The sequence below is a fragment of the Sphingopyxis sp. OAS728 genome, assembly GCF_014873485.1.
Lineage (GTDB): Bacteria > Pseudomonadota > Alphaproteobacteria > Sphingomonadales > Sphingomonadaceae > Sphingopyxis.
In genome coordinates, this window is record NZ_JADBDT010000001.1 from 2,783,445 (window position 1) to 2,897,359 (window position 113,915).

The window sequence follows — 113,915 nt, forward strand, 5'->3', positions numbered from 1 at the left end:
CGGCGTGGACGTCGGCGCGAAAGGCGATGTCGACGCCGGCGTCGTCCGCCGAAACCTGACGAAGATTGCGCACAACGCCCATGGTCAAAGATCCTTTGCGAGCCGCACGCCGGTGAACTGCCAACGCTGGTGGGGGTAGAAGAAATTGCGGTAGGAGGCGCGCACATGGCCGCGCGGGGTCGCGCAACTGCCGCCGCGCAGGACGAACTGGCCGCTCATGAACTTGCCATTATATTCGCCGACCGCGCCGGGCGCGGTGCGGAAGCCGGGATAGGGGCGGTAGGCGCTGCCGGTCCATTCCCACACGCTGCCGAACATCTGTTGCAGGTCGGTGTCACCGTCGGATGCGGCCGGCTGTACCGGCCCCGCGCTATCGAGCTGCTGTCCACCGTGTGGGTCGAAGGCGGCCGCAGCGGCTTCCCATTCGAACTCGGTCGGTAGGCGCGCGCCCGCCCAGCTCGCGAAGGCGTCGGCCTCGAAGAAGCTGATGTGCGTCACCGGCGCGGCGGGATCGATTTCGCGCCAGCCCGACAGCGTGAACTGGCGGTCGCCGTCCCAATAGGCGGGCGCATCGATATTTTCGGCCTGCACCCACGCCCAGCCGTCGCTGAGCCAGAGCGACGGTGTGTGATAGCCGCCGTCGGCGATGAATTCCTGCCATTCGCCATTGCTCACCGGGCGGCTGGCGAGCGCGTGCGGGGCGAGCAGCGCCTCATGGCGCGGGCCTTCGCAATCGAAGGCGAAGCCTTCGCCAGAGTGGCCAGTCGCTGCGATCCCCTCGGCACCCTTCACCCACTTCATGGCGGAAAACTGCGTAACTTCACTCACGATTGCATTGTCCCACACCGCCGGCCCGAGCGGATTTTGCGCGAACAGATGCTTGAGGTCGGTGAGCAGCAATTCCTGATGCTGCTGCTCGTGATGGATGCCGAGCTCGATGAGCGTCCGCGCGGCGGCCGACAGATCGGGAAGCGCGCTTTGCACCGCAGCGTCGACATGCGCACGCCAGATGCAGATTTCGTCGAGCGACGGACGCGTCAGCAGGCCGCGATGCGGGCGCGCGTGGCGCGGCCCCTCAGCCTCATAATAGCTGTTGAAGAGGAACGGGTAACGCTCGTCGAAGAGGCGGTATCCCGCGACATGATCGCGCAGGATGAAGGTTTCGAAAAACCAGGTCGTGTGCGCGAGATGCCATTTGGCGGGCGAAGCGTCGGGCATCGACTGCGCGCTGGCATCGGCGTCGGAGAGCTTCGCGACAAGGTCGAGCGACAGCCGCCGGGTCACGGCGAAGCGCTGCACAAGGCTCTCCATCGTGTCGGTCGTCGGCGAAGCATCGGTGCGGCTGGCCATGGTGAGACAATCCCCCGAGGTGTGATTCGGTTTCGCTGGTCGACCAATTATGGTTACGCCGCGATGGAAAGTCTAGAACATTAAGGGAACACCAAAGTATAGGGTGCCCCATACGGCCGAGTCGGGACATTGCCGGTGCGGGGACGTTGTGGACCCCGGATCAAGTCCCGGGTGACGAATAAAGTCAGCGCGTCGCGCCGGGTTTCCAGAGGATGTCGCCACCCGCCGCGGCGTTGAGGTGCCGCGTAAGCACGAAGAGATGATCCGACAGGCGGTTGAGATAGTTGAGCGCGATCGGATTGAGATCGCGCGTCGCGCCCGCCGCGACCGCCGCGCGTTCGGCACGCCGCGTCACGGCGCGGGCGAGGTGGAGCCGCGCCGCGGCTTCGGTGCCGCCGGGCAGGATGAAGCTTTTGAGCGCATCCAGCGCATCGTTCATCCCGTCGATTTCGTCCTCGAGCCGCGCGATCTGGCTGGGGACAATGCGCAGCGCCATCTCGTGCGGGCCGAAGCCGAACTGGATGTCGGGCGGGGTCGCGAGATCGGCGCCGAGGTCGAACAGCTCGTTCTGGATGCGCGCGAGCATCGTGGCTTCGTCGCTCACCGGATCGAGCGCGGCTGCGGCGATGCCGATCGCGCTGTTCGCTTCGTCGACGTCGCCGATCGCCGCCATCAGCGCGTCGGACTTCGCAATGCGCGAACCGTCGACGAGCCCCGTGGTGCCGTCGTCGCCGGTGCGCGTGTAGATTTTGTTCAGTTTAACCATGTGCCACAATCCGTAATGAAACGACCTCCCGAACCGTTCGTGTCGAGCGAAGTCGAGACACCCAGCAGGCGTGGACGAACGATGGGCATCTCGACTTCGCTCGATGCGAACGGGAAGGGGCTGGTCAATGCCCCGCTTATTTGCCCGCAGCAAACAGGCCGATCAGCACAAGCAGCATGATGGTGATCGCCTGCCACTTCACGCGCGACATCATCATCTTGTTCTGCATCACCTGATTCTCGTGCGCCGTGCCGTCGATCTGGGCGCGGTGGCCTTGCGAGAAATAGAAGAGCCCGCGCGCGAGCGAGAAGAGGACGAAGCCGGCGGCAATCACGACGCCAAGGATGAGCAGGATTTCCATATGCCCACTCTAGGGATTTTGCAGCGAATAGCCAGAAGGAAGCCGGTCGGCGGCCAAATCGGCAGCAAGTGCCCGCCCGTCGACGCCCGCCGCGCGGAGCGAAGCGAGCGACGCCGCGGCGTCACGTTTTGCGAGCCTTTTGCCATCGGGGCCGCAGACCAGAGCATGATGGCGATAGAGCGGCGTCGGCAGGCCGAGCAGCGCCTGAAGCAGGCGGTGGACGTCGGTCGAGGCGATGAGGTCGGCGCCGCGAATGATATGCGTCACCCCCATCGCGGCATCGTCGAGCGTGCTTGCGAGATGATAGCTGGCGGGCGCATCCTTGCGCGCAAGGACGATATCGCCGTGCGCGAGCGGGTCGGCGGTGCGGAGCCCCTGCTCTGCCTCTTCCCATGCGAGTTCGCCTGCCTCGGCGGCAGCGCGCGCCATGTCGAGGCGCCAGCAATGCGGCTCGCCCGCCATCCGGCGCGCGCGTTCCGCATCGGACAGGGTGCGGCAGGTGCCCGGATAAACGGCGCCCGATGGCCCGTGCGGCGCCGACAGGCTCGCGGCGATATCGGCGCGGGTGCAGAAGCAGGGATAGACGAGACCCCGCGCGCGAAGCTGATCGAGCGCGGCGGCATAGTCGCCGAGCCTGTCCGACTGGCGCACGGGTTCACCGTCCCAATCGATCCCGAGCCATGCAAGGTCTGCGAGCGACGCGCCGACATATTCCTCGCGCGAGCGGCTGCCGTCGATGTCGTCGATGCGGATCAGGAAACGCCCGCCGGCCGAACGCGCCGCGGCGTGCGCGAGAACCGCGCTATAGGCGTGACCAAGGTGGAGTTCACCGGTCGGGCTGGGGGCGAAGCGTGTCAGCATGAGAGAGGCAATGAATCCATATGCTGTGCCGAGTCAAAGTGAATCATTCCATATCTTGCGGACAGAAGCCCCCTTGACGTCAGAATCTGATAGGGCATGTAATGATGGTGTCACGCGCGGGAGGCAGTGGCGCGCCATCCCGTGAAACAAGGGGGGCAGCGTTACCTAGCCATGTTCCATCCCGATCTTGCCCGGCATCCCGATAGCTGTCCGGCGCTCGTTCTCAACGCCGATTATACGCCGCTGAGCTATTATCCACTGAGCCTCTGGCCCTGGCAGACCGCGGTGAAGGCGGTGTTCCTCGACCGCGTCACCATCGTCGAAAATTACGAACGCGAGATTCACTCGCCGACGCGGACGATGCCGATCCCGAGCGTCATTGCGCTCCGCCAATATGTGAGGCCGTCGGAGCATCCGGCATTCACGCGCTTCAACCTGTTCCTGCGCGACCGTTTCGCGTGCCAATATTGCGGGTCGGGCAAGGATCTGACCTTCGATCATGTCGTGCCGCGCCGGCTGGGCGGGCGCACGACGTGGGAGAATGTCGCGACCGCCTGCGCGCCGTGCAACCTCAAGAAGGGTGGCCGCACACCGCAACAGGCGCATATGCCGCTTTATCGCCAGCCGTGGCGCCCGACGAGTTGGCAGTTGCAGGACAATGGCCGCGCCTTTCCGCCCAATTATCTCCACACGAGCTGGATCGACTGGCTCTATTGGGATGTTGAACTCGAAGGCTGAGCCGTCGGTTTGGGGTGGTGAGCTGCCGTTCGCTGCTCCTGCGTGCACCCCGGCGAAAGGTGTCGGGAGGCACGTGACTCCCGGCACGGCCCAGAATTTCAACGCTCGCCTCGCGCTTTGCCGCAATGGGCCCCGGCTTTCGCCGGGGTTCACCTCTATCAGCAGCTTCCGGTCGGTTTTCAGACGCTCGTCATCCCGGACTTGATCCGGGATCCATAGCCGCGCCGTCGTCGTGGACCCCGGATCAAGTCCGGGGTGACGACAAAAGAGACGTCCGCAATCGGTAATCTCCAGACGTTCCAGTCAAATGCCGCTTCCATCGCCGGCTGGCGGGCGATAGAATCTCTCGGCCTTTGATGCGCCCGTTTCGCAGGAGAATGAAGATGGTTCGTCTTACGGCCGCTTTCGCCCTTGGCCTTTCCGTCCTCGCGCTATCCGCCTGCACCGCGACGGGCGAGGCCGCGAACCAGCGATATACGGTGTCGGGCAAGATCGCGTATCGCGAGCGCATCGCGCTGCCGCCGAGCGCCCAGATCGAGGTCAAGCTCGACGATGTCAGCCTTGCCGATGCGCCCGCGCGTACCATCGCGCGGCAGGCATTCGGTGCCGATGGGCAGCAGGTGCCGATCGCCTTCCTGCTCCGTTTCGACCGCAGCGCGATCGAAGCAAAGCACAGCTATGCCGTGTCGGCGCGCATCACCGGCGACGACGGCAAGCTGATGTTCATCACCGACACACGCAACTCTGTTACGTTCGACGGCGCGTCGGAGATCGATCTGGGCGTGCTGAACCTCGTCAAGACGCACTGATATAACGCGCGCATAGCTATGCGCGGCTTGACCGTGTGTGTTCGCAGGTGCAGCAAGCGCGTTTATGGGCCCACCTATCCAGATCTCGCAAAATCCCGACATCCGCTATTTGGGGCGGATCCTCGGCGACGTCATCCGCGCCTATGGCGGCGACAAATTGTTCCGCCAGACCGAATATATCCGCTCGTCGAGCGTCGACCGGCACCGCGGGATCGCCGGGGCCGAAGCGATCGACCCGGGGCTCGATGCACTGAGCCTCGACGATACGATCGCATTCGTGCGCGGTTTCATGCTCTTCTCGATGCTCGCCAACCTTGCCGAGGACCGGCAGGGGGTCGCGGCTGAACCCGAGGCGACGGTCGCAGCGGCGATCGAAAAGCTGAAGACCGATGGGATCGACGGCGACGCGATCGCGGCGCTGCTGAGCGCGTCGCTCGTCGCGCCTGTGCTCACCGCACACCCGACCGAAGTGCGGCGCAAGTCGGTGCTCGACCACAAGAACCGCATCGCCGAGCTGATGCTGCTGCGCGACCGCGGCGTCGACGAAACGCCCGAGGGTGATGTCGTCGAGGATGCGATCCGGCGGCAGATCGTCCTCCTTTGGCAGACGCGCCCGCTGCGCACCGAGAAATTATTCGTCGCCGACGAGATCGACAATGCGCTGACCTATTTACGCGACGTCTTCCTGCCCGTCGTGCCCAAGCTTTACGCGCGTTGGGAAGCCGAGCTGGGGCAGCGTCCGGCGAGTTTCCTGCGCGTCGGGAGCTGGATCGGCGGCGACCGCGACGGCAACCCCTTCGTCACCGCCGAGACGATGCATATGGCGACGGGGCGCAACGCCGCGGCGGTGCTCGGCCATTATATCGACGCGGTTCACCACCTCGGCGCCGAACTGTCGGTGTCGGCGAGCCTCGCCACAGTGCCCGAAGCGGTCGAGGCGCTGGCCGAAGCGAGCGGCGACGCCGCGCCGAGCCGCCGCGACGAACCCTATCGCCGCGCGCTGTCGGGCATCTATGCACGGCTTTGTGCAACCTACGCGCAGATCGTCGGACGCGCGCCGCCGCGCCCCTCGGCGCTAACCGGCGCGCCCTATGACACGCCCGCCGATTTCCGCCGCGACCTCGTCACCATCGCCAATGGCCTGTCGATCAACAGCAAGGGCCAGTTCGGCGGCATCGGCGCGCTCGGGCGGCTGATCCGCGCGGTCGAGGTGTTCGGATTCCACCTCGCGACGCTCGACATGCGGCAGAACAGCGCCGTCCACGAACGCGTGCTCGCCGAGCTGCTGTCGGTATCGGGCGTCTGTGCCGATTATCTGGCGCTGGGCGAAGAGGAACGCGTTGCGCTGCTCACCGCCGAACTCGCGAGCGACCGGCCGCTCGCCGCGGCGTGGCACGAGTGGAGCGACGAGACCGCGGGCGAACTCGCGATCGTCCATGCCGCCGCCGATGTGCGCGCGCGGCTGGGCAGGGACGCGATCTGCCAGTGGATCATCAGCATGTCGCAGGAGCTGTCCGACCTGCTCGAAGTCCATGTCCTCGCGCGCGAGGCGGGCTTGTGGCGGAGCGGCGATGCGGCGGGCAAATCGAACCTGATGGTCGTGCCTTTGTTCGAGACGATCGCCGACCTCGACCGCGCGCCCGCGATCATGGCGCGTTATTTCGCGATGCCCGAAATCGGCCCGCAGATCGGCCAGCGCGGGCATCAGGAAGTGATGATCGGCTATTCGGATTCGAACAAGGACGGCGGTTATCTCACCTCGACCTGGGGCTTGCATCAGGCGTCGCAGGCGCTGACCCCGGTGTTCGAGGAAGCCGACACCGCGATGCAATTGTTCCACGGCCGCGGCGGCGCGGTCGGGCGTGGCGGTGGCAGCGCCTTTGCCGCGATCCGCGCGCAGCCCGCGGGGACGGTGCAGGGGCGCATCCGCATCACCGAACAGGGCGAGGTGATCGCGGCGAAATATGGCACGGCGGCGAGCGCGGCGACGAACCTCGAGGCGATGGTGTCGGCGAGCCTGCTCGCGAGCCTCGAGCCCGAGGCGCTGAGCGACAAGGATGCGGCGCGATTTACCGCGGCGATGGACCAGCTCTCGGACGGCGCTTTCGCTGCCTATCGCGGGCTCGTCTACGACACGCCGACCTTCAAGGATTTCTTCCGCGCGATGACGCCGATCGCCGAGATCGCGACGCTGAAGATCGGGTCGCGGCCGTCGAGCCGCACCAAATCGAGCGCGATCGAGGATCTGCGCGCGATCCCGTGGGTGTTCAGCTGGGCGCAGTCGCGCGCGATGCTGCCGGGCTGGTACGGCACGGGTGAGGGTTTTGCCGCGTTCGAGGACAAGGCGCTGCTCGCCGACATGGCGGCGGGCTGGCCCTTCTTTGCGGCGCTGCTCGGCAATATGGAGATGGTGCTCGCGAAATCGGACATGGGGATCGCTGCGCGCTACGCCGAACTCGCGGCGGGCATCGACGGGCACGCCGAGATTTTCGGGCGCATTCGCGACGGGTGGAACCGCGCGCATGACGGGCTGCTCGACATCACCGGGCAGACGCGGCTGCTCGAGAAGAATCCGGCGCTCGAGGCGTCGATCCGGCTGCGCCTGCCCTATATCGAACCGCTGAACCTGCTGCAGATCGAGCTGATGAAGCGCCACCGCGCCGGTGAAACCGACCCGCGCATTGCCGAGGGTATCCAGCTGACGATCAACGCGATCGCGACCGCGCTGCGGAACAGCGGGTAGGAACTCGCGCTCAGACTTTCGTGATCACCACTTCGCCCTTGGCGGTCGCGCCGTCGGGGACGAAGTTGATGCGGAAATCGGCGCCGTCCTTGTCCTTGCCCGCGAGCGTGTCGCCGGTGCGCGTGACCTTGACGCCCTTTTTCGCGAATTCGCCCGCCATCCAGTCGGCTGCTTTCGTTGGTGCGGCGGGTGAGGTGAAGCCGAGTTTCACCGTCGCCGCGTCGGCGCCGTTCTTGTCGTTCGCGTCGACGTCGACCTTGGTCACCTTGCTGCCCGGATAGAGCTTCACGCCATCGATATCGAAGTCGCTCTCGATATTGAGATCGACGAAATCGGGGACGTCGATGTCGATCGCGGCGCCGTCCCCGCCAATCTTGATATTGCCGCCGTCCTTGCCGGTCTGGATCTTCACGCCGCCGCCATCGCCTTCGGCATTGATCGAGATTTCGGTGCCCTCGCCGGATTTCTTTTCTTCCGACCCGCAGGCGGCGAGGAGCATCATCGGGGGAATCAGGAAGGCGAGACGCATGGACAATCTCCTTGGTGCATTAGCTACATAATACACCTTGGAGGCAGCCGAGTCAATCATTTCCCTTTTGGTCATGCCGGACTTGATCCGGCATCCATTCCAAGGGCGCTGTCGTGGACCCCGGATCAAGTCCGGGGTGACGAAGGCAGGATTACGCGTCGATGCTGGTCTTGAGGTCCCCGTGGACGAGGCCGCCGTCGACGGTGATCGTGTCGCCGACGACATAGTCGCCCGCCTTCGACGCGAGGAAGATCGCGGCGCCGGCCATGTCCTCGGGGACGCCGATGCGCTTGACCGGGATGCTTTTCGCGACCGCGTCGCCATGGTCACGCGCAGCCTTGTTCATGTCCGACTGGAAGGCGCCGGGCGCGATCGCGGTGACGAGGATATGGTCGGTGACGAGGCGCGCCGCGAGACGCTTGGTGAGATAGAGGATCGCGGCCTTCGACGCATGGTAGCTGTAGGTTTCCCACGGGTTCAAACGCTGGCCGTCGATCGAGCCGATATTGATGACCTTCGCCGGGCGCGCGGCGCTGCCGCCGGCCTTGAGCAGCCCGTGGAGCGCCTGCGTCAGGAAGAAGGGCGATTTGACGTTGATATCCATCACCTTGTCCCAGCCCGCCTCGGGGAAACCCTCGAACGGCTCGCCCCACGCGGCGCCGGCATTGTTGACGAGGATGTCGAGCCGTTCCTCGCGCGCCTCGAGTTCCTTGGCGAGCGCGCGGCAGCCCTCGACGGTCGAGAGGTCGACGGGCAGGCCGATGACCTTGCCCGGATAGCGCGTTTCGAAATCGGCGACGGCTTCCTCGATCTGCGCCGTCTTGCGCGCCGAGATATAGACGCGCGCGGCGCCCGCGGCGAGATAGCCCTCGACGATCATCTTGCCGATGCCGCGCGAGCCGCCGGTGACGAGCGCGATGCGGCCGTCGAGGCCGAACATGTCGTTTAGGTTCATGGCTTTGTCCTTTCGACTCCCTCCCCTTCAGGGGAGGGTTGGGGTGGGGCATGTCGGGCGCAATGCCCTCCCCGCTACGACTAGCGAGCAAGCTCGCAAGTCTCGCTGCCCCTCCCGCAAGCGGGAGGGGTGGGATTAGTACCCGTTCATGCGGGCGACCTGGTCGATGTGATAATGCACATCGCCCATGTATTCGGCGAGCGCACGGTCGCGCTTCATATAGAGGCCGATGTCATATTCGTCGGTCATGCCGATACCGCCGTGCATCTGCACGCCTTCGCGCACCGCCAGGTTCGCGGCGCGGCCAGCCTTGGCCTTCGCGACCGAGACCATCAGTTTCGCGCCTTCGCTGCCCTGATCGAGCAGTTCCTGCGCCTTCATCACCGTGGCGCGCGCGACTTCCATTTCGCCATAGAGATGCGCAGCGCGGTGCTGGAGTCCCTGGAACTCGCCGATCAGCTTGCCGAACTGCTTGCGCTCTTTGAGGTAGGTGACGGTCATGTCCATCGCGCCCTGCCCGACGCCGACCATTTCGGCGGCCGCGCCGGTGCGGGTGGCGGCGAGCAAAGCGTCGAGGATCTCGCCGCCCGCGTCGACCTCACCGATCACTGCGTCAGCATCGACCTCGACGCCGTCGAGCGTGACATGGCTCGCGAGGCTCGAATCGACAAGGCGGCGCGGGTCGGCGGTGACGCCCTTCGCATCCTTGGGCATCGCGAACAAAGTGATGCCGCCGTCGGTCTTCGCCGCGACGATGCTCATGTCGGCGACATGGCCGTGGAGGACGAAGCCCTTCTTGCCGTCGAGGCGGAAGCCGTTGCCGGCGCGCGTCGCGGTGGTCGCGATGCGGTCGGGGCGGTGCTTGGCGCCCTCGTCGATCGCGAGCGCAATGATCGCCTCGCCCGATGCGATCGCCGGAAGCCAGCGCCCTGCCTGCGTCCCACCCGCCTTGGCGAGCGCGGCGACCGCGCCGACACTGGTCGACAGGAAAGGCGACGGGGTCAGGTTGCGGCCGATTTCCTCGAGCACGATGCCCGCCTCCATATGCCCCATGCCGAGCCCGCCATGCGCCTCCGGCACCAGCATGCCCGGCAGGCCCATTTCGGTGAACTGCGCCCAAAGATCGCGCGAGAAGCCGGTCGCATCAGCAGCATCGCGAAGCTTGCGGAGATGCGAGACGGGCGCCTGTTCGGCCACGAAGGGGGCGACGCTGTCCTTGAGCATCGCCTGGTCGTCATTGTGATACAAGGGCATGGGTCAGGCTCCGGGCAGGTCGAGGATACGCTTGGCGATGACGTTGAGCATGACTTCGCTCGTTCCGCCTTCGATCGAATTGGCCTTGGTGCGCAGCCAGCCGCGCGCGCGGGCGCCTCCCTTCGTCTCTTCGCTGTCCCATTCGAGCGCTTCGCTGCCGCCGCCCGACATCACCAGCTCATGACGCCGCTTGTTGAGCTCGGTCCCGACATATTTCATCATGTTCGACGACGCCGGATGCGCGCGGCCGGTCTTCCACATGTCCATGAAGCGCTCGCCCATCGCGCGATAGGCAAAGACGTCGACGTCGAAGGCCGCCATTTCGGCGCGCAGGATCGGATCGTCGAGTTCGCCCGCGGCGTTCTTGCCAAAGGCCTTGGCAAAAGCCCCGCCGATGCTGACCATGTCGCCGCCCGCGCCGCCGCCCGAGATCATCTCGCGTTCGTGGCCGAGCAGATATTTGGCGACGTCCCAGCCGCGGTTGATCTCGCCGACGAACTGCGTCTTCGGCACCTCGACATCGTCGAAGAAGGTTTCGCAGAAGGGCGAGTTGCCACTGATCAGCAGGATCGGCTTGGTCGTGACGCCCTTGCTCTCCATGTCGAAGAGCATGAAGGTGATGCCCTGATATTTGTTCGCCTTGTCGGTGCGGACGAGGCAGAAAATCCAGTCGGCCTTGTCAGCGTAGCTGGTCCAGATCTTCGACCCGTTGACGACCCAGTGATCGCCCTTGTCCTCGCCGAAGGTCTGCAAGGACACGAGATCGCTGCCCGAGCCAGGTTCCGAATAGCCCTGGCACCAGCGGATCTCACCGCGCGCGATCGGGTTCAGATAATGGACCTTCTGTTCCTCGGTGCCGAATTGCAGCAGCGCGGGGCCGAGCATCCAGATGCCGAAGCTGTCGAGCGGCGAGCGCGCCTTGATGCGCTTCATTTCCTGTTTGAGGATCTTGGTCTGCTCGGGCGTCAGCCCGGCGCCGCCATAGGGTTTGGGCCAGTCGGGAACGGTGTAGCCCTTCGCGACGCAGGCATCGAGCCACGCTTTCTGGGCGGCATTCTTGAATTTGAAATTGCGCCCGCCCCAGCAGACGTCATCCTCGTCGCGGATCGGCTCGCGCATTTCGGCGGGGCAGTTCGCCTCCAGCCATTCGCGCACCTCGGTGCGGAAAGCGTCCAGTTCGCTCATCCTTTTGGCTCCTCTTCTGCCCCCAAATCTACGTCCGCTTCGCTACTTTACGCAAGCGTCAACTTGGCGCGTCGAAGCGACGCTACGGCGCCGTAACGGAAGGTCGAGGGCCGTTGACGGGGGCCGCTTCGCGCCTAAGCTAAGTGGCAAAAGAAAACGGGAGCAGAGGATATGCGATTCGCAGGCAAGGTCGCCGTCGTCACCGGCGCGGCATCGGGTATCGGCAAGGCAAGCGTACTCAAACTGGCGGGCGAAGGCGCGCATGTCTTCGCCGCCGACATCGACGAAGCGGGCGGACGCGCGCTCGCCGAACAATCGAACGGCAAGATCGACTTCTTGCGATGCGACGTCACCGTCCCGGCCGATATCGAGGCATTGATGAATGCCGCCGCGGCGAAGGCCGGCGGGATCGACATCGTCTTCAACAACGCCGCCGCGGGCGGCGACCGCGCACCGATCGACGAGATCAGTCCCGAAGGCTGGGACCGCACGATGGACCTCGTGCTGAAATCGGTCGCGATGGGTATCCGCTACGCCGCGCCGCACATGAAGGGCCGCAAGGGCGCGAGCATCGTCAACACCGCGAGCGTCGCGGCGCTCGGCGCAGGCTATTCGCCGATCGCCTATGCGGTCGCGAAGGCGGGCGTGCTGCATCTGAGCAAAGTCGCGGCGACCGATCTGGCGCAATATGGCATCCGGGTGAATGCGATCTGCCCCGGCTTTATCAACACCAATATCTTCACCGCCTCGCTCGACGTGCCGGGCGAGTTCAAGGCGCAGGCCAATGAGGTGATCGCGCAGATGAGCGCGAACGCCCAGCCCGTCGCGCGCGGCGGCCAGCCCGAGGATATCGCGAACGCGGTCGCCTATCTCGCGAGCAAAGAGTCGAGCTTCATGACGGGCACGCACCTGCTCGTCGACGGCGGGCTGACGATCGGGCAGCGGCATGCGTGGGACAAGGAAACGCCGGGCATGTTCGACGCCCTGCTCGCGATGGAGGAAGCGGCGAAAGCCGGAGCCGCCGCGTGACCGCGGCAAGTATCGCGGCACCGAAGGCCGAGCGCCTGCCCGTCTGGCTGAAGGTCACGCACGGGCTCGGCAGCATCGCCTATGGCGTCAAAGACAACGGGTTTTCGACCTTCCTGCTGCTCTTCTACAATCAGGTGATCGGGCTCGATGCCGGCATCGTCGGGCTCGCGATCATGGTCGCGCTGATCGCCGACGCCTTCGTCGATCCGGTGATCGGCGAGCTCACCGACCGCACGCGCAGCCGCTGGGGCCGCCGCCTGCCGTGGCTCTATTTCGCGCCGGTCCCGCTCGCAATCGCGTGGATGCTGCTGTGGTCGCCGCCCGAGATGAGCGACGCGATGACGATCGCCTGGCTGATCGGCTTTGCGATCATCGTGCGTTCGCTCGTGTCGATGTGCGAAGTGCCGTCGGTCGCGATCGTTCCCGAGCTGTCGTCCGATTATGACGAGCGCACCGTCGTGATGCGCTATCGCTATCTGTTCGGCTGGGGCGGCGGATTGCTTATCCTCTGGCTCGCCTACGCGATCTTCTTCAACGGGGAACTCGGGCTCGTCGATCCGGCGGGCTATTTCCCCTATGCGCTGACCGGCGCGCTGCTGATGGCGGGGGCCGTGACGATCTCGGCCGCAGGGCAGCACAGCCGCATCGCGGTGTCGAACCTCGACCAGCCCAAGGCGACGGCGAAGCTCAGCCATGTGCTGCGCGACATGCGCGACACGCTGTCGAACCGCGCCTTCCTTTGGCTGACCTTCGCCGCGCTCTTTGCCTTCATCAACCAGGGCATCACCTTTTCGATGACCAATTATCTGCTCGGCTTTTTCTGGCAGCTGACCGGGGCGGAGATGAGCCTTTACGTCTTCCTGCTGTTCGGGACGATGATCGCCGCCTTCCTGCTCGTCGCGCCGCTGTCGGCAAAGCTCGGCAAGAAGGGGGGCGCGATCCTCGCTGGCGCGATCGCGCTGCTCGTCAACAGCGGCATGTATCTGATGTGGATTCAGGACATCTTCCCCGGCTTGCCGGGCAAGCCGAGCGTCGCGGCCTTTTTCGGCCTGGTCTTCGTCGGCAACACCTTCTCGATCATCCTGATGATCCTGTCGTCGTCGATGATGGCCGATGTCGTCGAAGCCTCGCAGGGCGAGACCGGCCGCCGGTCCGAAGGCCTGTTCTTCGCGGGCTATTTTTTCATGCAGAAATGCGCGACCGGCGTCGGCATCTTCCTTGCCGGGCAGATATTGTCCTTCGCCGCCTTCCCCGCCGCCGCGAAACCGGGCGAGGTCGGCGATGCGGTGCTGACCAGCCTTGCCTCGGGCTATGCGCTCGCGATCCTCATCATCGGTACGATCGGGCTGATCGTGATGCGCAAATTCCCGATCTCGCGCGCCGATCACGAGGCGCGGCTGGCACTGCTCGACGACACGGCGCGCGCCGAACCGGATGCCAGCGGAGCGCATCCGTAACGAACATGTCGCGTAGCGGCGGAATGATGTAATTTTCAGGCAGCGGGACTTGGCAAGGCCGACGAATCGGTCCAAGGGTTTACGTGAACGTAAAGGGAAAGGAAGCGCAGATGGATTTCGACCTTACCGACCGGCAGGTCTATTGGCGCGATCGGGTGCGCGATTTCATTGAGCGCAAGGTTCGCCCCGCCGTCCCAACCTATAACGAGCAGGACAAGGCCGGCGACCGCTGGAAGGTCATCCAGATCGTCGAGGATCTGAAGGCCGAGGCGAAGGACGCCGGCATCTGGAACCTGTTCATGCCCCCGCGCAGCGGCGCACACCACCATGTCGACGAAACATTCGAATTCGAAGGCCCCGGCCTCACCAACCTCGAATATGCGCTGTGCGCCGAGGAAATGGGCCGCGTCGGCTTCGCGAGCGAAGTGTTCAACTGCTCGGCGCCCGACACCGGCAATATGGAAGTGTTCCACCGTTACGGGACGCGCGCGCAGAAGGAAAAATATCTCGGCCGCCTGATGAACGGGCAGATCCGTTCGGCCTTCCTGATGACCGAGCCCGCGGTCGCTTCGTCCGACGCGACGAATATCGAGACGCGCATCGAGCGCGACGGCGATGATTATATCATCAACGGCACCAAATGGTGGTCGTCGGGTGCGGGCGATCCGCGCTGCGAGATCGCGATCGTGATGGGCAAGACCGACTTTGCCGCCAAGCGCCACGCGCAGCAGTCGATGGTGCTGATGCCGCTCAATGCGCCGGGCGTGAACATCAAGCGGCACCTGCCCGTCTTCGGTTATGACGATGCGCCGCACGGCCATATGGAAATCGAGCTGAAGGATGTCCGTGTCAACGCCGAGGAAGCGATGCTGCTGGGCGAAGGCCGCGGTTTCGAGATCGCGCAGGGGCGCCTCGGGCCGGGCCGTATCCACCACTGCATGCGCACGATCGGCGTCGCCGAGGAAGCGATCGCCAAGATGGCGAAGCGGCTGCAGTCGCGCGTCGCCTTCGGCAAGAAGATCGCCGAATATAGCATCTGGGAACATCGCATCGCGCGCGCGCGCATCGATATCGAGATGACGCGCCTGCTGTGCCTCAAGGCCGCCGACATGATGGACAAGGTCGGCAACAAGTCGGCCGCCGCCGAGATCGCGATGATCAAGGTGCAGGCACCGACGATGGCGCTGCAGATCATCGACGACGCGATCCAGGCGCATGGCGCCGGCGGCGTGTCCGAAGATTTCGGGCTCGCCAAAGCCTATGCACATCAGCGGACCTTGCGCCTCGCCGACGGTCCGGACGAAGTGCACGAACGCGCGATCGCGCGCATCGAATTCGCCAAGCACAGCGAGGCGAGCGAGCCCGGCTTCTCGTCGGGCGACATCGGCGTTTCGCGTTAAGAGCAATAACCCGTTCGTGCTGAGCTTGTCGAAGCCCCGTCCTTCTTCACCGCGCAAGAAAGAACGGCCCTCGACAGGCTCAGGGCGAATGGTCAGAGAGGGTAGCTTAAATGACCAAAGCCGCGATTCTGATCGAACCGGGCAAGCCGCTGTCGATCGAGGATGTCGTTGTTGCCGATTGCGGCCCGCACGAGGTGCGCATCCGCACCGCCGCGTGCGGGCTTTGCCATTCGGACCTGCATTTCATCGACGGCGCCTATCCGCACCCCCTCCCCGCGATCCCCGGCCATGAGGCCGCGGGGATCGTCGAGGCGGTCGGGAGCGAAGTACGCACGGTCAAGGTCGGCGATGCGGTCGTCACCTGCCTGTCGGCCTTTTGCGGCCATTGCGAATTCTGCGTCAGCGGGCGCATGTCTTTGTGCATGGGCGGCGACACGCGGCGGTCGGCGGGATCGGCGCCGCGCATCACGCGCCCCGACGGATCGCCCGTGAACCAGATGCTCAACCTCTCGGCCTTTTCGGAGACGATGCTCGTCCACGAACATGCGTGCGTCGCGATCGACCCCGACATGCCGCTCGACCGCGCCGCGGTGATCGGCTGTGCGGTGACGACGGGCGCGGGCACGATCTTCAACGCGTGCAAGGTGACGCCGGGCGAGACGGTCGCGGTCGTCGGTTGCGGCGGCGTCGGCTTAGCCACCATCAACGCCGCGAAGATTGCGGGCGCGGGGCGCATCATCGCCGCCGACCCGGTTCCCGAGAAGCGCGAGCTGGCGAAGAAGCTCGGCGCGACCGACGTCGTCGATGCGCTGTCGGACGATGCCGCGAAGCAGATTCTCGAAATCAGCAAGGGCGGGGTCGACCATGCGATCGAGGCCGTGGGCCGTCCGGCGTCGGCAAGCCTCGCGGTCGCGTCGCTGCGCCGCGGCGGCACCGCGACGATCCTCGGCATGATGCCGCTCGCCGAAAAGGTCGGGCTCAGCGCGATGGACCTGCTGTCGGGCAAGAAATTGCAGGGCGCGATCATGGGCGGCAACCGCTTCCCCGTCGACATCCCGCGCCTCGTCGACTTCTACCTGCGCGGGCTGCTCGACCTCGACAGCATCGTCGCCGAGACGATCCCGCTCGCGCAGGTCAACGAAGGCTTCGACAAGATGCGAAAGGGCGACGCCGCACGGTCGGTGATCGTTTTCGACCAGTGACGCTCGACGCGCAAAAGGCTTTCAGCGGCACCGTCGCACCCGAGGGTGCCGATGTGCTCGACGAGGCGAAGCTGACCGCGTGGATGGAAGCGAATGTCGAAGGCTTCGAAGGTCCGCTGACGCAGGGCAAGTTCGCCGGCGGACAGTCGAACCCGACGTACAAGATCAGCGCGCCGTCGGGCAATTATGTGCTGCGGCGCAAGCCCTTCGGCCCGCTGCTCCCCTCGGCGCATGCGGTCGATCGCGAATATAAGGTGCAGTCGGGGCTGCATAAGATGGGCTTCCCCGTCGCGCGCCAATATGGTCTGTGCACCGACGAGGATGTCGTCGGCAGCTGGTTCTATGTGATGGGCATGGTCGACGGGCAGACGATCTGGGACGGCGCGATGCCGGGATCGACGCCCGAGAACCGCCGCGCAACCTATGAGGCGATGATCGATACGCTCGCCGCGCTGCACAGCGTCGACATCGAGGCGGCGGGGCTTTCCGACTTCGGCAAGCCCGGCAATTATTTCGGCCGGCAGGTCGACCGCTGGACCAAGCAGTACCGCCTCTCCGAAACCGAGACGATGGACGAGATGGAGCAGCTGATCGCCTGGCTGCCCGCAACGCTGCCCGAGCAGACGCGCACCAGCGTCGTCCACGGCGATTACCGCATCGACAATATGATCTTTGCGAAGGACCGGCCCGAGGTGCTCGCGGTGCTCGACTGGGAGCTGTCGACCTTGGGCGATCCGCTTGCCGATTTCACTTATGTCGCGATGGCGTGGGTGACCGAAAATGGCGGGCGTTCGGGCGTCTCGGACCTCGACCGCCAGGCGCTCGGCATTCCCGAGCTCGACGAGATGGTCGAGCGTTATTGCGCCGCGACAGGCCGCGACGGCGTGCCCGACATGAACTGGTATTTCGCATACAATTTCTTCCGCCTCGCGGGGATCATCCAGGGCATCAAGAAGCGCGTGATCGAGGGTACCGCCTCGTCGCAGCATGCGAAGGATATGTCCGAACGCGTCCGTCCGCTCGCCGAAAAGGCGTGGGACTTTGCACGAAAGGCCGGCGCATGAGCTTGTTCGACATGACGGGGCAGGTCGCGCTGATCACCGGATCGTCGCGCGGCATCGGCAAGGCGACGGCAGAAGCGATGGCCGAGCAGGGCGCGAACGTCGTCATCTCGAGCCGCAAGGCCGACGCGTGCGAAGAAACCGCGGCCGAGATCAACGCGCGCTTTGGCGACGGCACCGCGATCGCGGTGCGCGCGAACATCTCGTCGAAGGAAGAGCTGGAGATACTGGTCGCCGAGACGCGCCGCGCCTTCGGCAAGATCACCGCGCTCGTCTGCAACGCCGCATCGAACCCCTATTACGGGCCCGGGCTCGGGATCAGCGACGACCAGTTCCGCAAGATCATGGACAATAATATCCTGTCCAACCACTGGCTGATCACGATGGTCGCGCCCGAAATGCTCGAACGCGGCGAAGGATCGATCACGATCATCAGCTCGATCGGCGGGCTCAAGGGATCGCCGATCATCGGCGCTTACGGAATTTCGAAGGCGGCCGACATGCAGGTCGCGCGCAACTTCTCGGTCGAGTTCGGGCCGCGCGGCGTGCGCGTGAACTGTATCGCGCCGGGGCTGGTGCGCACCGACATGGCGCGCGCCTTGTGGGAAAATGAAGAGAATCTGCGGCGCTCGACCGCCGCGTCGACGCTGAAACGCATCGGCGAGCCGCACGAGATCGCGGGCGCCGCAGTCTTCCTCGCCAGCAAGGCGGGGGCATTCACCACCGGCCAGACCATCGTGTGCGATGGCGGAGCCACGATTTCGGGAGGCGCATGATGGGCGCGTTGGACGGCAAGGTTGCGATCATCACGGGCGCCGGCAGCGGCATCGGCCGCGCGAGCGCGCTGCGCTTCGCCGCCGAGGGCGCGAAGCTCGTCATCGGCGACAAGACGGCGGCGGTGCACGAGACGGCGCAACTGGTAAAGGACGCCGGCGGCGAGGCCGTCGCGCTCGAAATTGACGCGGGTGTCGAAGACGATGTCGCAAAGATGGTTGCTACCGCAAAGGACAGCTTCGGCGGCCTCGACGTCGCCTTCGCCAACGCCGGGATCATCGGCGACATGGGCGGAATCTTCGATTTCGACCCCGCTGCGTGGACCGAGACTTTGCGCGTCAACCTGATCGGCCCCGCGCTGATGGTGAAGCATGCCGGCAAGGCGATGGTCGATCAGGGCCGCGGCGGCGCGATCGTGCTGACCGCGAGCGTCGCGGGGATCAACTCGGGCGCGGGCCCGGGCGCCTATTCGGCGTCGAAGGCGGGGGTGATCAATCTCGCCAAGGTCGCGGCGCAGCAGCTGTCGACGAGCGGCGTGCGCGTCAATGCGGTGTGCCCCGGCCTCACCGAAACGGGGATGACCAAGCCGACCTTCGACTATGCCAAGGCGAAGGAGGTCACGCACAAGCTCGGCCAGCTCAATCCGCTGCGCCGCGCCGCGCAGCCAGAGGAACTGGCGAATGTTGCCCTCTTCCTTGCAAGCGACCAGGCGAGCTATGTCAACGGTCAGGCCATAGCGGTCGACGGTGGACTCACCAGCTCGCATCCGGTGACGCGTCAACTGCTGGGCCAGACCTCGCACTGACGGAGCAAGCCCATGCAATATCGTGACCTTGGCGACAGCGGCATCAGCGTTTCGACCATCTGCCTCGGCAGCTGGCTGACCTATGGCGCGGGGGTCGACGACAGCGCGGGGCGCGCCTGCGTCGATGCGGCGTTCGACGTCGGCATCAATTTCATCGACACGGCGAATATCTATGGCCGGGGCGCGGCGGAGTCTTTTCTGGGCGACGTGCTGAGCGGCCGGCCGCGCGATAGCTATGTTCTCGCGACCAAGCTCTTCTTCCCGATGACCGAGAGCGACCGCGGCCTGTCGGCGGCGCAGATAGCCAAACAGATCGACGCCAGCCTGACGCGGCTTCGTACCGATTATGTCGACCTCTATCAGTGCCACCGCTACGATCCCGAAACGCCGCTCGAAGAGACGATGGAAGCGCTCAGCGACGTCGTGCGCAGCGGCAAGGCGCGCGCGATCGGCTTTTCCGAATGGTCGCCCGACCAGATCGAAGCGGCGCTTGCGCTGGCACCACCCAACGTCAAATTCGTGTCGAGCCAGCCGCAATATAGCCTGCTCTATCGCCGCGCCGAAGCGAAGGTGATCCCGGTCAGCATCGCGGGCGGTATCGGCCAGATCGTCTGGTCGCCGCTCGCGCAAGGCGTGCTCAGCGGCAAATATCTGCCCGGTGCGGCGCTGCCCGCCGGAAGCCGCGCGACCGGCGACGACGCGCATTTCATGCAGCAGTTTCTGACCGATCCGGTGCTCGAAGGGGTGCAGGGGCTGAAGGTGGTCGCCGACAAGGCGGGATGCTCGCTGGCGCAGCTTGCGATCGCGTGGGTGCTCGCGCAGCCCGGGATCACGAGCGCGATCGTCGGCGCGAGCCGTCCCGAACAGCTTCGCGAAACCGCCAAGGCGGCCGACCTTACAATCGACCCGGCGCTGCTCGCCGAAGCCGCCGCCATCCTTGAGGGAGTTCGCATTTCGTGAGTCACGGTTTCGACAAAGCGCGCCTCGACCGCATCCAGGCGTTCCTCGCCGCCAAATATGTCGACACCGGCCGACTGCCGCACGCGGCGACGTTGGTGTCGCGGCGCGGCGAGATTGCGCACCTGTCGTGCATCGGCGAAGCGCGGCCGGGCGAGGCGCTGAAAGAAGACGCCATCTTCCGCATCGCAAGCATGACCAAGCCGATCACGAGCATCGCCTTCATGATGCTGGTCGAGGAGGGCAAGGTCGCGCTGTCCGATCCGCTCGTCAAATTTTGCCCCGAGTTCAAGGACACCGGCGTGTTCGTCGCGGGCGGCGGCAATGTACCCTTTCTGACACGGCCGCCGACGCAGCCGATCCGCATGGTCGACCTGCTCCGCCACACCGCGGGGCTGACCTATGGCTTTCAGGAGCGCACCCCGGTCGATGCCGCGTATCGCAAGGCAAAGATCGACGATTTCGACGCCGATTATACGATGGACAGCTTCATCGCCGACCTGGCGAAGATCCCGCTGCAGTTCGACCCCGGCGCGCACTGGAATTATTCGATGGCAACCGACGTGCTCGGCGCGGTGGTCGAGCGGATCGAGGGCAAGCCGTTCGCAGAGGTTTTGCACGAACGGATCTTCGGGCCACTCGGCATGGTCGACACGGGGTTCAAGGTGCCCGCCGACCAGCAGCACCGGCTTGCCGACGCTTATGCCTTCCACCCAAAGGAGAAGATGCAGGATTTCGACGCCGGCGCGCGCAGCCGTTGGGCGAAGGATCGCAGCTTTCATTCGGGTGGCGGCGGGCTCGCCTCGACGCTGCACGATTATCATCGGTTCTGCCTGATGCTGCTCGGCGGCGGCAAACTCGGCGATACGCGGATCGTCAGCCGCAAGACATTGGAGCTGATGACGTCGAACCATCTGCCCGGGGGCGGCGACCTGACGCAGCACAGCGTCGGCATCTTCTCCGAGGCGGAGAATGCGGGGATCGGCTTCGGTCTTGGCTTCGCGGTGAACGAAAGCCCGGCGCAGACCATGACCCCCGGCTCGGTCGGCGACTATTATTGGGGCGGCATGTTCTCGACCGGCTTCTTCGTCGATCCGGTCGAGCAGATTTGCATGGTCTTCATGACCCAGCTGATGCCCTCATCCACCTATCCCGTGCGGCGCGAGGTCAAGACGCTTGTCCACGCCGCGATCGACGACTGAAATGCAATACCACCTCTCCGTTCGTGTCGAGCGAAGTCGAGACACCCAGAAGGCATGCGCCGACGATGGGCATCTCGACTTCGCTCGATGCGAACGGGTTTAGATATAAGGAGTCTCCCATGTCCGAAGAAACCCCCGTCAGCGTTACGATGGAAAAGGACGGCGACGTCGCCGTCATCATCGTCAACAATCCGCCCGTCAACGCGCTGAGCTGGCACGTCCGGCAGGGGCTCGAGGATAATTTCGGTGCCGCGCTCGCCGACGACAGCGTCAAAGCGATCGTGCTGCGCTGCGCCGGCGCAACCTTTATCGCGGGCGCCGACATCAGCGAATTCGGCAAACCGCCGCGCGGTCCCGATTTCAACGCGGTGCTCAACAGCATCGAAGCGGCATCGAAGCCGGTCGTCGCGGCGATCCATGGCACGGCGCTCGGCGGCGGTCTCGAAACCGCGCTCGTCTGCCATTATCGCGTCGCGGTGCCCTCGGCGAAGCTCGGCGTGCCCGAAGTCAAGCTCGGCCTGCTCCCCGGTGCGGGCGGCACGCAACGCCTTCCGCGCGTCGTCGGCGTCGAAGCTGCGGCGACGATGACCTCGACCGGCGACCCGCTGCCCGCAGCCAAGGCGAAGGAACTCGGCCTCGTCGACGAACTCGCGGGCGAGGACAGCCTTGCCGCCGATGCCATCGCCTTTGCGCGCGCGAAAATCGCCGACGGCCCGCGCCCGACACGCGAACGCCCGGTGTTCGGCGACGTCGCGGTGATCGAACAGCTCAAGACCGCCAACGCCAAGCGCTGGCGCGGGTTCGAGGCGCCTTACGCCAACCTCGCCTGCGTCGAAGCCGCGACCCGGCTGCCCTTCGAAGAGGGCCTCGCGTTCGAGCGCGAGCAGTTCATGAAGCTGATGTTCGGTAGCCAGTCGGCAGCGCAGCGCCACATCTTTTTCGCCGAGCGTCAGGCCGCGAAGATCGACGGGCTGCCCAAAGACACCCAGCTCCGCGACATCAAGAAGGTCGGCGTGATCGGCGCCGGCACGATGGGCGGCGGCATTTCGATGAACTTCCTTCAGAAGGGCATCCCCGTCACGATCGTCGAGATGCAGCAGGAAGCGCTCGACCGCGGCACCGGCGTGATCCGCAAGAATTACGATGCGTCGGCCGCCAAGGGCCGTTTCAAGCCCGAGCAGGTCGACCAGATGATGGGCATCCTGACCCCGACGCTCAACCTCGACGATCTCGCCGACTGCGACCTGATCATCGAGGCGGTCTATGAGAATATGGACGTCAAGAAGGACATTTTCGGCAAGCTCGACAAGATCGCCAAGCCCGGCGCGATCCTCGCGTCGAACACCTCCTACCTCGATATCGACGAGATCGCGACCGCGACGAGCCGCCCCGGCGACGTGCTCGGCATGCACTTCTTCTCGCCCGCCAATGTGATGAAGCTGCTCGAGGTCGTGCGCGGCGAAAAGACCGCGCCCGATGCGCTCGCGACCGCGATGGCGATCGGCAAGAAGATTGGCAAGGTCGCGGTGGTCGCGGGCGTGTGTGACGGCTTCATCGGCAACCGTATGCTGAAACCCCGCCAGGTCGAGGCGATGAACCTGCTGATGGAAGGCGCGACGCCGCAGCAGATCGACAAGGTGCATGTCGAATTCGGCATGCCGATGGGGCCGTTCCAGATGAGCGACCTCGCGGGCGTCGACATCGGCTGGCACCGCGACCCGACGCGCATCGAAAGCATCCGCGACGCGCTCGCCGCCAAGGGCCGCTGGGGGCAGAAGACCGGCAAGGGCTTCTACGACTATGACGAGAAGCGCAATCCGTCGCCCAGCGCCGAGGTCGCCGAAATCATCGAGGATTTCCGCCAGCATTCGAACAAGGCGAAGCGCGAGATCAGCGATCAGGAGATCATCGAGCGCACGCTCTATCCGATGGTCAACGAAGGCGCGCTGATCCTGTCCGAAGGCAAGGCGCAGCGCGCGTCGGATATCGATGTCGTGTGGATCTATGGCTATGGCTGGCCGGTCTATCGCGGCGGCCCGATGTTCTGGGCGGGGCTGGAAGGCACCGACAAGATCGTCGCGGCGCTGGAGAAACATGGTTTCGCGGTGGCGCCCTTGCTCAAGGAAAAGGCGGAGGCCAAGGCGGGCTTCTAGGCCTTCTCCGCTCACGAAAAGACGGCCGTCTGTCCCGGCGTGGGGCAGGCGGCCTTTCTTTTGCCGTCGCACCGCCCGAGGTGCGACCGGAAAGTTGCGATTCAGGGTTAAAGCGCTGGCAAGGCCTGCCGTTAGGGCAGAGCATGAACGCCATGTCCGCCCTTGCCGTCCTCCTGCTCGCCGGAAGCGCGCCGGCTGCCGCGCCCGTCGCGGCACCGCAGGTGACCGCCGTCGCCGTGGCGCGCGCGCGGATATTGGCGCCCGCCGAGGTACGGCGGGTTGATGGGCGGATCGAGGTCAGGACCGGCGAACGCAAGGCGCGGACGCAGATACACCGCACCGAGCGCCGCGATGGCGGCGAAACGGCAGATTTTTACTAAGACCCATCGCCGCGATCCGATTCCGACCGCAGGATAATCCCCATACTATCGTCACCCCGGACTTGCTCCGGGGTCCATGACTTCGACACCGCCCATGGATCCCGGAGCAAGTCCGGGATGACGAAAATGGGGAGTGGTCAGCCTTGCAGCGTCTTGATGATCGCCGAAAAGTCGCGGCCGTCCTTGTCGGCCTCGACAAAGGCTTCGTAGAGTTCGCGCGCTTTCGATCCCATCGGGACATCGGCATCGACGCTTGCAGCAGCCTCCATCGCGAGGCGCAAATCCTTGAGCATCAGCGCCGCGGCGAACCCGCCCTTGTAATCATTGTCGGCGGGGGTGGTCGGGCCGACGCCGGGAAGCGGTGCATAGCTCGTCAGCGACCAGCACTGGCCCGACGATACGCTGGCGATGTCGAAGAACTTCTGTGGGTCGAGCCCCAGCTTCTGCGCGAGCGCCAGCGTCTCGCACGTCGCGACCATCGAGGCGCCGAGGAGCATATTGTTGCAGATCTTCGCTCCCTGCCCCGCGCCCGCATCGCCGGCGTGGATCACCGCCTTGCCCATTTTGGCGAGGATCGGTTCGGCGCGCGCGAAACCTTCATCGGTGCCGCCGACCATGAAGGTCAGCGTGCCGGCATTGGCGGCGGCGATCCCGCCCGATACCGGCGCGTCGACGGCGACGAGCCCCTTCGCGGTGGCGGCTTCGATGTTCGCGCGCGCGGTCGCAACGTCGATCGTCGAGCAGTCGAGGAGCAAGGTGCCCGGTGCGGCATTGGGGAAGACGTCGCTTTCGTAGACCGAGGCGACATGCTTGCCCGCGGGGAGCATCGTCACGACGGCTTCGGCACCGGCGACGGCTTCGGCGGCCGATGCCACGCGGGTGCAGCCCGCCTCGACGGCGCGCCCCAGCGCCTCCTCGCTGAGGTCGAAGGCGCGGACCTCATGCCCAGCCTTCGCCAGATTCGCGGCCATTCCGCCGCCCATATTGCCGAGTCCGATGAATGCGATTTTCATTATCTCTCCCCTCCCGCTTGCGGGAGGGGCCGGGGGAAGGCCTGTCCCGAATATTGAACTGGTGGAGAGGAAACAGACCCTCCCCTAACCCCTCCCGCAAGCGGGAGGGGGACTAGGCTCACCGCCCCTTCCACACGCCTTCACGCTTTTCGATGAAGGCGGCCATGCCTTCGGCCTTGTCCTCGGTCGCGGCGAGGATCTGGAACAGGCGGCGTTCGTAGATCAGCCCCTGATCGAGCGTGGTTTCGAACGCGGCGTTGACCATGTCCTTGTTCACCATCGCGGCCATCGGCGGCATCGACGCGATCACCGTCGCGGTCTTCACCGCTTCGTCGACCAGCGTCGCATGCTCGACCACACGCGCGACGAGGCCCGAACGTTCAGCTTCCGCGGCGTCCATCATCCGACCGGTGAGGCACATTTCCATCGCCTTCGCCTTGCCGATCGCACGCGTCAGCCGCTGCGACCCGCCCATGCCGGGCGCGACGCCCAGCTTGATTTCGGGCTGGCCGAATTTCGCCTTGTCCGACGCGATGATGAAGTCGGCCATCATCGCGAGCTCGCAGCCGCCGCCGAGCGCGAAACCGTTGACCGCGGCGATCCAGGGCTTGCGGACCTTTTTCACGAAATCGCTCGTCCATTTCGAGAAGAAATCCTCAAGGTAGAAATCGGACGCGGGCTTGTCGGCCATTTCCTTGATGTCGGCGCCCGCAGCAAAGGCCTTGTCGCCCGAACCGGTGAGCACGGCGCAGCGCTGGCTGTCGTCGGCCTCGAACGCCGCGAAGGCCGCGATCAGGTCATCGAGCACGCCCGAGTTCAGCGCATTGAGCGCCTGCGGGCGGTTGAGCGTCACCAGCGTGACGGCCCCGCGCGTTTCGACGAGGAGGGTTTCATAGCTCATGGTCTTGTCCTGTATCAGCGGTTGGCGTCGATATTGCGCAGCAGCACTTCGAGCTGCGCTGGGGTGGCATGTTGATGCGCCTCGTCGGTCGAGGTCGGCTGGTTGTCGTAGGGAATGGGCTCGTCGAACTGGTCGGCCGCGAGATCCCAATAGCGCCCGTCGATCCGGTTGTAGAAATGCGTGCCGCCCTTCGTCGCGGTCTTCATGATGTCGCCGCCGAAATGATGATGCACGGCGAGCGCGGTCACCGCGCACTGGTTGCGGCACGGATTGGCCGGGTCGAACGGGTCCGATATCGTCTCGGCCGACCAACTCTGTTTCACCGCATGATAAAGGGCGACCGGATCAGCGAAGCTCACAGCGGCGTCCATTTCTCGTTTTCGGGCAGCGGCGCGAAGATCGCATCGATCCAGTCATCGGTGACCGCTTCGGGCGTCGGCGGGTCCCATTTCGGGCTGTTGTCCTTGTCGATAATCAGCGCCCGCACGCCTTCGATGAAGTCGTGCATCTGGACGACGCGGCTGCCGATCGCATATTCCTGCGTCATCTGCGCCGCGAAGTCGTGCATCTCGCCGCCTTCCTTGAGCTGGCGGAGCGCGACCTTGCAGGTCTGTGGGCTCTTGCCGTTGAGCGTTGCCAGCTCCTTGGTCGCCCATTCGCCGCCGTCGGCTTCGAGCGCGGCGAGGATGTCCTCATAAGTGTCGCTCGCGAACAGGCGATTGATCCGTTCGATATGCTGGGTGATTCCGGCGGGCGGCGCGGTGACCGACAGCTCCCCCAGGATGCCGCCGATGCGGTCGGGATCAACCGCGATGCGCTCCTTCGCCTCGGCGAGCTTTTCGGACGGCAGATAATGGGTGGCGAGGCCGAGCGCCAAACATTCGGCGCCGTCGAGCCGCGCGCCGGTGAGCGCGAGATAGGCGCCGACGCGCCCTTCGAGCCGCGGCAGATACCAGCCGCCGCCGACATCCGGGAACAGGCCGATCCCCGTCTCGGGCATCGCGAAACGCGTATGCTCGGTCGCGACGCGATATTTCGCTGGCTGCGAAATGCCGACCCCGCCGCCCATGGTGATGCCGTCCATGAAGGCGACGACGGGCTTGGGGTAAGTGAAGAGCAGATGGTTGAGGCGATATTCGGTGTGGAAGAAAAGCCGTGCTTCCTTGCCGTCCTTCGCACCGCTTTCCGCGAGCATGCGGATGTCGCCGCCGGCACAGAAGCCGCGACCCTCGCTATGGTCGATGATCACCGCCTCGACCGCGTCGTCGTCGCGCCATTTCAGCAACGCATCGATCATCGCCTGACACATCGGCAGGTTGAGCGCGTGGATCGCCTTCGGGCGATTGAGCGACAGGCGGCCGACGCGGACGTCGGTCGAGATCAGGATATCTTCCGTCATTGGCGCAGCAAGTCCCTTCCGACGATCATCCGCATCACCTGATTGGTGCCCTCGAGGATCGAATGGACGCGGAGGTCGCGCCAGAAACGCTCGATCGGATAGTCGCGGAGATAGCCGTAGCCGCCGAACAGCTGGAGCGCGTCGTTGACGATCTTGCTGCCATTGTCGGTCGCGAGCCGCTTCGCCATCGCCGAGAAGCGCGACTTGTCGGGGGCGTTCGCGGTGACTTTCGCGGCTGCCATGTAAAGCAGCGCGCGCGAGGCTTCGAGGTCGGTCGCCATGTCCGCGAGCATGAACTGGGTGTTCTGGAAATCGGCGATCGGCTGGCCGAACTGCTGGCGGTCCTTGGTGTAGGCGATCGCTTCGTCGAGGCAGCGCTGCGCGCCGCCCAAAGAGCAGGCGCCGATGTTGAGGCGGCCGCCGTCGAGCCCCGCCATTGCGAAGCGGAAGCCGTCACCCTCGGCACCGACGAGATTCTCTACCGGAACACGGCAGTCCTCGAAGATCACCTGCGCGGTCGGCGAGGCGTTCCAGCCGAGCTTTTTCTCGGGCGCGCCGAAGCTCAAACCCGGCGTGTCCTTTTCGATGACGAGACAGGAAATGCCCTTCGACTTTTCCTCGCTGGTGCGGACCATGCAGACATAGATGTCGTTATATCCGGCGCCCGAGATGAACTGCTTTGTGCCGTTGAGCACATAATGGTCGCCGTCGCGCTTCGCGGTCGTCTTGAGTGCCGCGGCGTCCGACCCCGAACCAGGCTCGGTCAGGCAATAGCTCGCGATCTTTTCCATGCTGACGAGATCGGGGAGGAAGCGTTCCTTGATCGCCGCTCCGCCGAAGCGGTCGATCATCCAGGTCGCCATATTGTGGATCGAGACATAGGCGCTCGTCGCGGGACAGCCATAGGCCATCGCCTCCATGATCAGCGCCGCTTCCATCCGGCCGAGCCCGATGCCGCCCGATTCCTCGGCCACATAAATCGCGCCGAAGCCGAGCTCGCCCGCAGCCTTCCACACGTCGACGGGATAATGGCTTTTCTCGTCCCACTCCGCCGCGAAGGGCGTGATACGGTCGGCGGTAAATTTGCGCGCCATATCCTGGATGGCGAGCTGGTCGTCGGTAAGCTGGAACTGGTCGGTCATGGTCACTTCTCGATGATGGCTTCGGCTTCGATTTCGACTTTCCATTCGGGCCGGATCAGCGCGGGCACAACCAGCATCGTCGATGCCGGACGCACATTTTTGAATGCCGATCCGTGCGCCCGGCCAACGAGGTCGGCGTCAGCGGCGTCGGTGATATACATGCGCGTGCGGACGACATCGGCGAAGCTGCCGCCGAGCGCCTCGAGCGCCTCGCCGATGATCGTAATGCAGCGTTCCGCCTGAACCCCGGCATCGCCTGGGGTCGAGCTGCCGTCGGGTTCGATCGGCGCGCAGCCTGCGACGTCGATGCGGTTCCCCACCCGAACCGCGCGGCTGTAGCCGAACACCGGTTCGAAGGGGGAGCCCGAGCTATGATTGCGGCGTGTCGGCTCAGCCACAGCTGATCCGTTCGATCTTGAGCGCGTCGTCGTAGGAGACGGTGAGGCGGTCGGGACGGAAATCCATCGTGACCGCGGTGCGCGGCGGCACCCAGCGCAGGTTCGTCGCGCCGCTGCCCTTGAGCAGCTGGCCGCCGACTTCGGCGGTCGCGGTCTGGCCGACAAGCGACTGCACGGCGTCGGCGTTGCACGCCGCTTCGGCGGGCGGGGTCGGGGTCGATTCGACGGGGGTCTCGCTGCTCGAACAAGCGGCGAGCGGCAGTGCGGCGGCAATGGCTAAAAGGCGAATGTCCATCTTTCGTCTCCCTTTCATCTGCGTCAGGTGCAGCGCGTATAGCGCATCGAACCGGCAGCGGCACCCTCGCCCTCGTCGCGGCGGATCAGCGTTTTGCCGCCATCGGTCAGCTCGAGATGCATCCGGCGATCCCATTCGACCCCCTCGCCGCTGAACTTATAGTCGGCGACGATGCGGCCGGCATCACTCTCGCGGACGCGCACGAGTTCGCCGTGCGATTCGTAAAAGCGCAGGTTCGTCGCGTCGATCGTCAGCGCGGTGAGGTCGGTGCCCTTCTTCGCCTTGCAATCGGCGACCTTGAGCGCCCAGCGGCCGCGGATCGCGGCGGGGATCGCCTTGCCATCGGTCGCGGTTTCAGGCCCGGGTTTTGGGGGCGCTTCCTCGGCCGTTTCGGGCAGATCGGCGTCGACCGTCGGTTCCGGCGTATCGCCAAGCGCGGGACGTTCGGCCTTTTGCAGCGGGCCAATGCTGGCGCTGGCCTCGGGACCGGACTCCTCATCCTTGCCGCCGCTGCACGCGGCCAGAAAAAGCATCCCCGCAATAAGAACCCGGCGTGCCATCGTCATTCTCCTCGCGGCGCCGACCCGATGTCGGCGCCGTTATTGGAAGAATGCCCGATGACCGAGCCGGGTTTCATGCGCCTGCGCCGTCAGCCCATCGTCGGGATGACAAAGGCGTTGCCGCCGTCGGGCGAACCGTCTGGCCAGCGCTGGGTGATCGTCTTGACCTTGGTCCAGAACTTCACGCCTTCCATGCCGTGCTGGTTGGTGTCGCCGAACGCCGAGCGCTTCCAGCCGCCGAAGCTGTGATAGGCCACGGGCACCGGGATCGGCACGTTGATGCCGACCATGCCGACATTGACGCGCGCGGCGAATTCGCGCGCGGCGTGGCCGTTGCGCGTGAAGATCGCGACGCCATTGCCATATTGGTGCTTGCTGGGCAGCGCGAGCGCGGTCTCGAAATCGGGGGCGCGGACGATCTGCAGCACGGGGCCGAAGATTTCCTCCTTGTACGATTCCATGTCGGTGGTGACATGGTCGAACAGCGTCGGGCCGATGAAGAAGCCCTTTTCGTGGCCCTGCAGCGTGAAGCCGCGGCCGTCGACGACCAGCTCGGCGCCTTCGTCGGCGCATTTCTGGATCCAGCCTTCGACCTTTTCCTTGTGCGCCTGCGTCACCACGGGGCCGTAATGCGCTTCGGCATCGGTCGACACGCCGACGCGCAGCGCCGCGATCGCGGGGATCAGCTTTTCCTTCAGCCGCTCGGCGGTTTCGTCGCCGACGGGGACGACGACGGGGAGCGCCATGCAGCGTTCGCCCGCCGAGCCGAAGGCGGCGCCGGTGAGGTCATTGACGACCTGATCGAGGTCGGCGTCGGGCATAACGATGCCATGGTTCTTCGCGCCGCCCATCGCCTGCACGCGCTTACCGTTCGCGACGCCGCGGTTGTAGACATAATGCGCGATATCCGACGAGCCGACAAAGCTGACCGCGCCGATATCGGGATGGTCTAGGATCGCATCGACCATTTCCTTGTCGCCATGGACGACCTGGCAGATGCCTTCGGGCAGACCGGCTTCGAGGAAGAGTTCGGCGAGGCGGACGGGGACCGACGGGTCGCGTTCGCTCGGCTTGATGATGAAGGCATTGCCCGTGGCGATCGCGACGCCCGACATCCACAGCGGGATCATCGCGGGGAAGTTGAACGGCGTGATGCCCGCGCCGATGCCGATCGGCTGGCGCATCGAATAGACGTCGATGCCGGGGCCGGCGCCCTGCGTATATTCGCCCTTCAGCACATGCGGGATGCCGCAGCAGAATTCGATGACTTCGAGCCCGCGCTGGATGTCGCCCTTCGAATCGGCGATCACCTTGCCATGCTCGCTCGACAGCATATGCGCGAGGCTGTCCATATTCGCTTCGACGAGACGCTTGAATTCGAACATCACGCGCGCACGGCGCTGCGGATTCGTCGCCGCCCAAGCGGGCTGCGCCTTTTTCGCTGCGGCGACCGCACGCTCCAGCAGGGCTGCATCACCGAGCGCGACCTGCGCCTGCACGCCGCCGCTGTTGGGGTCGAAGACGTCGCCCTGGCGGGGGCTGCCGCCGGCACCGCCGACGATGTGATGGTCGATCTGTCGCATGTTCGATTCTCCCATGAGATGTTGGCGCTGCCACAGACCAGTTACGGCGCGATTGCAAGCGATAGACTTGCAGCATGATACTGCATATTTGCAGGTCATGGATTGGGATAGGCTGCAATATTTCCTGTTCGTCGCGCGCCACGGCACGCTCGCGCGCGCCAGCGCGGCGCTGCATGTCGATGCGACGACGGTGAGCCGGCGGGTGAGCGCATTGGAATCCGCGCTCGGCCAGACGCTGTTTGAACGCGCGCCGTCGGGGTTTGTCTTGACCGCGGCGGGCCGGGCGCTCGTCCCGCACGCCGAAGCGATGGCGGCGGCAGCGGCGCGCATCCATTCGGCACGCGAAGATGCGTCGGCGCTGTCGGGGCAGTTGCGCGTCAGCGTATCCGAAGGCTTCGGCAACAGTTTCATCGCGCCGCGACTGGCAGGTTTTGTCGCGGCGCATCCCGAACTGGAGATCGACCTTGTCGCCTCGTCGGGGTTTTTGAACCCGTCGCGGCGCGAGGCCGATATGGCGGTGCTGCTCGCGCGACCGCGCAAGGGACCGCTGATCACGCGCAAGCTGTCCGACTACAGCCTCGGCATCTATGCGCCCGCAGGCCGCCCCGACTGGCAGACGGCGGTCGCCGCCGCGCCGCTGTCGCGCACGGGCATCCCGGTGATCGGCTATATGCCCGACATCCTCTACGCGCCCGAACTCGATTATCTGGGCGAGATCGAACCGGGGCTCCGCGCGACCGTACGCTCGTCGTCGATCCTCGCGCAGCGGCGGATGATTGCGGGCGGTGCGGGGGTCGGTGTGCTCCCCTGCTTCCTCGCGAGCGGCGACCCGGCGCTCGTCCGCGTACGGCCCGAACAGACAGTGGCGCGCGCCTTCTGGCTCGCGCTCCACCGCGACGTTGCACCACAGCCGCGTATCCGCGCGTTTATCGACTGGCTCGACGCGGAAGTGCGCGAGAGCCGGGGGTTGCTGGTGCCGGCTTAAGCCGGACGCCAGTCGGAAGCGATCAGGCCCCCCTCGCCGAACAGTCTTTCCCGCGCATCGGGACCGGCCGCCGCTTCGCGCAGCTGATCCGCGAGCGGATCATCGATCGGATTGTCGCTGCGCAGGAAGGCGATCCACGCGGCAATCGCGGCTTCGAGCGAGGGGCAACGCTGCCCGCGCGTCTGATGCCAGGCGAGCGTTTCGAGCCAGCGCTGCGGGATCTTCTGGCTGCCGTCCATCGCGATCTGGATCAGCCGATGGTGGAGCGTTGGATTGGCGAAGCGATCGAGCAGCGCGCCCGCATAGGTCGACAAATCCTGCCCCGGCGCCGCGTCGATCGTCGGCGCGGCCTCCTCGCGCATCAGCCGTTCGATGACCGGGCGGACATCGGGATCGGCGATCGCCTGGTGGACGAACGCATGCCCCTTTCCCAGCCCGATGTAGGCGAGCGCCGAGTGCGCACCATTGAGCATGCGGAGCTTCGCGGTTTCATAGGGCGCGACATCGGCGACCAGCTCGGCGCCGACCGTTTCCCAACGCGGACGCGGGCCGGCGAAATCATCTTCGATCACCCACTGGCTGAAGCCTTCGGTGATGACTGCGCCTTCGTCGCGAGCGCCGAGCGTGGCTTCGACAGCGGCGCGATCGGCTTCGGTCGTCGCGGGGACGATGCGGTCGATCATCGTCGCGGGGCAAGTGCATTCGCCATCGAACCATGCCGACAGATCGGGGTGATAGGCGGCAAGATATTCGCGCATCAGGCGGCGCAGCACCGCACCATTGCCCGCCAGATTATCGCAGCTGAGCAATGTGATACCGCGCAGCCCGGCCGCCTTGCGCGCCGCCAATCCAGCGGCGACAAAGCGATAGAGGCTCGAGGCGCCGACTGCGGCGGCAAGATCGAGCGATCCGTCGGCGCGGCGCAGATAGCCTTTTTCGGTGACCGTGAAGCTGACGATATGCGTCGTCGGCGCGGCGATGGCGTCGATGACGGCCTGTGGATCGTCGGCCGCAACGAGCACGCGCTGCACGGCGCCGATCATACGCAATTCACTGCCGGCCGCGCTGCGGGTGTTAACCGTATAGAGCCCGCCCTGAGCGTTCAGCTGTGCCGCGACATCGCCCGAGCGCAGCGACACGCCGACGATGCCCCAATCGCGATCGCCAGCAGCCATCGCGTCATCGGTGTAGACCGCCTGATGCGCACGGTGAAAGGCGCCGATCCCGATATGGACGATACCCGCCGCCTGCGCGGCGCGGTCATAATCCGGCCCCCGCACCGAGGCCGGAAGCGGCGTCTGCGCCGACAGCCTCACAGCTTGTACGCGGCCTTCGCGAGATTGTAGCTGAGGTCGGTCGCGAGTTCGGCCGCCTCCCATTCCTCAAGCCTGTGTTCGGCGACGAGCTGCGCCAGAAAGCCGCAATCGATGCGCCGCGCGACATCGTGGCGCGCCGGGATCGACAGGAAGGCGCGCGTGTCGTCGTTGAAGCCGACACTGTTGTAGAAGCCCGCGGTTTCGGTGGTCTGGTTGCGGAACCTTCGCATCCCTTCGGGACTGTCGTGAAACCACCAAGCCGGGCCGAGCTTGAGCGCGGGATAATGACCAGCGAGCGGCGCGAGTTCGCGGGCGTAGCTCGTCTCGTCGAGCGTGAAGAGGATGATCGTCAGCCCCGCCGCATTGCCATATTTGCCGAGCAGCGGGCGCAGTGCGTGAACATAGTCCGTCGCCATCGGGATGTCGGCGCCCTTGTCGCGGCCATAATGGTCGAACAGCCACGGGTTATGATTGCGGAAGCTGCCGGGGTGGATCTGCATCACCAGTCCGTCGTCGACGCTCATCCCCGCCATCACCGTCAGCATATGTGCGCGGAACAGTTCGGCATCGGCGGCGCGCACCTCGCCGCGCGTCACGCGCGCAAACAGGGCTTCGGCCTCGGTCTTGGTGAGGTCGGCAGTCGCAGCGGTCGGATGGCCATGATCGGTCGAGGTCGCGCCCATCTCGGCGAAGAAGGTACGGCGATTGCGGTGCGCCGCGAGATAGCCCGAATAGCTGTACGCATCCTCGCCCGAGAGGTCGGAGAGCCGCGCGAGGTTGGCGTAAAAACCTTCGAACTCGGGATCGACGACAGGGTCGGGGCGATAGGCGGTGATGACGCGCCCACCCCATTCGCCGCTTTGGTTCGCGGCGCGAACGACCGCGTGATGCTCGAGCGCATCGAGCGGGCTCTCCGTCGTCGCGATCACCTCGATGTCGAAACGGTCGAACAGCGCGCGCGGACGGAAAGCGTCGGTCGCCAGCGCTTCGGTGATCCGGTCGTAATAGAGATCCGACGTCGCCGCATCGAACTGCACGTCGATCCCGAACGCCTCGGCGAACACCCAGTCCATCCACATCCGGGTCGGCGTCCCGCGAAACAGATGATAATTTTGCGCGAACAACCGCCAACTCTCGCGCGGATCGGCGTCGGGGTTGCGGATGCCGAGCGCGTCGAGCGATATGCCCTGCGAATAGAGCATGCGGAACACATAATGGTCGGGGTGGAGCAACAGCTCCGCCGCATTGCCGAAGGGCGCGTTGGCCGCAAACCAGCTGGGATCGGTGTGCCCGTGCGGGCTGACGATCGGCAGGCGCGCGACCTCGGCATAGAGCCGGCGCGCGATATCCCGCTGCGCCGGGTCGGAGGGGAAAAGCCGGTCGGGATGCAGGTTCAGCGGACGGGTCATGCCGGAGCCGCTTCGCTCTCTACCGTGACCGGCGCGAGACGCGGGCTGAGCAGATGCACCGCAAGCACGGCGAGGAAATAGACCGTGGTGCATGCCGCGAAGATGACCGTGTAATTGCCCCCCGTCGCATCGAGCACGAGCCCCGTCGACTTCGCCATGATCATGCCGCCAACGCCGCCCGCAAAACCGCCTAGCCCGATCACCGATCCGACCGCGCGCTTGGGGAACATGTCGGGAGGGATCGACAGGATCGTCGACGAAAAGGCCTGATGTCCCGCGAGCGCAACGCCGATCAGCGCCACCGCGAGCCACATATTGTCGAGCCCGGTCACGAACAGCAAAGGCAGCACACAGCAGCCCGCACCGATCATCGTGACCTTGCGCGCGAAATTGACGCTATGCCCGCTCTGGATCAGCTTCGACGAGACCCAGCCGCCCAGGATGCTGCCGACGTCGGAGAGCAGGTACATGATGATCATCGGCAGCAGCACGACCTTCAAATCGACGTCATAGGTGCTGCTGAAATATTTGGGCAGCCAGAAGAGCATCAGGAACCACACCGGGTCGGTCAGGAATTTGGCGACCGCGAACGCCCACGCCTCGCGCTTGGTAACGATGCGGCCCCAGCCGATGCGCTCGACCTTTTCGGGTGGATCATGCTCGATCCACGCGAGTTCGGCTTCGCTGACCTTCCCGCTTTCGCGCGGGTTGCTGTAGAGCCAGAGCCAGAGGATCAGGAGAAGGACGCCGAAAGCGCCGGTGTAAATGAAGGTTTGGCGCCAGTCGAAACCGAGCACGCGCATAAACAGCGCCACCGTCGGCGCGGTCAGGATCACGCCGATCGTCGTCGCACTGTTAACCCAGCCGATCGCGTAGGAGCGTTCCTTTTGCGGGAACCATTCGCTCGACGCACGCACGACCGAGGGGAAATGCCCCGCCTCGCCGACACCGAGGATGACGCGGGCCAGCATGAAAGAGGCGATCGACGCGGCGAAGCCATGCGCGATATGGCCGATCGTCCAGATCGAGATGGCGATGCTATACCCGATCTTGGGACCGAAGCGGTCAATCAGCCAGCCCATAGCCAAGAAGCCCAAGGCATAGGCGGCCTGAAAGGCGGTGACGATGTTGCCATAGTCATTTTCGCTCCACCCGAGCTCGGTGCCGAGCGTCGGCGCGAGCAGGCCGAGCATGGTGCGGTCGATATAATTGACCGTGGTCGCGGCAAACAGCACCGCGACGATCAGCCAGCGGTAACGCCCCGACCTTGGCACCGGCGTCGCCGTCCCTCCGTCCGCGAATGCCTGTGCCATAATCCTCTCCCGTTATTTGGCTTTATTAGCTTTTGATCGAGCAGCCGACGCGGATTTTTCCGTCGAACAGTGCTTCGGCACGCTGGCCCGGCCTGATTTCATGAATACCGGTAATCGCGCCGGCCGAAACCCAGGTCCCGGGCGGAATAGCTATGCTGCGCCCACGCAGGGTGTTGATCAGAAACAGCGCCGAGCCGAAGGGACCGTCGAGCATGGCCTCCATCGTCGCCGCACCGACGGTTTCGCCGTCGATCGCCATTTCGACCGGCATATGGATGAGGTCGACGTCCCGCCAGCCGGGGATCGACGGGCCGAGGATCAGGCCCTTGTTGTTGCCATAATCCGACGCGGTAACCGCAGGGCCGTGAAGGTTGATTTCGGGAAAGGGCGAGCTCGCGATTTCGATGCCCGTGCGGACGTCGGCGATGCATTCGCGGACGCTGTCGATGTCGTAATCGCGCGTGCCGACGTCGCCGAAGCACAGCAGCACCTCGGCCTCGGCCGCGGCGAAGCCATCGGCATAGACCGCCATCACCGGCTCATCGGCACCGTCGAAAATCTCGTCGGCAAAGATCGGTCCGGTCAGGCGGTTGCCGCCGTAACGATCGACGAGTTCGGCCGCGATTCGTCCGACCTTCCACCCACCGATGCGCCGACCGTCGAACGCGATCGCACTGTCCTGGATCGCATAGGCCTCGGCCATCGTCTTTGGCATCGCGCCGGGATAGGCGGTAAGCGGTGTCTTACCCGCACGCGCGTCGATTAATGCACGCGCCACATTCTGTTGATCGCTTGTCGCCAGCATCTTTCTCATTTCCCTCTTCCGCTAAGCCGTGTAAGAGACACCGGTGTCAAAGGCAAGCGAATATCGGATGTATGACAAATTCCCGCGCCATGGCAGGAGTTGAGCGGCAATGACCGCCAACGGGCTCCATGCGATCCGCGTCCACGAAGCGGATAATGTCGCGACAGCAATCGCCGATCTGGCGGCCGGCGATGCGCCGCTTGCCGATACGAACATCCACGCCGCCGTCGCGATCGGCCGTGGGCATAAGATTGCGCTGGCACCGATTGCGCGCGGCGAAGCGGTGATCAAATATGGCTTCACGATCGGGACCGCGACCACCGACATCGCCGCCGGCGAACATGTCCACAGCCATAATCTGGCGACCGCGCTAAGCGGTAGTGGTGATTATCTTTATGCACCGGATGCCGGCGAAGCGGCACGGGATGCCGGATCGGCGCGGACTTTCAGCGGCTATGCCCGCCCCGACGGCCGCGTCGGCACACGCAACGAAATATGGATCCTTCCGACCGTAGGCTGCGTCGGCAACCTCGCCGCGCGTGTCGCGCGGATCGCAGGTGCGCGCCACGCCGGACGCGTCGACGGAATCCATGCGTTCAAGCATCCGTTCGGCTGTTCGCAACTTGGCGACGACCTTGGTCACACACGCGCCTTGATTGCAGCGCTCGCGCAGCATCCCAATGCCGGCGGGGTACTGATCGTCGGCCTGGGGTGCGAAAGCAACCAGCTCGGCGCGCTGCTCGACCTGATTCCGGCGGACCGCCGCGCGCATATCCGCACGCTGTCGGCGCAAGCGGTCGAAGATGACGACGCTGCATGCCTCGCGCTCGTCGACGAATTGGTCGATGGCTGCGCCAATATGTCCCGCACCGAAGTTTCGCTGTCGCGACTGGTGCTCGGCGTGAAGTGCGGCGGATCGGACGGCCTGTCGGGGCTGACCGCCAACCCGCTCGTCGGGCGGATGGCGGACGCCGTCGCAGCGGCGGGCGGCAAGGTCATACTGACCGAGATCCCCGAGATTTTCGGCGCCGAGCAGATATTGATGGACCGTGCGGTATCGCGCGGGGTGTTCGACGACACCGTCGCGCTGGTGCGCGATTTCAAGGATTATTTCATTCGCAACGGCGAACCGGTGAGCGAGAATCCCTCGCCCGGCAATATCGCCGGCGGAATCACTACGCTTGAGGAAAAGTCGCTCGGCGCGGTGCAGAAGGGCGGCAAGGTGCCCGTCGTCGATGTCCGCCGCTATGGCGGCGAAGCGACCCTGCCGGGCCTCACCTTGCTCGAAGCGCCGGGCAATGATGCGGTATCGTCGACCGCGCTGACCGCGGCGGGCGCGACGATCATCCTGTTCACCACCGGGCGGGGAACGCCGCTCGGCTTTCCGGCCCCGACGCTGAAGATCGCGTCGAACAGCGCGCTGGCGGAGCGCAAGGCGGGCTGGATCGATTTCGATGCCGGCGCGGTTCTCGATGTGGGGTCCGACAGTGCGGCGGACGCGCTGCTCGATCTGATCGTCGCGACCGCTTCGGGCGGCTCGACCAAGGCCGAGGCCAACGAAGAACGCGACATCGCGATCTGGAAATCGGGCGTGACGCTTTAGCCGAGCGCGCGGAAGGTGAAGTTGCGGAAGCGCGCCTCGCCCTGCCCCGCCGAATAGAGCCCGGGGCGCAGCATCAGGAAGCCGCCGCGCACATTATGGTGGTATCCCGAGACCTCCATACCGCGGTCGAAACGGACCCAGGTCTTTCCGCCATCGCCGCTCGTGTCATAGGTGACGATATGCCGGTCGTTCGTGACCCGCATGCGCATGGTGCGGCCGTGCGGGTTGGATGGGCGCGCGCGTTCGATGCCATATTGGTGCGTCACGAACCGCTCGCCGTCGAAACCGAGCCCGCAATAGAGTTTCTCGTCGTAGAAGAGGATTAGCCCCGCGGTGCCGCCGGGCGCGATCTCTATATCGCATTCGAAGCGATACGCCTGATCGCCCGCAATCAGCAGCAGGGGCGACGAATCGACCGGCGCCGTGCCACGTCCCTTGAGAATCAGCGCGCCGTCTTCCACGCGCGCGCGGCTGCGTTCATCGGCGGCGGGCTTGAAGAAATTCCATTTCGCGCCAAGCGCGAGCATGGCAAAATTATCCGACAGCGCCATGCCGTGCGGGCCCGCGATCGTTCCGCCCTTCGGCTTGGCGATCGGCCGCGACAAGTCGCCGCCCTTCATCCGGAACCAGCCATCGTCGGTCCATTCGATCGGGTCGAGCAAAGCCTGTCGCCCGAGAGTCCAATAGCCATTCTCGAACCCGTGATACACGCTCCACCAGTCGCCGGCGGGTCCTTCGACCAGCGTCGCATGCCCGCGCGACCACCATTTTTCGGCGGCCGACTTGGTATGGACGAGCGGGTTGGCGGGGCAATTTTCCCACGGACCGTGGATCGATTTCGAGCGCGCCGCGATCACCATATGCCCCGTCGGCGGCCCCGCTGTGCCGCCGACCGCGGTGATCATATAATAATAATCGCCGCGCCGCGTGATCTTCGGCCCCTCGGGCGCGAAGCCTTCGACGACCCAGTCCGCGGGGTAGCGCCAAGGGTCATAGACATGCTCGGGTTCGCCGACGCGCGACAGGCCAACGTCAGACAGGCGCACGCGATCGCCGCCCGACAGGAAGAGCCAGCGCGACCCGTCCTCGCCGACCGCGTGACCGGGGTCGATATGGTTCGGCAGATTGAGATCGACGGGCTCGCTCCACGGCCCTTCGATCCTGTCGGCCCAGATCACCCAACTCGTGTTCGGGCCTTTCGTGGGGATGTAGAGATAATAGCGGCCCTTGTGCTTCACCAGCTCGGGCGCCCAGACCGACCCGATATTCTTGTGGAGTGCGGGGCCGATCGGGCGCCAATTCACAAGATCGCGCGAATGCCAGATGACCAGCCCCGGGTAGGAGTCAAAGGTCGAGAAGGTCATATAATAATCGGCGCCGTCCTTCAGGATCGACGGATCGGGATGGTCGCCCGCCATGATCGGGTTGAGGAAGCGCCCGTCGCCGAGATCGGCCTTGCGCTGTCCGTCGAAACCCTTGGCCCAGCCCGGAACCGGAGACGATGCCGCGGGTGCCGCCCATGCGGCGGGCGCGGCCAGGCCCGAAAGCCCGGTTGCGAACAGACCGCCCCCGGCGAGCTTGAGCATATCGCGGCGATCGGTCACGCGTGTCTCCTTGAAAAAAGAAAGGCCCGGTCTCCTGAAAAACGGAAACCGGGCCTCACCGGGACTAACCCGTTCGCGTCAGATCTTGACGCGCGCGCCGAACAGGAAGGTGCGGCCGAAGTGGTTATTCTCGTAATTGCGGTCGGCATCGATATCGGTGAAGCGATAACGATATTCGTCGGTCAGGTTGATGCCCTCGATCGAGATTTCGATATTGTCGGTGATCGCATAGCGCATCGACGCATCGACGTTGATCGTCGAGCCATAGCCTTCGAACACATTCCCCGTCCCGCTGTTGGCGTCCGCATAACGGCTGCGATAGCTGATCGAAGCACGTGCGCTGAACTTGCCGTCGTCATAATAGAGCGTGCCGTTATAGGCGCGCTTCGACAGGTTGAAGAGCGTGCCGTTACGGATCGCGCCGACATTGGCGCCGCCGGGAACGATCGACGGTCCGGCGACCGAATAGTCGGCGTCGGAGTCGACGAAGGTCGCGTTCACGATGCCGCCGAAGTTCGACAGGAAACCCGGCAGGAACTTGAACGGCGCCTGCAGCGAGAGCTCGATACCCTTCAGGCTGGCACCCTCGCCATTGCCGATCGAGGTGATCGTCCACAGCTGGCCTTCGGGATTGATCGATGCCGGGCTGCTCGGCGGGATCACCGACGTTGGCAGCCCGGTCGAGGCGAAAGTGCCGCTCGCCGTAGTTGCGACCGGGAAGCTCGCGACATCCTTCTTGAACAGCGCGACCGAGAAGATCGACTGCGGCGCGAAATACCATTCGAACGCGAGGTCGTAGGAGGTCGCACGGAACGGATCGAGGAACGGGTTACCGTAGTTGATGCGATAGTTGAACCCGTCGACCGACCCGCCCGGGGTCAGGTTACCGAGCGTCGGGCGCGTCATCACATCGGCGACCGCGGCGCGGATGATGATGTCGTCGTGCGGGAACAGCGCAAGGTTAACCGACGGCAGCCAGTCCTCGTAGCTGCGCTTCACCGTCACCGCGGTGCCGCTGTTGAGCCCGCTCGACGTCTGGTCGGTGTGAACGTAGCGCACACCGGCGTTGAGCGCATAACGCAGGCCGCCGAGTTCGCCCTTTGCGTCGAACTGGAGATAGCCGCCCGTGACCTCTTCACGCACCGCGCGGTTGTTACCGGCATCGAGCACCGGGACGCGATCGTAAAGTTTGGTGAAGGCGGTTCCCGTCTCGAGATTCGGGACGAGCCATTCGGTGGTCGTGCCCGACGGCTGCCCCGCTTTGCCGAGCGTGAAGAGCTGCGACAGCTCGGGAGTCACGGTAAAGCCATAGACTGCAGACGGCCCGAAAACGTTCGAACGCGAGCAGTTGAGCGTGCCGAGCACGCGATCGACCCCGCCGTCGCCGCACACCACCGTGTCGCGTGTGTAGGCGATGCTGGCGAAGTCGAAGCGGCGATAGACGCCCCCGGCTTTCACCGTAAAGCCATCGGTCAGATCCCATTCGGTGCGCAGCTGCACCGTGCGGAACTTGTTCTCGACCTCCGACGGACGGTCGCGGATTTCGGCGAGCTGGAAATTCGCCGGATTGGTGACACTGGTGCCGAAGGTCAGCTGCGGGCGCGCCATGTCGCTATAGTCGTAACGATAATCTTGCGCATCGCGGTCGTCGAAAACGAGCGTGGTTTCGAGCGGGATCGACGCGGTCGATTTCGACAGGCCGCCGAGCAGGGTGAAACGGAACGTGTCGCTGACATCCTGATCCCAGGTGGCGCCGACCTGCCAGAATTCGGTCTTTGCCTTGCGCAGATAATGTTCGGTGCGCACCCAGGCATCGTCGAGCGTCGCCGAGATCAGATTGTTATCCTCGTCGATCTCATAGTCGCTGATGTTGATCGAGCGTTCGTTGCTGCGCAGCAGCACTTCGCCCCACTGCTCGCGGCGTTGGTGCTTGAAGCGCGAATAGAGCGCGTCGAGCGAAATTTTCGTCGCATCGGTCGGCTCGAACTGGACCGATCCGGTAACACCGAGCCGCTTCTTGTGATGCGCGATTTCGCCATAACGCGGGATGCGCGGATGGAAGGCGAGCGCAACCTCGTTGCACGCAGCGCTCGGGACATAGGTGCCGCCCGAATTGGCGGCGGTCCAGCAAGGCGTGCCGTCGACCGAGTCGAAGCGCGCCTGCGCCCAGCGGACCGAATTATTGCCGAGCTCGAGCGTCTTCTGGTCCGAATAGGCGACCGAGACCGCCGCACCGAAGGTTCCAGCGTCGTTGACCCAGCTGAGCAGTCCGGCGACGCGCGGCCCGACCTTTTCGGACAGGTCGTTGTAACTGCCCTGCGCCGAGAGCGCGCCGGTAAAACCGCTCTTGCCGCCAAGCGGATTGCCGGTGTTGAGGTCGACGACGGCGCCGAGCGACCCTTCGTCAAGCTCGGCCGATGCGGTCTTGTGCACGACGATCGAGGTGAAGAGTTCGGAGGCAAAGACGTTGAAGTCGAACGCGCGGTCGCGGTTGGCCGACGCGCCGTCGGTCGAGGTCGCGACGGTTTCGAGCCCGTTGACGCGGACACGCGTGAATTGCGAACCAAGCCCGCGCACCGTGATGCCGCGGCCTTCACCGCCATCGCGCTGGATCGTGATGCCGGGAATGCGCTGCAGCGATTCGGCGAGGTTCTGGTCGGGGAATTTGGCGATGTCTTCGGCGACGATTGCATCGACCGCAGCGACCGATTCGCGCTTCACGTCGAGCGCCTTGTCGAGCGAAGCACGGAAGCCGGTGACGACGATCTCGTCCTCGCTTGCGACGTTCTCGTCGGCGGTAGCAGCGTCCTGCGCATAAGCGGGCGAGACCGCCAGCACGGCCAGCGATGCACCGCACGCCAATTTCGTCAGGGCGCGCACGCTCCGCATTGCATGAATTGCCATTATCATCCTCCCTTATCGCCCCGTTGCTCCCGCTCGCGCAAGAATGACACCGGTTACTTTGCTGGACAAAACGATTTGGCGAACCGTTTTATCCGTCGATTTTTCAGAGAGTGAGATTGGCCGCCGCCATGCGCGACGAACCGGATCAGACCCTCTCCCTTGGAAATATTTTCTCGTTGACCGATTGGGGTAACCGGTGTCAGAAAGATTGCGGATTGCGACGAACATGTCAATACCCCAATGACGAGGAGAGACGGGATGCCCAAAAAGCCTTGGATAACTGCGCTTTTTCTGGCCCTTAGCTTGTCATCGGGTTCAGCGATGGCGGCAGACATGGCGGCACTCGCCTTCCCTGGCGCGGTTGGTCCGGCGGCGCAGACTCCGGGTGGACGCGGCGGCCAGATACTGCGCGTGACCACGCTCGCACCCGATGGCCCGGGGTCGCTGAAGGCAGCAATCGAGACGCCGGGGCCGCGCATCATCGTGTTCGAGGTCGGCGGCGTGATCGACATGGGCCGCACGACAATCGAGATCAAACATCCGTTTCTGACGATCGCCGGCCAGACCGCGCCGGGGCCCGGCATCACGCTTATCCGTACGGGGATCGACGTAAAGACGCACGACGTCGTTATGCGCCACCTGCGCATCTACACCGGCGTCGACGGCCAGCCGAAGCGCAGCGGTTGGGAGGCCGACACTTTCTCGACCGTCGCGGCGCATAATGTCATCATCGACCATTGTACTTTGATGTGGGGGATCGACGAGAATATGTCGGCGTCGGGGCCGCGATTCACCGGAAAAACGGTTGAAGACTGGCGCAAGGGCACGAGCCACAACATCACCTTTTCGAACAATCTGGCGGCCGAAGGGCTGGCCGACGCCAGTCATCCGAAGGGCGAGCATAGCAAGGGATCGCTGATCCACGACAATGCGACCGGCATCGTCTTTTACCGCAACGTCTGGGCGCATAATGTCGAGCGCAATCCGCTGATCAAGGGTGGCGGGCAGGCGCTGATGATCAACAACCTGATCTATAATCCGCAGCATCGCGCCGTGCATTACAACCTGATGAACCTCGAATGGGTCGGGCACGATTATGTGACGGGGCAGATCACCGCGATCGGCAATGTCATGCGCGGCGGCAACGACACCGACAAAAATCTGCCCTTCCTGATGCTCGGCGGCGACGGCGACCTCGAATATTATGGCAAGGACAATCTGCATGTCGACCGGCATGGTGAACCGCTTCCCGAAGTCGGTCGCTATGGCGAGACACAGGCGAAGCTGATCCGGACCAAGGCACCGCTCGCGCCGGTGAGCGGCTACAATATCCTGCCGGTGCGCGATGTCGAAACATCGGTGCTGTCGACCGCCGGCGCGCGGCCCTGGGCGCGCGACGGCGAAGAGATTCGTGTCCTCTTCTTCGTCGCCGAGGGGCGCGGCGAGGTGATCGACGACGAAAAGGAAGTGAGCGGCTATCCCAAGGTCAAGGAGGTCCGCGCGCCTTTTGTCGCGGCCGAATGGGATCTTGCGACGATGGAACCGAAATCGGGCAGCTATCCGGGCCAGACCGCGCCGTTGCCGCAGGAAAATCTGTCGGCGCGCGACCGCGCGTCACGGACGGCGAACTGACGATGAGCGTGCTGCTGGCACTGTTGCTCGCGGGTGGCGCCGCGCCCGCGATGGTCGTGATCGACGAGGCCGCGACGGTGCGCGAGGAAGCCCCGCCGCACGGTGCAATCGGCATGTCGACCGCTTACCGGATCAGCGACAGCGTCCCGGCACCGCGCAGCTTCGAGTTCCGCAAACGCGCGCTGCATGTCGGCGCCGCGATCGGCGTGCACCCGATCGACCATGACGAGATTTATTATGTCCTGTCGGGCACCGGGATCGTTCATTCGGACGGCGAGGAAAAGGCGCTGAAGGCCGGGACCGCCGCATGGCTGTACAAGGGCGCCAAGGTCGGCATCCGGCAGACGGGGGACGAACCGCTGGTGTTGATCATCGCCTATCCGAACAAGGCGCCCGCGCCATGACGCTGGGCCGGCGCGCGCTGCTGTCGGCAAGCCTTGCGCTACCCTTTGCGAGCGCGGCGGCGAAAGAGGCATGGACACGGCCCGCAGGTCTCGCGCCCGACGCAAGCATCGCGCTCTGGCCCGAAGGCCACATCAAGCCCCCGCCCGGCCTTGTCGAACGGGTCGTCCAGCGTAGCGACGATCCGAACGCCAGCGACCGGATGCTGGAGAAGATCACGCGCCCGCGGCTCGACATCTTCCGTCCGGCTAAACCCAACGGCGCCGCCGTCATCCTCGCGCCCGGTGGCGGCTATCGCTACGTCGTGATCGACAAGGAAGGCTATGAGCTTGCGCGCTGGCTGAAAGAGCGCGGCGTGACCGTCTATGTCCTTTTCTACCGACTGCCCGGCGATGGCTGGGCAAACGGCGCCGACGTGCCGCTCGCCGATGCCCAGCGTGCGGTTCGGCTGGTGCGCAGTCGCGCGGGCAGCGATGGCATCGATCCGGCGCGCGTCGCCTTCGGCGGCTTTTCGGCGGGCGGGCAGGTGGCGACGAGCCTGCTCACGCGCTTCGATGCCAGGGTCTACGATCCGGTCGATGCCTTCGATGCGCTGCCCGCGCGGCCCGATGCGCTCGCGGCCGTCTATCCCGTCGTGTCGATGGACCCGGCAATCGCGCATGCGGTGAGTCGCGAAAAATTGATCGGCGCCCACCCCGACGCTGCGCGCGAGAGACTTTATTCGCCCGAACGCAATGTCCGGGCCGACCAGCCGCCGCTGTGGCTGCTCCACGCCGAGGACGACGGCGTCGTGAAGGTCGAGAACAGCGTGCGGTTACGCGAGGCGACGCGCGCCGTCGGGGCGTCGGTCGAGGCTCATTTCTTCGAACGCGGGGAACATGGCTTCGGCCTGCTGAAGACGGCAGGGCTGCCGGTTGCGATCTGGCCCGAGCTGCTGTGGAACTGGCTCGGCGCGCACAAGATCGTCTAGCTGCCCGGCTGGATATAGGGCACCCGCGCGAACAGCTCGCGCTCCCACCGCCGTGGGTCATTTTCGACGCGGCTTTTTGTATCGAAGATCATCGTGCGACGTTGGGACAGGTCGTAGGCCGGCCAGCCGGGATTGCCGGTGCGCGCGAAGCGGACGAAAGCGTCCATCACCCGGTCGCTCATCGCTTGCTGCGCCGGGGTCGGATCGGGGACCGTGCCAAAGCTGAGCGCGATATCGTCGGCGTGCTTCGCGCCCTCGAAATCGAGCTGATAGACGAATCCCGGATGCCCGGCGCGCGCGCGCGCCTCTGCCTCCTCGACCTGCCCGCGCCAGCTCCGCGCCGAGGTCACGATGCGATGGAACAGCTCGAGCGGTTCGGCTTTGGGGTAGCGCGTACGGAACTGGCCGACGACCCACGACGGTTCGATATCGATCCGCATCTCGGGCGCGATGCGCGCGGCGAGATTGTCGAAAGTCAGCTCTGCAAGTTGCTTCCCTTCCGGCGCGTAAAAGGCGCGCGTTTCCATCACCACATTGCCGAGCATCATCGGGATGCCGAGCGATTGCGGTGCGGCGTCGGGCCAGAAGGGGTGACGCGTCAGATGTTTCATGTCGAGCACCGGCCCCATGTAGATCCCGCCGCCGAGGACCGGATCGACCGCCGAGAGCGCCGCGACCAGTTGCTCCACCGGCGCGGTCGCCGGATCGACGCCCGGCCCCAATTTGTCGAGGAATGCCTGCGCCCGCTTCGTCGCGTTGAGCGGCCCCGAGGCGGTGACCTGCTGCCCGCTCATCGTGATCGCCTTGTGGAACAGTCCCTTCGCTTCCGGCATCGCCATCAGCGTTGCGATCTTTGCGCCGCCGCCCGACTGGCCGAAGACGGTGACGTTGGCCGGATCACCGCCGAAGGCCGCGATGTTCCGCTGCACCCATTGCAGCGCGACAATCAGGTCGAGCTGCCCCGCATTGCCGCTGTCGGGAAAGCGCGGATCGAGCCGCGCGAGATAAAGATAGCCGAGTGCGTTCAGCCGGTGGTTGACCGTGACCACCACCACATCGCCGCGCGCGGCGAGCCTTGCGCCATCGTTGACCGGATCGGTGACGCTGCCGGTCGAATAGGCGCCGCCGTGGAAATAGACCATCACCGGCCGCTTGCCGGGCTTTTCGATGTCGGGCGTCCAGACGTTGAGGAACAGGCAGTCCTCGTCCTGCGGCCGATAGCGATCGCCGGCCTGCGGACAGGCGGGACCAAAGACGTCGCCCCGCAATTGCTCGGCCGTCGTTACCGCGACCGGGGTGCGGAACCGGGCGGCGCGGCCATAGCGGATGCCCGTGAAGGCCCAGGATCGGCCGTCGCCAAAGCTGCGAAATGTGTCCGAACGATAGGCGCCATCGGCGGCGCCGACGCCCCCGACATGCTGGACCGGCGTGAACACTTCGGCGCGCCCCGCGGCTGAAAGAAGCAACGCGCTGCCGGCCGTTGCCAGAAGCGCCCGGCGGCCGATCATGTCAGCGCCGGACATCCAGCCCGCCACCGTGGAACGCATCGATGTCGGCCTGACCGAAGCGGCTCGCATCGCCCGGGAGCGAATGTTTGAGACAAGTCAGCGCAAGGCCGCTTTCCGCCATCGCTCGGGCGCCGCCGCCAGCCAGATGCGCATGGAGCACGCCCGCCGCGAAGGCGTCGCCTGCCCCGATCCGGTCGACGATGCCGGTGACGTCGATCTCGGGGGTTTGGTAGCCGCTGTCGCGCAGATCGACCCGCGCCGCGATGCGGTGATGGTCGGCGGTGACGGTGTGCCGCGCGGTCGAGGCGATCAGCTTCAGGTCAGGGAAGGCCGCAAAGCCCGCCTCGGCCGCCTCGCGCCGCCGGTCCTCGCCCTCGCCACTGAATTCCTGTCCCAGCACCAGCGACAGGTCGCGGTGGTTGCCGAACAATATGTCGGAGCTGCCGATCAGTTCGGACAGGACCGCCCGCGGATCGCTATCCCACGCTTCCCACAGCATCGCGCGATAGTTTCCGTCGAAGCTGACGGGGACGCCGAGCCGCTTCGCCGCGCGCGCCGCGGCCAGCGCGGCGTCGGCCGAGCGTGGCCCGAGCGCGGGCGTGATGCCCGACAGATGGAGCAGCCCTGCGCCTGCCAACAGTCGATCGAAGTCATAATCGGTGGGCCCGGTTGCGGCGAAGCTCGATCCGGCGCGGTCGTATACGATTTCCGATGCGCGCAGCCCAGCACCGACGCTCAGAAAATAGAGCCCCATCCGTCCCGGATGAGGCGTGACGGCGGTGCAATCGACGCCTGCGCCGCGTACCGCCGCCACAGCTCCGCGACCCAGAGCATTCGAAGGAATGGAGCTGACCATCGCGCAATCATGGCCAAGATGCGCGAGACCGATCGCGACATTCGCCTCGGCGCCGCCGACATGGAGCGACAGAGCCGGCGACTGCATCAGCAGCTCGTTGCCCGGCGCGGTCAGGCGGATCAGCAGTTCGCCGAAAAAGACAAGGCGGCCTTCGGTCATCTCACTCCCCGCTTACCCCGCGTCGCGGGGAGCAATCCGTTGTTTTTATCGTGCGAGCCAGCCGCCGTCGACGGCGAGAATATGACCCTGCACATAGTCCGACGCGCTCGACGCAAGGAACACCGCAGCGCCGCCGATGTCGCTCGGATCGCCCCAGCGGCCCGCCGGGATACGCTCCATGATCTGGCGGTTGCGCGTCTCGTCACCCTGTAGCGCGGCGGTGTTGTTCGTCGCGATATAGCCCGGCGCGATCGCGTTGACCTGCACGCCCTTCGCCGCCCATTCGTTCGCGAGCAGCTTGGTGAGCCCGCCGACGCCCGATTTCGACGCGGTGTAGCTCGGCACGCGAATGCCGCCCTGAAAGGTCAGCATCGAGGCGATGTTGATGATCTTGCCCGATCCGCGCGCGATCATATGGCGCCCGACGCCCTGGCAGAGGAAGAAGAGCGTCTTCAGATTGGTGTCCATCACCGCGTCCCAATCGGCCTCGGTGAAATCGACCGCGTCGGCGCGGCGGATGATCCCCGCATTGTTGACGAGGATATCGATACGCCCGAACTCGGCGAGCACCGCGTCGACGAGCGGCTGCACCGCGCCGACGCTCGACAGGTCCGCCGCGAAATTCTCGGCCTTGCGGCCGAGCGCGCGCACCTTGCCGACCGTCTCGTCGGCGGGGGAGCGGCCTGCTGCGGCGATGTCGGCACCGGCTTCGGCCAGCGCGAGCGCGATCCCCTGCCCGATGCCGGTGTTGGCGCCCGTGACGAGCGCGACCTTGCCCGAAAGATCGAAGAGGCCCGCCATTACGACAGCTGACAGATGTCGAGGACGTTCATGTCGGTATAGTCCTGATTCTCGCCCGCCATCGCCCAGATGAAGGCATAGGATTTGGTCCCCGCGCCCATATGGATCGACCAGGGCGGCGAGATCACCGCTTCCTCATTCTGCATGACGATGTGACGCGTGGCCTCGCCCTCGCCCATGAAATGCATCACGCGGTCGGTGTCGACATTGTCGAGCTCGAAATAGAAATAAATCTCGCTGCGGCGCTCGTGGATGTGCGGGGGCATCGTGTTCCAGACGCTGCCTTCCTTGAGCACGGTCAGCCCCATGACGAGTTGCGCGCTGTCGCATACGCCGGGGATGACGAGCTGGTAGATGGTGCGCTCGTTCGATTCGGCGAGGCTACCGCGGTCGAGCGCATTGGCATCCGCGATGCCGAGCTTGCGCGTCGTGAACGCCTTGTGCGCGGGGCACGACGCCAGATAGTAGCGCGCGCCTTTGCCTGCGAATTCGACGTCCTTCGCGCCCATCGTCACATAGAGGCAATCCTTGTTGCCGAGCGTGAAGCTTTCGCCGTCGACGGTGACGGTGCCTTCCACCGCCGAGACGTTGACGATCGCAAGTTCGCGGCGTTCGAGGAACGGATGCCCCGCGGCCGACGGCGGCTCGCTCTGCGCGGGCAGCTTGACCGGCGCCGCCCCGACGGCGACCCCACCGATTACGAAGCGGTCGGCATGGGTGTAGTTGAGGACGCACTCGCCTTCACGAAACAGGTTCTGGATCAGGTAACGATCGCGCAGTTCGGCGTTCGACACCTCCTCCATCATGACGGGATGGGTGGCGTAATAGGTCTTGGAAAACATGGGATCGCATCCTCGCTCGATATTTCTGGCTTGCTGCCTTGCTAGTTTTGATGGTAACCGGTGTCAAGAGGTGTTGGCACCCCCGCCGGGCGGTTGATTTTACGCTTTCGAGCGCCCATCAGCATTAGAAAGCGCGAGCCGGGCCAGGGGCTTGCAGGGGAAAGACAGAATATGGCGGCACAGAATAAGGGGCCGGGGGGCAAGCAACCGACGATCAACGACGTCGCGGCGCTTGCGGGGGTTTCGAAAAAGACCGTGAGCCGGGTGATCAATCGCTCGGAGTTTCTGACCGACAAGACGCGCGCTGCGGTCGAAAAGGCGATCGAACAGCTCGGCTTCGTCCCCAATCCACAGGCGCGTGCGCTCGCCTTTCGCCGCAATTTCCTGATTGCCTTGCTCCACGACAATCCGAACGCCCAGACGGTGCTCAATTTCCAGCGCGGCGTGCTCGACGCGATCAGGGACAGCGACCTCGCGCTGCTCGTCCGCCCGGTCGACCGCGCGTCGGACGCGATGCTCGACGATGTACGCACCTTCCTGGAAAAGCAGCGCCCGATCGGCGCGCTGCTGCTGCCCCCGATTTCCGAAAATGACGACCTTGCTGCGCTCTGCGAGAATCTCGGCGTGCGCTATGTCCGCATCGGGTCGGCGCCACTCGACGATGCGAAACATTGTATTTCGTCGAACGATCGCGAGGTCGTGGCCGAAGCGGTGCGCCGGTTGATCGCGCTCGGCCATCGCCGCATTGGCTTCGTGCGCGGCCCGATCGGTTTCCGCTCGGCCGCCGAGCGCGAAGAGGGTTTCCGCGAGGCGCTCGCCGAGGCCGGGCTCGATCTTCCAGCCGAACTCTATGCGCCGGGCAACTACCGCTACACCGCCGGGATCGAGGCCGGCGAAGCCCTGCTGTCACTGCCCGCTCCGCCGACCGCGGTCTTCTGCTCGAACGACGAGATGGCAGCGGGGCTGATGAGCGTCGCGCACGGCAAAGGGATCAAGGTTCCTGGCGAGCTTTCGATCATCGGTTTCGACGACAGCCCGACCGCGACGCATATCTGGCCCGCGCTCAGCACGGTGCGCTGGCCGATCCACGAGATGGGCATCCGCGCCGCGCAGACGCTGGTGCCCGATTTCCTCGCGCCGGGAACCAAGGTCGCCGAAGACGCTGTCCTCGCCTCGACCTTCATCGAGCGCCAATCGGTCGCGCCGCCTTCGAGGAGCTGAAGATCAGCGGCGCCGGCGCGCGAGCTGATATTCGTAGAGCGACGGCACGGCGTCGACCGCCTGCCCCGTTCCCTCGATATAGGGCGCAGGCTTGTAGCTGACGCTGATCTTGCGGTTCGCGTGGAGGCCGACGATCCGCTCGCCGGGGCCTTCGAGCCCGCTCGTGATCGCGACCGTCGCATCGGCGGGTACGCTTTCAGGCATTACCAGCTTCGCGTTCCACAGCGTGTTGTAGAGGCCGTGCCCCGGCTTCCAATAGGGTGCGCCGCCGCCGACCCACAGCTGATATTGCCACGCGCCCTTCACCAGCTTCGGGTCGACATGCATCTCGATCGCATCGAACAGATTCTGGTGGTTCGACCCGCTATGCTGGTCGATGATCGCATCGCGGCCCACGACCGAGCGCAGGAAGACCGAGCGCGTCGAGCGCGTGTTGATGCTGACCGGATGGACGACGGGGTTCTCGACCTTCAAATCCTTGACCAGCACATTGTGCACCGCGCCGACATGCACCGAATAATGGGCACTGCGGTCGCCCGTCGTCGTGATGTCGGCGATCGTCAGGCTCGCGGCATTGTCGGTGAGGATGCCGCTGTCCGCGCGGTCGATCGTCAGCTTTCGGGCCCAGCCGTCGAACACGCCGGTCATGTAGATGCCGTTATAGCCCTGTTCGAGATGATGGCCGAACGCCGGCGCCTCGGGGAATTGCAGCCGCAGATTCTGGATGCCGACGTTCGAGAGATGCTTCCAGTCGGCCACCACCGCGGGCTGGTCGGCGCGTATATCGTGGAGCAGCGGATCGCCGAGCGTCACCGTCTTGCCGCGCACCGCCACGACGCGCGTCGCCTGCGCGACCACCGGCCGGTTCGGGAAGGTCCAGTGGTGCGACCCGATCGGAAGGTCGGTGTCGCCATAGAGCGATTTCAAAATCTGGCTCTTCGGCCCGTCGACCGAAAACCATTGCAGCTGCACGACGTCGCCGACCTTGAGCTTTGCCGCATTGTCGACGGTCAGCGTGCGGCCGAACTGCTTGCCCGATATGGCGTTGGCGAGCACCGGATCGCGGACATCCTTTGTCCCGTCGTAGGAAACCGGGCGGCTGCCCTCGGGCGCGACATAGATCATCCCGCCCGACCAGGTATATTCGGTGAACAGATAGTCGATATTATGCTCGGGCTCGACCTGCTGTTTCTTTTCACGCACCAGATATTCGCGCAGCTCGTCATAATCGTGGCTTTTGTCGATGAGCTTCAGTGGGCGCGGAAACCACAGCTCGCTGCCCCCCGGCCCGTTTCCTGCGCCGTCGAGGATGATGTCGCTGCGCGTGATACGGAGCACCTCGGTGATCTGCGTGCGCCCCTTGGGGAAACGCAGCGTCACCCTGCCCTTCACCGCATTGGCCGCGGCGAGTGCGCGCAGCACCGCCTTCGTATCGTCGAGGCCATCGTCGGGAATCGCGCCGTGCGCGGTCACGTCGATGATGGTGCCCGCATCGGCAGGGATCGGTGCGAGGCCGAAGCCATAGCCGGCATAGCTGAAATCGGGCAGCGGGTTCGCCGCTGCCGTCGCCGGGTCTACAAGGATTTTGGGCAATTTCGCGGGCTGCGCCTGAGCCGGGAGAATGAGCGCCGCGCCGAGCGCCAGAACCGAAACAAGGCGCGCGCGCCGATCACCCGAAATCATAATCCGATACACTCCCTGCGGCCCGGTGGCATGGCGGCGCGCGACCTGCGCCGCCATGCCGGGGACCTCTTTAAAACTTCGCGCGCACGCCGACCGAGAACCGCCGCTCGGACAAGGCATAGCTGTTGAGCGCGGTCGTGTTGAAATTGCTATACTCGGTCGTCGCCGATTTTTTCGGCATCAGATTCTGCGCCTGCAACGACAGCGCGATATTCTTGGTGATGTCGAGCCCGACCTGCGCATCGAGCTGCGAGCGCGAACCGACGAAGCTCGGCCGTCCTTCGGAGAATTCGAACACCGCCTCGTCGCGGTAATTGTATGCAATACGTGCCGAGAAGGGGCCCTTCTCGTACAGGCCGACGAGGTTGTAGCTGTTCTTCGACACCGCGACGAGCGGGAAGCCCGCACTGTCTTCCGAATCCGAATAGGTATAGTTCGCGATCACCCCGAAGCCGTCGAGCGGCGAGGGCAGGAAATCGAAGAACTGCTGGATGCCGATTTCGAAACCCTTGATCTTCGCGCTCGAGAGGTTCTCGGGGCGCGAGAAGGTCAGCTCGCGGCCTTGCGGGTCGAGCGTGGTGTCGATGCCGGTGGTGACGAAGCTCGCGATGAAATTCTTGACGTCCTTGTAGAAGACGGCGCCCGAGATCAGCGAGCTCTTGGCCGTATAATATTCGAAGCTGACGTCGGCCTGCGTCGAGATTGGCGGCTCGAGATTCACATTGCCGCCGGTGACCGACAGGTTGGTCGCGTTGAAGAAGGTCGACGGCGCGAGGTCGGCGATCGAAGCACGCTGCATCGTCTGCGACCCCGACACGCGGATCAGGAAATCGTCGGTGACATTGAACGCGACGTTCGCGCTCGGCAGCACATTCGTATAGCGGTTCTTGTCGTTGCGCAGCGTGCTGACGGTGCCGACGTTGACATAGGAGTCGACCGACAGCCGCGTCGACGCGATGCGAACCCCGGCATTCGCCTTGTACGGGATACCGGCAATCTCACCCTCGCCCGACACCATCAAATAGCCGGCGAGCGTCTTTTCGCTGAAATCATAATCGCGCTGGAGATTGGGCAGCAAGGTCGAGCGGCCGTTCGCATTCGGATTGGGCTCGGCCGCCTGCGCGCGGGTGAAGACATAATCAAAGGTCGGCGCGGTGCTCAGGAAGCTGCGCGGGAAGGTTCCCGGAATGTCCGAGAGGAAATCGCCCGCATCGACGAGCTTCAGATAGGGCTCGATCTCGGCGCGCGTTGGCGTCACCTGGCTACGGAACGCGTTCGAGCGCGCGTGGAGGTCGGTGTAGCGAACCCCCGCGGCGATGGTAACGCCGCCAGTTTCGTAGCTGACATCGAGCTTGCCCGTCCATTCGTCGAGCAGGCCGAGCAAGCGGTTGCTGCGCACGCCGTTGGTCGCGGGATTATAGGAGGCATAATTCGTGGGATTGAACGGCCCCGACAGCGTCAGCGACGGGATCGTCGTGTCGCGGAAATCGAACGCGCCGGGGACCAGCGCCGTGCCCTGCAAGGTGATGATCTGGATCGTCTGATCGATCGTGCCCTTGCTGTAATAGCCGTCGGCCTCGATCGTCAGCCCGTTGTCGCCCTCATATTTGCCATTGAGGCCATAGAGAAAGCTTTCGGTCGGCTCGTTGCGGATCTGCCCCGCGGTGGTGACGGTGCCGTTGGCGTTGCCCGCGACGACCATGCCATCCTCGACGACGCGGTTGGTGACGGGGTTCGTGCCGGTGGGCAGGCGGAACGCGAAAAAGTCCTGGCGGCGCCCGGTCTTGAGCTTCGAATAAAGCGCGTCGGCGGTGATCGTGAATTCGGGGGTGACCTCGAACTGGATCGCGCCGTTGAGGCCGAGCCGCGAGCGGTCGACGGTGAATTCCTCATATTGCAGCAGCACCGGGGTCGGGAGCACGCCGCCGCCGACACCCGTATAGGTGCGGTTGAGGAAATTGTTGCGCTCGAACGTCTGCGTCTTCGAGGTGCGCTTCTGATATTCGCCGGCGATCATGACACCGATGCGGCCATCGGCGAATTTGGTCGTCGCGAAACCGGTGATCGCGGGTTCGAACTTGTCCGAATTTTCCGAATAGACCCCCTGCGCGCGGACCGAGATCGTCGGCTCCTTGAACGACAGCGGCTTGGGGGTAACAAGGTTCACCGTGCCGCCGAGCCCGCCCTCGGCATTGCTCGCCAGCGGCGATTTGCGCACCTCGAGGCGGCCGAACAGGCTGGAGGGGACCGAGTCGAGACCCGACGAGCGGCCGAGCTGGTCGTTCTCGGGCGGCGACAGGCGCGCCGACCAGCCGAGCAGGGTGCGTCCGTCGACCTCGACGCGGACCTGCTGCAGGCCGCGCACCGACACCGACTGGCCTTCGCCGAAAACGCGGGTGATCTGGACGCCGGTGACGCGCTGCAGCGCCTCGGCGACGTTGGCGTCGGGCAGCTTGCCGACATCTTCGGCGGTGATGACGTCCATCACCTGATCGGCTTCGCGCTTGATGTCGGCGGCTTGTTCGAGCGAGGCGCGAATACCGGTGACGACAATCGCGTCATTCTCTGCCGGCGCAGCGGCATCCTGCGCATAGGCCGGCGACAGCGCCAGCGTCGCGAGCGACGCCCCGCCTGCCAGTTTCGCCAATGTACGGACACCCCGCCTTGCCTGAATAGCCATCTTCATCCTCCCACGCCGACGACGGACAATGCCCGTTCGCCCATGATTTCCCAAAACGGTGGCGAAAGACGATCGACCCATCACGGCCCGACGCTTGGCCACCCTCTTTTTATTTCGTTGCCGGATCTGGTAACCGGTGTCACGAATGATGCGGGAATTACCGGGCCGCTGTCAAGCAATAATTGTATGACAACTGCCAAGGTGGTATGACAACTTTGCCGTGATCGCCAATCGCGGCGTTCGATGAAAAAAATGTCGCAAATTGTCTCATCACGCCCATTGCACTTGCCAGCAGGGGGGCAATGGGTTGAATAGGCGCAAAACCTCCCTTTCCGTTGCGACCCGAAACGAGATTGACCTTTATGCTGGACAAGAGGCCGCTGCTCCGCGCCGGAGCGCTGTGCGTCATCGCCCTGTCGCTGGCCGCCTGTACCGCCGAAGAAGAGAAGGGTGGCCGCGGCGCGCCCGAGGTCGGCTATGTCGTCGCCCGGATCGAGGCGGTGCCCGTAACCACCTCGCTCGGCGGACGCACCGTCGCGTTCGAGACGAGCGAGGTTCGCCCGCAAGTCACCGGCCTGATCCGCCGCCGCCTGTTCACCGAAGGCGGCTTCGTGCGCGCCGGCCAGCCGCTCTATCAGATCGACCCGAGCCTCTATCAGGCCAGCGTCGATCAGGCCGCCGCCAACCTCGCCAGCGCCCGCGCGAGCGCGCAGGCGGCCGAGGAACGTGCGCGCCGACTCGCACCGCTCGCCAAGATGCAGGCGGTCGCCGAGCAAGATTATACCGATGCGCTGGCCGAGGCGCGCATGGCGCGCGCCGCGATCGCGCAAAATAGTGCAGCGCTCGAAACCGCGCGGATCAACCTGCGCTTCGCCACGATCACTGCGCCGATCAGCGGCCGCATCGGGCGCAGCCTAGCGACCCCCGGCGCGCTCGTCAGCGCAAGCCAGGCGACCCCGCTCGCGACGATCCAGCAGACCGATCCGATGTATGTCGACATGCAGCAATCGAGCGCCGAGCTCACGACGCTGCGTCAGGCGATCGAGAGCGGCGGGGTGACCGCCGGCAGCGCGTCGGTGCGCCTGCGGCTCGAGGATGGCAGCGCCTATGGCCCGGTCGGCACCGTCCAGTTTTCGGAAGTGACGGTGAACGAGGCGACCGGCACGGTGACGCTGCGCGCACGCTTTCCCAATCCCCGCGGCGTGTTGCTGCCCGGCATGTTCGTGACCGCGCTGTTCGATCAGGCGGTGAACCCGGCGGCGATCCTGTTGCCGCAGGCCGCGGTGCAGCGCGATTTCGATGGCTCGGCCTTCGTCTATCTCGTCGGCAAGGACAATAAGGCGGCACGGCGCAAAATCGTCGCCGATCGCACCTCGGGTGCCAACTGGGTCGTCACCGACGGGCTGAAGCCCGGCGACCGCGTGATCACGCAGGGGATCGGCAATCTGCGGCAGGGCGCGCCGATCCGCCCCGTGCCCGCAAGCAAGGCGCAAAGGGTCGGCGCTCCCAAGGGCGGCGACGCCCCGGCAAAGGGCAAGTAACCCCTCATGTCGCGCCTTTTCATCGACCGGCCGATCTTTGCATGGGTCCTGGCGATCATCGTCATGCTCGGCGGCGTGGGCGCGCTCTATCTGCTGCCGATCGAGCAATATCCCGACATTGCTCCGGCGCAGGTCAACATCCGCGCCACCTATCCCGGCGCCTCGGCCGAGACGATCGAGAACAGCGTCACGCAGGTGCTCGAACAGCAGCTGACGGGGATCGACGGCCTGCTCTATTTCAGTTCGCAATCGAGTTCGCGCGGACAGGCGAATATCACCGCGATCTTCGCGAAGGGCACCGACCCCGACATCGCGCAGGTGCAGGTCCAGAATAAGATCCAGTCGGCGCTGTCGCGCCTGCCCGCGCAGGTGCAGAGCCAGGGCATCCGCGTCACCAAGGCCAATTCGGACACGCTGCTGCTCGTCGGCGTCTATGACACCACCGACACGCGCTCGTTTCAGGATGTCTCCGACTATCTGTCGTCGAACATCCAGGACCCGCTGTCGCGCGTCGAGGGGGTCGGCGAGGTCAATATCTTCGGCGCGCCGCACGCGATGCGCATCTGGCTCAACCCGCAGCGGCTCGCTGCGGTGTCGTTGATGCCGAGCGACGTGATTTCGGCGATCACCGCGCAAAATAGCGAGGTTGCCGCGGGCGAAGTCGGCGGCTTGCCCTCACCACAGGGGCAGATGCTCAACGCGACCGTCACCGCCCAGTCGCGGATGCAGACCGCCGAACAATTCGAAAATATCGTCCTGAAGACGCTGACCGATGGTTCGACGGTGCGGATCAAGGATATTGCGCGCGTTGAGATCGGCGCCGAAAGCTATAGCACCGTCGTCCGTATCAATGGCCATCCGGGCGCCGGCATGTCGATCTCGCTGTCGCCCGGATCCGACGCGCCCAAGACCGCCGACCGGGTGAAGGCGCGCATGCAGGAACTGTCCGCCGATTTCCCCGACGGCCTGACTTACAGCTACGCCAATGATTCGACCGAGTTCATCAAGCTGTCGGTGAACGAAGTGCAGAAATCGCTGTTCGAGGCGATCCTGCTCGTGATCCTCGTGATGTTCGTCTTCCTGCAAAGCTGGCGCGCGGTGTTGATCCCCGCGATTGCGGTGCCCGTCGTGCTGCTCGGGACCTTCGCGATCTTCTATATGCTGGGATTCAGCATCAACACGCTCACCCTTTTCGGGCTGACGCTTGCGATCGGGCTGCTCGTCGACGACGCGATCGTCGTGGTCGAGAATGTCGAGCGATTGATGGAAGAAAATCCCGGCATGTCGGCGCGCGATGCAACGATCCAGTCGATGAAGGAGCTGCAGGTCGCGCTGATCGCGATCGCGCTCGTGCTGTCGGCGGTTTTCATGCCGATGGCCTTTTTCGGCGGTTCGACCGGCGTTATCTATCGACAGTTCTCGGTTACCATCGTCTCGGCGATGGCGCTGTCGGTGCTCGTCGCCCTGATCCTGAGCCCTGCGCTCACTTCGACCCTGCTAAAGCCCAAGAGCCATGGCGATGCCCCTGCCGAAGGCGGCCGCTTTCCCCGCGTCCACGCCTTTTTCGAACGTGCCAAAAACGGATTCAACACGCGTTTCGACCATACGGTCGAGCGCTATGTCGGCAGCGTCACCAAGGTGGTCGACCGCAAATGGCTGTTCCTCGGCATCTATGTCGTCCTGCTCGCGCTGCTCGCCTTCCTTTTCCTGCGGCTGCCGAGCGGCTTCCTGCCCAATGAGGATCAGGGGCGTGTCCAGGTGCAGTTCCGCCTGCCCGCGGGCGCGACACAGGGCCGGACGCTCGAGGTCCGCGACGCTATCGAAAAATATTTGCTGACCGCGGAAAAGGCGAACACGCAGGCGCTGTTCCTTGTCGCGGGCGGCGGTGGCGGCGGCGGTGCGGTGGGCCAGAACACAGGCCAGGGCTTCGTCAATCTTACCCATTGGGATAACCGCCCGGGCGAGGACAACACCGCCGACGCGATCGCCGAACGCGCGCGCAAGGCGCTGAGCGGTCTTCGTGACGCCCAAATCTTTGCGCTCGTTCCCGGCGCGGTGCGCGGCCTCGGCGATTCGGCGGGCTTCACCATGCAGTTCCAGAACCGCAGCGGGATGAGCCGCGCCGAATTTGTCGAAGCGCGCGAAAAATTGCTCGCCGCGGCGAACGCGAATCCGAAGCTGACCTCGGTGCGCCTGTCCGACCTTCCCGACGTCGCGACGCTGAAGATCGACGTCGATACCCAGCGCCTCACCGCCTACGGCATCGACAATGCCGACGTGAACTCGACCCTCGCGACCGCATGGGGCGGCCGCTACGTCAACGACTTCATCGACAAGGGCCGCGTCAAGCGCGTCTATGTCCAGGGCGACGCCCCCTATCGCGCGAAGCCCGAAGACCTCGGCCAATGGTATGTCCGTTCGGCCGACGGGGAAATGTCACCCTTCTCTGCCTTTGCCAAGACCGGCTGGTCGACGACCCCAAGCAGCAGCTCGCGTTTTCAGGGTGTGCCCGCGTTCGAAATCTCGGGTCAACCGTCCCCCGGAACCAGCTCGGGCGAGGCGATGGACGAGATGGAGCGGATGGCGAACGAAATCCCCGGAACCAGCGTCGCCTGGTCGGGCTCTTCCTATCAAGAGCGGCTTTCCTCGGGGCAGGCGCCGCTGCTCTATGGCCTGTCCTTGCTCGTCGTCTTCCTCTGTCTCGCGGCGCTCTATGAAAGCTGGTCGATCCCGTTCGCGGTGATCCTCGTCATCCCGCTGGGGCTGATCGGCGCGGTGTTCGCCGTGAACCTGCGCGGTCTCGAAAACGACGTCTATCTCCAGATCGGGCTGCTCACGACGATGGGGCTCGCCGCGAAAAACGCGATCCTGATGATCGAGTTCGCCGAGCAGGAAGAGCGCAAGGGCAAGCGCGTGATCGAGGCCGCGGTCGCCGCGGCGCGCATCCGCCTGCGTCCGATCCTGATGACGAGCTTCGCTTTCATCTTCGGCGTGCTGCCGCTCGCGATCGCGACCGGCGCGGGCGCGAACAGCCGCGTCGCGATCGGCACCTCGGTGATCGGCGGCATGCTCACCGCCGCCTTCCTCGCCATCTTCTTCATCCCGCTCTTCTTCGTCCTCGTCCGCCGCGGCGTGCGCGACGGGCTGGCGGCGGTGCGCGCGCGCTTCGGCAAGAATAAGGGCGAAGGCGCGGCGGAGGTGCCGGCATGATCCGCACCCGCATCCTGCTGGTGGCCGGCACGCTGATGCTCGCCGGCTGCTCGCTCGCGCCGAAGACGGTGTTGCCGGCGCCGCCCGTCCCGCAAAGCTGGCCCGCCGGCGACGCCTATCTGCTGCAGAGCGAGGCGGCGCTGCCGATCCTCTCGTACAAAAGCGTCTTCACCGACCCACGGCTGCAATCGCTCGTCGATCAGGCGCTCGCGAACAACCGCGACCTCCGCGTCGCTTACGCCAATGTCGCCGCGGCGCGCGCGCAGGTTCGCGTCACGCGGTCGGGGCAATTCCCCGAACTCGGGGTGAACGCGGGCGCAGGTTATTCGGATAGCGGCAACGGGAACGGCAGCGGCGACTTCTCGCTGCGCGGCGGGATCACCGCCTTCGAACTCGACCTGTTCGGCAAGCTCGCCAATGCGACCGAGGCCGACCGCAATCGCGCACTCGGCACCGAGGCGGCGTCGCGCACCGTGCGCCTCGCGCTGATCGCCAATCTCGCCGACGCGTGGGCGACCTATGGCGCCGACCGCGACCTGCTCAAGATCGCCGAGGACACCGCCGCGAATGCGCGCGAAAGCGTGCGGCTGACCAGGGCGCGGCTCGACGGCGGTGTCGCGCCGCGCACCGACCTGCGCCAAGCCGAACAGATTCTCGCGACCGCCGAGGATTCGATCGCGCAGCAACGAACCGCGCTCGCGCAGGACGAGAATCTGATCCGCCTGCTCGTCGGCGGCGATATCGACCGCGCGCGGCTCCCCGCGAGCCTCACCGAAGTGACGCCTTCGATCGTGTCACTGCCCGCCGGGGTCAGCTCCGAAATATTGCTCCGCCGCCCCGATGTGATCGAGGCCGAATATGGCCTGCGCGCAGCCAACGCCGATATCGGCGTCGCGCGCGCGCAGCTCTTCCCGTCGATCTCGCTGACCGGACTGCTCGGTTTTGCCAGCAATGCATTGGGCAGCCTGTTCGACAGCGGATCGTTCAACTGGTCGGCGGGCGGCGATGCCACCGCGACGATCTTCGACGCGGGCGGCCGCCGCGCCGGGGTCGCGGTCAGCGAAGCGCAGCGCGACGCCGCGCTCGCCGGCTATGAAGGCGCGATCCAGACCGCGTTCCGCGAGGTCGCCGACGCGCTCGCGGTGCAGGGCACGATATCCGAACGCGTCCGCGCCGCCGCCGCGAACACCGAAGCCGCAAGCGACACGGCAACGCTCACCGATGCGCGCTACAAGGGCGGGGTCGACAGCTTCCTGTCCAGCCTCGATGCGCAGCGCAGCCTCTATTCGGCGCGGCGGAGCGAGATCGGGACGCAATTGCTGCTCGTCAGCACGCGAATCGCGCTGTTCCGGGCGCTCGGCGGCGACAGCAGCGCGGGGACCGAAACAGCCGCGCGCTAACCCCTTATAGTCGCACCATTTCCTGACCCTTCTTGACAAGCGCCATCGCGAGAGCGCTAATAGAACATATCAGGAACAAATGATGCGCGATTCGTCTTCCCGACTCGCCGGGCTGCGCCAACGCATCGCCCGGCTGGCCACCAGTGGTGGCTTCGAAAGCCGCCCGGCCGAAGGCTGGCTGGCGAGCGGACACGCGCGCTTCGACGCCGGGATCGGCGGCGGGCTTGCAACCGGACGCACCCATGAATTTTTCGCCGCCGACGCGCTCGACGCGACGAGTGCCGCCGCCTTTGCGGCGCTCATGGCCTTGCGCACCCCGGGCAAGGCGCCGCTGATCTGGCTGCGCACAAGCGATGCCGGCAAGCGCGCCGGCCATATCTACGCCCCCGGCATCGCCGAACTCGGCGGCGACCCCGACCGGCTTTTGCTCGTCGAGACCGCCGATCCCAAGATGCTGCTCGCCTGCGCCAACGATGCGATCCGCTGCGCCGGGTCGGCGGCAGTGATCGTCGAAAGCTGGGGGAAATTCCCCTTGCTCGACCTCACCGCGGGCCGCCGCCTCGCGCTCGGCGCGCGCGATGCCGGGACGACCTTGTTGATGCTCCGCCTCAATGCCGTACCCGCACCGAGCGTCGCCGAAACGCGCTGGAACGTCGCCGCCGCCGCGTCGCATGCCCTCGAAGCCAACGCCCCTGGCGCCCCCGCCTTCGACCTCGAATTGCTGCGCTGGCGCGGCGGCCCGGCTGGCCAGCGCTGGCGATTGGACTGGAACCATGACGAAAAAAGTTTTGGGGACCCGGCGCTATCTGGCGCTCTTCTTCCCCTTCCTGCCCGCCGAGCGATGGCTTCGCACGGCGCCGCGGCCGCCTGACGCGCCGCTCGTCTTCGCCGAGAAGCAGCGCGGCGCAATGCGGATCGCGAGCGTCGATGCGGCGGCGGTCGCGGTCGGGCTGCGCGTCGGCATGCCGCTCGCCGATGCACGCGCGCAGATCGGCGAACTCGCCGTCGTGCCGCACGATCCGATACTCGACCTGGACTGGCTCGACCGGCTCGCGCAGGGCTGCGCGCGCTATAGCCCGCTTGTCGCGCTCGACGCGCCCGACGGGCTGATCCTCGACATCGCGGGCGCCGAGCATCTGTATGGCGGCGAGGCAGACCTTGTGCGCGATGTCGAAATGCGCCTCGTGCGTCTCGGCCTGACGCTTCGCCACGCGCTCGGCCCGACCGCCGATGCCGCACGCGCGCTCGCGCGCTATCAGGTACGCCCCGCCCCCGACGAAGGACAAGCGATCCGCCGCCTGCCCGTCGCCGCGCTCGAACTCGACACCGAGGCGGCCACCGCGCTCGTGCGCGCGGGGCTCAAGACGATCGGCGACCTTGCGAGCCGCCCGATGGCGAATATCGCCGCGCGCTTCGGCGCCGATGCCGCGATGGCGCTGCGCCGCCTGCTCGGTGACGCGCCGAGCCCGCTCGACCCGCGCATCACCCTGCCCCCCGTCGTCACCGAACGCCGCTTCGCCGAACCGCTGGGCAGCACGGCGCACGCAACCAAAGTGCTGGCCGAACTCGTCGGCGAAGCGATCGAGGAACTTGGCGAACGCGGCAAGGGCGGACGCCATTTCCGTGCGACCTTCTTTCGCAGCGACGGCCTCGCGCGCAGCATCGCAATCGAAACGGGGCATCCGACGCGCGACACCGGCCTCGTCATGCGTCTGTTCGCCGAGCGCATGGACGGGCTTGCCGACCCGCTCGACCCCGGCTTCGGCTTCGACATGATCCGCCTCGCGGTGCCGCGGCTCGAAGCGCTCGGCGCAACGCAATTGAAGCTTGAGGGCGGAGCGGCCCGCGCGGCGAACGAAAACGCGGCGATGGACGAACTCGCCGACCGGCTCTCAACGCGGCTCGGCCGCGGGCGCGTGCGGCGGCTCCGCCCCGCCGACACGCATATTCCCGAACAAGCGCAGCTCGAACTGCCCGCAGTCGATGCGCCCGAGCCCCTGCCCTGGCAGGAACCCGAACCCGGTGAGCCGCCGACGCGCCCCTTCCACCTTTTCGACCCGCCGCAGCCGATCGAGGTAATCGCCGAGGTCCCCGACGGCCCGCCGCACCAGTTCCGCTGGCGCCGGCAGGCGCACGCGGTCCGCCGCTACGAAGGCCCCGAACGCATCGCCGCCGAATGGTGGCGCCGCCGCGACAATGGCGGGCTGACGCGCGACTATTACCGGGTCGAGGATGCGCAGGGCCGCCGCTTCTGGCTCTTCCGCCACGGCCTTTACGACGAAAAGCCCGACCCGCGCTGGTATATCCACGGGGTCTTCGCATGAGCGATACGCCGGCCTTTGCCGAACTGGTCGCCGCGACCAACTACAGCTTCCTGCGCGGCGCCTCGCATGCGATCGACATGGTCGCCGAGGCAATCAGGCTCGGCATGCCGGGGATCGGGATCGCCGACCGCAATAGCGTCGCCGGGGTGGTGCGAGCACTGACAGGTCTGCGGAAGCTAGGCGAGAAAGCCGCTGAGGAAGGCGTCGAGCTTCCGCCACTCAAGATCGTCGTCGGCGCGCGACTGGTGTTCGACGACGGCACGCCCGACATCATCGCCTACCCAACCACACGTCACGGCTGGGGCCGCCTGACCCGGATGCTCACCATCGGCAATCGCCGCACCGAAAAGGGCGACTGCGTGATGAAGTTCAAGAATCTTCTGATCCATTGCGAGGACATGCTGCTGATCGCGATGGCATCGGACAAAGACGAATTCCTGTTGCGCCGCCTCGCACGATTGGCACCCGGTGCGCTGTGGCTCGGCGCAACGATGCCGCACGGCGGCGCGGACCGCCGGCGCCTGTTCCGATTGCAAACCCTGGCCGACCGGATCGGCATTCCGCTGCTCGCGACCAACGATGCACTCTATGCGACCCGCGAACAGCGGCCGCTGCACGATGTCGTGACCTGCATCCGCGAGGGAACCAACTTGGGTGACGCCGGCCGCCTGCTCCGCGCCAATGGCGAACGCCATCTGAAATCGCCGCAGGAGATGCACCGCTTGTTCCGCAACTACCCCGAAGCGGTCGACGAAAGCATCCGGATATTGGACCGCGTCACCTTCTCGCTCCGCGATATCCTATATGAATATCCGCACGAGCCGGTCCCTAAAGGCTGGGAGCCCCAGAGCTGGCTCGAACATATGGTGATGGAAGCTGCGCACAGGCTTCACCCGGATGGATTGCCCAAGCGTTGGCAGGAGGTGCTCGATGAGGAACTATCCCTCATCCGCAAATGCAAATTCGCCTGCTATTTCCTGACCGTCCACGACATCGTCAATTTCGCTCGGACCCAAGTCCCCCCGATCCTGTGTCAGGGGCGCGGTTCGGCGGCGAATTCGCTCGTCTGTTATCTGCTCGAGATCACCTCGATCGACCCGATCGCGAACAATCTGCTCTTCACCCGCTTCCTGTCCGAGGAACGCCGCGAGCCGCCCGACATCGACGTCGATTTCGAGCACGAACGGCGCGAGGAGGTGATGCAATATGTCTATCGCCGCTACACGCGGCGGCGCGCGGGCATTGCCGCGACGGTGATCCACTATCGGCCACGCAGCGCGGTCCGCGAGGTCGGCAAGGCGCTGGGCCTCAGCGAGGATGTCACGCAGCGGCTCGCCGACACGACTTGGGGCAGCTGGGGTAGCGAGATGCCCATCGAGCGCTTTATCGAAGCGGGCCTCGACCCCGAGCTGGACGATATTGCGCGGCTGCAATGGATCGTCGCGCAACTGCTTACTTTCCCGCGCCACCTGTCGCAGCATGTCGGCGGATACGTGCTGACCGAGGACCGGCTCGACGAGACGGTGCCGATCCACAATGCCGCGATGGAGGATCGCACCTTCATCGAATGGGACAAGGACGACATCGACGAACTGCGACTGATGAAGGTCGATATACTCGCGCTCGGGATGCTGACCTGCATCCGCAAATGTTTCGACCTGATGCGACTGCACGATTTGGGTGATCACAACCTCAAGTCGGTCCCCTCCGAAGATCCGGTTGTCTATGATATGCTTTGCACAGGCGACAGCATTGGCGTCTTTCAGGTCGAGAGCCGCGCTCAGATCAACATGTTGCCGCGTCTGCGCCCACGGGAATTTTATGATCTCGTCATCCAAGTCGCGATCGTGCGGCCAGGGCCCATCGAAGGCGATATGGTCCATCCATATTTGCGTCGCAGAAATGGAGAGGAAAAAGCGGAGCTACCGCTACGTGCTGGACATTCGGCAAATGAGTTGGAGAATATTCTCGGCAAGACCTGCGGCGTCCCCCTGTTCCAGGAACAAGCCATGAAACTGGCCATTACCGCAGCGGGCTTTACTCGAAAGGAAGCCAATGGTCTTCGGCGCGCTATGGCAACGTTCCGTAATGTTGGCACAATTCCAGAATATAAGGACAAGATGATCGAGGGCATGGTGAAGCGCGGTTACGAACGCACCTTTGCCGAACGCTGCTACAACCAGATCAAGGGCTTCGGCAGCTATGGCTTTCCCGAAAGTCACGCCCAGTCCTTCGCCAAGCTCGTCTATGTGTCGTCGTGGCTGAAATGCCACCACCCCGCGGTCTTCGCGTGCGGCATACTCAATTCGCAGCCGATGGGTTTTTACGCGCCCGCGCAGCTCGTGCGCGACGCGCGCGAGCATGGGGTCGAAGTACGCGAGGTCGATGTGAATGCGAGCCGTTGGGACAACAGTCTTGAGCGGCGTGAGGACGGCAGCCTCGCGCTCCGGCTCGGCTTTCGGCAGGTCGACGGATTTCGCGAGGAATGGGCCGGGCAGATCGCCGATGCGCGCACTCCCCCCTTCGCCTCGGTCGAGGAGCTCGCGCGCCGGGCGAACCTGCCGTCGCGCGCGCTTCGCCTGCTGGCCGAGGCCGATGCGTGTCGGTCGATGGGGCTCGAACGGCGACCGGCGCTATGGGATGCACGGCGCGTTCGGCAGGGCGTGCTGCCGCTGTTCGGTGCGGCCGAAACCGACGAGCTCGGTGCCGAGGAGGATGCGCAGTTGCCCCCCACTCCGCTCGTCGAGCATGTGCTCACCGATTACCAGACGACACGCCTGTCGCTGAAAGGCCATCCGATGGCGTTCCTCCGCCGCGATTTCGAGCGCGAAGGCGTGCTGAGCGCTTCTCAGGTTGCAGCGGCAAAGAACGGGTCGATCGTGCGGACCGCCGGCGTCGTGCTGATCCGTCAGCGCCCCGGCAAGGGCAATGCGATCTTCATCACGCTCGAGGATGAGGGCGGGATCGTCAATATCCTGCTCTGGGCGCGCCATTTCGAACGCTATCGCCGCGCCGTCATGGCGTCGCGGCTGATGCTCGCCGAGGGCGAGGTGCAGCGGAGCAAGGAAGGCGTAATCCACCTGATGGCGACGCGGATCGTCGACCGGACGGCAATGCTCGATACGCTGGGCAGCGACCGGCGCTTCGAACCCGACGTCTGCCGCGCCGACGAGGTCAAGCATCCGCAACTGCCGCGCGGCTATGCGGCGAAGCATGGCCATCCGCGCGATGTGCGCATCCTGCCCAAGTCGCGGGATTTTCATTAGTTGCGTTTGTCCCGGCTGACGCCGGGAACTGTTCCAGCCCGCTCCCCCTCCCAGCCTCCCATAGGATACCATGTCGGGAGGCTGGGAGGGGGAGCGGGCTGGAACCGCGCGTGTTTCGGCTTCGCCGAAACAGAAAAAGATGATGCCCCGGCTGTGGGGGCCGGGGCATCTTATCAGGCTATCTAAGGGACCAACCGAATATAGCCTGAAATTTGTTCGCGAAGTTTAGCCGCGGAGCAGGTTCATCACGCCCTGCGAGCTCTGGTTCGCCTGGGCGAGCATCGCGGTCGATGCCTGTGCCAGGATGCCGGCGGCGGCGAGGTTCGTCGATTCCACCGAGAAATCGGCGTCTTCGATGCGCGACTTCGATTCATCCAAATTCGTGACACGCGACGTCAAATTATCGACAGCCGAGGTCAGGCGGTTCTGCTGCGCACCGAGGTTGGCGCGTTCAGCCGCCACAGCGTCGATCGCCGTGTCGAGCACTGCCAGCGCAGCCGTGGCGCCGCCCTGCGTAGCGACCGAAATTGCACCGACGCCGGGAAGGGCCCCGAGGTTGGCGATGGTGATGTTCACGACTTCGGTAGCATTGATGCCGGTCTGGATATCGAAGCCGGTCGTGGCGCTACCATCCAGCAGAGTATTGCCATTGAAGGTGGTCTGTTCGACGACGTCGCCGATCTGCTCGATCAGCGCGGCGACTTCTTCCTGCACCAGCACACGGTCGGGATCGCTGAGCGTGCCCGTCGAGGCCTGCATCGCCAGGTCGCGCATACGGACGAGGATGTCCGAGATGCTGCCCGCGGCGCTATCGGCGGTCTGGGCGAGCGAAATGCCGTCGTTGGCGTTGCGGATCGCCTGGGTGAAACCGCGCGATGCGGCTTCCATGCGGGTTGCGATGGCGAGGCCGGCGGCGTCGTCCTTCGCGCTGTTGATGCGCTTGCCGCTCGACAGGCGTTCCATCGCCTGCGACTGCATTTGGTTGGCAACGCGCGAGCTATTCTGGGCGCGAAGCGCGCTCACATTGGTGTTGATGACAGTCATCTTTGTTCCTTTCCGGCCTCGATGGCCATTCCCGTGATGTGAGGGCTCGAGGAGCGGTCACGGAAAGCAGTAACGGCGGACCGAGAGGGCGATTAAGCGCACCCCGTCAAAAAAACGCCGACGCCGCCTGAAAGGCCGGCGTTCATGCCATCAATTATCTGAAAACAAGCCATATATTTTTTTGGCACGCGCTTTGCATTACTCTTTGCGTGCGGCACGTCGCCGCCGTCAGGACGGATGAAAAAGCAATGAGCACGATTGACCCGAGCCGGCTGCTGCAGATGCGCAGTTCGATCCTCAATCAGAACCAGGCGCTGCAGCGCGCCGCGGGCCGCGGCGGCATCGGCGGGGCCGAAGGCGGCGTCGGCGGCGCGGGTGGTACCCCCGATTTCGGCGCCGCGATCAACAATGCGCTGCAACAGGTCAACGCCCAGCAGTCGAAGGCGAGCCAGATCAGCGAAGCCTATGAGCGCGGCGACACGCACGACATCGTCAGCGTGATGATCGAACGCCAGAAAGCCTCGCTCGGCTTCGAAACCACCCTGCAAGTCCGCAACAAGCTGCTGTCCGCCTATCGCGACATCATGAACATGCCGGTGTAATCCATGGCCGAGACCCAGATCCTTACCCCCGTCCCCAACATGGACGACGGCAACGCGAACCGCCTCCCCGCCCCCGTCCTGGGCGGCCGGCTCGCTCCGCTGACCGGCTTCTTCCGTCAGCCGGCGGTGCAGCGCGCGCTGCCCGCGATCGCGATGACCTCGGCGATCGGTATCGCCGCGCTCGCCTATTTCACGATGCAGGCGGCGCCGCAGGCGCAGCTGTTCGCCGGGCTCGACGACAGCGACAAGGCTGCCGTCGCCGACGCGCTGCAAACGCAGGGCATCGGCCACAGCATCGATCCGACCACCGGCGCGCTGACCGTCGACGCCGACAAGCTGCATCAGGCGCGCATCGCGCTCGCCGGACAGGGCCTGCCCAAGGCGGCGCCGAGCGGCGACAGCCTGATCGCCGCGCTCCCCATGGGATCGAGCCGCGCGATCGAAGGCGAAGCGCTGCGTTCCGCACGCGAAGCCGACCTGTCGCGCACGATCGAAACGATCGACGCGGTCAAGAGCGCGCGCGTCCATGTCGCCGCCGCCGAGCCCAGCCTGTTCGTCCGCGAAGACAAGCCGGCGACCGCTTCGGTCATGCTCACGCTGCAGAACGGCCGTTCGCTTTCCGACGGCCAGGTGCAGGCGATCCGTTTCCTCGTCGCCTCGTCGGTCCCCGGCATGAATGCCGACCAGGTGTCGGTGATCGACCAGCGCGGCGCGCTGCTGTCGGACACCGCATCGGGCAGCGACATGAAGGCGTTCCAGCTCCAGCTGCAGGTCGAGGACCGCTTCCGCCGCGCGCTCGACACCTTGCTCGGCCCGATGCTCGGCGCCGGCAATTATACCGTCGAGGTCCACGCCGACGTCGACATGTCCGAAAGCCAGGCGACGCGCGAAAGCTTCCCCGAGAATGATCGCGCGCTCACCAGCGAGCAGATCACGCGTTCGACCAGCGGCACGAGCGCCCCGGCCGTCGGCATCCCCGGCGCGCTGTCGAACCAGCCGCCGCAGGCGACCACCATCACCGCGACCGGCCCGCAGCCGGTCCCCGCCGGTGCGCCCCCGGCGCCCGGCACCGAGAGCAACGAGAACGCCGCGCGCGCCTATGAAGTCGGCCGCGAAATTTCGGTGACGCATTCGCCGCAGGGCAAGCTGCGCCGCGTCTCGGTCGCCGTCGCGCTCAACCAGGGCAAGAAGGCACTGACGCAGGCCGACCTCACCAAGATCGACAATCTGGTGAAGGGCGCAATCGGTTATGACGCGACGCGCGGCGATCTGGTTGCGATCAACCAGCGCCCGTTCGCCCTCGTCGAAGACACCTCGCCCGCCTTCTACGATCAGGGCTGGTTCCTGCCGCTGGTCAAGCAGGTCGGCGCGATCCTCGCCGCGCTGCTCGCCTTCCTGTTCATCGGTCGCCCGATGATCCGCGCCGCCAAGGAGCGCGCCGCGAAACGCATAGCGCAGAATCAGGAACTCGAAGCCTCGCTGCTCGCCGCCACCGACCGCCCGGCACTTTCCAGTGGTCAGGGCGGCCGCGAAATCACCCTCGAGATGATCGAGCAGGCCCCGAGCTATGAAGCGCGCGCCAACCTCGTCCGCGCCTTCGTCCGCCAGGACTCGGCACGCGCCGCGCTCGTCGTCCGCCACCTGATGCAGGAGGGCGCCCGTGCCTGAGGTTGCCGAACTCGATAAAGCGCCCGTCATGCCCGCGATCGAAGGATCGGCCGCCGCCGCCATCCTGCTGATGCTGCTCGACGAAAGCGAAGCCGCGACTATCCTGAAGCAGCTCGGTCCCGAAGAGGTCCGCCAGCTCGCGAAGGCGATGTTCGACACCGCGAACGCCAGCGAGCAGCAGATCGGCCAGGCGCTCGACCGTTTCGTGACGCGCAGCCGCGACGTCAGCGCGCTCGCGATCGGCGCCGACACGCGCATCCGCACCGTGATCAACGAAGCCGTCGGCAACGTCCGCGCCGACAATATCCTCGCCGCCGTGGCGCCGCAGCGGAGCGCCGCGTCGCTCGAAATGCTACGCTGGATGGACGTCGACGCGATCAGCGGGCTGCTCGCGAGCGAACATCCGCAGGTCGGCGCATTGATCCTTTCGGTGCTCGTCCCCGACGTCGCCGCGCGCGCGATCGAAACGCTCGACGAAGTGTTGCAGGCCGATCTGGTGCTGCGTGCTGCGATGCTGACCTCGGTCCCCGCCGCGGCGATCGAGGATCTCGAAGCGGTGCTCGCGAGCGCCAACGTCGACGGCCAGCGCGTCGCCAAGCAGGCGATCGGCGGCCCGAGCGACGTCGCCAAGATCATGAAGAAAATGCCGAAGCAGCTTTCGGAGCGCACGCTCCGCTCGCTGAAGAAGCATGACCGCATCCTCGCCCAGACGATCGAGGAAGAAATGTTCATCTTCGAAAATCTGCGCGACCTCGACAAGAAGAGCCTCAGCAGCGTGCTGCGCTCGGTCGACGCCGCCCAGCTCGCGATCGCGCTCAAGGGCGCCGACGAAGAGATGGTCGACATGTGCCTTGCCACCATGTCGCAGCGCGCCGCCGAAACGATCCGCGACGAAATGGCCGAAATGACGATGGTCAAGCGCGCCGATGTCGACGATGCGCAAAAGAGCGTGATGCAGATCGTCCGCCAGATGGCGGCGGCCGGCGAAATCATGATCGCGGGCGGCGGCGACGACTATGTCTGATCGCGCGTCCGAAAACGGCTTCGCGCCCGTCTCGCTCGCCGATGCAATGGCGCGCAGCAGCGGCTTTCGCCCGATGGTCTTCGCACCCGCGGCAACCATGGCGCAGGTAGCGGAGCATGAAAGCCTCGACGAGCTCGACCTCGACGATCCCTTCGCGCTCGGTCTCGCCGAAGGCCAGCGCCTTGCCGAAGCCGCCTTCGTCACCGAGCGTCACCAGCTCCTCACCCTGCTCGCCGGCGCCGAAGCGCTGCAGGACGAGCCGAGCGAAGAACTCGCACAGCTGATCGCCGAAACCGTCGAGCGGCTCGTCCGCCAGATCGTCGCGACCGCGCCGATCGACACCGAATGGCTGCAGGCGCAGGCCGAGACCGCCGCCGCGATGGTCGCCGATGCCGACAAGGCGCGCACCCTGTGGGTTCATCCCGACGACGCTGCGCTGCTCGCCGACGCGCCGCTGGCGATGGCGGTCGAGAGCGACGCCGCGATGATGCGCGGCACCGTCCGCCTCGAAACCTCGACCGGCTGGATCGAACATGGTCGCGCCGTCTATCTCGACGAGCTGCGCACCGCGCTCGGCACCGGAGAGGCCGCATGACGCGCCGCCTCGCCATGAGCGCGCAGCAGCTGCTCGACCCTGTCGACCTGACGGGCGCCAGCCCGCGCCGCATCGGCACGCTCGTCGCGCACGAGGGCATCATGCTCGAAGTGTCGGGTTTCCCGCAGCCACTGGGCAGCAACGTCCGCATCAAGTCGGCCGACAATGATTATGTCTATGGCGAAGTCGTCGGCTTCCGCGGCCACCGCAGCCTCGTCCTGCCCTTCGACATGAACAAGCCGCTGGTCACCGGCGCGCCGGTCGAACCGCATGGCGCCAGCTCGATGGTTCCCGTCGGCAAGGCGCTGCTCGGCCGCATCATGGACGCACAGGGCAATCCGCTCGACGGCCGTCCGGCGATCAAGTCGCAATTCCAGTGGCCGCTCGCCGGCCGCAAGGTCAATCCGCTGCGCCGCGGCCGCGTCACCAAGCCGCTCAACATGGGCGTGCGCGCGATCAACGGGCTGCTCACCGTCGGCGAAGGCCAGCGCGTCGCGATCATCGCGGGCTCGGGCGTCGGCAAATCGGTGCTGATGGGCCAGATGATCGCGGGCACCGAATGCGATGTCATCGTCGTCGGGCTGATCGGCGAACGTAGCCGCGAGGTCAGCGATTTCGTCGAAACCAAATTGCCCCCCGAAGTCCGCAAGAAATCGGTGGTCGTCGCGGTTCCCGCCGACCACCCGCCCTTGCTCCGCCTGCGCGCCGCGATGCGCGCGACCGCGATCGCCGAAGCGTTCCGCGCCGAGGGCAAGAAGGTCTTGCTGCTGATCGACAGCCTGACCCGCGTCGCGCATGCGCAGCGCGAGATCGGACTGACGCTGGGCGAACCGCCGACGATGAAGGGTTATCCGCCGTCGGTCTTCGCGCTGATCCCCTCGCTGTGCGAACGCGCCGGCATCGACCGCGTCACCGGCGGCTCGGTTACCGCACTCTACACCGTGCTCGCCGATGGCGGCGACATCGACGACCCCGTCGTCGACAGCGCGCGCGCGATCGTCGACGGCCATATCATCCTGTCGCGCCAGCTCGCCGAACAGGGCGTCTATCCCGCGATCGACGTCGCGCGTTCGCTGTCGCGCACGATGGTCGATTCGGTCGATCCCGAGCATGCCGCTGCCGCCGCGCGCTTCCGCCAGCTGTGGTCGGTCTATGAAGAGAATCGCGATCTGATGCTGATGGGCGCCTATGTCGCCGGCGCCGATCCGGTGCTCGACACCGCCATTGCGCGCCACGCCGACCAGATCGCCTTCGTGTCGCAGCCTGCCAAGGCGCAGGTCGATTTTTCGAATTCCCGCCAAGCCCTGATTGAAGGATATTCCGCATGAACGCCCGTACCGCACGCCGCAAACGTATCATCCGCGTGCGCTCCGTCGAACATCAGATGGCGGAGGCCAATCTGGCGCGCGCCAATGGCGAACTCGCGAACCTCGTCGAACTGGCGAAGCGGCTCGAAACGCTGCGCGTCGACCTCGCGATGGCGAAGGGTGCGGTCGCCGGCCGCGCGCTCAACTCGATCGGCGAGCTCGCGATGCGGCTCGACATCGCGCAGGAAAGCCTGACCGCACCGCTGAGCAACGCCAGCCAGCGCCGTGACCAGATGGGCGCGCTGGCGCAGAGCGCGATGGTCAAGGAAGAATCGGCGGTGCGCCTTTACGAACGCAGCCGCAAGTCGGCCGAAGTCGAACAAGAACGCCGCGAAGACGCCAACCGCCCGCACCGCCCGCGCGCCGGCATGCGCCTGCGCCTGATCGAAGGCGGCGCGTCATGATGAGCGCGCCTTCCCTCCCCACCCCGCAGGGCGGCATGCCCGCGGGCTTCGCGACCTTCCTCGCCAACATCGGCCAGATCTCGGTCGATGGCGGCGAGGGCCCTAGCTTCGATCAGCTGCTCGCCGCAGCGCCGGTCGCGGCCGCGCCGGTTGCAGCTGCCGCTGCTACGACGATCAAGGTCGAGCAGGCGCTGCCCGTCGAGACCGCCACGCCGTCCGCCGACGTCCTGCCGGTCGAAAGCGATACGGCAACCGCAACCCCCGTCGTGAAGACCGCGCCGGTCGAAACCGACGCGGCCGCGGTGCTCGCCGCAAACCTGCTGATCGCGCTGAACGGCGCCGTCCCCGGCGCCGCGCCGGCGGCGAGCAAGCCGGTGCCTGCCGAAACCGGAACCGATGCCGAAGCCGCCGGTGCAGAGACAAGCGACGCCGTCGCAACGGCTCCCACCACGCCGAGCGCCAACCTCGCTGCCGTCGTAGCCGCGATCACCCCGCCGACGGCGGCGAAGCCCACCAAGCCGGTCGAAGCCGCACCGGTTCCCGCTGACACCAGCGCGGCGGCTCCCATTGCAGCGCGCCCGCGCGATGCCGCGACGCCGCTGCCGATCCTCGCCGGCGCCGAGCCGCAGACGGCCCGGCCCGCCGAGGCCACACCGTCGATCACGATCCTTTTCCCGCAGCCCACGGCGCATAGTTCCGCCCCGATCATCGATGCCGCCGCGCCAGTGCAACTCGCCGAACGCGTGCTCGACATGGACAGCGACGGCGCGTGGATCGACCAGCTTGCGCGCGACATCGCCGCGACCAAGTCGGAGAGCGGCGACATCAGCTTTCGCCTGATGCCACGCCACCTCGGCCGCCTCGACGTCGCGATGCAAATGGGCGACGAGGGCGTCGCGCTGAAGATAGACACGCACCACGAAGCGACGGCGACGATCGTCACCGCCGCGGAGGGCCGCCTCGTCGACGAACTCCGCCAGCAGGGCGTCCGCGTCGCCGGCGCCGAAGTGACCTGCACGCCGGGCGAGACCGGGCGCCAGTCGCAAAGCCAGGGTCAGGGCCGCACCACCGCGCCCGATCCCAGCCACCTCATCGAAACCGCTACCGAACGCGCCGAGCCGCGCGACGAAGACCGCGCCGCCGACCGCCGCGGCCGCTTCGCCTGATCAGAAAGGGTCCTATCATGGCCAAGGATAATGTTGTCGAAGGCGCCCCCAAGAAAAAGGGCAAGTTCAAGAAGCTGCTGTTCATCGGCGTCGGCGCGATCGCGCTGATCGGCGCGGGCGCCGGCGCGGGCATCTATTTCGGCGCGTTGTCGGCGCACGAGGCGAAGCCCGAGGATAATTATCCGAAACTCGTCCTGCGCAGCGAAGGCGAGCCCGAAGCGGCGGCCGAGGGCGAAGACAAGGAAGCGCCGCCGAAGGTCGGCACCGTGTCCGTCCCGAACGACAAATATAAGGTCGACCCCAAGAAATATGAGATCACCTATTATCCGATCGCCGACAGCTTCACGACGAACCTCGCCGACGGATCGGGCTTCCTGCAGGTCGGTATCAGCCTTTCGACCTTCTATGACGGCAAGGTTATCAATAATATCAAACGGCAGGCTGTTCCGATCCGTTCGGTCGTGCTTATGGTGCTCGCCGAACAGGATCCGGCGTTGCTCTCCACATCACAAGGCAAGCAGCGGCTGCAGCGTCAGCTGACCGCCGCGATCAACGATGTGTTGCGCGACAAGGAAGGCTTCGGGGGTATCGACAATGTTTATTTCACGAGCCTGGTGATTCAGTGACCACCAGTGCCAAAACCGTCAAAGCCGTGAAGGCACCGGCCGCACCTGCACCCGCAGCTGCGGCCGCGCCTGCGGATACGAAGGAGTCGCTGCTGCTGCGCCGCGCGGCGGACGGCTATGCCTTCCCAGCGCTCGAAGGCGTCGCGAACCAGTTTGCGCGCAGCCTGCGCGACCTCATTCGCGCGCTCGGCGCGCCGGCGATCCAGATCGAGCGGTCGGGCGCCGAGCAGGTCAGCTTTGCCGAATGGAGCGCGTCGGCCGCGCCCGCGATCTTCTGGCGCTATCATGCGCCGCCGCTCAAGGGTCCGGTGATGCTCGCGGGCTCGCGCTCGCTGCTGCTCCAGCTCGTCGACATCTTCTATGGCGGCCGCGGCCAGCTCGCCGCCGAGCGCGAGGAACTGACCGACGCCGAGGATCGCTTCGCGGCGCGCCTCGGCCGCGACATCGGGTTGCAGCTCGCCGCCGCGTGGCGCGGCAAGCTCGCGATCGAACCCGAACTCGACTGCGTCACCAGCGACCCAGCCAAACTCGCCGCAGTGCGCGCCGACGATGAATTGTTCGTCCAGCGCTTCACGCTGCGTGGCGCCCCGTTCGAGGGACGGACGATTATGTGCGCCTATCCGGTCGCCGCGCTGCGCGGGATCGCGGGCGACGAGCTGCTTCCCGAAGCGCAGGTGGGCGGCACCGACCCGGCATGGGCCGGCGCGCTCGACAAGGCGCTGCGCGACGTGCGCATGCCCGTCCGCTCGGTTCTCGCGCGCCCCGAGATCAGCCTCGTCAAATTGCTCTCGCTCGAGGTCGGCGACATCATTCCGCTCAATATGCCGCGCCATGTGCCGGTGACCGTCGCCGGACGCAGCTTCGCGCTCGGCAGCATCGGCGAAGCCAATGGCAATGCCGCGATCATGATCGAACATATCGAAAAAGGACCCGACAATGACTGACATCAGCGACGCCCCGAAGGCGCGCGCCGACCGGCGCGACAAGAGCATCGCCGCCGCGCCCAATTTCGACCTGCTCGCCGGCGTCTCGCTGCGCGTGTCGGTCGAGGTCGGGTCGACCTCGATGACGCTGTCCGAACTGCTCGCGATCGACGAGGGCAGCGTGATCGAACTCGACCGCGCCGCGACCGACCTGCTCGATATTTATGCGAACGGCACGCTGATCGCGAAGGGCGAGATCGTCAGCATCGACGGCCGCTATGGCATCCAGGTCGCCGAAGTCGTCGCCCCCGCGCGCGGGCTCGAAGGTTTCGAACGGAGAGGCTGATGTTCGAATATATCCTCCGCCTGCTCATCCTGCTGCCGCTCGTCGGCGGCATGGCATGGGGCAGCCTGTTGCTGTGGAAGCGCGTCCAGATGGGCGTGCCGCTCGTCGGTGGTGCCAACAAGACCCGCGCCGTCGAAATGATCGACGTGCTGCCGCTCGGTCCCGGCTCGAAGCTCGCGGTGGTCGAATTCGCCGGGCAGCGCGTCCTGATCGCGGTCTCGCGCAACGGCATCACGCGGATCGCCGACGACAGTCAGGGCGATTTCCATGCGGACTGATCGCCGCTTCTGGATGCGCGCCGCGGCGCTCGCCGGCGGCGCCGCGCTGCTCTGCGCCGCGCCCGCCGCTTATGCGCAGGCCGCCGACGGCCTCAGCCGCGCCGTCGGCGAAATCGGCGGCGACGGCCGGCCGTTGAGCCTGTCGCTCCAGATCCTCGTCCTGATGAGCCTGCTGACGGTGCTGCCGTCACTGCTCCTGATGATGACCAGCTTCACGCGCATCATCATCGTGCTGTCGATTCTGCGCCATGCGTTGGGATTGCAACAGACGCCACCGAACCAGGTGCTCGTCGGTTTGAGCCTCTTTCTCTCGCTGTTCGTGATGCAGCCGGTGATCAGCGAAGTGAACCGCGTCGCGATCGAGCCTTATGGCCAGGAACAGATCGATATCGGCGAAGCGGTCTCGCGCTCGGGCACCGCGCTCCACGGCTTCATGATGAAGCAGACGCGTAAGACCGACCTGATGATGTTCGCCAAGATCGCGAAGGCGCCGACCTATGCGAGCCCCAAGGACGTGCCCTTCTCGATCCTGCTGCCCGCCTTTGTCACCAGCGAACTCAAGACCGCGTTCCAGATCGGCTTCCTGATCTTCCTGCCCTTCCTCGTCATCGACCTTATTGTCGCCTCGGCGCTGATGTCCCTCGGTATGATGATGTTGTCGCCGACGATCATCTCGATGCCCTTCAAGCTGCTGCTCTTCGTCCTCGTCGACGGCTGGGCGCTGACGATGGGATCGCTTGCATCCTCCTTCGTGAGTTAGCGGGATGGAGGCCGACTATTTCATCGGGGTCGCGCAGCAGTCGTTGTGGATCCTCGCGCTCGCGTCGGCGCCGCTGCTGCTGCCGGTGCTCGTCATCGGCGTGCTGCTCGGCATGGTGCAGGCGGCGACGTCAATCAACGAACAGACTTTGACCTTTGTGCCCAAGCTGATCGTCGCGGCGATCTGCCTCGCGATCTTCGGCGGCAGCATCCTCGTCCTGCTCACCGATTTCACCCGCGAGCTATTCGCGCAGATCCCCAGCCTGGTGAAGTAATCCGGGGATGAATCCCGCCGACATCCCGAATATCGAGGCGATGCTCCAGCTGTGGATGCTGGGGATGATCCGTCCCGGCGCCGCGTTCATCGCCGCGCCCGTGTTCGGTGCGACGAGCGTGCCGGTACAACTGCGGCTGGTGATCGCGCTCGCGGTCGGGGTGCCCGCGGTCGCGGCGTCGGGCATGGCGCTGCCGCCCGAAGGGATCGTCTCGGTCCCGGGCTTTTTCCTCATCATCGGCGAGGTCGTGATCGGGCTCGCGATGGGCTTCGTGCTCCAGATGGGTCTCGCCGCGGCGCTGATCGCGGGCGAGGCGATCAGCAACGCGATGGGCCTCGGCTTCGCATCGATGGTCGATCCGCTGAGCGGCGCATCAAGTTCGGCGATCGGCCAGTTCCTGTCGATGATGGCCACCGCATTGTTCCTTGCCGCCGACGGCCATCTCGTGCTGATCGACATCGTCGTCGACAGCTATATCGCACTCCCGCCCGGCAATGCCTTTCCGTCGTGGGATGCGATCGGCGGGCTGATCCGTTTCGGCAGCCTGATGTTCGCCGCCGGACTGACGATTGCGATGCCCGTCGGCTTCGTCCTCATCCTCGTACAGATCATCATGGGCGTCATCGGCCGCTCGGCCCCAGCGCTCAACCTGTTCGCGGTCGGCATCCCCGCGACGCTGCTCGCCGGCATCGTGCTGCTCGGCGTTGCGACGCCCGCGATGGCCGAGGCGATTGCGCGCATCCTGTCCGACGCGCTCGACGCCGCGCGCATGGTGGCGGGGATCTGAACCATGTCGGGCACGACCGAGAAGGACCAGAAAACCGAACAGCCGACGGCAAAGAAGCTGGCGGACTCGAAGCGCGAAGGCGATGTGCTGATGTCGCGCGAATTGGCGACGGCGCTGATGATGCTCGCCGCAGCGGGATGGATGATCGCTGCGGGCGGCTGGTTCGTCCAGTCGGCGGGCGACCTGCTTCGCCGCGGTCTGACCTTGACCACCGCCGACGTCGCCGATTTCGCGCCCGCCGAAGCGCTGATGCGCAACGGCGCAGAAATATTGCTTCCGCTTGCAAGCCTGTTCGCGCTCACGCTGGGTGCCGCGGTCGCGGGCCCGGCGATGCTCGGGTCGATCGGCTGGCGCGGTAAGGCCCTCCACTTCAAGGGCAACCGGATGAACCCGATGAGCGGGCTCAAGCGGATGTTCGGGATGCAGGGTCTCACCGAACTCGGCAAGGCCCTGGCGAAAGTGGTGCTGCTCGGCACCATCGGTTACTGGCTCGTCCTGAATAGCCTGCCGGCGATCATGACGATGGCATCGACCGACCTGATCGGTGCGATCGGCCTCGCCGGGAAGGAAATCGGCCATGCGATGCTGACGCTCGCCGGCGGGCTGGTCGTCATCGCGCTGATCGATGTGCCGGTGCAGTGGTTCACGCGCAACCAGCGGCTAATGATGAGCAAGCAGGAAGTGAAGGAAGAGATGCGCCAGTCCGACGGCGCCCCCGAACTCAAACAGGCGCAGCGCCAGCGCGCGCACGAGATTTTGAGCGGGTCGGCGCGCAAGGCGGTGTCCGACGCGACAGTCGTGCTCACCAACCCGACGCATTTCTCGGTCGCGCTGCGCTATCGCCCCGGCGTCGACGCGGCGCCGGTCGTCGTTGCGCGCGGGCGCGGCGATGTCGCGCTATCGATCCGCGAACTGGCCCGCACCGCGAACGTCCCGCTGCTCGAATATCCGGCGCTCACCCGCGCCATCTATTTCACCGCGCGCGCCGGGCGCGTGATCCCCGAGGAATTGTTCGTCGCGGTCGCCACCGTGCTCGCCTTCGTGTTCCAGCTCGAACGCGCCGCCGCCGAGGGCACCGCGCAGCCCGCGGTCGACGTGCCCCCCTCGCACCGTTTCGATCCCGAAGGGCGCCGTCAGGCTTAAACTTGTCCGCGCGCCGCCGTTAAGGGGTTCGAAGGATATTTTGCCATGGTCAGTTCTATCGCCAACAGCCTCGGCTTCGGGTCGGGCCTCGATGTCAAACAGCTCGTCACCGACCTGTCGAACGCGTCGCGCGATCCCAAGATCAAGCGGATGACCGAGCTCACCCAGGCGAACCAGACGCGGATCAGCGCGCTGGCCCAGGCACGCTCGAACCTCGATGGCTTCGCCGATTCGCTCAGCCAGATGGTATCCGACGGTACGTTGCGCAGCACGCCGACGGTGTCCGACGAAAGCGTGCTCGGCGCCACCAGCCGCGCGGGCCTTTCGGCCGACAGCTTCGCCGCGACCGTCGTGGTGAACCAGCTTGCCCGCGCGCAGACCAACTATTCGGGCATCGTCGCCGACAAAGCGGCCGCGATCGGCGCGGGCACGATGACGCTGACCGTCGGCGGCGTCGCCAAGACGATCACCATCGGCGCCACGAACAACAGCCTCGAAGGGTTGGCCAATGCGATCAATGCGAGCGGCGCCGGCGTCACCGCGTCGATCGTCGCCGACGAAGGCGGCCACCGCCTGATCGTCAAAGGTCCGACGGGTGAAGTCGGCGCCTTCACCCTCACCGCCGACGCCGGTGCCGACCCCGGCCTGACGGCCTTTTCGACCAGCGGCGGCATGACCGTTGGCCAGACCGCCACCAACGCCGAATTCACGATCGACGGCGTGGCATTCAGCCGCGCAAACAACATCGTCGACGATGTCATCCCGGGCATGTCGCTCACGCTGAAAAAGGCGGCGCCGGGTCAGGGCGTCGACATCGGCGCGAGCCGCCCGCTCGACATGATCAAGCAGACCGTCGGCGATTTCGTCTCGGTCTATAACCAGCTCAAGAAAAGCCTTGTCACGGCCTCCAGTTTTGCTGGGGCGGCCACATCGCTGCGCGAGCTCGAACGCGAGCTGCAGGGTCTCGTCAACAAAGTGCTCACGAGTCACGGCAGCATCAACAAGCTGTCCGACATCGGCATTTCGACAACCAAGGACGGCCTGCTTTCGGTCGACAACGCCAAGCTCGACAAGGTGCTCGCCAGCGATGCCGGCGCGGTCGAGGCGTTGTTCAATCCGCGGCGCGATGCGACGCACACCCAATTGAGCGATCCCGGCATCGCCTTTGCGCTCGACGCGATCCGCGACAAGGCGGTCGGCGTCAATGGCGCGATCGATCGCGTGTCGAAATCGCTCGATGCGAAAAAGGAAAGCCTCGCCGACCAGCTCGAAAAGATCGAAGAGCGCGAGAGCGCCTATAAGGCGGGGCTCGAGAAGAAATATGGCTCGCTCGAAGCCAAGCTCGCGGCGTTCAAGGCGACGCAATCCTATCTCGAACAGCAAATCAAGCTCTGGAACAACCAGGGTAACGATTAAGGACCGCCGACGTGACCGCTACCGCCTCGACCGTCCGGGCGACCGGACTTTATCGCCGATTGCAGAACGAAAGCCGTGCCGCGGCCGCCGATCCCATCGAACTCGTCACCATGCTCTACGACGAGCTGGAGACCGCCGTCGGCGTGCTGGGGGCGATGGTGCGCCAGGGACAACGCATTTCGGCGACCGAGCCGGCGCATCGCGCGCGCGCGATCCTGATCGGCCTCGACGTCAATCTCGACCGCGACAAGGGCGGCGATGTCGCGACCGCGTTGTCGCGCGTCTATCGCAGCATGCGCCGCAAGCTCGACGATGCGGTGGCCGCGAACAGCGCCGACGCGCTGTCCGAGCTGCTCGAAGGCATTTTGACGATCAGCGCGGCGTGGCGCCAGCTTCGCTAGAGGTTTTTTCCACTGACGTGGAACGGCACCGGCCCGCTCCCCCACCCAGCCTCCCATAGAATACTATGTCGGGAGGCTGGGCGGGGGAGCGGGCCGGTGCCGCATATGAAGAACGCCCGCTGGTTACCCGGCCGCCCAAGGTGGGGATGGGCGGCCGGGTGGTGCGGGAGCGGACCAGAGCTCCCTTTTTCAGCGGGTGCTGAAACTCGTATCGCGGGCCGGGTCAGGCGGCCTGCTGGTGAACGCCATATTTGCGCATCTTTTCGATCAGCGTCGTGCGCTTCAGCGTGAGCAGGCGCGCCGCTTCGGAAATGATGCCGTCGGCGAGGTCGAGCGCGACGTGAATCTGCTCGAGCTCGATCGTTTCGATCTCGCGCTTGAGGTCGATCGGGCGGCCCGGCGCTGGCGTCTTGGCGTAGGGCGCAGCCGCGGCCACATCGTCCGCGCTGGCCGGCACCGCGGCGGGACTGCTGGGGACAGCCCGCCGCGGCGCCAGCGCTGCGGTGGGGTTCAAAAGCATGGCGACGTCGTCGAGGCCGAGCGTCTCGCCGCCATGGAGAACACTGGCGCGCTCCACAAAATTCCTGAGTTCGCGGACATTGCCCGGCCAAGCATGCTGCATCAGCAACGCCATCGCCGCATCGTCGAAACGGCATTTGGCATCGGCAGGCATCTGGCGCTGGAAATGGCGGATCAGGGCGGGAATATCCTCGGCGCGGTTGGCAAGGCTGGGGACCTGAAGCACAACCACGCCGAGCCGGAAGAACAGGTCTTCGCGGAATTTGCCATCGGCGATCGCGGCGCCGAGATCCTGGTGGGTGGCCGAAATGACGCGGACGTCGACGGCCTTCACATCGCTGCTGCCGACGCGGACGATCGTCCGGTCTTCGAGCACGCGGAGCAGTTTGACCTGCATGTCGAAACGCATGTCGCCGATTTCGTCGAGGAAGAGCGTGCCGCCCTCGGTCGCTTCGAAATGGCCGATGCGGCGGGCATGGGCGCCGGTGAAGCTGCCCTTTTCATGCCCGAAGAGTTCGGATTCGATCAGTTCGCCAGGGATGGCGCCGCAGTTGATCGCGGAGAACGCCTTGCCGGCGCGGGCGCCTTCATTGTGGATCGCACGGGCAACAAGTTCCTTGCCCGAGCCCGACGGGCCGCAGAGCATCACCGAGGCGTTCGAGCGCGCCACGCGGCGGATCATCTCGCGCAGCCGGCAAGCCGCCTCGCTCGTGCCGATGATCAGCGCTTCGAGCGCTGCGTTTTCATTCTGCCCCAGTGTCATTTCAGTCTCCACCGCACCGCCCGCTCGGTGCCCCCTTCGATGGATTGATGAATTGACGAAATTGGTAAACGAAAGCTTATCGGCCGTTAGCTAACTCATTCAAAACAAAGAGATATTACCATATTGGCAGCAATTGGCGCGCAATCGCGTTAACCGTCTCCGATATGCTGCCAAACTGGCACTAATTGCTTCGCCTATCGCCAGCCCAGCGTGATCGAGATGCGGCGGTTGCGCGGATCGAATCGGTCGGAGGGGACATAGGGCTCGCGATCGGCCACCCCTTCGATTCGCGAAAAGCGTTCCGACGCGATGCCGCGAAACTCGAGATAGTGGCGCGTCACCTCGGCGCGATCGACCGACAGGCGCCAGTTGTTCGTACCCGATTTCGCTGACCAGGGCGCCGAATCGGTGTGGCCGCGAACCATCACCCGGTTCGATACCGCCGCGACGGGCTTCGCAATCTCGCGGAACAGCCGCGCGCCGTCGGGGGTCAGCTGGCTGGTGCCGATCACGAACATCGAGAAGTCGGCATCGTCGACGACGTCGATGCGCAGCCCCTCGATCGTTTCGGTAAAGCGCAGGTTCGGCGCCAGGCGCTTGAGATCGCCCTTGCTCTGCAATTGGTCCATCAGCGTCTGGGCAAGCTTCCTGAACTGCTGCTTGTCGCTCGCGCGCTCGCGCCCCGACGCTTCGCGCGGGCCGCCGTCGGCGTCGCGCGGGATCGTCATCGCGCGCGTCCCCGTCTGCGCCGCGCCGTGCGGATATTTGTCGACCGAGACCAGCGAGTCGCCGCCGAACAGACCGTTCGACCCGGCGGTGTCCTGTTTGGTCTGGACGATCGTCGGCGCGAAATAGTCGGCGAGCGCCTTGCGCTGCGCCTCGTTCGTCGCGCCGAGCAGCCACATCAACAGGAAGAAGGCCATCATCGCGGTGACGAAGTCGGCATAGGCGACTTTCCACGCGCCGCCGTGATGGCCGCCATGCGCTTCCTGGATCACCTTCTTGACGATGATCGGCCGCGGCATGTTGGGACGCGCGGCCATCAGCGACCGCGCATTCCGTCGAACACCTCAGCGAAGCTTGGCTGGTTGATGTGATCGACGCCCGATCGCGCGGCCTCGATCACCAGCGGCTGCGGGTGACCGTGGAGCGAGGCGATGATCAACTGCTTGACGGTGTGATAGATGGCGGCGTCGCTTTCGATCACCGCCTTGGCACGCGTCGCGAACGGGCCGACGAGACCGTAGGCGAGCAGCACGCCGAGAAAGGTGCCGACGAGCGCCGAGCCGATCATCGCGCCAAGGATCGCCGGCGGCTTGTCGATCGAGCCCATCGTCTTCACGACGCCGAGCACCGCGGCAACGATGCCGAGCGCAGGAAGCGCGTCGGCGAGGCTCTGCAGCCCTTCGGCGGGCTTCATCGAATGATGATGGTGGCTCTTCAGCGCATTATCCATCACCTCTTCGACCGCGTGCGGATCGAGCGTGCCCGACGACACGACAACGAGGCGCAGCGTGTCGCAGATCAGGTGGACGAGCGTGTCGTCCTTCAGAAGCTTGGGATATTGCTGGAAGATCGTCGAGTTTTTCGGATCCTCGATATGCGGCTCGACCGCGACGGGTCCTTCGGTGCGCATCATCTTCATCAGCGTCGAGACGAGCAGGATGCAGTCGAGATAGTCCTGCTTCTTATACTGCGGTCCCTTGAAAACCTTGGCGAGCCCGCCGCCGAGCGCCTTCAGGTCGGAGCCCGAATTGCCGATGATCAGCGAGCCAAGCGCGGCGCCGCCGATGATCAGCATCTCGTGCGGCAGCGCGTGCATCACGGGACCCAGATTGCCCCCGGTCAGCGCGAAGCCCCCGAACACCAGCAGGATCAGTACGATTATGCCGACAACGGGAAACATGTGCGAGCAACTCCATTCGGGACCCGGCTGTCGAAGCCGGCCCCCGCAAATTCAGGGACGTCTTGATGATTAACGGCAGCAGCGCCGCAAGATTGAGGGGCGTCAGTTCAAAATATCGAACAAGCTCTGCCGGTTAATCTTGGCAAAGGCCGCTTGCGCCGCTTGCAGCGTCAGATCCATGGCGTTGAGCTCGGCGATCGCGACGTCGAGGTCGGTGTCCTCGATCGACGAGCGTTCGTCCTTGAGCGTGATCCCGCGCGCCGCGAGCCCGTCGCCCATGCGTTCGAGCCGCCCACCCGCAAGTCCGAGTTTGGCATGTTCGTCGGCAACATGGCTGATCGCGGTGTCGAGCGTTGCGATCGAAGTTCCCATCGCCGCCTTGTTGCCCGCGGCAACCGCCGTCGCGGCATCGCGAATGCTCGTCGACAGGCTGTTTCCGCCGACGACAAAGACATCCGCCGCCGACTGCACCGGCGCGAAGCTGACATCCGAATCGAAACGCATCACGCGCGCCGCCCCGGTCGCGAACACCGGTTCGCCGTTCGAATCGCGCGTCGCCGCCAGCGCATCGAGTTCGTCGGCGATCGTGCCGAGTTCGGCGGCGATCGTCGCGCGGTCGGCGGGGCTCGCGGTGTCTGTCGACGCGGCGAGCGTCAGCTCGCGTGCGCGCGTCATCAGGCTGCTCACCGATTTCATGACGCCGTCGGCTTGCGACACCAGCGCGTCGGCGGTGTTCACGTTCGACGACCAGGCGGTCATGCTCGCCTGCGTCGTGCCGATCGTCGCGATCCGCCGCGACGCGACCGGATCGTCCGACATGCGCAGCAATTTCTTGCCGCCCGAGATCTGGATCTGCGTCCGCTCGAGCGCATCGGCGAGTTTCTGCTGGCGCGCGATTTCGCGCGTCATGCGATTGCCCACGGCATTGATCATGGTTCTGACCCTTTCTTACAGCGAGCTGAGCAAGGTTTGCATGGTTTCGCGCGCGACCTGGATCGTGCGCGCGGCGGCCGAATAGGCCTGCTGAAAACGCAGCAGCTCGGCCGCCTCGGTGTCGAGATCGACCTGGCTCACCCCGTCGCGCGCCGCGGCCGACGCGTCGGCGCGCGTTGCGGCGGCGGCATCCTGTGCGCGCGCCGATGCGACCGATTGGGCCTGCGTCGCAAGATGGCCCGACCAGCGCGCTTCGGGATCGTTCGCGCCGCGCATCGCGCCGAGCGCGAGCATATTGCCGTTGCTGCCCGAACCGTTCGCCGCTGCCACCTGATCGGGGCTCAGCGGCGCGGCGGTCAGCGTTGCGGCGCTGGTGCCGGTGAACAGGGGCTGGCCCGGATTGCCATTGGCGTCGGTGCCCGCCTGATGCGCGGCGTTGAGCTGGTTCGCAAAATCGGTCGCCATCGTGTCGAGCGCGGCGCGCTGGTCGGCGACATGATTCGCGCCCTCGGCGAGGCCGCCAAGCGCGCCGGTCGAGATCGTAAGCGGCGACCCGCCGACGCTGTACGAAAGCCGTCCGTCGGGCGCAGCCGTAACCGAAATCGGGTTCACCACGCCGCCACCGACGAGCAGGTCGCCCGATCCGGCCGCGCGCAGCGTCACCGCGCCTTTGTCGTCGAGGGTTGCGCTGACGCCCGCCTGCGACGACAATTTGTCGAGCAGCCGGTCGCGTTCGTCGAGCAGGCTGGCCTCGTTGGTCGAGCCCGGCCGCGCCTTGCGCAGCCCGACGTTGATTTGTTCGAGCGCATTGAGGTCGGCGTTGAACTGGCCGACCTCGCTTGCCGCGGCGCCCTCGATCCCTTCGCCCATCTTGTCGAGCTGCCCGGCGGCGGTGCGAAAGCCCGCCGCGACATCGTCGACCGCCTGCAGGAACTGCGCGCGCAGCGTCCGGTTCGACGGATCGGCGGTGAGCTGGTCGGCGGTCGTGTATAGCTTGGTCAGCGCGGTCTTGATACCGTTGGTCTCGTCGCTCAGCGCATCTTCGGCCTTGCCGAGCCACGACAGCTTGGTCGCGGCGCGTTCGGCATCGCCCGAGGTGATGCGCGAATCCTCGATCAGCCAGCCGTCGACCGAGCGGTCGATACCGCGGATATCGACCCCGCCGGGGTTGGTATTACCGCGATAAAAGATCGAATTGCCGCCACCGACGGCTTCCATCATCTCGAGCCGACGGCGCGCATATCCGGGCGTCTGGGCGTTGGCGATATTGTCGCCGATCGTCGAGAGCGCGCGCGAATAGGCCTTGAGCCCGCTGTATCCGATGCCGAGCAGGTCGCTCATTGCACGCCTCCCTTAAGGCCGCCAAGTTGGCCGCGGAACTGCTGCTCGACCATGTCGGCGATGCCGAACTGGCGCATCGCGGCGATCGAATCGGCGGTGCGCGCGTCGGCCATTTCGCGGAAATTGTCGGTCGCGCTCGATCCGAAGATGTCGTCGCCAAGCTTCGCTTGCCGCATCGACGCCATCAGCTGGCGCAGGATCACGGCTTCGAACGCCTCGGCCGCCTTGCGGAGGCCGCCGTCGCCGCCGCCGGCAGCGGCGGGGGTCGGCGTCGCGCCGACCGAAGAGATGGGGCTCGTCATATGATCACCAGTTCCGCAGTGAGCGCGCCGGCCTGGCTCAGCGCTTCGAGGATGGCGACAAGGTCGCCGGGAGGCACGCCCATGCGATTGATCGCATCGACGAGTTCGGAAAGCGAAGCGGTCGGTTTGACCAGCATCACCGGGCGATAGTCCTGCTCGACCTCGATCTCGCTCGACGGCTCGATCGCGGTCTGGCCGCGGCTGAAGGGCGCCGGCTGGACGACCATCGGCGATTCCTTGATCGAGACGGTCAGCTTGCCTTGCGTCACCGCCGCGGTGCCGACGCGGACCGCGCCGTTGATGACGACGGTGCCGGTGCGGGCATTGACGATGACCTTGGCGGGCGGCTCGGCGCGCTGGACGCCGAGATTTTCGATCTGCGAGATCAGCCGCATGCGCTCGTCGCCATTGCCGCCGGTGCGGATCGCAATGCTCGCGCCGTCGATCATCGACGCGCTGCCGGGCAGTGCGGCGTTGATCGCATCGGTGACGCGCTTCGCATTGGTGGCATCGAACTGGTGGAGATTGAAAGTCAGATAGCTCGCGGTGGCAAAGCCGGTGTCGACCGCACGCTCGACCGTCGCGCCGCCCGCGATGCGGCCGCTCGACGGCACATTGACCGTCAGTTTCGACCCGTCGGCGGCATCGACGCCGAGGCCGCCGATGACCAGATTGCCCTGCACCATCGCGTAAATCTGTCCGTCGGCGCCATAAAGCGGCGCGAGCACGAGCGTGCCGCCGCGCAGGCTTTTCGACTTGCCGATCGCCGACACGGTGACGTCGAGACGCTGACCGGGCTTGGCGAAGGGGGGCAGCTCGGCGGTGATCATCACCGCCGCCGCATTCTTCAGCGCCGGGTTCACGCCCGGCGGCAGGGTCAGGCCAAAGCGCGACACTGCGCCCTTCATGCCCAGCGTCGAATAATCGAGGCTGTCGTCGCCGGTGCCCGCGAGGCCGACGACGATGCCGTAGCCGGTGAGCTGGTTGGCGCGCAGGCCCTGGAACTGGCCCATGTCCTTGATGCGCTCGGCGTGCGCCGGCGCCGCGAAGGCGAAGCTGGCGAGCAGGAGCGCAAAAAGGGTGAACAGGGACGGACGCTGGGTCACTTTAAATCCTCTTCAGAACGGGCTGATGATCGAGAAGAAACGTTGCAGCCAGCCTTGCTTGCTGGCGCGGGCGATCTCGCCCTTGCCGACGTAACGGATGTTCGCGTCGGCGACGCGGGTCGACAGGACGCGGTTGTCCGGGCTGATGTCGATCGCGCGAATGATGCCCGAAATCTGGACGCGTTCGTCGCCGCGATTGAGCGTGAGCAGCTTTTCGCCGCGCACCAGCATCGTGCCGTTGGGATAGATGGCGGCGATCGTCACGCTGACTTCGCCCGACAGCGCGTTCGACTGCGACGCGTCGCCCTTGCCCTTGAACTGCTGGCCTCCCCCCATCGCGACATCGCTCGGGTTGAACAGCGACAGCGGGCCGGTGGTTGGCGGCGTCAGGCCGATATTGCCGTCGCGCTGCGTGCCCGCGGCGTTGCTTTTGGTCGCTGCGGTGCGCTCGACGAGCTGGATCGTGACGATGTCGCCGACCTGTCCCGCGCGGCCACCCGAGGTGAGCGCCACATAGCTGCCCTGAAAGATCGAGCCGTTGCCGGGCGATGGCGCCGGAACGACCGGCGCCGTCGCCGCAAAGGCGTCGGGCGGCAACTTGTCCTTCGCGAGCGCCGAAGCCGGCACCAGCGCGAGGGTCAGCATCGCTAGCTTAGAGAGTCTGCGACGCATTTTTCATCATCTCGTCGGTTGCGGAGATCATCTTCGAATTGACCTCATAGGCGCGCTGCGTCTCGATCATGTCGACGAGTTCCTCGACGACATTGACGTTCGATCCTTCGAGCATGCCGCCACGCAGGCTGCCGCGGCCTTCCTCGCCCGCGCCGCCAGTGAGCGGCGCGCCCGAGGCCTGAGTCTCGACGAGCATGTTGCCGCCGATCGCCTGCAAGCCCGCCGGGTTGGCGAAGCGCGCAATCTCGATCCGGCCGAGTTCGAGCGCGGTGCCATCGGCGCCGGTCGCGGATACGGTGCCGTCGAGCCCGATGGTCACATTGCTTGCATCTTCGGGAAGCTGGATTGCGGGGGTCAGCGGCTTGCCGTCCGAGGTCACGATCGTGCCGTCGGGCGCGCGGCCGAAATTGCCTGCGCGGGTATAGCCGATGCGTCCGTCGGGCATCTCGACCTGGAAATAGCCGGCCCCGTCGATCGCGACGTCGAGCCCGTTGCCCGTCGTCTGGAACGTGCCCTGCGTATCCATGCGCGCGGTGCCGTTCAATGCGACGCCGGTGCCGAGGTTGAGCCCGGTTGCATAGCGGTTTTCGGCCGTCGACGGTGCACCCGGCTGGGTCATCATCTGATAGCTCAGCGTCTCGAAGCTCGCGCGGTCGCGCTTGAAGCCCGTGGTGTTGACGTTGGCGAGGTTGTTGGCGATCACCTGCATCCGGAAGCCCTGGGCATCCAGACCGGTCCGCGCGACGTGCAAGGCACCGATACTCATCTCATTATCTCCTTAACGGGGAAGCTGCATCAGATTGGCGGTCGCGCTATCCATGTCGCGCACGTCGCCGATCATCTTCAATTGGGTGTCCCAGCTGCGACTCGCCTCGATCATCTCGACAAGCGCGCTGGTGGCAGTGACGTTCGATCCTTCGATCGAGCGGGTCAGCAGGCGCGCTTCGGGATCGTCCGGCAAGATGCCGCCGCCCTTCACGCGGAACAGGCCGTCGAGCCCCTTGGCGATGTCCGACCCCGTCGGGGTCGCGAGCCGGAGCCGGTCGACCTCCTGCGGATTTTCGGGATCGCCGCCCTGCGGCACGATCCACACGCGGCCCTCCTGGTCGACGGTGATCGCATCGGCGGGCGGGATCGTCACGGGACCTTGCGTGCCCTGCACGGGACTGCCGTCGCCGGTGGTGAGCAGCCCGCTCGGCGAAACCTGCAGATCGCCGCGCCGCGTGTAGGCCTCTTCGCCATTTTTCGCCTGCACGACGAGCAGCGCATCGCCCTGCATCGCGATGTCGAGGTCTCGGCCCGTCTGGGTGACGCTGCCTGCCTTCATATCGGCGCCGAGCACCTCTTCGGACGACAGGGCGCGCGCATCGAGCCCGCTGCCGTCGAGCCAGAGAGCCTGCGCGCTCGCCATGTCGGCGCGGAAGCCGGGTGTCTGCGCGTTCGCCAGATTGTTGGCGATCGCCGTCTGCCGGGACATGCTGCCCCGCATCGCGGCGAGGCTGGTATAGATGAGGCGGTCCATCGAAGGTCTCCCGGCAGGCGGCGGTCAGCGATGCGTCAGCGCAGGCCGATGATCGTCTGGGTCAGCTGCGACGCGCCCTCGATCGCCTTGGCATTCGCCTGGAAATTACGCTGCGCCGACATCAGCATCACCAGTTCCTCGGTGATATCGACGTTCGAGCGTTCGAGCGCGCCCGAGCGGACCGCGCCCATCGGGCCGTTGGTCGCGGCGTCGATCGTCGGCGGGCCACTTTCGCCCGTCGACTGCCAGTGCGCGTCGCCGGTCGGGCGCAGGCCCGACATCGTCGGGAAGGTTGCCATCGCGACCTTGCCGAGCGTCTGTTCTTCGCCATTGGCAAAAGTCGCGGTGACGAGGCCGTCGAGACCGATCGTGACGTTGACGAGACCCGAGGTCGGATCGGTCGGCGCACCGGTGGGCAGGCGCATGTCGAACGCGCCAGCAAGCGTCTTGTCGGTGACATTGCCATTGGCGTCGACCGGCAGCAGCTGCAGCTTCGCGCCCGTCGAATCGATGACATAATTGTCGGGCGTCGGTTCGAACGAGCCGTTGCGCGTATAGGTAATGGCTTCGCGCGGCGGCTCGCCCTTCACGATGAACATGCCTTCGCCGACGATCGCGAGGTCGAGCGTCTTTTCGCTCGCTTCGTACGAACCCTGCGTGAACTGCTGGGTGATGCCGTTGAGGCGCGTGCCCTGACCCGCGATCATCTTGGTCGACTGCGTCGGCGACGAGGCGAAGATATCGCCGAACTGCGCCTTGCTGCGCTTGAAGCCGATCGCGCCGGCGTTGGCGATATTGTTCGAGATGACCGACATGTCGGTCTGCGCGCCCTTGAGGCCCGAGAGCGAAGTATAGAATGACATGGACTTATCCTTCCTGCGTGGTGGGGATCGAAGGCTGCGAAGCCTTGATGTCTTTGAGCAGCTGGGTCTGCGCCGTGAGCTGCTCCGAAATCTTTGCGAGCACCGTGTTGGTCTCGCTGATCCCGGCGAGGCTCGAAAATTGCGCCATCTGCGCAACCATCTGCTGGTTATCGACCGGGTTGAACGGATCCTGCTGCGACAGCTGCGCGGTCATCAGGCGCATGAAATCGCTCTGATCCATCTGCTTCCCGCCCTTGGGCTGGAACACGGGTGGATTATTGTTTGCGATGCTGTTGACGCTCATTTTACTGTCCCATCCTGAGGGTTTCGTTGATCAGGCCCTTCGCGGTTTCGAGGACCTGGACGTTGTTTTGATATTGGCGCGCGGTCTCGACCATCTCGACCAGCTCGGCGGCGCTATCGACCGCGGCCTCCCAGACGTTGCCGTCGGCATCGGCCAACGGATTCGACGGATCGTGGCGCTTCGACGGCGCCATTTTCGAGGTCGTGACTTGGTCGATCTGCACCGTCGCTCGGCCATGGTCGTCCATCACGGTACGGAACACGGGCTTCAAGGAACGGAACGCGCCGGCCTCGCTGCCCGCGACGGTTCCCGCGTTGGCGAGGTTCGATGCGGTCGTGTTCAGCCGGACGAGCTGCGCCGACATCGCGCGGCCGCTGATGTCGAAGACGGAGAAATTGCCGTTCATCGTCATTCGCCCTTGATCGCGCGGGTCAGCGTGTTGATGCGCCCGGTGAGGAAAGAGAGGCTCGAGCGATAGGCGAGCGCGTTTTCGGCATAGGCAGTCTGCTCGGTCGCCATCTCGACAGTGTTGCCGTCGAGCGAGGCCTGGACCGGGACGCGATACGAAATCGCGCCCTCCACAGCATTGGCGCTCGACGCACCTTGCTGCGCGAGGTCGAGCGCCTTGGCGAAATCGATGTCGCGCGCCTTATAATTCGGCGTCGCGGCGTTCGCGATGTTCGACGCGAGCATCATCATGCGCTGGCTGCGCAGCTGCAGCGCCGCCGCATGCAGGCCAAAGAGTTTCTCGGATGCCATCATCACATTCCTTTGCCGGGGTCCGGACCGGATCGGCCACGAACGCGCGGAAAACACCAAGGCATGATGCAATGGGCGTGCCAAATGTCATTTATAGCGTATTTTCAGCTATTTAACTCTATGCCGGAGCAACACCCGTTTTCGCGAGTCAAAAATCTGACGACGAAGCCGAGCGAGCTCTGCAACCGCGCATCAAACCGCGACTGGCACGCTTCCTGCACAATGATGGACGACCATTTTGGACCCAAAGGAGATGGACCTTGCCCCGCAAAACTTTCGCGCGCTTCGCCGGCCTCGCCGTATGCGCCCTCGCCGCCCCGCTCGCCGCGCACGCCGAGCAGGGCAATGAGGATTGGCAGACGATCGACGTGCTGACCGACATGGTCGCCAATGCGATGGGCCGCAACGCGACCCCGGTCGATCGCCGCATCAAGCTCGCGCGCTGCCCCGAACAGGCATCGGTCACCGCGATCGACGCACAGACGCTCGCGGTCCGCTGCGCCTCGCTCGGCTGGCGCCTGCGCGTCCCGATGACCGCCCCCGCAGGCGCGGCACCGGTCGCTGCCAGCTTTGCGCGCCCCGCGGCGAGCGCGCCTGTCATTCGTCGCGGCGACAATGTCCGCGTGACGATCGATACCGAAAGCTACTCGATCAGCTATGCTGCGGTCGCGACGCAGGATGGCCGTGTCGGCGAAACGATCGCCTTGCGCGGCAGCGACGCCAAATCGCTGCTCAGCGCCACCGTCACCGGTCCGGGCCGCGCCACCTTGCAAGACTGATACCCGCTTCACGACCCACCCACTTGGCCCGGGCTGTCGGCTTTCCGACGGCGCCGGGCCTTTCTTTTGTCTTTTTTGCGACAAGCCGCCTTAATCGCCTCGAACCGCGTCCGTTAAAGCCTTCGTGAACCGCGTCGTCACTTTTCTGACGGCACCGGATGGAGGCTTTTATGTCGGGTGACAGCAAGATCGGACCAGTCGGCGGCATCGGCCGTGCCGGCCCGCTGCGCAGGGTCGCCAGCGAGGCGGCGACCGCGATGCGCGCGCCCGCACAGCTTCAGCCAGTGCAGGATAATGTGCCCACCGCGCGCCTGAGCCGTATCGCGACCAACCTCGCCGATCAGGCCCCGCCGGTCGACGTCGCGCGGGTCGCATCGCTGCGCACCGCGATCGCGAACGGCAGCTATGGCGTGCATCCGGCAATCATCGCGAGCGCGATGATCGACTTCCACGGCCGCGGGGGCGAATGATGCAGGCACAGATGGAAGACCTGCAATCGCGTCTCAACGACCTGGTCGGCGCACTCGACGGACATGACGCCGGCGCAATTATCGCCGCAACCGAAGAACTGGCGACCGCAGTGATCCTGTTTCGCGGCGCGACGATCCCGGCGGGCAGCGAACATCGCGCGCGCGCGCTGATGGGGCAGACGCTCAACCAGCTCGAAGCCGCCGCGATGCGCGTCAACATATTGAAGAACTGGACGCGTCAGAGGATTGACAAGAACCATGAAATCCGCGGCACCCGTCCGCGTGGTGCGGCTTTAAGCTACTGATAAAAAGATAAATATCTGCCATTTCCGCGAAATGGCACGATGATTGCTTTTGGTCTGCTGAACAAGCGGAACCAAAGACCATGAACGCAATCAACAATCCCCAAGGCCCGGCCCGCATCGCCGCACCCGTCATGGACGCGGTGCAGAGCGCGTCGGCGCGCACGGGGATCGATTTCGATTATCTGGTCGACGTCGCGCGCGTCGAAAGCGGCTATAACCCGACCGCGAAAGCGTCGACCTCTTCGGCGCGCGGGCTGTATCAGTTCACCAAACAGACGTGGCTCGCGACGCTTGATCGCCATGGCGCGAACCACGGGCTCGCCTGGGCGGCCGACGCGATCGGCCGCGACGCATCGGGGCGCCTGTCGGTCGCCGATCCGGCGCTCCGCCAGCAGATTCTCGACCTGCGCGACGACCCCGGTGCCTCGTCGAGCATGGCTGCCGCGCTGACCGGCGACAATCGCGACTATATCGAAAGCCGGATCGGCCGTAGCGCCGAACCGGTCGACCTCTACCTCGCGCATTTCCTTGGGAGCGGCGGCGCCGCCAATTTCCTGACTGCGCTTGCCGCGAACCCCGACCAGCCGGGCGCGACAATGATGCCCGAGGCGGCGGCGGCGAACCGCTCTGTCTTCTACGCCCCCGATGGCAGCATGCGCAGCCTTGCCGAGATCCGCGAACGCTTTCGCGTGAAGCTCGAGGACGGCGGCAAGATCGAAAATATGAAGCCCTTCGCTCCCTCGGGCTGGCACGCTGAAGCGCGCAGTTCGAGCGGTCTTGCGGGCTCAAGCGGCGGACGTCCGCCGCTCCAGATGATGGATATCCAGCCTATGCCCAAGAAACTCTCGATGGGCTTTGCCGCCGATGCGTATCGGCGGCTCGCGTCGCTTTCGGGAGGTGCGGCATGACCGCCGGCTTCAACATGACCAATATGAGCCGCATTGCGGGCGCCGCGGCGTTGCCCGTCGGGATGCTGATCCTCGTCGGCTTGATGGTGATCCCGGTTTCGCCACTGATCCTCGATATCAGCTTCGTCGCCAATATCATGATCAGCCTCGCGATCCTGATGGTCGCTTTGTCGGCCGCCAAGCCGCTCGACTTTTCATCCTTCCCGACCGTCCTGCTGCTCGCAACGCTGTTCCGCCTCGCGCTCAACGTGGCCTCGACGCGCGTCGTGCTCGTCCACGGACACGAAGGCACCGCCGCGGCGGGCCATGTCATCGAAGCATTCGGGCAGGTGCTGATCGGCGGCGACTATGTCGTCGGCCTGTTCGTCTTTTTCGTGCTGATGATCATCAACATGGTCGTCATCACCAAGGGCGCCGGGCGCGTGTCCGAAGTGTCGGCGCGCTTCACCCTCGACGCCCTCCCCGGCAAGCAGATGGCGATCGACGCCGACCTCAACGCCGGATTGCTGAGCCCCGAGGAAGCCAAGGCGCGCCGTGTCGAAGTCGCGACCGAGGCCGATTTCTACGGCTCGATGGATGGTGCCTCGAAATTCGTGAAGGGCGACGCGATCGCCGGCCTGCTGATCCTGTTCGTCAACATCGTTGGCGGCCTGATCCTCGGCATCTTCAGCCATGGCCTCAGCTTCTCGGAAGCCGGCAGCAATTATGTGACGCTCGCGATCGGCGACGCGCTGGTGGCGCAGATCCCGGCACTTCTGCTCTCGATCGCCGCCGCCGCGATCGTCACCCGCGTTGCCTCGCCGTTCGACCTAAGCGGCCAGATCAGCAGCCAGTTCGCCTCGCCGACCATTTGGATGGCGGTCGGCGGCATCCTCTTCATCCTGGGGCTCGTCCCGTCGATGCCGCAGATGCTGATCCTGCCCGCCGCCGCGCTTTCCTTCGGCATCGGCTGGCAGCTCCGCCGCAGCGCCGCCGCGGTCGCCGAGCTGCCCGAACCCGCCGCCCCCGCGCCCGATCCGTCGCGGATCGAATGGGCCGACGTCAGCGACGCGAGCGCGTGCCAGCTCGAAATCGGCTACGCGCTCGTGACCCTCGTCGACGAGCGCAAGGGTTCGCCGCTGATGACGCGCATTACCGGAATCCGCCGCCAATTGTCGAAGGAACTCGGCTTTGTCGTCCCGCCGGTAAAGGTCAGCGACGATCTGTCGCTGCCCGGCAACGTCTATCGCATCTCGGTCGCCGGGGTGATCGTCGGTGAGGACGAAGTCTTCCCCAACGAAATGCTCGCGCTCGATTCGGGTGATCTCGTCACCAAGGTCGTCGGACGTCCGTGCAAGGATCCGACCTTCGGCCTCGACGCGCTGTGGATCCCGAAGGCGATGCAGAATGACGCGATCGCCGCGGGCTATACCGTCGTCGACCCAGCCACCGTCGTAGCGACGCACCTCAACAACAGCATCGTCGGCGCCGCCGCCGAACTGTTCGGCATCGACGACGCGCAGTCGCTGATCGAGAATCTCAAGGTCCATTATCCGCAGCTTGCGCAGAATCTGAGCCCGCAGGGCTATTCGCTGCCGCGCGTTGCAAGCCTCTGCAAATCGCTGCTCGTCGAGCGCGTGCCGCTGCGCGATTTCCGCAAGATTGCCGAGGCGATGGTGTCGCTCGCGGCGCAGCAACTCGGCGAAATCGACCTTGTCGAAGCGGTGCGCCAGCGCATCGGCGCGCTGATCGTCCAGACGATTGTGCCGAGCCGGATGCCGCTGCCCGTCGTCACCTTCAGCCCCGAGGTCGAGATGCTGCTCAACCAGGCGGTGCGCGCCAATCCCGCGGCCGAATGGCCGTTCGAACATGGCATGGCGATGACGATCATCGAACAGGTCGGCCAGGCCGTCGAACCGCTGCTGCTCCAGACGCGCAGCTTCGCGCTCGTCGCCTCGCCTATCTGCCGATCCGCTCTTTCGCGCCTTGTGCGCGCCACTTTCCCCGATGTCGCCGTCATTTCGTACCTCGAGATCCCGGCGAACAAGCAGACCGAAATCGTCGCGACGATCGGCGCCGAAGTGCCCCGCCTCGCGTCCGGGCCCGACGCCCACATGGAGGACCAACCGCATGAGAATTGAGCCCGCCGAGCAATTTGCCGGGACCGCCGGTCGCGCGCCGCGCGCGCGTGGCTATGGCGAAAGCGTCGAGGCGCTGGTCGAGGAATATTCGCCGCTGGTCCGCAAGGTCGCGTGGCAGGTGTTTTCGCGCGTGTCGCGGACGAGCGAGCTCGACGATTTGATCCAGACCGGGCTGATTGCGCTGATCGAGGCAAGCCGTAATTATGAAGAGCGCGGTTTTGCTTTTGCGACCTATGCGACGACGCGCATCCGCGGCGCGATGATCGACCAGCTGCGCCGCGAGGCCGACGTCGGCCGCTCGGCGATGGTCGCGGCGAAGCGGATTCACGCGATGCGCGCATCGCTCGAACAGCAGTTGATGCGCGCACCGACGACGGCCGAAATGGCAGTCGCGTTCGACATGTCGGCGGAAGATTATTTCGCGCTCGAACGCAATGCGACGCATGGTCGCTCGACCTCGCTCGACGAGCTGACCGATATCGGTGCCTTTCTGGCGGCCGATGAAGACGCCGGCGCCGACGAGCGGTGCGAACAAGAGGATCTGATGGGCGCGCTGCGCCAGTGCGTCGGTCGCCTGTCGCACCGCGAGCAAATGGTGCTCCAGCTCTATTTCTTCGAAGAGCTCAACCTGCACGAAATCGGGCTGACGCTCGACGTCAGCGCCGCGCGCATCTGCCAGATCAAGCGCGAGGCGATGATCAAGGTCGATCGCATGATGAAGGAAATGACCGAATAGGTTTGACCGGGTGCGGCGCGCGCGACCAGTCGGCCCGCACCCGGTCGAGGGGGTTACGCGGCGAGTGTCTGTGCGCTTTGCCAGGCAGCGCCGATTTTTTCGAAATAGGTGGCCATGCGTTCGGTCCCGATGTCGGTGAGCCGGACGATCGTGCGGCGCCGGTCGCGCTCGTCGATCGAGCGATGCACCAAACCCAGCCGTTCGAGCGCGCTGATCATGCGGAGGCCCGACGACAGCGGGACGCCCGCGCCGGTCGCCAGATCGCTGGCGCTGAGCACACGGCCGTGCGCACCAGCGAGCATCAGGTCGAGCATCATGTCCCACACCGGTCCCGACATTTCGGTGCTGCCGAAATGGCTGCGGCGGATGCGGCGTATCTGGATGCTGAACGACAGCTGGTCGAGTAGCCCCGTTTTCTGGAGCGCCTCGGGTCGGCTGCTGTCGACCGCGCGCAACGTCGCGACGGGCGATTCCTCGCCGCGGCCCGCAAGCAGGTCATGGATCTGGTCGACCCGCGATTTCAGTTCGGCAATTTCTTGGTTCGAAAATTGCTGCATGTGACGATGCCCCTGGGGAGCCACATATCAGGCCGTAACCTCACTCCGCCGACTGGACGAACCCGATGCATAGATGATCAGCAGCAGGATCGGGTACGATATATAGACTGAGAGGAGCGAGTAAGGTCGCGCCAATATCTCCGAGAACATGAACTTCTGAATATGGCCGAAAATGGCGATCAATTGCCATCCGGTAATCCAGTAAGGCCAGAAACTCTGCGTGCGCATCGCGATGAACCAGAAGCTCAGCAAAACCAGCACGTCGATGATGAAGATATTCAGTTCAATATCGGTCCAGGTCGGAAAAGGCGTCAGGGCACTGGTGAGGACCGAGGCGATCAAGGCCGTATAGGCCGCCCAGCGTTCAAGCGGCCCGCCGCGTTTGACCGCGACGGCAACCGTGATGAACAGGACAATATAATAGATCGCCACGGACCACATTGTGGCTGTCAACCTTTCTTGCGGATCAACCGGCCTTCGCGAACGACGCGGCGTCGATACCCGAATGATCGTTGCTGCCTTCGTCGACCAGCTTCGCAGCGGCCGGCTTGACGCCCGCACCGAACATGCGCGTGCCGAGGCCGACTTCCTTTTGCGTCACCGTCAGCGCCAGATGCGCATCGGTGAGCAGCTGGCGGACTTCGCCGGCGGCGGCGAGCGCATGCGCGACCTTGGCCATCGCGTCCTGGCCGACGATCGCCGACATGTTGGTTTCGCGGCGCGCGGTGGGCAGCGTCGCGGCGAGCTGGGCGATGCGGATCATCGCTTCGTCGATGGCGTCTTCGGCCAAATGCAGGTCGGAAGCGATCTTCTTCGCTGCAGAAACTCGTTGATTCAGCATAGCTTTTTCCTTGAAAAAGAATGCTACCGGTTCCCCCCCGCAGCATTCGTTCGAACATCAGGTCAGAACACGACCGAGTCCGACAAGGATCGAATAGAGGGCGGAGAAGGCCAATATCGTCGCAAAAGCGATCAAAATCGGCCAAATTATCCTTTCCATCAACCCATGCCGGTTGGCCGGCTGGGACGCGGTAGGAAATGGCGAACCTATATCGAAAAATCGCCGAAACGAACTGCGCCCCCCATCCGCATCGGGGGGCGGAGCAACCTCGCCAAGGTCGATCAATTGATATGTCAAAGGCTGATAAGGGGTAACATGATCGAAGACACCGTTAACCGCCAGAATCCGCGCAGCCTCTATCCTGTTAGAAACATTAAGTTTTTTTAACACCCGGCGCACCCGCTCATCGACGGTGTGCGGAGAGACGTTCATTAGCCGCGCGATCTGCTTGGAATTTTTGTGCTCATAAACATGCCGCAACGTTTCGATCTGCGCGGCAGACAGCAGGCTGATGTAATTGTCGGGATCGCCTTGCACGGCCGTTGGAATAGAGCATCACGAGTCGAAATCAAGGTCAGGAGATAGCTAATTTCCCCTTTGACCCATTCTCGGCCATCGTCGCGGCCTCGATTCGGCGCCCGGTTACCGGCGCTCCTTGAGCGTGCGATAACGGAGGATCGATTTTTCGATGTGCCGACGGGCAGCGCGCCGCGCCGCGACAGGGTCGCCGGCCTCGATCGCGACCACGATCGCCTCATGATCGCGGTTGATCGTCTGGGCATAGCGCTGGTGCCGGACCGGATCGTCGCCCTGCAGATATAACCGCCGTGACGGAACCAGCCGCACGCCAAGAAACTGGGTAAAGCGCAGAAAATAAGGATTGCCGGTCGCACTCGCGATCGCGGCGTGAAAGGCCGCGTCGGCGTCGATCGAAGCATCGACGTCGCTGCTTTCTTCCATCGCCGCCAGCGTGCGGCGTAGCGCCGTCAGATCGGCGTCGGTTCGGCGCCGCGCTGCCAGGTCAGCCATCTCGGCCTCGAAACCCATGCGCATTTCGAGCAGTTTCAGCACGTCGTCGATCTCGCCGATCTCCTCGGCGGTGACCTGAAACGCGCGATATTGAGCGCCATCGGGAACATAGGCCCCCGACCCGCGCCGCGATTCGAGCAATCCGCGCGCGGACAGCCGCGAATAGGCCTCGCGCACCACGGTGCGACTGACCCCGAACGTCTCGGTTATCTCTTTTTCGGTCGGGAAACGCGATCCGACGGGCATCTCGCCCGTTTCGATCTGTTCCTCGAAGCGCTGGACCAGATCATCTGCCAGCGACGCCGCCTTGGTTATCGCCATGGATGATGCGTTATCATCGCACCGCGAAACTGGCTAGGGCCGGAAATCGGGCCGCTGCGCGTCGACATAGCTATTCCAGGCCTCACGGGTCGCAAAGTCCCCGCCGCGGTCCCACGCCGCGCCGCTATAATAGACGAACGGCCGACCGGGCTGGACGCGTACGAGGATCAGAACATTGTCGGCATCCTCGGCAAAACCCGCAAAACTCGCCGGGTCGACGATCACCGCCGCCGCCATCCGTCCCTTACCACTATCGCCTTCGCCGTCGGCAGGGCCCCACCAGCTCATGCGGGCACCGGCCTCGTCTTTCCGAACCTCGCCGAGCTTGCTGCCATTGATCGGCCGTTTTGAAATACCGATGCCGACGACCATCTCCGTACCGCTGTTCGACGCGATGGTCGAGGTCATCCGCGTGAAGTTGGTTCCCGCCGGCAGGGTGAAGCGCCGCGTCTCGCTTACTGTGCGCAGCGTATCGACCGGCCATGGCTCGTAATCGACGGAGAAATCGGCGACGCCCGGGCCCGATTGCAGGATGCGCGGCCGCACATAATTACGCGACGTCCAGAGCTTGTTATCGTACCAGATGCCGAGCCCGCCGACACCGCGCCCGGTGCCGACATTGTAGAAATCGATCCCCTCGCCATGGTCGGCATGTTGGTCGCCGGTGCGCAATTGCCGGTCCATGAAAGGCCAGCGCACGCGCTTGCCCCACGCGTCGATCCCCGACGAGGAAGGCGGCTCGGCCGCCTGAAGCGCACGGCCATAGATGCGAAACGCGATGCGGTCGTTTTCCCAAAGCAGGTCGTCGAAACGATAATCGGCGACCACCACTGCGGCGCGCGCCTTTTGCTCGTCGGCCGTCGCGGGTCGCATCGGTTTATGTTCCTGCGCGCCCACCGGCGAGGCGAGCAAAGCAAGGGCAAGAAAGATCAAACGCATCACCAGCTCCACATCGTTCCGTCCTCGAGCCGGTTCACCGGCAGATAGGCACGGGCATAAGGAAAAGTTTCCGCAAGCGCCTCATCGATGTCGACCCCGAGCCCTGGCGCCTCGCCCGGGTGGAGCATCCCATCCGCGAAGCGATAGGCGTGCGGGAAGACCGTGTCGGTCTCGACCGTGTGGCGCATATATTCCTGGATGCCGAAATTGGGGATCGCTAGCCCGAGATGGAGCGCCGCCGCCATCGTCACCGGCGACAGGTCGGTCGCACCGTGGCAGCCGGTGCGCACTTGATAGAGGTCTGCAAGCGAGGCGATCTGGCGCATATGCGTGATGCCGCCCGCGTGGAGCACCGTCGCGCGGATATAGTCGATCAGCCGGTTTTCGATCAGCGCCTTGCAATCCCACACCGACGAGAAGATTTCGCCCACCGCCAGCGGTGTCGTCGTGTGCTGGCGGATCAGGCGAAACGCCTCCTGATCCTCGGCAGGGGTCGCATCCTCGATCCAGAAGGGCCGATAGGGCTCCAGATCCTTCCCGAGCCGCGCCGCCTCGATCGGGGTCAACCGGTGGTGAATGTCGTGGAGCAGGTGGACGTCCCAGCCGAGCGCCTCGCGCGCCGCCGCGAACAATTCGGGCACGACGCGCATATATCTGCTCGTCGACCAGATATTCTCGGTCGGCAGGTCATTGTCGGCGGGCTCATAGAAATAGCGGTCCTGGCTGACGCCATAGGTCGACTCCATGCCGGGAACGCCGCATTGCAGGCGGATCGCCTTATAGCCCTGCTCCTGATAATCGAGCGCCGCCTCGATCGTGTCGGCGATCGTCGTGCCGTTCGCATGGCCATAGACCATGCACCCTTCGCGCGCTGCCCCGCCGAGCAGCTGGTACACCGGTAGCCCCGCGACCTTGCCCTTGATATCCCAGAGCGCCATGTCGACCGCCGCGATCGCCGCCATGGTCACCGGACCGCGCCGCCAGTACGCGCCCTTATAGAGATATTGCCAGATATCCTCGATGCGGTGCGCATCGCGCCCGATCAGGCACGGGATGACATGCTCGGACAGATAGGCAGCCACCGCGAGCTCGCGGCCGTTGAGCGTCGCGTCGCCAACGCCGGTCGTGCCGTCGTCGCATTCGATCTTCAGCGTCGTGAAATTGCGGCCCGGCGAGGTCAGTATCACCCGGGCTGACACGATCTTCGGCATTCCATCCCCTCATGGCCATTTGGGCTAGTTGTGTGACAACATTATTGACTTCCAGCCTAAAAGGAAAGACATATGTCACCGGTGTCAAGGCTGAAAAGCCGGACCGGTTCGTAAGGGAGAGGGTCGAGTGATGCGGAGCGCCTGGCGCCATCGCCGTAGCAGGCCTGTCCGTGGCTATGCTGTTGTCCGTTTCGACTGCGTTTGCTGCCGCCGGCAGGACATGGCGCGACCCGATTTATCGCCGACGCCAACCGGGTCCGGCCACCGACCGGTCATCGAAAACGGATCGAAGTCGCCGCGCATCCCCCTCTCTTCGATCGCCCCAGCCGCTGTAAAGGAAACCTCATGTCGCTGAGCCTCTTTGCCCTGATGATGTCCGCGCCCGCCGCGGTCGCCGCCCCGGCCGAACCCGTCATGCCGAAACCCGCCGACATTCTCGCGCAGACGCGCCGCGTCGCCGACTGGCAGCTGGCCCACCGCGAGGCGTGGGACAAGATGCCCGCCGCGCGGCCGAGCGTGCGCGAGCCGCGCGACTGGCAGCAGGCGACCTTCTGGGTCGCGCTTACCGACCTCGCCGAACGCGACGCGCGATATCGCGACCCGGTTGTCGAACTCGGCCGAGCGCAGAAATGGCAACTCGGCAAACTCGCCTTTCACGCCGACGACCAACTGATCGCGCAGGCATGGGAATGGGCTGCGCGCAACGGCGGCGACGCCGAGGCACTCGTGCCCGCGCGCGCCTATTTCGACAATGTCTTCGCCAACCGCCGCACCAACAGTCTCGAATTCATCCCCACCCAGCCGGGCGGCGGCTATTCTTTGTGCACCGAGCGCTGGTGCTGGTGCGATGCGCTGTTCATGGCCCCACCGACGATGCTGCGCATCGGCATTGCGACAGGCGACAAGCGCTACGCCGACTTTGTCCACCAGGAATGGAAAGCGACGACCGACTATCTCTTCGACCCGAGCGAAGACCTTTATTTCCGAGACAGCCGCTTTTTCGACCAGCGCGATACCAAGGGGCGCAAGCTGTTCTGGAGCCGCGGCAACGGCTGGGTGATGGGCGGCCTCGTCCGCGTGTTGCAGGTGCTGGACAAGGATGACCCGCAGCGCCCCTATTATGAGGGGCTGTTCAAGAAGATGGCGGCAAAGCTCGTCACGCTGCAAAAGGCCGACGGCTATTGGCCCGCCTCGCTGCTCGACCAGGACCCCGGCACGCCGCCCGAATCGAGCGGCACCGCATTCTTCACCTATGCCTTTGCATGGGGCGTCGACAACGGGCTGCTCGATCGCAAGGCGTATGAGCCGGCGGCGATTCGCGGCTGGGCTGCGTTGCAGCGCGCGGTGCAAAAGGACGGCATGCTCGGCTGGGTCCAGCAGGTCGGCGACCGCCCGGACAGCGTCGCCGCCGAGGAAACGCAATTCTATGGCTCGGGCGCCTATCTGCTTGCCGGAACGGCCATGTACGATCTGTCGCAGAAGCGCCAGAAGCGCTGAAAACCGGCGATAAGGCCGCGGATCGGCGGGAATCCGCAGTGCAATTGACTTCGCACCAAAAGTTGTATTACATCTTGCGTTGACACCGGTGGCAATTTCTCCGTCGAGAGATGACACCGGTAGCAACTTTATCGCCAGCATCAGACCGGCGAAACAGGGAGAGGGATTATGAAATTACGTCCGGTCATGATGACCCGCGCCGCGCTGCTCGCATCGGCCGCGCTGGTTGCAGCCACCCCCGCCTGGAGCCAAGAGGCGTCCGAGACCATCGAAAGCGAACAGCCTGCGGCGGTGGATGGCGGCGATGAAATCCTCGTCACTGGCACGCGCGCGACGCAGCGCAGCTCGATCGAATTCAAGCGCGCCGCCGACGTCGTCGTCGATGGCCTCGTCAGCGACGAGATCGGCGCGACCCCCGACAATTCGGTCGGCGACACGCTCGAACGTATCGTCGGCGTCTCGGCCGACCGTTTCAAGGGCAACGCCAACGAACTGTCGGTGCGCGGCCTTGGCCCGACGCTCAGCTTCTCGACCTTCAACGGCCGCGAGGTGTCGACCGCGGGGCCCGACCGCTCGGTCGCCTTCCAGCAATTCCCGTCCGAACTCGTCAACGGCGTCCTCGTCTATAAATCGCAACGCGCCGACTTTCTCGAAGGCGGCGTCGGCGGCGTGATCGAGCTCCGGTCGATGAAGCCGCTCGATTATGGCAAGCGCCGTATCCAGTTCGAAGTGCGCGGCGATTTCCAGCCGCAGGACAATGACGTCTATCAGCACGACGGGCTCGGTTACCGCGCCAACTTCTCTTACACCGATCAGTTCACCACCGGGCTCGGCGATATCGGCGTGTCGATCGGTTATCAGCGGCAAGACACAACCGCGCCCGAGGATTATTACAACGCCAACGCAACCTTTCAGCTCTGCAACACTTCGGCGAACAATCCCACGCTGACGACGGGTTCGGCGGCCGCGCTTGTCGCTGCGGGTGCCGGCGCCAACTGCACCTTCGCGACCGGCCCGCGCTCGGTCGCGCCGAGCACCGGGGCGACGCCCGTCCTCGTCGGCGAGACGCGGGGCGATGCCTATTTCGCCAATTCGTCGCGCAGCTTCCGCACCCAGACGACGTCCGAAGTACGCGACGGCCTGATCGGCGCGATCCAGTGGCGCCCGTCGCCCGATTTCGAGATTTCGCTCGACGGCCAATATTCGAAGCGCAACAGCCTCGAGGATCGCAACGTCCTTGGCATCACCGAAGGGCTGCGCGGGGTGCAGCCGCTGATTATCGGCAACGGCAGTAACGGCTATTCGCCCGGCGCGCTGATGAGCTATCGCGGCAATTCGAACCTCGAAAACCAGCTGGAAACGCGGCGGCGCGTCGAGGAATATCTGGGCGGTGGTTTGAGCCTGATCTGGTCGCCCGACCGCTGGAACGTTGCGTTCGACGCCTCCTATTCGAACAGCCATCGCACCGAGACGCAGAAGCAGACGCGCATGCGCTCGACCCGCCGCGTCGGCTATACGCTGACCTATGAAGACGACGATGTCGTGCCGGTCGTCCAGTTCGACAATTTCGACATCACCGACCCCAATCTGTTCCTCGCGACGGGCAATACGGCGGTTTATGCCCGCAACCGCTTCGTCACCGATCGCAAGGACCGCATCTGGGCTGCGCGCCTCGACATCGACCGCGAACTCGACGGCTTCTTTACCGGGATCAAGGTCGGCGGGCGCGTATCGGACCATCACCGCACCAACGACAATGCGCGCAACAACGACCTCAACACGATCCCCGGTACGCCCGCGCAGGTGACCGCGCTGATCACACAGGCGAACCAGAACTGCCGCGTCCCCTTCACCACCACCAGTTACATGAAGGGCATGGGCACGAACGTCACCAAATGGGCGACCTTCGACAATGACTGCCTGTTCCGCACCTTCGCGGGTTCGGACGACGCGCTGCCATATCCCGAAGACGGCCGCGATCCGAGCGACATCGACGTCACCGAGCGCATCTATGCCGCCTATGCGATGGCCAATTTCGAATCCGACATGGGCAGCGTACCGGTAAGCGGCAACATCGGCCTGCGCTGGGTCAAGACCGACATCACCTCGATCGGCTTCCGCCAACCCTATCGAATCGTGATCGACACGGTCGGCGACACCTATTCGATCGGGGTCGACCCGGGCGGCACGCTCCAGACGAACAAGGCGAAGGGCAGCTACAATTATTTCCTGCCGTCGGCGAACGTTGCGTTCGACCTGTCGGATCAGGTCAAGCTGCGCCTCGCCGCCTATCGCGCGATCGCGCGGTCGGGGATCGAAAGCTTCGGCGCGGGGGTGAACCTCAACCCGACGACATCGGCGACGGGCGTCGACAACATCATCTTCAATGCCACGACCGGCAACCCGAACCTCAAGCCGCTGCGCGCATGGAACCTCGACGCCAGCCTCGAACTTTACGCGTCGCAGGACACGCTGATCTCGGTCGCGGGCTATTATAAATGGGCGAAGGGCACCGTGATCGGCCGTTCCGAACCGATCCCGTCGGACATCACCGTGACGACAATCCGCGACGGCGGCGCACCGGTGACCGAGACCTTCACGATCAATCCTGTTGCGCCGTCGAACGACCTTGAGACACGGCACCTCTACGGGATCGAGGCGACCGCAAGCCACGCCTTCACCTGGCTGCCCGACCCGCTCGACGGCTTTGGCGTCCAGGGATCGGTCAACCGCGCCTTCGCCAATTTCGAATATCCCGACACGTCGCCGATCGCCGACTATGTCGATCCGGCCAACCTGATCGGCCTGTCGAAATGGACCGCAAGCGGATCGGTATGGTTCGAAAAATGGGGCCTCTCGCTCCGCGCGAACCTTCGTTACCGCTCGGGCTATTACAAACCCAACGGCGGCACGAACCGCGAGATCCGCGGCGGCACCTACCTGAACCTCTCGGCGCAGTATGACATCACCAAGAATGTCCAGCTGAAGCTGCAAGCGCTGAACGTCACGAACACGCAGGATATCATGTACAAGGGCGGTTACGACAGCATCGCCGAGGTGTCGCGTAGCGGCCCGCAATATTTCTTCGGCTTCCGGGTCCGCCTGTGAAGCGAACGACTTTAGCCCGACTCCCTTGGGCTATACTGGCCGCCGCCGCGTTACTTCCGTCCGCGGCGGCGGCTTTTTCCCCAGATTCGGCGTGCAAGGCGAGTGAGGGCTATTCAGCCTCGTTCGATGGGCGCCGTACCTTCGCGCTGCGTCCGGGCGACCTCGAAGCGATCAAGGCGGCATTGCCGACCGACGCGGCGATCGGTTCGGCTTACCGCGACCTGGTCGCGCGTGCCGACAAGGCGCTCGCGGCGAAACCCGCCTCGGTAATGGATAAGCGCAGCATCCCCGTGTCGGGCGACCGCCACGATTATGTCAGCCTCGCGCGCTACTGGTGGCCGAACCCCGCCGATCCGAAGGGCGCCTATGTGCGCCGCGACGGCGACACCAATCCCGATATCGAAAGCGACCGCTTCGACCGCAGCGCGCTGAGCCGCATGGCACGCGAGGCCGACACGCTCGCGCTCGCTTATTATTACAGCGGCGAGCGCAAATATGCCGAGGGTGCGGCGCGCGTGATCCGCACCTGGTTCCTCGATCCCGCGACGCGCATGAACCCGAACATGAATTTCGCGCAGGCGGTACCCGGCGTCTCGAACGGTCGGCCCGAAGGCGTGCTCGACGGCGCGAGCTTTATCGGTGTGATCGACGCCGTGGGGCTTATCGGCCCGTCGGGGGCGGTGACGCCGGACGAAGCAAAGGCGCTCGAAGGCTGGTTCGCGCGCTATGTCGACTGGATGCTGGAAAGTGCCAACGGCAGGGCCGAGGGCAAGGCCTCGAACAATCACGGCCTGTGGTACGACGCGCAGGTCGCACGCTTCGCGCTCTTCGCGCGCAAGCCGGAGATCGCGCGCAGGATCGCCCTTGCCTTCCCCAAGGGACGGATCGCGCAACAGATCGACGCCTCGGGCGCGCTGCCCAAGGAGCTGACGCGGACGCGCAGTTTCCATTATTCGCTCTATGCGCTGGGTGCGGCCTATAGCGTCGCCGACAGCGCGGCGTGCCTCGGCATCGACCTTTATCGCGCCGAGGAAAAGGGGCGCTCGCTGCGCAAGGCGACCAACTATGTCGCCGCCTATCGCGGCCGCGCCGCCGACTGGCCGTACAAGGAGCAGGGCTGGCCCGCCGACACGCTCGACGAACTGCTCGTCCGCGCCGAGTCTGCGTGGGGTCCGGGCGCCTACCCCCGCACCGTCCGCGGCGAGCTGTTACTGCGCTATCGCATCCCTTAAAGGTCAGACAATGATCGCGCGCCGCTCCCTGCTTATCGCCGCCTTGCTGGCCACCCCAGCGGCATGGGCGCAATCGCCGAAAGCATTCGACATTCGCGGGATCGAGCGCCGCCGGCTTCTTCCACAAAAGAACGTCCTGCTTGCCGTGCCCCCGCGCACCATCACCGCGATCCCCGCGACGCGCAGCCCGGCCGGACCTCAGGACTATTATTCGGAAGGCGATTATTGGTGGCCCGACCCGGCGAACCCGAGCGGTCCCTATGTGCGCCGTGACGGTCGTTCGAACCCGGACAAGTTCGACGGCCACCGCGACGCGCTGATCGCTTTCGGTCGTACCGTCCCGGCACTCGCGGCCTTGTGGGATCTGACCCGCGACCGCCGTTTCGCCGACGCCGCAATGCGTCACCTGGCCGCATGGTTCGTCGACCCGAAGACGCGGATGAACCCGAACCTCGACCACGCGCAGGCGATCATCGGCGTGAACAGCGGCCGCGCGATCGGCGTCATCGACACGCTGCAGATCGTCGAAGTCGCGCGCGCCGCGGCGCTGTTCGCGCGTGATGAAGCGCCGGGCTATGCCGCGATCCGGGCGGGCGTCGAAGGCTGGTTTGCCGCCTATCTCGGGTGGCTGACCACCTCGCCCTTCGGAACGACCGAACGCGACGAGAAGAATAATCACGGCACCTGCTGGCTGTTGCAAGCGGCCTCCTTCGCCGCGTTGCTCGGCCGCGCCGACGTACTCGACGATGCACGGACGCGCTTGAAGACGATCATCGTCCCGACCCAGATCGAGCCCGACGGCCGCCAGCCGCTCGAACTCGCGCGGACCAAGCCCTATGCTTATTCGCTCTTCAACCTCGACGTGCTCGCCGCGTCGGCGTGGCTGCTCGGCGGTGGCAACCTCATCGACTGGAAGACACCCGACGGCCGCTCGATAGGCGGCGCGATTGCGTGGATGGCGCCCTATATCGCCGACAAGGCGAAATGGCCGCTACCCCCCGATATCGAATATTGGGACGGCTTTCCGGTCCGCCAGCCGAGCCTGCTCTTCGGCGGCATCGCGCTGAAACGCACCGACTGGCTGGAGTTATGGCACCGGCTGGACCCCGACCCCGCGATCGGCGAGGTTGTGCGCAACTTCCCCGTCCGCCAGCCCTTGCTCTGGCTCTAGTTGCGCCCGCCAACGAGCCCGCGCGCGATCACCTGCGCCTGAATTTCGGCGGCGCCTTCGAAGATGTTGAGGATGCGCGCATCGCAGAGCACACGGCTGATCTCATATTCGAGCGCATAGCCGTTGCCGCCGTGGATCTGCAGGCTCGCATCGGCGTTCGACCAGGCGGCGCGCGCGGCGAGCAGCTTCGCCATCCCCGCCTCGATGTCGCAGCGCTTGCCGCTGTCCTTCGCACGCGCGGCGGCATAGCTGAGCTCGCGCGCGGCGACGAAATCGACGAGGCCCATCGCGAGCTTGTCGGCGACGCGCGGGAAATGGACGATCGCCTTGCCGAACTGCTTGCGGCTGACCGCATAGTCGATCCCGAGTTCGAGTGCGCGCCGCGCAACCCCGACTGCGCGCGCGGCGGTCTGGATGCGCGCGCCCTCGAAGGTGCGCATCAGCTGCTTGAACCCCTGCCCTTCTTCGCCGCCAAGCAGCGCGTCGGCGGGCGCCGTCATCGCGTCGAATTGCAGCGCATATTCGCGCATCCCCCGGTAGCCGAGCACCTCGATCTCGCTCCCGTTCATGCCAGCGGCGGGAAAGGGATCGGCCTCGCTCCCGCGCGGTTTGGGGACGAGCAGCATCGACAGCCCGGCATAGCCCTTTGCGTCGGGCAGCGTGCGCGCGAGCAAGGTCATCAGGTCCGAACGCGCGGCGTGGGTGATCCAGGTCTTCGCACCGTCGATCACCCAATGATCGCCGTCGCGGCGCGCACGCGTCTGCAATGACCCAAGGTCCGATCCGACATCGGGTTCGGTGAACACCGCCGTCGGCAAAATTTCGCCGCTCGCGATCCGCGGCAGCCACTCGGCCTTTTGCACATCGGTGCCGCCCGTCGCAATCAGCTCGCCCGCGATCTCCGACCGCGTGCCGAGCGACCCCGCGCCGATCCAGCCGCGCGACAATTCCTCGGTGACGATGCACATCACCAGCTTCGACAGGCCGAGCCCGCCAAATTCTTCGGGGATGCACACGCCGAAGGTGCCGAGGTCGGCCATCGCCCGCACCGTCGCGTCGGGAATCAGGCGGTTCGCGAGATGCCAGCCATGGGCATGAGGGACGATCTCGGCATCGGTAAAACGTCGATACTGATCGCGGATCGAATCCAGGTCGGCATCGTGCAACGTCTCGCTAGGCCAATGCCCTTCGGCGAGCGCGGCGGCCACCTCGGCGCGCGTCACTGCATGATCGGCGTCGAGCAGCTCGGCGCAAGCCTCGGCCAGCACCCGCGCCGCGACGCCGAGGCCAAGGTCGGCCGGGCGGAAAATCTCATTCTGTCCCATCGGCAATCCGCCGACGAGCTGACCGATCCCCTCGGCGAACGCGAGTGTCGCGATCTTCGCATCGAGCGGGTTCGAGTCCCGGCCGGACTCACGCCATGCGAACACCGCCTCGAGCGCCGCTACCGTCGTCGCGACCCACGCAAAGCCATGCGCCGCACGCTGCTCGCGATCGATCGGCGCCTGCGCCAGCCGCTCGGCGAGCGCAGCCTCGGCCGCGGCGCGATAGGCCTGCGCCGCCGCCAACGCCTCACGCAGATCGCTCATGGTCAGGCGGCGCGCTCGAAGATCGCGGCGATACCCTGCCCGCCGCCGATGCACATCGTCTCGAGCCCGTAACGCCCATCGCGGCGCACCAGTTCGCGCGTCAGGTTCGCAAGGATACGCCCGCCGGTCGCGCCGATCGGATGCCCCAGCGAGATGCCCGATCCGTTGACGTTGAGAATTTCGTTGCGGGCGTCGCCTTCCGACCAGCCCCACCCCTTCAGCACCGCGAGCACCTGCGGCGCGAAGGCTTCGTTGAGTTCGACGAGGTCGATATCGCCCCAGCCGAGGCCGTTGCGCGCGAACAGCCGCTCGACCGCGGGCACCGGCCCGATACCCATCCGGCTGGGGTCGCAGCCCGCCGCGGCCGAGCTGTGGTACCAGGCGATCGGCGTCAGCCCGAGTTCGTCGAGCTTGTCCTCGGCGACGACAAGGCATGCCGCCGCGGCGTCATTCTGCTGGCTCGCATTGCCCGCCGTGACGACCCCGCCTTCGAGCGGGCGGAGCTTGCCGAGCGTCTCCATCGTCGCATCGGCGCGGTACCCCTCGTCGTGCGCGAAGACGACCGGATCGCCCTTCTTCTGCGGCACCGAAACGGGCACCAGCTCGTCGTCGAACAGGCCGTTCGCCCAAGCGGCGGCTGCGCGCTGATGGCTGCGGACGGCATAGGCGTCGCACGCCTCGCGGCTGATGTCGTAATCCTTCGCCAGATTTTCGGCGGTCTCGATCATCCCGGTGATGACACCGAAACGCTCGACCGGCTGCGACATCACCCGGCCACGCGTCAGCCGGTCGTGGAGCGTGAGGTTGCCCGCGCGAACGCCTTTCCGGATGTCGGTCGAATAATGTTCGACGTTCGACATCGATTCGACCCCGCCCGCGACGACGACGTCGGACATGCCCGTCTGCACCATCATCGCGGCGTTGATCACCGCCTGCAGCCCCGACCCGCAGCGGCGGTCGAGCTGGTACCCCGGCACTTCGAGCGGCAGCCCCGCGGCGAGCCACGACCAATGGCCGATGCTCGGTGCCTCGCCATTGCCATAGCCTTGCGAAAACACGACATCGTCGACGCGCGCCGGGTCGATCTTCGTCCGCTCGACGAGCGCCTTCAGGATCACCGCGCCCAGGTCGCCTGCGGTCAGCGAAGACAAACTACCGCCGAATTTGCCAACGGCGGTGCGGATCGGGGCGACGATGGCGGCGCGGCGCAGGGTCATTATGTTCAATCTCCAGTGTTTGCGATGCCCACGATACCGGCATCGATCAGCCGCGCAATCTCGCCCGACGAAAGCGACAGGCGCGTGCTCAATATTTCCTCGCTATGCGCGCCATTGCGCGGTGCGGGCGCAGGCGGCTGGCGCTCCGCCTGCGGCAACGTCGCAAAAGCGCCCGCGGCGGGATAGGCGAAACCGCTAGGGTTCGCGGCGTGCCCAAAGATCGGATTGTCGGCGACGAGCGCGGGGTCCCGCACCGCATCGTGCATCGTGCGATAGGGTGAATGGACGATGCCGCCCGCATCGAAGACCGCGGCGAGGTCGGTGTGATCGCGGGTGCCGATCGCATGTTCGAACAGCGGATAGAGCGCGTCGCGA

General features: G+C 65.3%; 108 protein-coding genes (2 of these 108 cut by a window edge). 53 read left to right on the forward strand and 55 right to left on the reverse strand.

Annotated elements, in window-relative coordinates; translation table 11 throughout:
- The 5 genes from egtD to gluQRS all read right to left on the reverse strand — a co-directional run.
- On the reverse strand, positions 1-82 hold the start of the coding sequence (gene egtD / locus GGC65_RS13095) for an L-histidine N(alpha)-methyltransferase (protein WP_192647573.1). It extends 905 nt beyond the left edge of the window; only the first 82 of its 987 coding nucleotides appear in the window; the start codon lies at positions 80-82; its stop codon lies beyond the left edge, outside the window.
- Between the two features lie 2 nt (positions 83-84).
- Positions 85-1,350, reverse strand: a complete 1,266-nt coding sequence (gene egtB, locus GGC65_RS13100; protein WP_192647574.1) for an ergothioneine biosynthesis protein EgtB — start codon at positions 1,348-1,350, stop codon at positions 85-87.
- Positions 1,351-1,534: 184 nt separating this feature from the next.
- Positions 1,535-2,116, reverse strand: a complete 582-nt coding sequence (locus tag GGC65_RS13105) for a cob(I)yrinic acid a,c-diamide adenosyltransferase (RefSeq protein ID WP_192647575.1) — start codon at positions 2,114-2,116, stop codon at positions 1,535-1,537.
- 136 nt (positions 2,117-2,252) lie between these two features.
- A complete protein-coding gene (locus GGC65_RS13110; protein ID WP_192647576.1) occupies positions 2,253-2,477 on the reverse strand; it encodes an HIG1 domain-containing protein in 225 nt (74 codons plus the stop codon).
- Positions 2,478-2,486: 9 nt separating this feature from the next.
- A complete protein-coding gene (gluQRS, locus tag GGC65_RS13115; protein WP_192647577.1) occupies positions 2,487-3,338 on the reverse strand; it encodes a tRNA glutamyl-Q(34) synthetase GluQRS in 852 nt (283 codons plus the stop codon).
- Between the two features lie 171 nt (positions 3,339-3,509).
- On the opposite strand from gluQRS, the gene GGC65_RS13120 reads away from it, so the two are divergent.
- The 3 genes from GGC65_RS13120 to ppc all read left to right on the forward strand — a co-directional run bounded on the left by GGC65_RS13120 (position 3,510) and on the right by ppc (position 7,628).
- The gene (locus GGC65_RS13120; protein WP_192649526.1) at positions 3,510-4,076 is read left to right on the forward strand and encodes an HNH endonuclease; all 567 of its coding nucleotides are present in this window, start codon (positions 3,510-3,512) and stop codon (positions 4,074-4,076) included.
- Positions 4,077-4,459: 383 nt separating this feature from the next.
- Entirely contained in the window at positions 4,460-4,885 is a 426-nt protein-coding gene (locus GGC65_RS13125; RefSeq protein ID WP_192647578.1) for a YbaY family lipoprotein, read from the forward strand.
- A gap of 64 nt (positions 4,886-4,949) precedes the next feature.
- Positions 4,950-7,628, forward strand: coding sequence for a phosphoenolpyruvate carboxylase (gene ppc, locus GGC65_RS13130; protein ID WP_192647579.1), 2,679 nt, complete (start codon positions 4,950-4,952; stop codon positions 7,626-7,628).
- A 10-nt stretch (positions 7,629-7,638) separates the two neighbouring features.
- Here ppc and GGC65_RS13135 read toward each other — a convergent pair whose 3' ends face one another.
- The 4 genes from GGC65_RS13135 to GGC65_RS13150 form a co-directional block, all read right to left on the reverse strand.
- A complete protein-coding gene (locus GGC65_RS13135; protein ID WP_192647580.1) occupies positions 7,639-8,157 on the reverse strand; it encodes a hypothetical protein in 519 nt (172 codons plus the stop codon).
- Between the two features lie 151 nt (positions 8,158-8,308).
- Positions 8,309-9,112 carry an SDR family oxidoreductase gene (locus GGC65_RS13140; RefSeq protein ID WP_192647581.1) on the reverse strand — a complete coding sequence of 268 codons (804 nt, stop codon included), beginning with the start codon at positions 9,110-9,112 and terminating at the stop codon, positions 8,309-8,311.
- Positions 9,113-9,247: 135 nt separating this feature from the next.
- The gene (locus GGC65_RS13145) at positions 9,248-10,366 is read right to left on the reverse strand and encodes an acyl-CoA dehydrogenase family protein (protein WP_192647582.1); all 1,119 of its coding nucleotides are present in this window, start codon (positions 10,364-10,366) and stop codon (positions 9,248-9,250) included.
- A 3-nt stretch (positions 10,367-10,369) separates the two neighbouring features.
- Positions 10,370-11,551: an acyl-CoA dehydrogenase family protein gene (locus GGC65_RS13150; RefSeq protein ID WP_192647583.1), complete on the reverse strand. Its 1,182-nt coding sequence runs from the start codon at positions 11,549-11,551 to the stop codon at positions 10,370-10,372.
- A 171-nt stretch (positions 11,552-11,722) separates the two neighbouring features.
- Between GGC65_RS13150 and GGC65_RS13155 the strand changes: the two genes are divergently transcribed.
- The 11 genes from GGC65_RS13155 to GGC65_RS13205 all read left to right on the forward strand — a co-directional run bounded on the left by GGC65_RS13155 (position 11,723) and on the right by GGC65_RS13205 (position 23,971).
- Entirely contained in the window at positions 11,723-12,580 is an 858-nt protein-coding gene (locus tag GGC65_RS13155) for an SDR family NAD(P)-dependent oxidoreductase (protein WP_192647584.1), read from the forward strand.
- Complete coding sequence (locus GGC65_RS13160; protein WP_192647585.1) at positions 12,577-14,037, forward strand: MFS transporter; 1,461 nt, start codon at positions 12,577-12,579, stop codon at positions 14,035-14,037. The genes GGC65_RS13155 and GGC65_RS13160 overlap by 4 nt, the downstream gene beginning before the upstream one ends.
- Before the next feature lie 110 nt (positions 14,038-14,147).
- Positions 14,148-15,437 carry an acyl-CoA dehydrogenase family protein gene (locus GGC65_RS13165; RefSeq protein ID WP_192647586.1) on the forward strand — a complete coding sequence of 430 codons (1,290 nt, stop codon included), beginning with the start codon at positions 14,148-14,150 and terminating at the stop codon, positions 15,435-15,437.
- Between the two features lie 110 nt (positions 15,438-15,547).
- Positions 15,548-16,639 carry a Zn-dependent alcohol dehydrogenase gene (locus GGC65_RS13170; protein WP_192647587.1) on the forward strand — a complete coding sequence of 364 codons (1,092 nt, stop codon included), beginning with the start codon at positions 15,548-15,550 and terminating at the stop codon, positions 16,637-16,639.
- Positions 16,636-17,703, forward strand: a complete 1,068-nt coding sequence (locus GGC65_RS13175) for a phosphotransferase family protein (protein WP_192647588.1) — start codon at positions 16,636-16,638, stop codon at positions 17,701-17,703. The genes GGC65_RS13170 and GGC65_RS13175 overlap by 4 nt, the downstream gene beginning before the upstream one ends.
- The gene (locus GGC65_RS13180; RefSeq protein WP_192647589.1) at positions 17,700-18,476 is read left to right on the forward strand and encodes an SDR family NAD(P)-dependent oxidoreductase; all 777 of its coding nucleotides are present in this window, start codon (positions 17,700-17,702) and stop codon (positions 18,474-18,476) included. The genes GGC65_RS13175 and GGC65_RS13180 overlap by 4 nt, the downstream gene beginning before the upstream one ends.
- Positions 18,476-19,279: an SDR family NAD(P)-dependent oxidoreductase gene (locus tag GGC65_RS13185; RefSeq protein ID WP_192649527.1), complete on the forward strand. Its 804-nt coding sequence runs from the start codon at positions 18,476-18,478 to the stop codon at positions 19,277-19,279. Before GGC65_RS13180 ends, GGC65_RS13185 begins: the two co-directional genes overlap by 1 nt.
- Before the next feature lie 12 nt (positions 19,280-19,291).
- Positions 19,292-20,239, forward strand: a complete 948-nt coding sequence (locus tag GGC65_RS13190) for an aldo/keto reductase family protein (RefSeq protein WP_192647590.1) — start codon at positions 19,292-19,294, stop codon at positions 20,237-20,239.
- A complete protein-coding gene (locus tag GGC65_RS13195) occupies positions 20,236-21,438 on the forward strand; it encodes a serine hydrolase domain-containing protein (protein WP_192647591.1) in 1,203 nt (400 codons plus the stop codon). Before GGC65_RS13190 ends, GGC65_RS13195 begins: the two co-directional genes overlap by 4 nt.
- A gap of 119 nt (positions 21,439-21,557) precedes the next feature.
- A complete protein-coding gene (locus tag GGC65_RS13200; protein ID WP_192647592.1) occupies positions 21,558-23,591 on the forward strand; it encodes a 3-hydroxyacyl-CoA dehydrogenase NAD-binding domain-containing protein in 2,034 nt (677 codons plus the stop codon).
- 152 nt (positions 23,592-23,743) lie between these two features.
- A complete protein-coding gene (locus GGC65_RS13205) occupies positions 23,744-23,971 on the forward strand; it encodes a hypothetical protein (protein ID WP_225940808.1) in 228 nt (75 codons plus the stop codon).
- A gap of 137 nt (positions 23,972-24,108) precedes the next feature.
- Here the strand turns inward: GGC65_RS13205 and mmsB are convergent, their stop codons facing one another.
- The 9 genes from mmsB to GGC65_RS13250 all read right to left on the reverse strand — a co-directional run bounded on the left by mmsB (position 24,109) and on the right by GGC65_RS13250 (position 31,262).
- Complete coding sequence (gene mmsB, locus GGC65_RS13210) at positions 24,109-24,984, reverse strand: 3-hydroxyisobutyrate dehydrogenase (RefSeq protein WP_192647594.1); 876 nt, start codon at positions 24,982-24,984, stop codon at positions 24,109-24,111.
- Positions 24,985-25,102: 118 nt separating this feature from the next.
- Positions 25,103-25,885, reverse strand: coding sequence for an enoyl-CoA hydratase-related protein (locus GGC65_RS13215; protein WP_192647595.1), 783 nt, complete (start codon positions 25,883-25,885; stop codon positions 25,103-25,105).
- A gap of 14 nt (positions 25,886-25,899) precedes the next feature.
- Positions 25,900-26,244: a hypothetical protein gene (locus tag GGC65_RS13220; protein WP_192647596.1), complete on the reverse strand. Its 345-nt coding sequence runs from the start codon at positions 26,242-26,244 to the stop codon at positions 25,900-25,902.
- Entirely contained in the window at positions 26,241-27,284 is a 1,044-nt protein-coding gene (locus tag GGC65_RS13225) for an enoyl-CoA hydratase/isomerase family protein (RefSeq protein ID WP_192647597.1), read from the reverse strand. The genes GGC65_RS13220 and GGC65_RS13225 overlap by 4 nt, the downstream gene beginning before the upstream one ends.
- Positions 27,281-28,426: an acyl-CoA dehydrogenase family protein gene (locus tag GGC65_RS13230; protein ID WP_192647598.1), complete on the reverse strand. Its 1,146-nt coding sequence runs from the start codon at positions 28,424-28,426 to the stop codon at positions 27,281-27,283. The genes GGC65_RS13225 and GGC65_RS13230 overlap by 4 nt, the downstream gene beginning before the upstream one ends.
- 2 nt (positions 28,427-28,428) lie before the next feature.
- The gene (locus GGC65_RS13235; protein WP_192647599.1) at positions 28,429-28,824 is read right to left on the reverse strand and encodes a RidA family protein; all 396 of its coding nucleotides are present in this window, start codon (positions 28,822-28,824) and stop codon (positions 28,429-28,431) included.
- Positions 28,817-29,119 carry an I78 family peptidase inhibitor gene (locus tag GGC65_RS13240; RefSeq protein ID WP_192647600.1) on the reverse strand — a complete coding sequence of 101 codons (303 nt, stop codon included), beginning with the start codon at positions 29,117-29,119 and terminating at the stop codon, positions 28,817-28,819. The genes GGC65_RS13235 and GGC65_RS13240 overlap by 8 nt, the downstream gene beginning before the upstream one ends.
- Positions 29,120-29,142: 23 nt before the next feature.
- Complete coding sequence (locus GGC65_RS13245; protein ID WP_192647601.1) at positions 29,143-29,679, reverse strand: hypothetical protein; 537 nt, start codon at positions 29,677-29,679, stop codon at positions 29,143-29,145.
- 89 nt (positions 29,680-29,768) lie between these two features.
- Entirely contained in the window at positions 29,769-31,262 is a 1,494-nt protein-coding gene (locus GGC65_RS13250; protein WP_192647602.1) for a CoA-acylating methylmalonate-semialdehyde dehydrogenase, read from the reverse strand.
- Between the two features lie 97 nt (positions 31,263-31,359).
- On the opposite strand from GGC65_RS13250, the gene GGC65_RS13255 reads away from it, so the two are divergent.
- The gene (locus GGC65_RS13255; protein ID WP_192647603.1) at positions 31,360-32,247 is read left to right on the forward strand and encodes a LysR family transcriptional regulator; all 888 of its coding nucleotides are present in this window, start codon (positions 31,360-31,362) and stop codon (positions 32,245-32,247) included.
- Here the strand turns inward: GGC65_RS13255 and GGC65_RS13260 are convergent.
- Genes GGC65_RS13260 through GGC65_RS13275 form a run of 4 tightly spaced genes read right to left on the reverse strand, consistent with a single transcriptional unit; the run spans position 32,244 to position 37,063 of the window.
- Entirely contained in the window at positions 32,244-33,563 is a 1,320-nt protein-coding gene (locus GGC65_RS13260) for a mannitol dehydrogenase family protein (protein ID WP_318780165.1), read from the reverse strand. The genes GGC65_RS13255 and GGC65_RS13260 overlap by 4 nt on opposite strands.
- Positions 33,560-34,972 (reverse strand): glucuronate isomerase, encoded by a 1,413-nt coding sequence (gene uxaC / locus GGC65_RS13265; protein ID WP_192647605.1) that lies wholly within the window; start codon positions 34,970-34,972, stop codon positions 33,560-33,562. Before uxaC ends, GGC65_RS13260 begins: the two co-directional genes overlap by 4 nt.
- A complete protein-coding gene (locus GGC65_RS13270) occupies positions 34,969-36,285 on the reverse strand; it encodes an MFS transporter (RefSeq protein ID WP_192647606.1) in 1,317 nt (438 codons plus the stop codon). Before GGC65_RS13270 ends, uxaC begins: the two co-directional genes overlap by 4 nt.
- A gap of 25 nt (positions 36,286-36,310) precedes the next feature.
- Positions 36,311-37,063 carry a 2-keto-4-pentenoate hydratase gene (locus GGC65_RS13275; RefSeq protein WP_318780166.1) on the reverse strand — a complete coding sequence of 251 codons (753 nt, stop codon included), beginning with the start codon at positions 37,061-37,063 and terminating at the stop codon, positions 36,311-36,313.
- A 136-nt stretch (positions 37,064-37,199) separates the two neighbouring features.
- On the opposite strand from GGC65_RS13275, the gene GGC65_RS13280 reads away from it, so the two are divergent.
- Positions 37,200-38,693 carry a UxaA family hydrolase gene (locus GGC65_RS13280; RefSeq protein ID WP_192647607.1) on the forward strand — a complete coding sequence of 498 codons (1,494 nt, stop codon included), beginning with the start codon at positions 37,200-37,202 and terminating at the stop codon, positions 38,691-38,693.
- Here the strand turns inward: GGC65_RS13280 and GGC65_RS13285 are convergent.
- Both GGC65_RS13285 and GGC65_RS13290 read right to left on the reverse strand, forming a co-directional pair.
- Positions 38,690-40,279, reverse strand: coding sequence for a family 43 glycosylhydrolase (locus GGC65_RS13285; protein ID WP_192649529.1), 1,590 nt, complete (start codon positions 40,277-40,279; stop codon positions 38,690-38,692). The two genes, GGC65_RS13280 and GGC65_RS13285, sit on opposite strands and share 4 nt — an antisense overlap.
- 96 nt (positions 40,280-40,375) lie before the next feature.
- A complete protein-coding gene (locus tag GGC65_RS13290; protein WP_192647608.1) occupies positions 40,376-43,201 on the reverse strand; it encodes a TonB-dependent receptor in 2,826 nt (941 codons plus the stop codon).
- Between the two features lie 333 nt (positions 43,202-43,534).
- Here GGC65_RS13290 and GGC65_RS13295 point away from each other — a divergent pair, with 333 nt between their 5' ends.
- Genes GGC65_RS13295 through GGC65_RS13305 form a run of 3 tightly spaced genes read left to right on the forward strand, consistent with a single transcriptional unit; the run spans position 43,535 to position 46,205 of the window.
- On the forward strand, positions 43,535-44,833 hold the full coding sequence (locus tag GGC65_RS13295) for a pectate lyase family protein (RefSeq protein ID WP_413052728.1): 1,299 nt from the start codon (positions 43,535-43,537) through the stop codon (positions 44,831-44,833).
- A gap of 2 nt (positions 44,834-44,835) precedes the next feature.
- The gene (locus tag GGC65_RS13300; protein ID WP_192647610.1) at positions 44,836-45,237 is read left to right on the forward strand and encodes a cupin domain-containing protein; all 402 of its coding nucleotides are present in this window, start codon (positions 44,836-44,838) and stop codon (positions 45,235-45,237) included.
- Positions 45,234-46,205 (forward strand): alpha/beta hydrolase, encoded by a 972-nt coding sequence (locus GGC65_RS13305; RefSeq protein WP_192647611.1) that lies wholly within the window; start codon positions 45,234-45,236, stop codon positions 46,203-46,205. The genes GGC65_RS13300 and GGC65_RS13305 overlap by 4 nt, the downstream gene beginning before the upstream one ends.
- Here the strand turns inward: GGC65_RS13305 and GGC65_RS13310 are convergent.
- Genes GGC65_RS13310 through kduI form a run of 4 tightly spaced genes read right to left on the reverse strand, consistent with a single transcriptional unit; the run spans position 46,202 to position 50,371 of the window.
- Positions 46,202-47,728 carry a carboxylesterase/lipase family protein gene (locus GGC65_RS13310; protein WP_225940810.1) on the reverse strand — a complete coding sequence of 509 codons (1,527 nt, stop codon included), beginning with the start codon at positions 47,726-47,728 and terminating at the stop codon, positions 46,202-46,204. The two genes, GGC65_RS13305 and GGC65_RS13310, sit on opposite strands and share 4 nt — an antisense overlap.
- Positions 47,715-48,728: a sugar kinase gene (locus tag GGC65_RS13315; protein ID WP_192647612.1), complete on the reverse strand. Its 1,014-nt coding sequence runs from the start codon at positions 48,726-48,728 to the stop codon at positions 47,715-47,717. Before GGC65_RS13315 ends, GGC65_RS13310 begins: the two co-directional genes overlap by 14 nt.
- Before the next feature lie 45 nt (positions 48,729-48,773).
- Positions 48,774-49,529, reverse strand: coding sequence for a 2-dehydro-3-deoxy-D-gluconate 5-dehydrogenase KduD (gene kduD / locus GGC65_RS13320; protein WP_192647613.1), 756 nt, complete (start codon positions 49,527-49,529; stop codon positions 48,774-48,776).
- Positions 49,529-50,371 carry a 5-dehydro-4-deoxy-D-glucuronate isomerase gene (kduI, locus tag GGC65_RS13325; protein ID WP_192647614.1) on the reverse strand — a complete coding sequence of 281 codons (843 nt, stop codon included), beginning with the start codon at positions 50,369-50,371 and terminating at the stop codon, positions 49,529-49,531. Before kduI ends, kduD begins: the two co-directional genes overlap by 1 nt.
- Before the next feature lie 171 nt (positions 50,372-50,542).
- Between kduI and GGC65_RS13330 the strand changes: the two genes are divergently transcribed.
- A complete protein-coding gene (locus GGC65_RS13330; RefSeq protein WP_192647615.1) occupies positions 50,543-51,592 on the forward strand; it encodes a LacI family DNA-binding transcriptional regulator in 1,050 nt (349 codons plus the stop codon).
- Between the two features lie 3 nt (positions 51,593-51,595).
- Here the strand turns inward: GGC65_RS13330 and GGC65_RS13335 are convergent, their stop codons facing one another.
- Entirely contained in the window at positions 51,596-53,332 is a 1,737-nt protein-coding gene (locus GGC65_RS13335) for a hypothetical protein (protein WP_192647616.1), read from the reverse strand.
- 13 nt (positions 53,333-53,345) lie between these two features.
- Positions 53,346-55,955 (reverse strand): TonB-dependent receptor, encoded by a 2,610-nt coding sequence (locus GGC65_RS13340; protein ID WP_192647617.1) that lies wholly within the window; start codon positions 55,953-55,955, stop codon positions 53,346-53,348.
- 362 nt (positions 55,956-56,317) lie between these two features.
- Here GGC65_RS13340 and GGC65_RS13345 point away from each other — a divergent pair, with 362 nt between their 5' ends.
- The 6 genes from GGC65_RS13345 (at position 56,318) to GGC65_RS13370 (ending at position 67,696) form a co-directional block, all read left to right on the forward strand.
- Positions 56,318-57,496 carry an efflux RND transporter periplasmic adaptor subunit gene (locus GGC65_RS13345; RefSeq protein ID WP_192647618.1) on the forward strand — a complete coding sequence of 393 codons (1,179 nt, stop codon included), beginning with the start codon at positions 56,318-56,320 and terminating at the stop codon, positions 57,494-57,496.
- A gap of 6 nt (positions 57,497-57,502) precedes the next feature.
- Entirely contained in the window at positions 57,503-60,706 is a 3,204-nt protein-coding gene (locus GGC65_RS13350; protein WP_192647619.1) for an efflux RND transporter permease subunit, read from the forward strand.
- Positions 60,703-62,106, forward strand: coding sequence for an efflux transporter outer membrane subunit (locus GGC65_RS13355; RefSeq protein WP_192647620.1), 1,404 nt, complete (start codon positions 60,703-60,705; stop codon positions 62,104-62,106). Before GGC65_RS13350 ends, GGC65_RS13355 begins: the two co-directional genes overlap by 4 nt.
- Positions 62,107-62,185: 79 nt before the next feature.
- Positions 62,186-62,977 (forward strand): ImuA family protein, encoded by a 792-nt coding sequence (locus GGC65_RS13360; RefSeq protein ID WP_225940811.1) that lies wholly within the window; start codon positions 62,186-62,188, stop codon positions 62,975-62,977.
- Positions 62,880-64,430, forward strand: a complete 1,551-nt coding sequence (locus GGC65_RS13365; RefSeq protein WP_192647622.1) for a Y-family DNA polymerase — start codon at positions 62,880-62,882, stop codon at positions 64,428-64,430. Before GGC65_RS13360 ends, GGC65_RS13365 begins: the two co-directional genes overlap by 98 nt.
- Positions 64,427-67,696 (forward strand): error-prone DNA polymerase, encoded by a 3,270-nt coding sequence (locus GGC65_RS13370; RefSeq protein ID WP_192647623.1) that lies wholly within the window; start codon positions 64,427-64,429, stop codon positions 67,694-67,696. Before GGC65_RS13365 ends, GGC65_RS13370 begins: the two co-directional genes overlap by 4 nt.
- Before the next feature lie 225 nt (positions 67,697-67,921).
- Here the strand turns inward: GGC65_RS13370 and GGC65_RS13375 are convergent, their stop codons facing one another.
- Complete coding sequence (locus GGC65_RS13375; RefSeq protein ID WP_192647624.1) at positions 67,922-68,740, reverse strand: flagellin; 819 nt, start codon at positions 68,738-68,740, stop codon at positions 67,922-67,924.
- A 248-nt stretch (positions 68,741-68,988) separates the two neighbouring features.
- Here GGC65_RS13375 and fliE point away from each other — a divergent pair, with 248 nt between their 5' ends.
- From fliE to fliS, 17 genes are read left to right on the forward strand one after another with little or no spacing between them, the layout of a single operon-like run.
- Positions 68,989-69,342, forward strand: coding sequence for a flagellar hook-basal body complex protein FliE (gene fliE, locus GGC65_RS13380; protein ID WP_056373230.1), 354 nt, complete (start codon positions 68,989-68,991; stop codon positions 69,340-69,342).
- Positions 69,343-69,345: 3 nt separating this feature from the next.
- Positions 69,346-71,010, forward strand: coding sequence for a flagellar basal-body MS-ring/collar protein FliF (gene fliF, locus GGC65_RS13385; RefSeq protein ID WP_192647625.1), 1,665 nt, complete (start codon positions 69,346-69,348; stop codon positions 71,008-71,010).
- Positions 71,003-72,034, forward strand: a complete 1,032-nt coding sequence (fliG, locus tag GGC65_RS13390; RefSeq protein WP_192647626.1) for a flagellar motor switch protein FliG — start codon at positions 71,003-71,005, stop codon at positions 72,032-72,034. The genes fliF and fliG overlap by 8 nt, the downstream gene beginning before the upstream one ends.
- The gene (locus tag GGC65_RS13395) at positions 72,027-72,629 is read left to right on the forward strand and encodes a FliH/SctL family protein (RefSeq protein ID WP_192647627.1); all 603 of its coding nucleotides are present in this window, start codon (positions 72,027-72,029) and stop codon (positions 72,627-72,629) included. The genes fliG and GGC65_RS13395 overlap by 8 nt, the downstream gene beginning before the upstream one ends.
- Entirely contained in the window at positions 72,626-73,957 is a 1,332-nt protein-coding gene (locus GGC65_RS13400; RefSeq protein ID WP_192647628.1) for a FliI/YscN family ATPase, read from the forward strand. The genes GGC65_RS13395 and GGC65_RS13400 overlap by 4 nt, the downstream gene beginning before the upstream one ends.
- Positions 73,954-74,400 carry a hypothetical protein gene (locus GGC65_RS13405; RefSeq protein WP_192647629.1) on the forward strand — a complete coding sequence of 149 codons (447 nt, stop codon included), beginning with the start codon at positions 73,954-73,956 and terminating at the stop codon, positions 74,398-74,400. Before GGC65_RS13400 ends, GGC65_RS13405 begins: the two co-directional genes overlap by 4 nt.
- Entirely contained in the window at positions 74,400-75,566 is a 1,167-nt protein-coding gene (locus GGC65_RS13410) for a flagellar hook-length control protein FliK (protein ID WP_192647630.1), read from the forward strand. Before GGC65_RS13405 ends, GGC65_RS13410 begins: the two co-directional genes overlap by 1 nt.
- Positions 75,567-75,583: 17 nt before the next feature.
- Positions 75,584-76,192 (forward strand): flagellar basal body-associated protein FliL, encoded by a 609-nt coding sequence (gene fliL, locus GGC65_RS13415; protein WP_192647631.1) that lies wholly within the window; start codon positions 75,584-75,586, stop codon positions 76,190-76,192.
- A complete protein-coding gene (locus GGC65_RS13420; RefSeq protein WP_192647632.1) occupies positions 76,189-77,136 on the forward strand; it encodes a flagellar motor switch protein FliM in 948 nt (315 codons plus the stop codon). The genes fliL and GGC65_RS13420 overlap by 4 nt, the downstream gene beginning before the upstream one ends.
- Positions 77,129-77,461: a flagellar motor switch protein FliN gene (gene fliN / locus GGC65_RS13425; protein ID WP_192647633.1), complete on the forward strand. Its 333-nt coding sequence runs from the start codon at positions 77,129-77,131 to the stop codon at positions 77,459-77,461. The genes GGC65_RS13420 and fliN overlap by 8 nt, the downstream gene beginning before the upstream one ends.
- A complete protein-coding gene (locus GGC65_RS13430; protein WP_192647634.1) occupies positions 77,461-77,739 on the forward strand; it encodes a flagellar biosynthetic protein FliO in 279 nt (92 codons plus the stop codon). Before fliN ends, GGC65_RS13430 begins: the two co-directional genes overlap by 1 nt.
- 13 nt (positions 77,740-77,752) lie before the next feature.
- A complete protein-coding gene (fliP, locus tag GGC65_RS13435; RefSeq protein ID WP_192649531.1) occupies positions 77,753-78,499 on the forward strand; it encodes a flagellar type III secretion system pore protein FliP in 747 nt (248 codons plus the stop codon).
- Between the two features lie 4 nt (positions 78,500-78,503).
- Positions 78,504-78,773 (forward strand): flagellar biosynthetic protein FliQ, encoded by a 270-nt coding sequence (locus GGC65_RS13440; protein WP_192647635.1) that lies wholly within the window; start codon positions 78,504-78,506, stop codon positions 78,771-78,773.
- Positions 78,774-78,780: 7 nt separating this feature from the next.
- Complete coding sequence (gene fliR / locus GGC65_RS13445) at positions 78,781-79,560, forward strand: flagellar biosynthetic protein FliR (protein WP_192647636.1); 780 nt, start codon at positions 78,781-78,783, stop codon at positions 79,558-79,560.
- 3 nt (positions 79,561-79,563) lie between these two features.
- The gene (gene flhB / locus GGC65_RS13450; protein ID WP_192647637.1) at positions 79,564-80,703 is read left to right on the forward strand and encodes a flagellar type III secretion system protein FlhB; all 1,140 of its coding nucleotides are present in this window, start codon (positions 79,564-79,566) and stop codon (positions 80,701-80,703) included.
- A 45-nt stretch (positions 80,704-80,748) separates the two neighbouring features.
- The gene (gene fliD / locus GGC65_RS13455; RefSeq protein ID WP_192647638.1) at positions 80,749-82,119 is read left to right on the forward strand and encodes a flagellar filament capping protein FliD; all 1,371 of its coding nucleotides are present in this window, start codon (positions 80,749-80,751) and stop codon (positions 82,117-82,119) included.
- Positions 82,120-82,130: 11 nt separating this feature from the next.
- The gene (fliS, locus tag GGC65_RS13460; protein WP_192647639.1) at positions 82,131-82,520 is read left to right on the forward strand and encodes a flagellar export chaperone FliS; all 390 of its coding nucleotides are present in this window, start codon (positions 82,131-82,133) and stop codon (positions 82,518-82,520) included.
- 223 nt (positions 82,521-82,743) lie between these two features.
- Here fliS and GGC65_RS13465 read toward each other — a convergent pair whose 3' ends face one another.
- The 14 genes from GGC65_RS13465 to flgB all read right to left on the reverse strand — a co-directional run bounded on the left by GGC65_RS13465 (position 82,744) and on the right by flgB (position 93,513).
- On the reverse strand, positions 82,744-83,802 hold the full coding sequence (locus GGC65_RS13465; RefSeq protein WP_192647640.1) for a sigma-54 interaction domain-containing protein: 1,059 nt from the start codon (positions 83,800-83,802) through the stop codon (positions 82,744-82,746).
- A gap of 194 nt (positions 83,803-83,996) precedes the next feature.
- Positions 83,997-84,845, reverse strand: coding sequence for a flagellar motor protein MotB (locus GGC65_RS13470; RefSeq protein ID WP_192647641.1), 849 nt, complete (start codon positions 84,843-84,845; stop codon positions 83,997-83,999).
- A complete protein-coding gene (gene motA / locus GGC65_RS13475; protein ID WP_192647642.1) occupies positions 84,845-85,708 on the reverse strand; it encodes a flagellar motor stator protein MotA in 864 nt (287 codons plus the stop codon). Before motA ends, GGC65_RS13470 begins: the two co-directional genes overlap by 1 nt.
- A gap of 102 nt (positions 85,709-85,810) precedes the next feature.
- Positions 85,811-86,641 (reverse strand): flagellin, encoded by an 831-nt coding sequence (locus tag GGC65_RS13480; protein WP_192647643.1) that lies wholly within the window; start codon positions 86,639-86,641, stop codon positions 85,811-85,813.
- A gap of 15 nt (positions 86,642-86,656) precedes the next feature.
- Complete coding sequence (gene flgK / locus GGC65_RS13485) at positions 86,657-87,982, reverse strand: flagellar hook-associated protein FlgK (protein WP_192647644.1); 1,326 nt, start codon at positions 87,980-87,982, stop codon at positions 86,657-86,659.
- A complete protein-coding gene (locus tag GGC65_RS13490) occupies positions 87,979-88,284 on the reverse strand; it encodes a rod-binding protein (protein ID WP_192647645.1) in 306 nt (101 codons plus the stop codon). Before GGC65_RS13490 ends, flgK begins: the two co-directional genes overlap by 4 nt.
- Entirely contained in the window at positions 88,281-89,390 is a 1,110-nt protein-coding gene (locus tag GGC65_RS13495) for a flagellar basal body P-ring protein FlgI (protein WP_192647646.1), read from the reverse strand. Before GGC65_RS13495 ends, GGC65_RS13490 begins: the two co-directional genes overlap by 4 nt.
- Before the next feature lie 12 nt (positions 89,391-89,402).
- A complete protein-coding gene (locus tag GGC65_RS13500; protein ID WP_192647647.1) occupies positions 89,403-90,062 on the reverse strand; it encodes a flagellar basal body L-ring protein FlgH in 660 nt (219 codons plus the stop codon).
- Positions 90,043-90,828 carry a flagellar basal-body rod protein FlgG gene (flgG, locus tag GGC65_RS13505; protein WP_192647648.1) on the reverse strand — a complete coding sequence of 262 codons (786 nt, stop codon included), beginning with the start codon at positions 90,826-90,828 and terminating at the stop codon, positions 90,043-90,045. Before flgG ends, GGC65_RS13500 begins: the two co-directional genes overlap by 20 nt.
- A 12-nt stretch (positions 90,829-90,840) precedes the next feature.
- Positions 90,841-91,584 (reverse strand): flagellar basal body rod protein FlgF, encoded by a 744-nt coding sequence (locus GGC65_RS13510; RefSeq protein ID WP_192647649.1) that lies wholly within the window; start codon positions 91,582-91,584, stop codon positions 90,841-90,843.
- Positions 91,585-91,619: 35 nt separating this feature from the next.
- Entirely contained in the window at positions 91,620-92,447 is an 828-nt protein-coding gene (locus GGC65_RS13515; protein ID WP_192647650.1) for a flagellar hook-basal body complex protein, read from the reverse strand.
- 4 nt (positions 92,448-92,451) lie between these two features.
- Positions 92,452-92,751: a flagellar hook assembly protein FlgD gene (locus GGC65_RS13520; protein WP_192647651.1), complete on the reverse strand. Its 300-nt coding sequence runs from the start codon at positions 92,749-92,751 to the stop codon at positions 92,452-92,454.
- Position 92,752: 1 nt separating this feature from the next.
- Positions 92,753-93,163 (reverse strand): flagellar basal body rod protein FlgC, encoded by a 411-nt coding sequence (gene flgC / locus GGC65_RS13525; protein ID WP_037512556.1) that lies wholly within the window; start codon positions 93,161-93,163, stop codon positions 92,753-92,755.
- Positions 93,160-93,513, reverse strand: a complete 354-nt coding sequence (flgB, locus tag GGC65_RS13530) for a flagellar basal body rod protein FlgB (RefSeq protein WP_192647652.1) — start codon at positions 93,511-93,513, stop codon at positions 93,160-93,162. Before flgB ends, flgC begins: the two co-directional genes overlap by 4 nt.
- A 257-nt stretch (positions 93,514-93,770) precedes the next feature.
- Here flgB and GGC65_RS13535 point away from each other — a divergent pair, with 257 nt between their 5' ends.
- The 6 genes from GGC65_RS13535 (at position 93,771) to GGC65_RS13560 (ending at position 98,828) form a co-directional block, all read left to right on the forward strand.
- Positions 93,771-94,289 carry a flagella basal body P-ring formation protein FlgA gene (locus GGC65_RS13535; RefSeq protein WP_225940812.1) on the forward strand — a complete coding sequence of 173 codons (519 nt, stop codon included), beginning with the start codon at positions 93,771-93,773 and terminating at the stop codon, positions 94,287-94,289.
- A 170-nt stretch (positions 94,290-94,459) separates the two neighbouring features.
- Positions 94,460-94,759, forward strand: a complete 300-nt coding sequence (gene flgM, locus GGC65_RS13540) for a flagellar biosynthesis anti-sigma factor FlgM (RefSeq protein WP_192647653.1) — start codon at positions 94,460-94,462, stop codon at positions 94,757-94,759.
- Entirely contained in the window at positions 94,759-95,064 is a 306-nt protein-coding gene (locus GGC65_RS13545) for a hypothetical protein (protein WP_192647654.1), read from the forward strand. Before flgM ends, GGC65_RS13545 begins: the two co-directional genes overlap by 1 nt.
- Before the next feature lie 80 nt (positions 95,065-95,144).
- Positions 95,145-95,972 carry a transglycosylase SLT domain-containing protein gene (locus GGC65_RS13550; protein ID WP_192647655.1) on the forward strand — a complete coding sequence of 276 codons (828 nt, stop codon included), beginning with the start codon at positions 95,145-95,147 and terminating at the stop codon, positions 95,970-95,972.
- Entirely contained in the window at positions 95,969-98,092 is a 2,124-nt protein-coding gene (gene flhA / locus GGC65_RS13555) for a flagellar biosynthesis protein FlhA (RefSeq protein WP_192647656.1), read from the forward strand. Before GGC65_RS13550 ends, flhA begins: the two co-directional genes overlap by 4 nt.
- The gene (locus tag GGC65_RS13560) at positions 98,082-98,828 is read left to right on the forward strand and encodes a sigma-70 family RNA polymerase sigma factor (protein WP_192647657.1); all 747 of its coding nucleotides are present in this window, start codon (positions 98,082-98,084) and stop codon (positions 98,826-98,828) included. The genes flhA and GGC65_RS13560 overlap by 11 nt, the downstream gene beginning before the upstream one ends.
- A gap of 53 nt (positions 98,829-98,881) precedes the next feature.
- Here the strand turns inward: GGC65_RS13560 and GGC65_RS13565 are convergent, their stop codons facing one another.
- The 7 genes from GGC65_RS13565 to manD form a co-directional block, all read right to left on the reverse strand.
- Positions 98,882-99,385, reverse strand: coding sequence for a MarR family winged helix-turn-helix transcriptional regulator (locus GGC65_RS13565; RefSeq protein ID WP_192647658.1), 504 nt, complete (start codon positions 99,383-99,385; stop codon positions 98,882-98,884).
- 27 nt (positions 99,386-99,412) lie between these two features.
- On the reverse strand, positions 99,413-99,826 hold the full coding sequence (locus GGC65_RS13570; protein ID WP_192649533.1) for a hypothetical protein: 414 nt from the start codon (positions 99,824-99,826) through the stop codon (positions 99,413-99,415).
- 25 nt (positions 99,827-99,851) lie between these two features.
- Complete coding sequence (locus GGC65_RS13575; protein WP_192647659.1) at positions 99,852-100,226, reverse strand: hypothetical protein; 375 nt, start codon at positions 100,224-100,226, stop codon at positions 99,852-99,854.
- Positions 100,227-100,283: 57 nt separating this feature from the next.
- On the reverse strand, positions 100,284-100,763 hold the full coding sequence (locus tag GGC65_RS13580; RefSeq protein WP_318780169.1) for a helix-turn-helix transcriptional regulator: 480 nt from the start codon (positions 100,761-100,763) through the stop codon (positions 100,284-100,286).
- A gap of 105 nt (positions 100,764-100,868) precedes the next feature.
- Entirely contained in the window at positions 100,869-101,576 is a 708-nt protein-coding gene (locus GGC65_RS13585; RefSeq protein WP_192647660.1) for a FadR/GntR family transcriptional regulator, read from the reverse strand.
- 33 nt (positions 101,577-101,609) lie between these two features.
- A complete protein-coding gene (locus tag GGC65_RS13590; RefSeq protein WP_192647661.1) occupies positions 101,610-102,515 on the reverse strand; it encodes a DUF4861 family protein in 906 nt (301 codons plus the stop codon).
- On the reverse strand, positions 102,515-103,726 hold the full coding sequence (manD, locus tag GGC65_RS13595; RefSeq protein ID WP_192647662.1) for a D-mannonate dehydratase ManD: 1,212 nt from the start codon (positions 103,724-103,726) through the stop codon (positions 102,515-102,517). The genes GGC65_RS13590 and manD overlap by 1 nt, the downstream gene beginning before the upstream one ends.
- A gap of 345 nt (positions 103,727-104,071) precedes the next feature.
- Between manD and GGC65_RS13600 the strand changes: the two genes are divergently transcribed.
- From GGC65_RS13600 to GGC65_RS13615, 4 genes are all read left to right on the forward strand, one after another.
- The gene (locus GGC65_RS13600; RefSeq protein WP_192647663.1) at positions 104,072-105,223 is read left to right on the forward strand and encodes a glycoside hydrolase family 105 protein; all 1,152 of its coding nucleotides are present in this window, start codon (positions 104,072-104,074) and stop codon (positions 105,221-105,223) included.
- A 168-nt stretch (positions 105,224-105,391) separates the two neighbouring features.
- Positions 105,392-108,331, forward strand: a complete 2,940-nt coding sequence (locus tag GGC65_RS13605) for a TonB-dependent receptor (RefSeq protein WP_192647664.1) — start codon at positions 105,392-105,394, stop codon at positions 108,329-108,331.
- 182 nt (positions 108,332-108,513) lie between these two features.
- Positions 108,514-109,563, forward strand: coding sequence for an alginate lyase family protein (locus tag GGC65_RS13610; RefSeq protein ID WP_192647665.1), 1,050 nt, complete (start codon positions 108,514-108,516; stop codon positions 109,561-109,563).
- Positions 109,564-109,606: 43 nt separating this feature from the next.
- On the forward strand, positions 109,607-110,734 hold the full coding sequence (locus GGC65_RS13615) for an alginate lyase family protein (RefSeq protein ID WP_225940813.1): 1,128 nt from the start codon (positions 109,607-109,609) through the stop codon (positions 110,732-110,734).
- Here GGC65_RS13615 and GGC65_RS13620 read toward each other — a convergent pair.
- The 3 genes in view from GGC65_RS13620 to GGC65_RS13630 are tightly spaced (at most 5 nt apart) and all read right to left on the reverse strand, a layout consistent with a single transcriptional unit that may run on beyond the window.
- Entirely contained in the window at positions 110,731-112,323 is a 1,593-nt protein-coding gene (locus GGC65_RS13620) for an acyl-CoA dehydrogenase family protein (RefSeq protein ID WP_192647667.1), read from the reverse strand. The genes GGC65_RS13615 and GGC65_RS13620 overlap by 4 nt on opposite strands.
- A gap of 2 nt (positions 112,324-112,325) precedes the next feature.
- Positions 112,326-113,540 carry an acetyl-CoA C-acetyltransferase gene (locus tag GGC65_RS13625; RefSeq protein WP_192647668.1) on the reverse strand — a complete coding sequence of 405 codons (1,215 nt, stop codon included), beginning with the start codon at positions 113,538-113,540 and terminating at the stop codon, positions 112,326-112,328.
- A 5-nt stretch (positions 113,541-113,545) separates the two neighbouring features.
- On the reverse strand, positions 113,546-113,915 hold the 3' portion of the coding sequence (locus GGC65_RS13630) for a CoA transferase (RefSeq protein WP_192647669.1). The gene runs 839 nt beyond the window's last position; the window shows 370 of its 1,209 coding nt (coding positions 840-1,209); the start codon falls outside the window, past its right edge; the stop codon is at positions 113,546-113,548.

Coding starts and splice junctions, on each gene's coding strand:
- kduI (WP_192647614.1), bottom strand. CDS start 50,371: ATGTTTTCCAAGACCTATTACGCCACCCATCCCGTCATGATGGAGGAG.
- GGC65_RS13395 (WP_192647627.1), top strand. CDS start 72,027: ATGTCTGATCGCGCGTCCGAAAACGGCTTCGCGCCCGTCTCGCTCGCC.
- GGC65_RS13600 (WP_192647663.1), top strand. CDS start 104,072: ATGTCGCTGAGCCTCTTTGCCCTGATGATGTCCGCGCCCGCCGCGGTC.
- fliD (WP_192647638.1), top strand. CDS start 80,749: ATGGTCAGTTCTATCGCCAACAGCCTCGGCTTCGGGTCGGGCCTCGAT.
- GGC65_RS13350 (WP_192647619.1), top strand. CDS start 57,503: ATGTCGCGCCTTTTCATCGACCGGCCGATCTTTGCATGGGTCCTGGCG.
- GGC65_RS13590 (WP_192647661.1), bottom strand. CDS start 102,515: ATGCGTTTGATCTTTCTTGCCCTTGCTTTGCTCGCCTCGCCGGTGGGC.
- fliR (WP_192647636.1), top strand. CDS start 78,781: ATGAATCCCGCCGACATCCCGAATATCGAGGCGATGCTCCAGCTGTGG.
- GGC65_RS13335 (WP_192647616.1), bottom strand. CDS start 53,332: ATGGCGGCGCAGGTCGCGCGCCGCCATGCCACCGGGCCGCAGGGAGTG.
- GGC65_RS13465 (WP_192647640.1), bottom strand. CDS start 83,802: ATGACACTGGGGCAGAATGAAAACGCAGCGCTCGAAGCGCTGATCATC.
- GGC65_RS13170 (WP_192647587.1), top strand. CDS start 15,548: ATGACCAAAGCCGCGATTCTGATCGAACCGGGCAAGCCGCTGTCGATC.
- GGC65_RS13225 (WP_192647597.1), bottom strand. CDS start 27,284: ATGACGGAAGATATCCTGATCTCGACCGACGTCCGCGTCGGCCGCCTG.
- GGC65_RS13430 (WP_192647634.1), top strand. CDS start 77,461: ATGTTCGAATATATCCTCCGCCTGCTCATCCTGCTGCCGCTCGTCGGC.
- GGC65_RS13155 (WP_192647584.1), top strand. CDS start 11,723: ATGCGATTCGCAGGCAAGGTCGCCGTCGTCACCGGCGCGGCATCGGGT.
- GGC65_RS13360 (WP_225940811.1), top strand. CDS start 62,186: ATGATGCGCGATTCGTCTTCCCGACTCGCCGGGCTGCGCCAACGCATC.
- GGC65_RS13190 (WP_192647590.1), top strand. CDS start 19,292: ATGCAATATCGTGACCTTGGCGACAGCGGCATCAGCGTTTCGACCATC.
- GGC65_RS13620 (WP_192647667.1), bottom strand. CDS start 112,323: ATGAGCGATCTGCGTGAGGCGTTGGCGGCGGCGCAGGCCTATCGCGCC.
- manD (WP_192647662.1), bottom strand. CDS start 103,726: ATGCCGAAGATCGTGTCAGCCCGGGTGATACTGACCTCGCCGGGCCGC.
- flgG (WP_192647648.1), bottom strand. CDS start 90,828: ATGAGTATCGGTGCCTTGCACGTCGCGCGGACCGGTCTGGATGCCCAG.
- GGC65_RS13245 (WP_192647601.1), bottom strand. CDS start 29,679: ATGGCACGCCGGGTTCTTATTGCGGGGATGCTTTTTCTGGCCGCGTGC.
- GGC65_RS13135 (WP_192647580.1), bottom strand. CDS start 8,157: ATGCGTCTCGCCTTCCTGATTCCCCCGATGATGCTCCTCGCCGCCTGC.
- ppc (WP_192647579.1), top strand. CDS start 4,950: ATGGGCCCACCTATCCAGATCTCGCAAAATCCCGACATCCGCTATTTG.
- GGC65_RS13150 (WP_192647583.1), bottom strand. CDS start 11,551: ATGAGCGAACTGGACGCTTTCCGCACCGAGGTGCGCGAATGGCTGGAG.
- gluQRS (WP_192647577.1), bottom strand. CDS start 3,338: ATGCTGACACGCTTCGCCCCCAGCCCGACCGGTGAACTCCACCTTGGT.
- GGC65_RS13300 (WP_192647610.1), top strand. CDS start 44,836: ATGAGCGTGCTGCTGGCACTGTTGCTCGCGGGTGGCGCCGCGCCCGCG.
- GGC65_RS13520 (WP_192647651.1), bottom strand. CDS start 92,751: ATGAGCGTCAACAGCATCGCAAACAATAATCCACCCGTGTTCCAGCCC.
- GGC65_RS13480 (WP_192647643.1), bottom strand. CDS start 86,641: ATGATCAATGCCGTGGGCAATCGCATGACGCGCGAAATCGCGCGCCAG.
- GGC65_RS13570 (WP_192649533.1), bottom strand. CDS start 99,826: ATGTGGTCCGTGGCGATCTATTATATTGTCCTGTTCATCACGGTTGCC.
- GGC65_RS13295 (WP_413052728.1), top strand. CDS start 43,535: ATGGCGGCACTCGCCTTCCCTGGCGCGGTTGGTCCGGCGGCGCAGACT.
- fliF (WP_192647625.1), top strand. CDS start 69,346: ATGGCCGAGACCCAGATCCTTACCCCCGTCCCCAACATGGACGACGGC.
- flgK (WP_192647644.1), bottom strand. CDS start 87,982: ATGAGCGACCTGCTCGGCATCGGATACAGCGGGCTCAAGGCCTATTCG.
- flgM (WP_192647653.1), top strand. CDS start 94,460: ATGTCGGGTGACAGCAAGATCGGACCAGTCGGCGGCATCGGCCGTGCC.
- GGC65_RS13340 (WP_192647617.1), bottom strand. CDS start 55,955: ATGGCTATTCAGGCAAGGCGGGGTGTCCGTACATTGGCGAAACTGGCA.
- GGC65_RS13605 (WP_192647664.1), top strand. CDS start 105,392: ATGAAATTACGTCCGGTCATGATGACCCGCGCCGCGCTGCTCGCATCG.
- GGC65_RS13515 (WP_192647650.1), bottom strand. CDS start 92,447: ATGTCATTCTATACTTCGCTCTCGGGCCTCAAGGGCGCGCAGACCGAC.
- GGC65_RS13125 (WP_192647578.1), top strand. CDS start 4,460: ATGGTTCGTCTTACGGCCGCTTTCGCCCTTGGCCTTTCCGTCCTCGCG.
- GGC65_RS13550 (WP_192647655.1), top strand. CDS start 95,145: ATGAACGCAATCAACAATCCCCAAGGCCCGGCCCGCATCGCCGCACCC.
- GGC65_RS13410 (WP_192647630.1), top strand. CDS start 74,400: ATGAGCGCGCCTTCCCTCCCCACCCCGCAGGGCGGCATGCCCGCGGGC.
- GGC65_RS13120 (WP_192649526.1), top strand. CDS start 3,510: ATGTTCCATCCCGATCTTGCCCGGCATCCCGATAGCTGTCCGGCGCTC.
- flhB (WP_192647637.1), top strand. CDS start 79,564: ATGTCGGGCACGACCGAGAAGGACCAGAAAACCGAACAGCCGACGGCA.
- egtB (WP_192647574.1), bottom strand. CDS start 1,350: ATGGCCAGCCGCACCGATGCTTCGCCGACGACCGACACGATGGAGAGC.
- uxaC (WP_192647605.1), bottom strand. CDS start 34,972: ATGACCCGTCCGCTGAACCTGCATCCCGACCGGCTTTTCCCCTCCGAC.
- GGC65_RS13230 (WP_192647598.1), bottom strand. CDS start 28,426: ATGACCGACCAGTTCCAGCTTACCGACGACCAGCTCGCCATCCAGGAT.
- flgB (WP_192647652.1), bottom strand. CDS start 93,513: ATGATGGCATCCGAGAAACTCTTTGGCCTGCATGCGGCGGCGCTGCAG.
- GGC65_RS13140 (WP_192647581.1), bottom strand. CDS start 9,112: ATGAACCTAAACGACATGTTCGGCCTCGACGGCCGCATCGCGCTCGTC.
- GGC65_RS13575 (WP_192647659.1), bottom strand. CDS start 100,226: ATGCTGAATCAACGAGTTTCTGCAGCGAAGAAGATCGCTTCCGACCTG.
- GGC65_RS13310 (WP_225940810.1), bottom strand. CDS start 47,728: ATGTCCGGCGCTGACATGATCGGCCGCCGGGCGCTTCTGGCAACGGCC.
- GGC65_RS13215 (WP_192647595.1), bottom strand. CDS start 25,885: ATGAGCTATGAAACCCTCCTCGTCGAAACGCGCGGGGCCGTCACGCTG.
- GGC65_RS13345 (WP_192647618.1), top strand. CDS start 56,318: ATGCTGGACAAGAGGCCGCTGCTCCGCGCCGGAGCGCTGTGCGTCATC.
- GGC65_RS13375 (WP_192647624.1), bottom strand. CDS start 68,740: ATGACTGTCATCAACACCAATGTGAGCGCGCTTCGCGCCCAGAATAGC.
- GGC65_RS13270 (WP_192647606.1), bottom strand. CDS start 36,285: ATGGCACAGGCATTCGCGGACGGAGGGACGGCGACGCCGGTGCCAAGG.
- GGC65_RS13560 (WP_192647657.1), top strand. CDS start 98,082: ATGAGAATTGAGCCCGCCGAGCAATTTGCCGGGACCGCCGGTCGCGCG.
- GGC65_RS13330 (WP_192647615.1), top strand. CDS start 50,543: ATGGCGGCACAGAATAAGGGGCCGGGGGGCAAGCAACCGACGATCAAC.
- GGC65_RS13370 (WP_192647623.1), top strand. CDS start 64,427: ATGAGCGATACGCCGGCCTTTGCCGAACTGGTCGCCGCGACCAACTAC.
- GGC65_RS13565 (WP_192647658.1), bottom strand. CDS start 99,385: ATGCAGCAATTTTCGAACCAAGAAATTGCCGAACTGAAATCGCGGGTC.
- GGC65_RS13110 (WP_192647576.1), bottom strand. CDS start 2,477: ATGGAAATCCTGCTCATCCTTGGCGTCGTGATTGCCGCCGGCTTCGTC.
- mmsB (WP_192647594.1), bottom strand. CDS start 24,984: ATGAAAATCGCATTCATCGGACTCGGCAATATGGGCGGCGGAATGGCC.
- GGC65_RS13440 (WP_192647635.1), top strand. CDS start 78,504: ATGGAGGCCGACTATTTCATCGGGGTCGCGCAGCAGTCGTTGTGGATC.
- GGC65_RS13280 (WP_192647607.1), top strand. CDS start 37,200: ATGACCGCCAACGGGCTCCATGCGATCCGCGTCCACGAAGCGGATAAT.
- GGC65_RS13250 (WP_192647602.1), bottom strand. CDS start 31,262: ATGCGACAGATCGACCATCACATCGTCGGCGGTGCCGGCGGCAGCCCC.
- GGC65_RS13285 (WP_192649529.1), bottom strand. CDS start 40,279: ATGCTCAAGCTCGCCGGGGGCGGTCTGTTCGCAACCGGGCTTTCGGGC.
- GGC65_RS13180 (WP_192647589.1), top strand. CDS start 17,700: ATGAGCTTGTTCGACATGACGGGGCAGGTCGCGCTGATCACCGGATCG.
- GGC65_RS13255 (WP_192647603.1), top strand. CDS start 31,360: ATGGATTGGGATAGGCTGCAATATTTCCTGTTCGTCGCGCGCCACGGC.
- GGC65_RS13365 (WP_192647622.1), top strand. CDS start 62,880: ATGACGAAAAAAGTTTTGGGGACCCGGCGCTATCTGGCGCTCTTCTTC.
- flgC (WP_037512556.1), bottom strand. CDS start 93,163: ATGACGATGAACGGCAATTTCTCCGTCTTCGACATCAGCGGCCGCGCG.
- fliE (WP_056373230.1), top strand. CDS start 68,989: ATGAGCACGATTGACCCGAGCCGGCTGCTGCAGATGCGCAGTTCGATC.
- GGC65_RS13585 (WP_192647660.1), bottom strand. CDS start 101,576: ATGGCGATAACCAAGGCGGCGTCGCTGGCAGATGATCTGGTCCAGCGC.
- fliP (WP_192649531.1), top strand. CDS start 77,753: ATGCGCGCCGCGGCGCTCGCCGGCGGCGCCGCGCTGCTCTGCGCCGCG.
- kduD (WP_192647613.1), bottom strand. CDS start 49,529: ATGGCGGGCCTCTTCGATCTTTCGGGCAAGGTCGCGCTCGTCACGGGC.
- GGC65_RS13510 (WP_192647649.1), bottom strand. CDS start 91,584: ATGGACCGCCTCATCTATACCAGCCTCGCCGCGATGCGGGGCAGCATG.
- GGC65_RS13545 (WP_192647654.1), top strand. CDS start 94,759: ATGCAGGCACAGATGGAAGACCTGCAATCGCGTCTCAACGACCTGGTC.
- GGC65_RS13305 (WP_192647611.1), top strand. CDS start 45,234: ATGACGCTGGGCCGGCGCGCGCTGCTGTCGGCAAGCCTTGCGCTACCC.
- GGC65_RS13405 (WP_192647629.1), top strand. CDS start 73,954: ATGAACGCCCGTACCGCACGCCGCAAACGTATCATCCGCGTGCGCTCC.
- GGC65_RS13470 (WP_192647641.1), bottom strand. CDS start 84,845: ATGGCCGCGCGTCCCAACATGCCGCGGCCGATCATCGTCAAGAAGGTG.
- GGC65_RS13355 (WP_192647620.1), top strand. CDS start 60,703: ATGATCCGCACCCGCATCCTGCTGGTGGCCGGCACGCTGATGCTCGCC.
- flhA (WP_192647656.1), top strand. CDS start 95,969: ATGACCGCCGGCTTCAACATGACCAATATGAGCCGCATTGCGGGCGCC.
- GGC65_RS13240 (WP_192647600.1), bottom strand. CDS start 29,119: ATGGACATTCGCCTTTTAGCCATTGCCGCCGCACTGCCGCTCGCCGCT.
- GGC65_RS13105 (WP_192647575.1), bottom strand. CDS start 2,116: ATGGTTAAACTGAACAAAATCTACACGCGCACCGGCGACGACGGCACC.
- GGC65_RS13500 (WP_192647647.1), bottom strand. CDS start 90,062: ATGCGTCGCAGACTCTCTAAGCTAGCGATGCTGACCCTCGCGCTGGTG.
- GGC65_RS13165 (WP_192647586.1), top strand. CDS start 14,148: ATGGATTTCGACCTTACCGACCGGCAGGTCTATTGGCGCGATCGGGTG.
- motA (WP_192647642.1), bottom strand. CDS start 85,708: ATGTTTCCCGTTGTCGGCATAATCGTACTGATCCTGCTGGTGTTCGGG.
- GGC65_RS13145 (WP_192647582.1), bottom strand. CDS start 10,366: ATGCCCTTGTATCACAATGACGACCAGGCGATGCTCAAGGACAGCGTC.
- GGC65_RS13400 (WP_192647628.1), top strand. CDS start 72,626: ATGACGCGCCGCCTCGCCATGAGCGCGCAGCAGCTGCTCGACCCTGTC.
- GGC65_RS13205 (WP_225940808.1), top strand. CDS start 23,744: ATGTCCGCCCTTGCCGTCCTCCTGCTCGCCGGAAGCGCGCCGGCTGCC.
- GGC65_RS13290 (WP_192647608.1), bottom strand. CDS start 43,201: ATGGCAATTCATGCAATGCGGAGCGTGCGCGCCCTGACGAAATTGGCG.
- GGC65_RS13625 (WP_192647668.1), bottom strand. CDS start 113,540: ATGACCCTGCGCCGCGCCGCCATCGTCGCCCCGATCCGCACCGCCGTT.
- GGC65_RS13315 (WP_192647612.1), bottom strand. CDS start 48,728: ATGACCGAAGGCCGCCTTGTCTTTTTCGGCGAACTGCTGATCCGCCTG.
- fliL (WP_192647631.1), top strand. CDS start 75,584: ATGGCCAAGGATAATGTTGTCGAAGGCGCCCCCAAGAAAAAGGGCAAG.
- fliN (WP_192647633.1), top strand. CDS start 77,129: ATGACTGACATCAGCGACGCCCCGAAGGCGCGCGCCGACCGGCGCGAC.
- GGC65_RS13200 (WP_192647592.1), top strand. CDS start 21,558: ATGTCCGAAGAAACCCCCGTCAGCGTTACGATGGAAAAGGACGGCGAC.
- GGC65_RS13490 (WP_192647645.1), bottom strand. CDS start 88,284: ATGACGAGCCCCATCTCTTCGGTCGGCGCGACGCCGACCCCCGCCGCT.
- GGC65_RS13185 (WP_192649527.1), top strand. CDS start 18,476: ATGGGCGCGTTGGACGGCAAGGTTGCGATCATCACGGGCGCCGGCAGC.